Source organism: Polymorphospora sp. NPDC051019 (assembly GCF_040683055.1).
In the GTDB taxonomy this organism is placed as follows: Bacteria; Actinomycetota; Actinomycetes; order Mycobacteriales; family Micromonosporaceae; genus Polymorphospora; species Polymorphospora lycopeni.
Genome location: NZ_JBFBCH010000016.1, coordinates 90,309 through 203,921, shown reverse-complemented (window position 1 = coordinate 203,921; position 113,613 = coordinate 90,309). Strand labels below are relative to the sequence as shown.

At 70.9% G+C, this 113,613-nt stretch carries 92 protein-coding genes, 1 tRNA gene and 1 pseudogene; 38 read left to right on the top strand and 56 right to left on the bottom strand.

Annotation, left to right across the window (positions count from 1 at the left end; genetic code table 11):
- The 11 genes from AB0M79_RS25695 to AB0M79_RS25645 all read right to left on the bottom strand — a co-directional run.
- The coding region (locus tag AB0M79_RS25695) for a 4-oxalocrotonate decarboxylase (RefSeq protein WP_364218138.1) at window positions 1-728 on the bottom strand (728 nt) is incomplete at its 3' end.
- Complete coding sequence (gene dmpG, locus AB0M79_RS25690; RefSeq protein ID WP_364206082.1) at window positions 725-1,741, bottom strand: 4-hydroxy-2-oxovalerate aldolase; 1,017 nt, start codon at window positions 1,739-1,741, stop codon at window positions 725-727. The genes dmpG and AB0M79_RS25695, both read right to left, overlap by 4 nt.
- Window positions 1,738-2,673 (bottom strand): acetaldehyde dehydrogenase (acetylating), encoded by a 936-nt coding sequence (locus tag AB0M79_RS25685; RefSeq protein ID WP_364218136.1) that lies wholly within the window; start codon window positions 2,671-2,673, stop codon window positions 1,738-1,740. Before AB0M79_RS25685 ends, dmpG begins: the two co-directional genes overlap by 4 nt.
- The gene (locus AB0M79_RS25680; protein ID WP_364218134.1) at window positions 2,670-3,464 is read right to left on the bottom strand and encodes a fumarylacetoacetate hydrolase family protein; all 795 of its coding nucleotides are present in this window, start codon (window positions 3,462-3,464) and stop codon (window positions 2,670-2,672) included. Before AB0M79_RS25680 ends, AB0M79_RS25685 begins: the two co-directional genes overlap by 4 nt.
- On the bottom strand, window positions 3,461-4,969 hold the full coding sequence (locus AB0M79_RS25675; protein ID WP_364218132.1) for a 2-hydroxymuconic semialdehyde dehydrogenase: 1,509 nt from the start codon (window positions 4,967-4,969) through the stop codon (window positions 3,461-3,463). The genes AB0M79_RS25680 and AB0M79_RS25675 overlap by 4 nt, the downstream gene beginning before the upstream one ends.
- A 15-nt stretch (window positions 4,970-4,984) precedes the next feature.
- Complete coding sequence (locus AB0M79_RS25670) at window positions 4,985-5,242, bottom strand: EutN/CcmL family microcompartment protein (RefSeq protein WP_364218130.1); 258 nt, start codon at window positions 5,240-5,242, stop codon at window positions 4,985-4,987.
- The gene (locus tag AB0M79_RS25665) at window positions 5,242-5,568 is read right to left on the bottom strand and encodes a BMC domain-containing protein (protein ID WP_364218128.1); all 327 of its coding nucleotides are present in this window, start codon (window positions 5,566-5,568) and stop codon (window positions 5,242-5,244) included. The genes AB0M79_RS25670 and AB0M79_RS25665 overlap by 1 nt, the downstream gene beginning before the upstream one ends.
- 20 nt (window positions 5,569-5,588) lie before the next feature.
- Complete coding sequence (locus AB0M79_RS25660) at window positions 5,589-5,879, bottom strand: BMC domain-containing protein (RefSeq protein ID WP_357542019.1); 291 nt, start codon at window positions 5,877-5,879, stop codon at window positions 5,589-5,591.
- A gap of 9 nt (window positions 5,880-5,888) precedes the next feature.
- On the bottom strand, window positions 5,889-6,728 hold the full coding sequence (locus tag AB0M79_RS25655; protein WP_364218126.1) for a 2-amino-5-chlorophenol 1,6-dioxygenase subunit alpha: 840 nt from the start codon (window positions 6,726-6,728) through the stop codon (window positions 5,889-5,891).
- Window positions 6,721-7,701 (bottom strand): tRNA U-34 5-methylaminomethyl-2-thiouridine biosynthesis protein, encoded by a 981-nt coding sequence (locus AB0M79_RS25650; protein WP_364218124.1) that lies wholly within the window; start codon window positions 7,699-7,701, stop codon window positions 6,721-6,723. The genes AB0M79_RS25655 and AB0M79_RS25650 overlap by 8 nt, the downstream gene beginning before the upstream one ends.
- Complete coding sequence (locus AB0M79_RS25645) at window positions 7,698-9,716, bottom strand: hydantoinase B/oxoprolinase family protein (protein WP_364218122.1); 2,019 nt, start codon at window positions 9,714-9,716, stop codon at window positions 7,698-7,700. Before AB0M79_RS25645 ends, AB0M79_RS25650 begins: the two co-directional genes overlap by 4 nt.
- Before the next feature lie 168 nt (window positions 9,717-9,884).
- Between AB0M79_RS25645 and AB0M79_RS25640 the strand changes: the two genes are divergently transcribed.
- Window positions 9,885-10,709, top strand: coding sequence for an IclR family transcriptional regulator (locus tag AB0M79_RS25640; RefSeq protein WP_364218120.1), 825 nt, complete (start codon window positions 9,885-9,887; stop codon window positions 10,707-10,709).
- A gap of 5 nt (window positions 10,710-10,714) precedes the next feature.
- Here AB0M79_RS25640 and AB0M79_RS25635 read toward each other — a convergent pair whose 3' ends face one another.
- The 8 genes from AB0M79_RS25635 to AB0M79_RS25600 form a co-directional block, all read right to left on the bottom strand.
- On the bottom strand, window positions 10,715-12,334 hold the full coding sequence (locus tag AB0M79_RS25635) for a thiamine pyrophosphate-binding protein (RefSeq protein WP_364218118.1): 1,620 nt from the start codon (window positions 12,332-12,334) through the stop codon (window positions 10,715-10,717).
- Window positions 12,331-13,080 (bottom strand): enoyl-CoA hydratase/isomerase family protein, encoded by a 750-nt coding sequence (locus tag AB0M79_RS25630; RefSeq protein ID WP_364218116.1) that lies wholly within the window; start codon window positions 13,078-13,080, stop codon window positions 12,331-12,333. Before AB0M79_RS25630 ends, AB0M79_RS25635 begins: the two co-directional genes overlap by 4 nt.
- Window positions 13,077-14,435, bottom strand: coding sequence for an adenylosuccinate lyase (gene purB / locus AB0M79_RS25625; RefSeq protein ID WP_364218114.1), 1,359 nt, complete (start codon window positions 14,433-14,435; stop codon window positions 13,077-13,079). The genes AB0M79_RS25630 and purB overlap by 4 nt, the downstream gene beginning before the upstream one ends.
- Window positions 14,435-15,994: a class I adenylate-forming enzyme family protein gene (locus AB0M79_RS25620; protein ID WP_364218112.1), complete on the bottom strand. Its 1,560-nt coding sequence runs from the start codon at window positions 15,992-15,994 to the stop codon at window positions 14,435-14,437. The genes purB and AB0M79_RS25620 overlap by 1 nt, the downstream gene beginning before the upstream one ends.
- 2 nt (window positions 15,995-15,996) lie before the next feature.
- Window positions 15,997-18,006, bottom strand: a complete 2,010-nt coding sequence (locus AB0M79_RS25615) for a hydantoinase/oxoprolinase family protein (protein WP_364218110.1) — start codon at window positions 18,004-18,006, stop codon at window positions 15,997-15,999.
- A 70-nt stretch (window positions 18,007-18,076) separates the two neighbouring features.
- Window positions 18,077-18,907 carry an ABC transporter permease gene (locus AB0M79_RS25610; RefSeq protein ID WP_364218108.1) on the bottom strand — a complete coding sequence of 277 codons (831 nt, stop codon included), beginning with the start codon at window positions 18,905-18,907 and terminating at the stop codon, window positions 18,077-18,079.
- On the bottom strand, window positions 18,904-19,749 hold the full coding sequence (locus tag AB0M79_RS25605) for an ABC transporter ATP-binding protein (protein ID WP_364218106.1): 846 nt from the start codon (window positions 19,747-19,749) through the stop codon (window positions 18,904-18,906). Before AB0M79_RS25605 ends, AB0M79_RS25610 begins: the two co-directional genes overlap by 4 nt.
- On the bottom strand, window positions 19,746-20,705 hold the full coding sequence (locus tag AB0M79_RS25600) for an ABC transporter substrate-binding protein (RefSeq protein ID WP_364218104.1): 960 nt from the start codon (window positions 20,703-20,705) through the stop codon (window positions 19,746-19,748). Before AB0M79_RS25600 ends, AB0M79_RS25605 begins: the two co-directional genes overlap by 4 nt.
- A 312-nt stretch (window positions 20,706-21,017) precedes the next feature.
- Here AB0M79_RS25600 and AB0M79_RS25595 point away from each other — a divergent pair, with 312 nt between their 5' ends.
- On the top strand, window positions 21,018-21,809 hold the full coding sequence (locus AB0M79_RS25595) for a MaoC/PaaZ C-terminal domain-containing protein (protein WP_364218102.1): 792 nt from the start codon (window positions 21,018-21,020) through the stop codon (window positions 21,807-21,809).
- 68 nt (window positions 21,810-21,877) lie between these two features.
- Here the strand turns inward: AB0M79_RS25595 and AB0M79_RS25590 are convergent, their stop codons facing one another.
- The 7 genes from AB0M79_RS25590 to AB0M79_RS25560 form a co-directional block, all read right to left on the bottom strand.
- Window positions 21,878-23,983: a transglutaminaseTgpA domain-containing protein gene (locus AB0M79_RS25590; protein ID WP_364218100.1), complete on the bottom strand. Its 2,106-nt coding sequence runs from the start codon at window positions 23,981-23,983 to the stop codon at window positions 21,878-21,880.
- The gene (locus AB0M79_RS25585; protein WP_364218098.1) at window positions 23,980-25,167 is read right to left on the bottom strand and encodes a DUF58 domain-containing protein; all 1,188 of its coding nucleotides are present in this window, start codon (window positions 25,165-25,167) and stop codon (window positions 23,980-23,982) included. Before AB0M79_RS25585 ends, AB0M79_RS25590 begins: the two co-directional genes overlap by 4 nt.
- Complete coding sequence (locus AB0M79_RS25580; RefSeq protein WP_364218096.1) at window positions 25,164-26,174, bottom strand: MoxR family ATPase; 1,011 nt, start codon at window positions 26,172-26,174, stop codon at window positions 25,164-25,166. Before AB0M79_RS25580 ends, AB0M79_RS25585 begins: the two co-directional genes overlap by 4 nt.
- A gap of 35 nt (window positions 26,175-26,209) precedes the next feature.
- Entirely contained in the window at window positions 26,210-27,763 is a 1,554-nt protein-coding gene (locus AB0M79_RS25575; RefSeq protein WP_364218094.1) for a serine/threonine-protein kinase, read from the bottom strand.
- Window positions 27,764-27,882: 119 nt separating this feature from the next.
- Entirely contained in the window at window positions 27,883-32,325 is a 4,443-nt protein-coding gene (locus AB0M79_RS25570; RefSeq protein ID WP_364218092.1) for an FtsK/SpoIIIE domain-containing protein, read from the bottom strand.
- Between the two features lie 40 nt (window positions 32,326-32,365).
- Window positions 32,366-32,629 (bottom strand): WXG100 family type VII secretion target, encoded by a 264-nt coding sequence (locus AB0M79_RS25565; RefSeq protein ID WP_364218090.1) that lies wholly within the window; start codon window positions 32,627-32,629, stop codon window positions 32,366-32,368.
- A gap of 109 nt (window positions 32,630-32,738) precedes the next feature.
- Window positions 32,739-33,413, bottom strand: a complete 675-nt coding sequence (locus tag AB0M79_RS25560) for a hypothetical protein (protein ID WP_364218088.1) — start codon at window positions 33,411-33,413, stop codon at window positions 32,739-32,741.
- A 149-nt stretch (window positions 33,414-33,562) separates the two neighbouring features.
- Between AB0M79_RS25560 and AB0M79_RS25555 the strand changes: the two genes are divergently transcribed.
- From AB0M79_RS25555 to AB0M79_RS25540, 4 genes are read left to right on the top strand one after another with little or no spacing between them, the layout of a single operon-like run.
- A complete protein-coding gene (locus AB0M79_RS25555; RefSeq protein ID WP_364218086.1) occupies window positions 33,563-35,992 on the top strand; it encodes a PASTA domain-containing protein in 2,430 nt (809 codons plus the stop codon).
- 55 nt (window positions 35,993-36,047) lie between these two features.
- Window positions 36,048-36,380, top strand: coding sequence for a hypothetical protein (locus AB0M79_RS25550; RefSeq protein ID WP_364218084.1), 333 nt, complete (start codon window positions 36,048-36,050; stop codon window positions 36,378-36,380).
- Between the two features lie 5 nt (window positions 36,381-36,385).
- Complete coding sequence (locus AB0M79_RS25545; protein ID WP_364218082.1) at window positions 36,386-37,402, top strand: hypothetical protein; 1,017 nt, start codon at window positions 36,386-36,388, stop codon at window positions 37,400-37,402.
- A gap of 17 nt (window positions 37,403-37,419) precedes the next feature.
- Window positions 37,420-38,208, top strand: a complete 789-nt coding sequence (locus tag AB0M79_RS25540; RefSeq protein ID WP_364218080.1) for a hypothetical protein — start codon at window positions 37,420-37,422, stop codon at window positions 38,206-38,208.
- A 46-nt stretch (window positions 38,209-38,254) separates the two neighbouring features.
- On the opposite strand, the gene AB0M79_RS25535 is transcribed toward AB0M79_RS25540, so the two are convergent.
- The 3 genes from AB0M79_RS25535 to aceA all read right to left on the bottom strand — a co-directional run bounded on the left by AB0M79_RS25535 (window position 38,255) and on the right by aceA (window position 42,539).
- Window positions 38,255-39,508: an FAD-binding protein gene (locus AB0M79_RS25535; protein WP_364218078.1), complete on the bottom strand. Its 1,254-nt coding sequence runs from the start codon at window positions 39,506-39,508 to the stop codon at window positions 38,255-38,257.
- Window positions 39,509-39,681: 173 nt separating this feature from the next.
- Window positions 39,682-41,271, bottom strand: a complete 1,590-nt coding sequence (gene aceB / locus AB0M79_RS25530; RefSeq protein ID WP_364218076.1) for a malate synthase A — start codon at window positions 41,269-41,271, stop codon at window positions 39,682-39,684.
- A complete protein-coding gene (gene aceA, locus AB0M79_RS25525) occupies window positions 41,268-42,539 on the bottom strand; it encodes an isocitrate lyase (protein ID WP_364218074.1) in 1,272 nt (423 codons plus the stop codon). Before aceA ends, aceB begins: the two co-directional genes overlap by 4 nt.
- A 180-nt stretch (window positions 42,540-42,719) precedes the next feature.
- Here aceA and AB0M79_RS25520 point away from each other — a divergent pair, with 180 nt between their 5' ends.
- Window positions 42,720-44,117: a short-chain fatty acyl-CoA regulator family protein gene (locus AB0M79_RS25520; protein ID WP_357541985.1), complete on the top strand. Its 1,398-nt coding sequence runs from the start codon at window positions 42,720-42,722 to the stop codon at window positions 44,115-44,117.
- 35 nt (window positions 44,118-44,152) lie between these two features.
- Here AB0M79_RS25520 and AB0M79_RS25515 read toward each other — a convergent pair whose 3' ends face one another.
- From AB0M79_RS25515 to AB0M79_RS25505, 3 genes are all read right to left on the bottom strand, one after another.
- On the bottom strand, window positions 44,153-44,812 hold the full coding sequence (locus AB0M79_RS25515) for a response regulator transcription factor (RefSeq protein ID WP_364218072.1): 660 nt from the start codon (window positions 44,810-44,812) through the stop codon (window positions 44,153-44,155).
- 61 nt (window positions 44,813-44,873) lie between these two features.
- The gene (locus AB0M79_RS25510) at window positions 44,874-45,605 is read right to left on the bottom strand and encodes a hypothetical protein (protein ID WP_364218070.1); all 732 of its coding nucleotides are present in this window, start codon (window positions 45,603-45,605) and stop codon (window positions 44,874-44,876) included.
- A gap of 117 nt (window positions 45,606-45,722) precedes the next feature.
- Complete coding sequence (locus tag AB0M79_RS25505) at window positions 45,723-46,697, bottom strand: LuxR family transcriptional regulator (protein WP_364218068.1); 975 nt, start codon at window positions 46,695-46,697, stop codon at window positions 45,723-45,725.
- A gap of 181 nt (window positions 46,698-46,878) precedes the next feature.
- Between AB0M79_RS25505 and AB0M79_RS25500 the strand changes: the two genes are divergently transcribed.
- Both AB0M79_RS25500 and AB0M79_RS25495 read left to right on the top strand, forming a co-directional pair.
- On the top strand, window positions 46,879-47,169 hold the full coding sequence (locus AB0M79_RS25500) for a hypothetical protein (RefSeq protein ID WP_357541977.1): 291 nt from the start codon (window positions 46,879-46,881) through the stop codon (window positions 47,167-47,169).
- 4 nt (window positions 47,170-47,173) lie between these two features.
- Window positions 47,174-47,881, top strand: a complete 708-nt coding sequence (locus tag AB0M79_RS25495; RefSeq protein WP_364218066.1) for a hypothetical protein — start codon at window positions 47,174-47,176, stop codon at window positions 47,879-47,881.
- A 34-nt stretch (window positions 47,882-47,915) separates the two neighbouring features.
- Here the strand turns inward: AB0M79_RS25495 and AB0M79_RS25490 are convergent, their stop codons facing one another.
- From AB0M79_RS25490 to AB0M79_RS25480, 3 genes are all read right to left on the bottom strand, one after another.
- Entirely contained in the window at window positions 47,916-48,479 is a 564-nt protein-coding gene (locus tag AB0M79_RS25490) for a DUF5825 family protein (RefSeq protein WP_364218064.1), read from the bottom strand.
- A gap of 2 nt (window positions 48,480-48,481) precedes the next feature.
- Window positions 48,482-50,311, bottom strand: coding sequence for a RiPP maturation radical SAM C-methyltransferase (locus AB0M79_RS25485; RefSeq protein WP_364218062.1), 1,830 nt, complete (start codon window positions 50,309-50,311; stop codon window positions 48,482-48,484).
- Between the two features lie 312 nt (window positions 50,312-50,623).
- The gene (locus AB0M79_RS25480) at window positions 50,624-51,388 is read right to left on the bottom strand and encodes a ferritin-like domain-containing protein (protein ID WP_364218060.1); all 765 of its coding nucleotides are present in this window, start codon (window positions 51,386-51,388) and stop codon (window positions 50,624-50,626) included.
- A gap of 236 nt (window positions 51,389-51,624) precedes the next feature.
- Between AB0M79_RS25480 and AB0M79_RS25475 the strand changes: the two genes are divergently transcribed.
- The 4 genes from AB0M79_RS25475 (at window position 51,625) to AB0M79_RS25460 (ending at window position 56,308) form a co-directional block, all read left to right on the top strand.
- Complete coding sequence (locus AB0M79_RS25475) at window positions 51,625-52,971, top strand: MFS transporter (protein WP_364218058.1); 1,347 nt, start codon at window positions 51,625-51,627, stop codon at window positions 52,969-52,971.
- A gap of 90 nt (window positions 52,972-53,061) precedes the next feature.
- Window positions 53,062-54,021 carry a thiamine pyrophosphate-dependent dehydrogenase E1 component subunit alpha gene (locus AB0M79_RS25470; protein WP_364218056.1) on the top strand — a complete coding sequence of 320 codons (960 nt, stop codon included), beginning with the start codon at window positions 53,062-53,064 and terminating at the stop codon, window positions 54,019-54,021.
- Entirely contained in the window at window positions 54,018-54,989 is a 972-nt protein-coding gene (locus AB0M79_RS25465) for a transketolase C-terminal domain-containing protein (RefSeq protein ID WP_364218054.1), read from the top strand. Before AB0M79_RS25470 ends, AB0M79_RS25465 begins: the two co-directional genes overlap by 4 nt.
- Entirely contained in the window at window positions 54,986-56,308 is a 1,323-nt protein-coding gene (locus tag AB0M79_RS25460; RefSeq protein WP_364218052.1) for an aspartate aminotransferase family protein, read from the top strand. The genes AB0M79_RS25465 and AB0M79_RS25460 overlap by 4 nt, the downstream gene beginning before the upstream one ends.
- Here AB0M79_RS25460 and AB0M79_RS25455 read toward each other — a convergent pair.
- A complete protein-coding gene (locus AB0M79_RS25455; protein WP_364218050.1) occupies window positions 56,274-56,924 on the bottom strand; it encodes an XRE family transcriptional regulator in 651 nt (216 codons plus the stop codon). The two genes, AB0M79_RS25460 and AB0M79_RS25455, sit on opposite strands and share 35 nt — an antisense overlap.
- Before the next feature lie 46 nt (window positions 56,925-56,970).
- Between AB0M79_RS25455 and AB0M79_RS25450 the strand changes: the two genes are divergently transcribed.
- The 6 genes from AB0M79_RS25450 to AB0M79_RS25425 all read left to right on the top strand — a co-directional run bounded on the left by AB0M79_RS25450 (window position 56,971) and on the right by AB0M79_RS25425 (window position 67,373).
- Complete coding sequence (locus AB0M79_RS25450) at window positions 56,971-57,486, top strand: N-acetyltransferase family protein (protein WP_364218048.1); 516 nt, start codon at window positions 56,971-56,973, stop codon at window positions 57,484-57,486.
- A 376-nt stretch (window positions 57,487-57,862) separates the two neighbouring features.
- Entirely contained in the window at window positions 57,863-62,200 is a 4,338-nt protein-coding gene (locus tag AB0M79_RS25445; RefSeq protein WP_364218046.1) for a discoidin domain-containing protein, read from the top strand.
- Window positions 62,201-62,403: 203 nt separating this feature from the next.
- Window positions 62,404-63,228, top strand: coding sequence for a hypothetical protein (locus tag AB0M79_RS25440; protein ID WP_364218044.1), 825 nt, complete (start codon window positions 62,404-62,406; stop codon window positions 63,226-63,228).
- A gap of 186 nt (window positions 63,229-63,414) precedes the next feature.
- Window positions 63,415-64,803, top strand: a complete 1,389-nt coding sequence (locus AB0M79_RS25435) for a hypothetical protein (RefSeq protein WP_364218042.1) — start codon at window positions 63,415-63,417, stop codon at window positions 64,801-64,803.
- Window positions 64,804-64,890: 87 nt separating this feature from the next.
- A complete protein-coding gene (locus AB0M79_RS25430) occupies window positions 64,891-66,129 on the top strand; it encodes a MoxR family ATPase (protein ID WP_364218040.1) in 1,239 nt (412 codons plus the stop codon).
- The gene (locus AB0M79_RS25425; protein WP_364218038.1) at window positions 66,126-67,373 is read left to right on the top strand and encodes a VWA-like domain-containing protein; all 1,248 of its coding nucleotides are present in this window, start codon (window positions 66,126-66,128) and stop codon (window positions 67,371-67,373) included. The genes AB0M79_RS25430 and AB0M79_RS25425 overlap by 4 nt, the downstream gene beginning before the upstream one ends.
- A gap of 34 nt (window positions 67,374-67,407) precedes the next feature.
- Here the strand turns inward: AB0M79_RS25425 and AB0M79_RS25420 are convergent, their stop codons facing one another.
- From AB0M79_RS25420 to AB0M79_RS25405, 4 genes are all read right to left on the bottom strand, one after another.
- A complete protein-coding gene (locus AB0M79_RS25420; protein ID WP_364218036.1) occupies window positions 67,408-68,373 on the bottom strand; it encodes a GNAT family N-acetyltransferase in 966 nt (321 codons plus the stop codon).
- Between the two features lie 67 nt (window positions 68,374-68,440).
- Window positions 68,441-68,977 (bottom strand): hypothetical protein, encoded by a 537-nt coding sequence (locus AB0M79_RS25415; RefSeq protein ID WP_364218034.1) that lies wholly within the window; start codon window positions 68,975-68,977, stop codon window positions 68,441-68,443.
- Window positions 68,978-69,065: 88 nt separating this feature from the next.
- The gene (locus AB0M79_RS25410; protein WP_364218032.1) at window positions 69,066-69,386 is read right to left on the bottom strand and encodes a hypothetical protein; all 321 of its coding nucleotides are present in this window, start codon (window positions 69,384-69,386) and stop codon (window positions 69,066-69,068) included.
- 10 nt (window positions 69,387-69,396) lie between these two features.
- On the bottom strand, window positions 69,397-69,807 hold the full coding sequence (locus tag AB0M79_RS25405; RefSeq protein WP_364218030.1) for a hypothetical protein: 411 nt from the start codon (window positions 69,805-69,807) through the stop codon (window positions 69,397-69,399).
- A gap of 121 nt (window positions 69,808-69,928) precedes the next feature.
- Here AB0M79_RS25405 and AB0M79_RS25400 point away from each other — a divergent pair, with 121 nt between their 5' ends.
- The gene (locus AB0M79_RS25400; protein ID WP_364218028.1) at window positions 69,929-71,479 is read left to right on the top strand and encodes a glycosyltransferase family 39 protein; all 1,551 of its coding nucleotides are present in this window, start codon (window positions 69,929-69,931) and stop codon (window positions 71,477-71,479) included.
- Between the two features lie 1,037 nt (window positions 71,480-72,516).
- Here the strand turns inward: AB0M79_RS25400 and AB0M79_RS25395 are convergent.
- Both AB0M79_RS25395 and AB0M79_RS25390 read right to left on the bottom strand, forming a co-directional pair.
- Entirely contained in the window at window positions 72,517-73,896 is a 1,380-nt protein-coding gene (locus AB0M79_RS25395) for a hypothetical protein (RefSeq protein ID WP_364218026.1), read from the bottom strand.
- A 373-nt stretch (window positions 73,897-74,269) separates the two neighbouring features.
- Window positions 74,270-74,770 (bottom strand): hypothetical protein, encoded by a 501-nt coding sequence (locus AB0M79_RS25390; protein WP_364218024.1) that lies wholly within the window; start codon window positions 74,768-74,770, stop codon window positions 74,270-74,272.
- 450 nt (window positions 74,771-75,220) lie between these two features.
- Here AB0M79_RS25390 and AB0M79_RS25385 point away from each other — a divergent pair, with 450 nt between their 5' ends.
- The 6 genes from AB0M79_RS25385 to AB0M79_RS25360 all read left to right on the top strand — a co-directional run bounded on the left by AB0M79_RS25385 (window position 75,221) and on the right by AB0M79_RS25360 (window position 87,049).
- Window positions 75,221-77,422 carry an AAA family ATPase gene (locus AB0M79_RS25385; protein WP_364218022.1) on the top strand — a complete coding sequence of 734 codons (2,202 nt, stop codon included), beginning with the start codon at window positions 75,221-75,223 and terminating at the stop codon, window positions 77,420-77,422.
- Window positions 77,419-78,633 carry a restriction endonuclease gene (locus AB0M79_RS25380; RefSeq protein ID WP_364218020.1) on the top strand — a complete coding sequence of 405 codons (1,215 nt, stop codon included), beginning with the start codon at window positions 77,419-77,421 and terminating at the stop codon, window positions 78,631-78,633. The genes AB0M79_RS25385 and AB0M79_RS25380 overlap by 4 nt, the downstream gene beginning before the upstream one ends.
- Window positions 78,634-78,783: 150 nt before the next feature.
- Window positions 78,784-80,337 (top strand): TIGR02677 family protein, encoded by a 1,554-nt coding sequence (locus tag AB0M79_RS25375; RefSeq protein WP_364218018.1) that lies wholly within the window; start codon window positions 78,784-78,786, stop codon window positions 80,335-80,337.
- The gene (locus AB0M79_RS25370) at window positions 80,334-81,542 is read left to right on the top strand and encodes a TIGR02678 family protein (RefSeq protein WP_364218016.1); all 1,209 of its coding nucleotides are present in this window, start codon (window positions 80,334-80,336) and stop codon (window positions 81,540-81,542) included. Before AB0M79_RS25375 ends, AB0M79_RS25370 begins: the two co-directional genes overlap by 4 nt.
- A 51-nt stretch (window positions 81,543-81,593) precedes the next feature.
- On the top strand, window positions 81,594-85,799 hold the full coding sequence (locus tag AB0M79_RS25365) for a TIGR02680 family protein (protein ID WP_364218014.1): 4,206 nt from the start codon (window positions 81,594-81,596) through the stop codon (window positions 85,797-85,799).
- Window positions 85,796-87,049 (top strand): TIGR02679 family protein, encoded by a 1,254-nt coding sequence (locus AB0M79_RS25360; protein WP_364218012.1) that lies wholly within the window; start codon window positions 85,796-85,798, stop codon window positions 87,047-87,049. Before AB0M79_RS25365 ends, AB0M79_RS25360 begins: the two co-directional genes overlap by 4 nt.
- A gap of 626 nt (window positions 87,050-87,675) precedes the next feature.
- Here the strand turns inward: AB0M79_RS25360 and AB0M79_RS25355 are convergent.
- From AB0M79_RS25355 to AB0M79_RS25325, 7 genes are all read right to left on the bottom strand, one after another.
- Window positions 87,676-89,136 carry an NF041680 family putative transposase gene (locus tag AB0M79_RS25355; protein ID WP_364218156.1) on the bottom strand — a complete coding sequence of 487 codons (1,461 nt, stop codon included), beginning with the start codon at window positions 89,134-89,136 and terminating at the stop codon, window positions 87,676-87,678.
- 1,006 nt (window positions 89,137-90,142) lie between these two features.
- The gene (gene ltrA / locus AB0M79_RS25350; protein ID WP_364218010.1) at window positions 90,143-91,606 is read right to left on the bottom strand and encodes a group II intron reverse transcriptase/maturase; all 1,464 of its coding nucleotides are present in this window, start codon (window positions 91,604-91,606) and stop codon (window positions 90,143-90,145) included.
- Between the two features lie 521 nt (window positions 91,607-92,127).
- Window positions 92,128-92,949: an IS5 family transposase gene (locus AB0M79_RS25345; protein ID WP_364218008.1), complete on the bottom strand. Its 822-nt coding sequence runs from the start codon at window positions 92,947-92,949 to the stop codon at window positions 92,128-92,130.
- 146 nt (window positions 92,950-93,095) lie between these two features.
- Window positions 93,096-94,565: a tyrosine-type recombinase/integrase gene (locus AB0M79_RS25340; protein ID WP_364218006.1), complete on the bottom strand. Its 1,470-nt coding sequence runs from the start codon at window positions 94,563-94,565 to the stop codon at window positions 93,096-93,098.
- Window positions 94,562-94,951 carry a hypothetical protein gene (locus AB0M79_RS25335; RefSeq protein WP_364218004.1) on the bottom strand — a complete coding sequence of 130 codons (390 nt, stop codon included), beginning with the start codon at window positions 94,949-94,951 and terminating at the stop codon, window positions 94,562-94,564. The genes AB0M79_RS25340 and AB0M79_RS25335 overlap by 4 nt, the downstream gene beginning before the upstream one ends.
- Before the next feature lie 99 nt (window positions 94,952-95,050).
- Window positions 95,051-95,839 carry a DUF2637 domain-containing protein gene (locus tag AB0M79_RS25330; protein WP_364218154.1) on the bottom strand — a complete coding sequence of 263 codons (789 nt, stop codon included), beginning with the start codon at window positions 95,837-95,839 and terminating at the stop codon, window positions 95,051-95,053.
- A 360-nt stretch (window positions 95,840-96,199) separates the two neighbouring features.
- Window positions 96,200-97,084 (bottom strand): replication-relaxation family protein, encoded by an 885-nt coding sequence (locus AB0M79_RS25325; protein ID WP_364218002.1) that lies wholly within the window; start codon window positions 97,082-97,084, stop codon window positions 96,200-96,202.
- 952 nt (window positions 97,085-98,036) lie between these two features.
- On the opposite strand from AB0M79_RS25325, the pseudogene AB0M79_RS25320 reads away from it, so the two are divergent.
- The 7 genes and pseudogenes from AB0M79_RS25320 to AB0M79_RS25290 form a co-directional block, all read left to right on the top strand.
- Window positions 98,037-98,381: pseudogene (locus tag AB0M79_RS25320) on the top strand (cyclic-phosphate processing receiver domain-containing protein); the annotation flags it as partial.
- Window positions 98,382-98,447: 66 nt separating this feature from the next.
- The gene (locus AB0M79_RS25315) at window positions 98,448-98,843 is read left to right on the top strand and encodes a contact-dependent growth inhibition system immunity protein (protein WP_364218152.1); all 396 of its coding nucleotides are present in this window, start codon (window positions 98,448-98,450) and stop codon (window positions 98,841-98,843) included.
- Window positions 98,844-98,963: 120 nt separating this feature from the next.
- Complete coding sequence (locus AB0M79_RS25310; RefSeq protein WP_364218000.1) at window positions 98,964-99,806, top strand: hypothetical protein; 843 nt, start codon at window positions 98,964-98,966, stop codon at window positions 99,804-99,806.
- 137 nt (window positions 99,807-99,943) lie between these two features.
- The gene (locus tag AB0M79_RS25305; RefSeq protein WP_364217998.1) at window positions 99,944-101,419 is read left to right on the top strand and encodes a Fic family protein; all 1,476 of its coding nucleotides are present in this window, start codon (window positions 99,944-99,946) and stop codon (window positions 101,417-101,419) included.
- Window positions 101,420-101,449: 30 nt separating this feature from the next.
- Complete coding sequence (locus AB0M79_RS25300; RefSeq protein WP_364217996.1) at window positions 101,450-101,812, top strand: hypothetical protein; 363 nt, start codon at window positions 101,450-101,452, stop codon at window positions 101,810-101,812.
- Window positions 101,746-101,937 (top strand): carbamoyltransferase C-terminal domain-containing protein, encoded by a 192-nt coding sequence (locus AB0M79_RS25295; protein WP_364218150.1) that lies wholly within the window; start codon window positions 101,746-101,748, stop codon window positions 101,935-101,937. Before AB0M79_RS25300 ends, AB0M79_RS25295 begins: the two co-directional genes overlap by 67 nt.
- Entirely contained in the window at window positions 101,934-102,581 is a 648-nt protein-coding gene (locus AB0M79_RS25290) for a topology modulation protein (protein ID WP_364217994.1), read from the top strand. The genes AB0M79_RS25295 and AB0M79_RS25290 overlap by 4 nt, the downstream gene beginning before the upstream one ends.
- Window positions 102,582-102,866: 285 nt before the next feature.
- Here the strand turns inward: AB0M79_RS25290 and AB0M79_RS25285 are convergent, their stop codons facing one another.
- Entirely contained in the window at window positions 102,867-103,307 is a 441-nt protein-coding gene (locus AB0M79_RS25285; RefSeq protein ID WP_364217992.1) for an NUDIX domain-containing protein, read from the bottom strand.
- A 658-nt stretch (window positions 103,308-103,965) separates the two neighbouring features.
- Here AB0M79_RS25285 and AB0M79_RS25280 point away from each other — a divergent pair.
- Genes AB0M79_RS25280 through AB0M79_RS25270 form a run of 3 tightly spaced genes read left to right on the top strand, consistent with a single transcriptional unit; the run spans window position 103,966 to window position 105,410 of the window.
- Complete coding sequence (locus AB0M79_RS25280) at window positions 103,966-104,526, top strand: DUF6244 family protein (RefSeq protein WP_364218148.1); 561 nt, start codon at window positions 103,966-103,968, stop codon at window positions 104,524-104,526.
- Window positions 104,523-104,939: a hypothetical protein gene (locus AB0M79_RS25275; RefSeq protein WP_364217991.1), complete on the top strand. Its 417-nt coding sequence runs from the start codon at window positions 104,523-104,525 to the stop codon at window positions 104,937-104,939. The genes AB0M79_RS25280 and AB0M79_RS25275 overlap by 4 nt, the downstream gene beginning before the upstream one ends.
- Window positions 104,940-104,951: 12 nt before the next feature.
- The gene (locus AB0M79_RS25270; protein WP_364217989.1) at window positions 104,952-105,410 is read left to right on the top strand and encodes a SitI3 family protein; all 459 of its coding nucleotides are present in this window, start codon (window positions 104,952-104,954) and stop codon (window positions 105,408-105,410) included.
- Here the strand turns inward: AB0M79_RS25270 and AB0M79_RS25265 are convergent.
- The 4 genes from AB0M79_RS25265 to AB0M79_RS25250 form a co-directional block, all read right to left on the bottom strand.
- Window positions 105,388-105,957 carry an NUDIX hydrolase gene (locus tag AB0M79_RS25265; protein ID WP_364217987.1) on the bottom strand — a complete coding sequence of 190 codons (570 nt, stop codon included), beginning with the start codon at window positions 105,955-105,957 and terminating at the stop codon, window positions 105,388-105,390. The two genes, AB0M79_RS25270 and AB0M79_RS25265, sit on opposite strands and share 23 nt — an antisense overlap.
- A gap of 66 nt (window positions 105,958-106,023) precedes the next feature.
- Window positions 106,024-106,863 carry a hypothetical protein gene (locus AB0M79_RS25260; protein WP_364217985.1) on the bottom strand — a complete coding sequence of 280 codons (840 nt, stop codon included), beginning with the start codon at window positions 106,861-106,863 and terminating at the stop codon, window positions 106,024-106,026.
- A 535-nt stretch (window positions 106,864-107,398) separates the two neighbouring features.
- Window positions 107,399-107,986, bottom strand: coding sequence for a flavoprotein (locus AB0M79_RS25255; protein WP_364217983.1), 588 nt, complete (start codon window positions 107,984-107,986; stop codon window positions 107,399-107,401).
- Window positions 107,983-109,452: a helix-turn-helix transcriptional regulator gene (locus AB0M79_RS25250; RefSeq protein WP_364217981.1), complete on the bottom strand. Its 1,470-nt coding sequence runs from the start codon at window positions 109,450-109,452 to the stop codon at window positions 107,983-107,985. The genes AB0M79_RS25255 and AB0M79_RS25250 overlap by 4 nt, the downstream gene beginning before the upstream one ends.
- Window positions 109,453-109,847: 395 nt before the next feature.
- Here AB0M79_RS25250 and AB0M79_RS25245 point away from each other — a divergent pair, with 395 nt between their 5' ends.
- The gene (locus AB0M79_RS25245) at window positions 109,848-110,711 is read left to right on the top strand and encodes a helix-turn-helix transcriptional regulator (protein ID WP_364217979.1); all 864 of its coding nucleotides are present in this window, start codon (window positions 109,848-109,850) and stop codon (window positions 110,709-110,711) included.
- 19 nt (window positions 110,712-110,730) lie between these two features.
- On the opposite strand, the gene AB0M79_RS25240 is transcribed toward AB0M79_RS25245, so the two are convergent.
- Both AB0M79_RS25240 and AB0M79_RS25235 read right to left on the bottom strand, forming a co-directional pair.
- The gene (locus AB0M79_RS25240; RefSeq protein ID WP_364217977.1) at window positions 110,731-111,531 is read right to left on the bottom strand and encodes a MarR family transcriptional regulator; all 801 of its coding nucleotides are present in this window, start codon (window positions 111,529-111,531) and stop codon (window positions 110,731-110,733) included.
- A 548-nt stretch (window positions 111,532-112,079) separates the two neighbouring features.
- A tRNA-Lys gene (locus AB0M79_RS25235) sits at window positions 112,080-112,155 on the bottom strand.
- A gap of 180 nt (window positions 112,156-112,335) precedes the next feature.
- Here AB0M79_RS25235 and AB0M79_RS25230 point away from each other — a divergent pair.
- On the top strand, window positions 112,336-113,592 hold the full coding sequence (locus AB0M79_RS25230) for an Ig-like domain-containing protein (RefSeq protein WP_364217975.1): 1,257 nt from the start codon (window positions 112,336-112,338) through the stop codon (window positions 113,590-113,592).
- Window positions 113,593-113,613: the final 21 nt, after the last annotated feature.

Below are 113,613 nucleotides of genomic sequence, written 5' to 3'. Positions count from 1 at the left end.
GGCGTCACCTTCAGCGACGCGGTGCCGAGCGATTCCACAACGGCGCGGACGTGGGCACCGGGCTTGAGCGGCACGGCGGCCGTCGCCGCGCCGGCGAGCAGGACCGAGCCGTCGGTCAGCTCGACGCCATCGGCAGCGGCGAGCCGGACCGCCTCGGCCAGGGCCCGGCGCGGGTCGCCGAGGATGGCGGCCGTCGATCCGATCTGGACGGTGCGGCCGCCGACCTCCAGCAGCACGCCGAGGTTGTCGATGCCGGCCGGTACGGGCTGCCAGGCGCCGACCACGAAACCGCTCGCCGACGTGTTGTCGGCGATCACCTCGGGCAGGGTGAAGCGGAAGTCGACGTACCGGGAGTCGATGACCTCGATCGCCGGTGCGACCGCCGCGATGGCGCCGTCCTCGATCAGGAAGGCGACCTCCGGTTCGGCCTTCGGGTGGATGTGGTCGGCGAGACTGATCGTGCCGCCGTCGGCGATGGCCATGGCATCGGTGAGCCGGCCCCAGATGACCTCGTCGACGCCCATCTGCGCCATCTTGGCCCGGCTGGTCAGCCCCAGCTTCAACCCGACGAGACGTTCGCCGCGGGCCGTCCGGTGGGCGACCACGGCCTCCTGAATCCGGTACGCGGTGCGCACGTCCAGCCCGGCGTCGGACCCGAACTGCGGGGTCGCGGTTCGGCTGGTCGCCGCCTGGTCGAGTCGTTCGGCGATGGTGGCGAGGTCGGTCACGGCTTGCCCTCCCCGCCACCGACCAGGTCGAGGGCGACGTCGACGATCATGTCCTCCTGCCCGCCGACCATCCGGCGGCGGCCCAACTCGACCAGGATCGAGCGCACGTCGACCCCGTACCGGTCCGACGCCCGCTCCGCATGCCGCAGGAAACTCGAATACACCCCGGCATAGCCCAGCGTCAGGGTTTCCCGGTCCACGCGCACCGGCCGGTCCTGCAACGGCCGGACCAGGTCCTCGGCGGCATCCATCAACGCGAACACGTCACAACCATGCTCCCAACCGTGCAACTCCGCCACGGCGACGAACACCTCCAGCGGCGCGTTCCCGGCCCCGGCACCGTGCCCGGCCAGGGACGCGTCGACGCGGGTGGTGCCGTGCTCGACCGCGACGACACTGTTCGCCACACCCAACGACAGATTGTGGTGAGCGTGGATCCCGACCTGCGTACCCGGGTCGAGGACCTGCCGGTACGCGTCCACCCGCTCCGCGACATCACGCATCAGCAGCCGACCACCCGAATCCGTGACATACACACAGTGCGCCCCGTACGACTCCATCAGCTTCGCCTGCTGCGCGAGACCCTTCGGGTCGTTCATGTGCGACATCATCAGGAACCCGGACACGTCCATACCGTTCTCCCGCGCCCACCCGATGTGCTGCGCGGAGATGTCCGCCTCCGTACAGTGCGTCGCGATCCGCACACTGGTCACCCCGAGGTCCCGGGCGGCCTTCAGATCGGCGATCGTGCCGATCCCGGGCAGCAGCAACGTCGTCAGCTTCGCGTTCGTCACCGCCTCCGCGGCAGCGGCGATCCAGTCCGCGTCCGACGCCGCACCATGCCCGTAGTTGACGCTGGAGCCGGCCAGACCGTCACCGTGCGCGACCTCGATCGCCGCCACACCAGCACTGTCGAGGGCGGCCGCGATCGACCGGACCTGGTCCACGGTGAACTGATGCCGCACCGCGTGCATCCCGTCCCGCAACGTCACATCCTGGATATACAGGTTCATGCCGCCACTCCCCGCTCGGCCCGCAACGCCACCATCCGCTCCGCCGTCCGCAACGCCGCCGACGTCATGATGTCCAGATTCCCGGCATACGCCGGCAGATAGTGCCCCGCCCCGGACACCTCCAGGAACACCGACACCTGCACCCCCTCGAAATGCCCGCCCAACGCCGGAACGTGAGCGGACACGTCGTCGAACTGCACCGTCTGCTTCAACCGGTAACCCGGCACATACTCGGCGACCGTGGCGACCATCGCCTCCACCGACGCGGCGATCGCAGCCCGGTCCACGTCCCGGTCCGGGCACAGGCAGTAGACGGTGTCACGCATCAACAGCGGCGGATCAGCCGGATTCAGCACGATGATCGCCTTGCCCGCCCGGGCACCACCGACGACCTCGATCGCCCGCGCCGTCGTCTCGGTGAACTCGTCGATGTTCGCCCGCGTCCCCGGACCCGCCGACCTCGACGCGATCGACGCCACGATCTCCGCATACGCCACCGGCGTCACCCGACCGACCGCGGCGACGATCGGAACGGTCGCCTGACCACCACACGTCACCATGTTCACGTTCGGCTCGCCCAGATGCTCATCCAAATTCACCGGCGGAATGACGTACGGCCCCACCGCGGCCGGCGTCAGATCCACCACCAGACGACCGCGCTCCCGCAACAACTCCGCGTGCCGCTTGTGCGCACCCGCCGACGTCGCGTCGAACACCACCTCCACATCGGCGAACTCCGGCATCGCCAACAAGCCGTCGATGCCCTCGGCCGTGGTCGCCACACCAAGCCGCCGCGCCCGCGCCAGACCGTCGGAGTCCGGGTCGATACCGACCATCGCCACCATCCGCAACGACTCCGACAACCGCAACACCTTGATCATCAGATCGGTACCGATGTTCCCCGACCCGATCACCGCCACACCCGTGGTCACGCTTCCTCCCTCGTCCCGAAGCAGACCCGGACCGAGCCCAGGCCAGAGATCCGCGCCTCATACGCCGCCCCAGCGGTGACCGACACCATCGGCCCCAACGCCCCGGACAACACCACATCACCAGCCGCGAGAGGGCTGCCGGCGGCGGCCAGCGTCTGCGCCAGCCACGCCACGGCGTGTACGGGGTTACCGAGACACGCGGCGCCCGCGCCGACCGAGACCGGCTCACCGGCATGTTCGAGGACCATCCCGGCCAGCCGCAGGTCCACGTCCGACAGCTTGCGGGGCTGGTTACCCAACACGAACAAGCCGGAGGAGGCATTGTCCGCGACCGTGTCCACGATCGAGATGTCCCAACCCGCAATCCGCGAATCCACGATCTCCACCGCCGGAAGGATGTGGTCGGTCGCCCGGATCACGTCGGCGACCGTCACCCGCTCAAAGGGCAGACCGGCATCGAGGACGAACGCGACCTCCGCCTCCACCCTCGGTTGGATCAACCCGCCGAGGTCGACCTCGGCGCCGTCCGGGACCGCCATGTCAGCGAACAACACCCCAAAGTCGGGCTGGAACACCCCGAACGCCTGCTGCACCGCCGGCGACGTCAAACCGATCTTCGCCCCGACCCGACGCCGGCCAGCCGCCAGCCACTCGGTGACCTGCGCCTGCTGCACCCGGTATGCCGCGTCGACATCCCCGACCGGCAACAGGTCGCCCCGCAACGGCGGAACCGGCGTCCCACTCGCATACGCCGACCGGAGCAGTCCGGCCACCCGCGCAACATCAGTCATGACAGATCCACACAGACATTCGTCAGCTCCGAGTAGAAGTCCAGGGAATGCGTCCCACCCTCACGACCCACACCGGACGCCTTCACCCCACCGAACGGCGTCCGCAGATCCCGCAGGAACCACGTGTTCACCCACACGATCCCCGCCTCCAGACGCGCACCAGCCCGATGCGCCCGACCCACATCCCGCGTCCACACCGTCCCGGCAAGCCCGTACTCACTGTCGTTGGCCAGAGCGAACGCCTCGTCCTCGTCATCGAACGGCGCCACATGACACACCGGCCCGAACACCTCCTCACGGTTCACCCGCGCGGAGGGACCGAGGCCGGTCAACACCGTCGGCTGGACATAGGCGCCACCGTCGCGGCCGTCACCGAACTCCGGCACCCCACCACCAGCCAGGACCGTCGCACCCTCAGTACGGGCCAGGTCGTAGTAACCGAGGACCTTCTCCCGATGCTTGTGCGAAATCAACGGCATGTTCACCGTCACCTCGTCCGCCGGCCAGCCGAACGTCAACTCATCCGCCCGCTTCGCCAACCGGGACACGAACTCCTCGAACACCGGTCGCTCAACATAGAGCCGTTCGGTGCACAGGCACACCTGACCACCGTTGGTAAAGCTGGAACGCACCGAGCCCTCGACAGCGGCGTCCAGATCGGCGTCCGCGAAGACGAGGCCGGCGTTCTTACCGCCCAACTCGAACGACACCGCCTTCACCCCATCAGCAGCCGCCCGCATGATCGCCCCACCAGTCGCCGACTCACCCGTGAACGTGATCGCGTCCACCCCCGGATGCCGGGTCAGAAACTCCCCCGCCGACCTCGGACCGAACCCATGCACGACGTTGAACACACCGTCAGGAACTCCGGCGGCGGCCATCACCTCGGCCAACAACGTCGCCGACGACGGCGTCTCCTCCGACGGCTTCACAATCACCGCATTCCCGCAGGCAAGAGCGGGCGCGACCTTCCAGGTCAGCAGCAGCAACGGCAGATTCCACGGCACGATCACCGCCACCACACCCACCGGCTTACGCACCGCGTAATTCAGTGCCCGACCACCGGACGGGGTCACCGTCGTAAAAGACTCCGTCGGCGTGGTGGAAACGATCTCCGCGAACGCCCGGAAGTTCGCCGCACCACGGGGAATGTCCAGACTCCGCGCCTGCGAAATCGACTTACCCGTATCACCGACCTCCGCCGCCACCAGATCATCGAACCGACGCTCCAACTCGTCGGCGACCCGATACAACACCGCCGCCCGCTCCCGCTCACCCATCCGACCCCACGACCCCCGCAACGCCGACCGCGCCGCACCCACCGCAGCATCCACCGTGGACCGATCAGCCTCGGCCACGTACCGGATGGTTTCCCCGGTGACCGGGGAGACCTTGGCAAAATGGGTGCCGGAGGTGTCGAACTCGCCGCCGACGTAGTTCGGCAGCACGGTCGGCTCGCCGTCCGGCCGGCCGGTGAGCAGGGTCGGGGACCAGAGCCCGGTCATGTGCGTACCTCTCGGTCAGTCGGTGGTGGGTGCGGTGTCGGCGTCGGCGACCAGGGCGACGACGGCCGCGTCGACGGTGGCCTCACCGGTCACCGCGGCGGCGGCCTCGTCGGTGACGACGAGCACGGTGGTGCCGATGCCGACGTTCAGCGGGTCGACGGCCACCAGGTCGGGGCCGTCCGGCCGGACCCGGACCAGGACGAGTCGCCGGCCCTGGAGCGGGGACAGGATGCGGTCCGCCCAGACCTTGCCGACGACCTCGCCGAGCAGCATCAGCCTTCTCCGCGCAGGCCGGCCATGACCTCGCGGATCCGGGCGGTCTCCGGGTTGTCGAGCAGTGCCGCGGTGGTCGGGTGCGGCTTCGGGTAGACCTGGGAGCTGCGTAGGTCGCCGTGGGCACGGATGGCGGCCTCTCCGGCGGCGACGGCCTGGCGTACGGCGGCGAGGGTGCCGCGTACGGCGACGGCGAGGTAGCCGCTGGTGACCCGTTCGACGCCGACGCACCGTACGTCAGCGGTTTTGATCATGGCTTCGATGCCCGCCGAGAGGGCCACCACGCCGCGGGTCTCGACGATTCCGATCGCGATGTCGGACGACATGTCTGGTTCTCCTTACCGGGTCAGTTGCCGACGAGTTGGGGGTCGGCCGCCAGGGCGCTGACGGCGTCACAGGGGCTGGCAAAGACGATCGAACGCACCGAGCGGCTCTTGGCCCGGGCGGTCTCCTCGCCGATGTCGACGGCCTCCTCGACGGTGGCGAGGTCGCCGCGTACGGCGACCGCGACGATGCCGCCACCGAGCCGGACGACCTTGGTCACCTCGACCTCGGTGGCCTTCACCATCGCGTCGACGGCGTCGAAGATGGGGGTGAAGCCTTCGGCTTCGAGGAAGCCCACGGCCATGTTGCGCATGGTTTCTCCTTACTGGTGGTCGGGCAGGTTCCAGGACAGGACGGCGGCGCCGGTGCCCCAGATCGGGCCGTACGCGTGCAGGTGGGCCGGGCCGGCGGTCGCCCCGGCGCCGGCGGCGAAGGCCAGGGCGCGGAACTGGCTGTCGGCCTGTGCCTGCCGGGCGAAGTCCTCGCGTACGGCGAGTACCTCGTCGACCTTGCCGGCGGTGAGCAGGTCGAGGATCCGGGTGTTCCACTGGTCGTGGCCGGGTTCGCCGATGCGGTCCTGGCCGGGCTCGATCCACTGCTGGATCAGGCCGGACGACATCCCGGTGACGACGACGAGGGCGGCGCGCAGGTCGGCGTCGCGGGCGGCGGCGGCGCCGGCCCGGCCGACGTCGGCGAGGGTGTCGGCGTCGGCGTAGAGGTTGCAGGAGACCTGTGCCCAACGCAGTTTGCGGTCCGGGTCGAGCAGGGCGGAGGTGACGATGGTGCCGGTGTCGATCGGGAAGCCGTCGTAGCGGGTCCGGCGGGCCTGCATCCCGCCGGCCTGGACCCGGTCGGCCCAGCGTTCGGTGAAGTCGACGTCGAAGCGCAGGTCGTAGTCGAGCAGGCCGTAGTCGTAGGCGTACCAGTTCTCGTCGACGTGTTCGCCGCGCGGGTTGGGGTCGCACTGGAACTGGTGGCCGAGGACGGTGAACCACTGGGTCGACAGCAGCAGTACGACGTCGGGTTCGAGGCGGCGCAGCCGGGTGCCGACGTCGCGGGCCGCGTCGGCCAGTGCCGACCAGCTCGGTGCCGGTTCTCCGGCGAGCAGGTGCGGCATGCCGGGCAGCAGTGCCCCGGCGACGATTCCGGTCCGGTCAGCCATGGTGGCTCCCCTCAGGCAGCCACTCCACCACGGCGTTGCCGGTGCCGATGATCGTGCCGTAGCCGAGCACGTCGCCGGCGACCTTGGGCCAGCCCATCGCGGCGAGCATCCAGGTGAGGCTGCCGGCCTTGGTTTCGGAGGCGGTCGCCTCGATGTGTTCGGGGATGAGTTCGCGCAGCGGCGCGGTGGGTCCGCGCCGGACCGCTTCGAGCAGTTTCATGTCCCACCGGTACTGGTGGTTGTTGTACGGGTGTTCCCGTTCCATGTCCTCGGGCAGTTCGGGTTCCTCGTGCCAGTGCAGGTGTGACAGCGAGTTGGAGGCGAGCAGTACGGCGCGGCGGCCGGTGGCCTCGACGGCGCGGCGGGTGGCCTCGCCGAGGACCTCCATCTCCTCCAGGGAGGCGTCGGAGTAGAAGTACGGGTTGTTGTTGGCCGACAGCGACACCACCGGGATGTCCCAGGCCGGGTTGGCCAGGTGCAGGGCGCCGATGGTGGCGTAGTCGACGCGTACCCGGGGGTCGCGCATCTTGCGGGTGACCAGGCCGAGTCCGCTGGCCTCGTCGGCGATCGCCTCGCCGAGTTCGACGTCGGTGCGGAAGTCGTACCGGTAGCGGAACAGGTGCGGGAAGATCGGTTCGACGGAGAGGCCGCGCGGGTTCGGTACGCAGTTGACGTGGTGGCCGACCATCGTGATCCAGTGCGGGGCGTGGACGATGAGCACGTCCGGCTTGTGCACGTCGCGGATGCGGGCGCGCAGCCGCTCGTACGCCCAGCGCAGCGTCTCCCAGCCGCCGGTGGAGCGGGGCTCGTTCTGCGGCGGGTTCTCGGCGTAGATCAGGTGTGGCGGGTGCGGGCTGAGGCAGCCGGCGACGATGCCGGGCCGGGTCGGCGCCGCGGCCGGCTGCGGGGCCCGCGGGGCGGTGGTGGTGCCGCCGCGGGCCGGCACCAGCGGGACCCGGAAGACCTTGCTCATGCCCCTCCTCCCCCGGCGAGCACCCGCACGTAGGAGCGGTCCTGCGGGGCGGTGCCGAGAATCTGCAGCCCGTCGTCGTCGAGGGCGAGTTCGTCCGCGGCCAGGGCCGCGTCGTGTCGGATCCAGGCCCGCAGCGGGGCCGGGTGTCCACCGTGGACCTCGACGAGGGTGTCCTCGGCGAGGCCGCTGCCGGGGGCGACGTACGCCAGCCGGCGCTGGCCGCGCTGGCCGGTGTAGGCCGGGCTGGCGGTGACGGTGGCGCGTAGCCAGCGCCGTTCGTCGCGCAGCCGCTGCCGGGTGGCGGCGGTGGCGGCCGGGTCGACCTGTCCGGCCGGGTCGAGTTCGACGCCGTAGCGGTCCCGGGCTTCGCCGGCGGTCAGGTATTCCTGGGCGACGTCCTCGGCGACGTCTTCGGGTGCCCGGTCCAGCGGGTCGCCCCAGCCGCCGCCGCCGGCGGACTCCATCACGAGTACGTCTCCGGCACGCATCGGGTAGCCGGCGACCTTGCCGGGGGTGGCGAAGTCGACGCGTTCGCCGTCCGGCCGCCGGATGTGGGTGACGGTGGGTGCGCCGGGGCCGCCGTGCTTCAGCCCGTACGGCGGGACGGTGGTCCGGTCGGTCTGCACCGAGTACGCGCCGCCGCTGGCGAGCAGCCGGGTTTCCCGGCGGCTGCCGAGCCCGCCGCGGCGTACGCCGTCGCCGCAGGACCCGGTGCGCAGTTCGCACGCCTCGACGAGAATCGGGATCTCGGTCTCCAGCCGTTCGACGGACTGGATGGTGGAGATGTCGCCGAGGTCGACGGGGTTCATCGCGCTGGGGCCGTCGGATTCGAGGAATCCGCCGTTGCCGCCGGCCGGGTAGTCGTAGTAGAGGTATGGCCGTCCGGTGTGCTCGTCGACGCCGCCGATGAGGTTCTGGAAGGTGGTGCCGAACTGGTCGGCGGCGATGAGGTCGGGCGCCACCTGGCTGAGGGCGGCCATGACGGCGGAGATGACCCGCTTGCGGACCTCGCTGTGCGCGTTGGCCGGGGCGGGATAGCTGACGTGTACGACGGTGCCGGGTTCGGTGTGCACCCGCAGCGGCCGGAAGGCGCCGTGGTTGACCAGGCCGCCGGGGTCGAGGGCCGACTTGACGGCGATGAAGACGCCGGCGACGGTCATCGCCCGCGACGAGTTGACGACGGCGGCGACCTGGGTCGACGAGCCGCGGAAGTCGGCTTCGATCTCGTCGCCGTCGACGGTGAGCCGGCAGCGGACGATGGCGGCGTCGTAGCGGCCGTCGGTGTAGAGGTCGAGGTAGTCCTCGTAGCGGTAGGTGCCGTCGGGCAGGGCCCGGATCATGTCGCGCAGCCGCTGCTCGGTGCGGTCCATGTTGGCGGCGACGGATTCGAGGACGAGGCCGGTGCCGTGCCGGGCGACGAGTTCGCGCAGCCGGCGTTCGGCGGTGTGGCAGGCGGCGATGCTGGATTCGAGGTCGCCGCGGCGTTCCTCGGCCATCCGGACGTTGGCGAAGACGATGTCGAACGCGGCGCGGTTGGGCCGGCCCTCCTCGATCAGTTTGATCGGCGGGATCCGCAGGCCCTCCTGGAGGATCTCGGTGGCCTGGCCGGAGACGCTGCCCGGGGTCATCCCGCCGATGTCGGCCCAGTGCATGCGTACGCAGGGGAAGAGGAAGAGCTTCCCGTCGACGAAGACCGGGCTGATCAGGGTGACGTCGTTGAGGTGGCTGCCGCCCCGGTAGGGGTCGTTGACGATGTAGAGGTCGCCGGGGCGCATCTCGTCGGCGAAGTCGGCGAAGATCTCGGCGACCGAGGCCGGCATGGCGATGACGTGGCCGGGCATGTCCCGGCCCTGGGCGACCATCTGCCCCTGCGGGTCGAACAGCGCGCAGGAGAAGTCCTGGGCGTCGGCGATCACCGGCGAGTGCGCCGTACGGAAGATCGTCTGTCGCATCTCCCGGACGATCGAGATGAGACCTTCGGTGACGACTTCCAGGTCGATCGGGTTCACAGTCATGCGGATGCCTCACTGGTTTCCGGCTCGATCCCGGCGGCGGGAGAGTGGGCCATCTTGTAGTTCAGGTGAGCGAGTGGACTGCTCCGGCTGACCACCTGAAGAGGTGGACCATATTGTGGTCCTAGGGTTATATTATGAAACCTAGCAACCGAGAGTTGAGGAAGCAAGATGCCGTACGCCACTGACGCCACCCCGGACGACGGGCCGGCCCCCCGCGAATCCGGTACGCAGGCGCTGGACCGCGCGCTCAGCGTGCTGCTCGCCTTCCGCGGCAACGACACCGAACGCAAGGTCAGCGACGTCAGCCGCGAACTCGGCCTACACAAGTCGACCGCCAGCCGGCTGTTCCGGGCGCTGGCCGACGCCGGCTTCCTCCAGCGCAACGAGGAGAACGGGAACTACCGCCTCGGGGTCACCGTCTTCGAACTCGGCGCGCGCTACCTCGCCGGCCTCGACCTGCACACCCTCGCCCGCCCGCTGGTGCACCAACTGGCCGAGGAGGAGGGCGAGAGCGTCAACCTGTCGGTCCTGGAGGGCCTCGACGCGATCTCGATCCACGTCGTCCAGGGCACCCGCAACCTGCAGCTCGTCTCCCGGCTCGGCCGGCGCATCCCGCTGTGGTGCAGCGCGGCCGGCAAGGCCCTGCTGATCGACCAGGACGACGCCGCGCTGCGGGCCACGCTGGCCACCGCGCCGTTCACCGCGCTGACCGCCAACACGATCACCGACCTGGACACCTTCGTGTCCCGGATGGCGACCGTCCGGCAGCAGGGCTGGGCGCTCAACGACCAGGAGAGCGAAGAGGGCCTGCGGGTCGTCGCCGCACCGGTCCGCGACCGCCACGGCCGGGTCACCGCCGCGATCAGCGTCTCGGGTCCGATCTTCCGGGTCGACGGCGGCCGGGTCGCGGAGCTGGCCGACGCGGCCCGTCGGACCGCCGACGAACTGTCCCGGCAGCTCGGCTACGGCTTCGGCGAGGTCTGGGGCGACTGAGCCGGTCAAAACTTCTCCTGCACCACGTCGGGGCGCACCTTCACGTGCAGCACCGCCGGGCCGGTCAGCGGCAGCACCGCGTCGAAGGCCGCCCGCGCGCCCGCCTCGTCGGTGACCGTCCACGCCGGCACCCCGAGCGCGCGGGCGATGGCGGCGAGGTCCCGGTCGGGAAAACGGGCCAGGTCCGGGTCCACGCCGCGCGGGGCGAGCTTGCGTACCTCCGCGCCGTACGCGGCGTCGTCGAGGACCACCAGCAGCACCGGGGCACCGACCCGGGCCAGGGTGTCGAGTTCGCCGAGTCCGGTGAGCAGGCTGCCGTCGCCCTCGAAGGCGACCACCGGCCGGTCGGGGCGGCCCACGGCGGCACCGACCGCGAACGGCAGCCCGACGCCGATGCTGCCGAACTCCCACGGCGCGACGAACGACCGGTCGGTGGCGGCCGAGTCGAGCAGCAGGTTGGGCCAGCCGCCGAAGTGGCCGACACCGACGACGGTGGTCCGCTCCCGTGGCAGCCGTTCGGCGCAGATCCGGATGAACGCCCGCGGGTCGATCCGGTCCACCGTGGACCGGAGGTAGAGGTCGTCGAACGGGTCGGCCGTGGCCAGTTCGGCGGCCAGTTCCGGGCTGCGCCAGTGCGGCCGTTCGGTCGCCGGCAGCAGCGCCGACACCGCCCGCGCCGTCTCCCCCGCGTCGCCGACCACCCCGGCGGCCACCGGCCACCGGGCGCCGATCGCGGCCGCGTCGACGTCCACGCTGACCACCGTCGCGTTCGAAAAGAGGCTGCCGTGGTCGGCGGTCCACCGGTTGAGGCCGGCTCCGAACGTGACCACCAGGTCCGCGCCGGCCAGTACCCGCCGGGTCGGCGGCCGGGACAGCCCGCCGGCCACCCCGAGGTCGTACGGGTGGCCGGTGAACAGGCCGGCGGCCATCAGCGTGGTGGTGAGCAGCGCGCCGCTGCGGTCGGCGAGTTCCCTGATCGCGTCGGCGGCCGGTTCGGCGCCCCGGCCGGCGAGCAGCACCGGGCGGTCGGCCGTACGCAGCCGCTGCGCGAGCGCTTCGACGTCGGCGGAATCCGGCACGAGCGGTCGTGGCGGGCGGGGCAGCACCGGCGGTGCCGCCGCCGTGCCGGCCGGCACGGACTCTTCCTGCAGGTCGATCGGCACGTTCAGGACGACCGGGCCGGGCAGTTCGCGGGCCGCCCGGAACGCCAGCCCCACGTCGCGTACGGCGGTTCCGGCGCCGGTGACCGGCACGAACCGGCCCGCCGTGGCCAGCGCGTACGGCTGCTGGTCGAAGCTCTGTACGTGCAGCGGGTCGCCGGGCGGGGTGTCGCCGGCGATCAGCACCAGCGGGGTGCGGGCCTGCCGGGCGATCGTCAACGCGGCCCCGGCGACGGCGAGTCCCGGCCCCTGGGTGACGGTGGCGACCGCGCACCGGCCGGTGGTGCGGGCGTACCCGTCGGCCATCATCACCGCGGCGTTCTCGTTGCGGGCCGCCACGAACCGTACGCCGTGCCGGTCGACCAGGTCGGCGACCAGGAACATGTTGGCGTCGCCGAGCAGGCCGAAGACGGTGTCGACGCCGTGCGCGACGACGGCGTCGGCGATCGCCTCGAAGACCTTCACCGGGCACCGCGGTCGAGGTAGTCGCCGGGCGGGCGCAGCGCGACGCTCAGCGCGCCGAGATACGAGTCGTTGGCGACCGCGTCGAACCGGGGGCCGGCCAGCCGGGCGGCCCGCTTGGTCATCGAGCGGCCGACGGCCGAGGTGGCGAGCAGCCGGTCGGTGATGCCGGCGACGGCGTCGGGCAGCCCGTCCGCGTCGACCACCCGGGTGACCAGGCGCAGGGCGAGCATGTCGGCGGGTTCGACCCGCTCGCCGAGCAGCAGCCAGCGCTTGGCCAGGTCGGCGCCGACCAGGTCGGCGAGGATCGCCATGCCGCTCCAGGTCAACGGGATGCCGAAGGTCACCTCGGGGAAGGTGAAGAACGCGCTGTCGGCGGCCACCCGCAGGTCGCTGGCGAGCCCGAGTACGGCCCCGGAGCCGATCGCCGGCCCGTTGAAGGCGGCGACCGTGGTCTGCTCCAGCCGGTACCAGCGTTCGACGAGTTCGGCGGTGCGCCGCTGGACGTACATGGTGGTCTCGGCGTCGAGGCCGGCCAGCTCGCGCAGGTCGGTGCCGGCGCAGAACGCCGTACCCTCGCCGGTGAGCACCACCACCTCGATGTCGCGGTCCCGGCCGAGTTCGTGGAGCACGTCCTCGAATCGGGCGAGCATCGCCAGGTCGAAGCTGTTGCGTCTGGCCGGCCGGTGCAGCGTCACCCGGGCCAGCCGGCCGGAGCGGTGCAGCAGCACGGACTGTTCAGCGGTCACGGCGACTCCGAGTTCAGTAGGGCGCGGTCGACCAGCGCGGCGGCGTGGCCGACGTACGACAGCGGATCGAGCAGCCCGGCGAGTTCGGTGCCGGGCAGGGCGGCGGCCACCTGCGGGTCGGCGCGCAGCACGTCGACGAACGGCCGGTTCTGCTCCAGGCTGTCGCGGACGATCCGCATCACCAGGTGGTGGGCCTGCTCGCGGCCGAGCGGGCCGGCGAGGCGGAGCATGACCGCCTCGGAGAGCACCAGCCCGCCGGTGATGTCCAAATTGGACCGCATCCGGTCCGGGTTGACGCCGAGGTCGCCGAAGACCTCGACCAGCCGTTCGAGGGCGCCGCCGATGAGGATGAAGCACTCCGGCAGCAGCTTCCACAGCGTCATGCCGACGCCCATGTCGCGGTCGTCCTGGGCGACCATGGTCTGCAACGCCAGCGGCACCTGGGCGCGCAGCGTGCCGGCGGCGGCGATGACCGCCTCGCACCGGATCGGGTTGCGCTTGTGCGGCATGGTGCTGCTGCCGACCTGGGTGGCCCGCTGCGGCTCGTACGCCTCGCCGACCTCGGTACGGCCGAGGAAGTAGATCTCCCGGGCCAGCTTCTCGGCGCTGGCGGCGACGAGGCCGAGCACCATCAGGCACTCGGCGAACCGGTCCGAGGTGGCGTGCCACGGGGTGTCGGCGACGCCGAGGTCGAGTTCGACGGCGACGGCGCGTTCGAGCGCGAACGCCTGCGGGCCGTAGCCGGCCATCGTGCCGGCGGCCCCGCCCATGCTGGTCACCAGCAGCCGTTCGCGCATCTGGGCCAGCCGGGCCCGGTGCCGTTGCAGCTCGCTCTGCCATACCGCGCAGCGGAGCCCGAACGTGGTCGGCAGCGCCTGCTGGCCGTGGGTACGGGCCGGCATCGGGGTGGTGCGGTGCCGCAGCGCGAGCCGGCGCAGGATGCGTACGAGTTCGTCGACCTGGCGCGTGACGATGTCCAGGCCGGCCCGGGCGCGCAGCACGAAGCCGGTGTCCATGACGTCCTGGGTGGTCGCGCCGAGGTGGACGTAGCGGCCGGCGTCGCCGGGGCAGGCGGCGGTCAGTGCCCGGACCAGCGGCACCAGCGGGTGCACGGTGTCGGCGGCGTCGGCGGCCAGGACGGCGGTGTCGAGCCGGTCGAGCCGGGCGGAGTCGGTGATGGCCTGGGCGGCGGCCGTCGGGATGATGCCGAGGCTGGCCTGGGCGCGGGCCAGGGCCGCCTCGACGTCGAGCCAGGACTGCATGAGCTGGCGGTCGTTGAAGACGCCGCGCATCTCGGCGTTGCCGAAGAAGCTGGTGACGGTCAGCGAGTCCAGGAAACAGGAGCCGAGCTGCATCAGCGGTCCTCCTCGGCGGTGAGCAGGCCGAGCGCGGCACGGCGGTCGACCTTGCCGGACGGCAGCAGCGGCAGGCCGGGCACCGTACGGATCAGCGTCGGCACCTTGTGCCGGGCCAGCCGGGCGGCGGCGACCCCGGCGAGCCGGTCGGGGTCCGGTTCGGTGCCGGTCGCGGCGACGACGAGCGCGCCGACCTCCTCGCCCCAGCGCTGGGACGGCACGCCGAGCACGCAGACCTGGGCGACGGCCGGGTCGTCGAGCAGTGCCGCCTCCACCTCGGCCGGGCTGACGTTCTCGCCACCCCGGATGATCAGTTCCTTGACCCGGCCGGTGAGGGTGAAGATCCGGTCGGCGTCGAGCGCGCCGAGGTCGCCGGTACGCAGCCAGCCGTCGGCGGTGATCGCCGCCCGGGTGGCTTCCGGGTCGTCGACGTAGCCGGCGGTCACCGACTCGCCGCGGACGAGCAGTTCGCCGGGCTCGCCGGCGGGCAGTTCGGTCCGGGTGTCGGGGGCGACGACGACGGCGGACAGGGCCGGCACGATCCGGCCGACGGTGCCGCCGGGCAGGCCGCAGCTTCCGTCGCCGGGGTCGACGCTGATCGTCGGGCCGGCCTCGGTCTGCCCGTAGATCACCGCGATCCGGTCCAGGCCGAGGACCCGGCGGGTGCGGGTGATCAGCGCCGGGGCGCACGGGGCGCCGCCGAGGAAGCCGACCCGCAGTGCCGACAGGTCGAACCGGTCCGGGTCGGCCTCCACCTTGTCGGCGAGCATCGTCGCCATCGTCGGTACGGCCTGCAGCACGGTGCACCGGTGTCGGGCGATCTGTGCCAGCACCGGTTCGGACCGGAACCGGCGGGCCGACACCCACAGCGCCCCGGTGACCAGGGCCAGTACGGCGCCGCTGCCGAGGCCGGCGGCGTGGGCCAGCGGCAGCGGCGAGGCGATCCGGTCGTCGGCGCCGAGCCGGGCGGCGGCGGCCGTCCACTCCGCGTTGGTGATCAGGTTGCGGGCGCTGAGCGAGACCATCTTCGCCGGGCCGGTGGAGCCCGAGGTGAACTGGATGTTCAGCGCGGTGTCCGGGTGCCCGGCCGGGGCCGGGGCCGGGTCGGTCCAGCCGGGCAGTCCGGCCAGGTCGTCGCCGTACGCGTGCCAGCCGTCGGGGCGGGCGTCGGCCGGCAGCCCGGCGACGGCCTGCGCGGCGGTGGCCCGGCCGTCGCGGTCGCGGACCCGCTCGGCGACGAAGAGCCGGCGCGGGCGGCTACGGGCCAGGGCCGCGGTCATTTCCGGGGTGGTCAGGCCGGGGTGCAGGGTCACCAGGGCAGCGCCCCGCCACGCCGCGGCGGCGAGCAGGACCAGCCAGCCGAGGCCGTTCTCGGCCCACACCGCGATCCGGTCGCCGCGGCCGACGCCGAGGGCGGCGAGCGCCGCCGCGCCCCGGCCGGCCAGGTCGGCGAACTCACCGGCCGACACCGGCCGGTCTTCGTCGAACACGTACAGCGGCCGCTCCGGGTGCCGGGCGGCACGGTCCAGGACGGTGGCGTCGAGGGCGGGTGGGGTCACGGTCACTCCCGGACGAGCAGCAGGTTCCCGTGGTCGTCGACGGTGGCGGTCCAGCCGGCGCCGACGACGGTGGTGCTGCCGTTCTCCCGTACGACGGCCGGGCCGGGCACGGCGCGGCCGGGGGCCAGTTCGGTACGCCGCCAGACGGTGGCGTCGACCCAGCCGGCCGCGCCGTAGATCCGGGTCCGGCCGGGCTCCGGCGCACCGCCGGCCGGGGCGGTGAACCGTACGGCGGGTCGGGGGCCGAAGGCGGTCAGCCGGCAGTTGACGATCTCGGCCGGGTGTCCGGAGCGGGCGTACGCGTACCGCTCGGCGTAGGCGGCGTGGAACGCGGCCACCAGGTCCTCGGCGGTCGCCGGCAGGTCGGCGACGGGTACGGCGAGGTCGAAGCTCTGGCCCCGGAACCGCATCCCGACCGACAGGCCGAACGTGACCTGGTCGGGTTCGACGCCGTCCTCGGCCTTGAGCTGGGCGCGGGCCACGTCGCGCAGTTCGGCGACGACGGCGCGTACGGCGGACAGCCCGGTCTCGTCGGCCGGCACCAGCACGGTGCGGACGTAGTCGTGCCGGGCCTGGGCGGTGACGAAGCCGAGCGCGGAGAAGTTGCCGGGGACCGGTGGCACCAGCACCCGCCGGATGCCGAGTTCGTCGGCGAGGGCGGTGGCGTGCATCGGGCCGGCGCCGCCGAACGGCATCAGCACGAAGTCGCGGGGGTCGTGGCCGCAGGCGACCGAGATCTCCTTGATCGCGCTGGTCATCTTGATCGTGGCGATCTTGAGGATGCCGTGGGCGAGTTCCAGGTCGTCCAGGCCGAACTCGGTGGCGAGCCGGCTGACGGCGGCGCGGGCGGCGTCGACGTCGAGGCGTACCTCGCCGCCGAGGCTTTCCCGCGGGTCGAGGTGGCCGACGACGACGTGCGCGTCGGTGGTGGTCGGCTCGGTGCCGCCGCGGCCGTACGCGGCCGGGCCGGGGGTCGAGCCGGCGCTGCGCGGCCCGATCCGCAGTTCGCCGCCGAGGTCGCGCCAGGCGATCGAGCCGCCGCCGGCGCCGATCGTGTTGATCTCGACCTGGAAGGTGCGGTTCGGGTATCCGGCGATCTTCCCGTCGTTGGTCATCAACGGGGCGCCGTTCTTGATCAGGCAGACGTCGGTGCTGGTGCCGCCGATGTCGCAGGTGATCACGTTCGGGTAGCCGGCCAGGCCGGCGACGTGCACGCTGGCCGCGACCCCGCCGGCCGGACCGGAGAGCGCCAGGTTGATCGGCAGCCGGCCGGCCTCGTCGGTGGAGACGACCCCGCCGCTGCTCGTCATGATCGACAGCGGGTGGGCGTAGCCACCTTCGGCGAGCGCCGTACCGAGTCCGCGCAGGTAGTCGGCGACCGTCGACCGGACGCTCGCGTTGAGCACGGTGGTCGCGAACCGCTCGTACTCGCCCTGCTCCGGCACCACGTCCGAGGAGATCGTGCAGACCAACCCCGGGTAGCGCTCGGCGAGCCGGGACGCGGCCGCCCGCTCGTGCGCCGGGTTGCGGTAGGAGTGCAGCAGGCATACCGCGACGGCTTTCGGGCCGGCGGCGGCCACCCGGTCCAGTACGGCGTCCAGGTCGGCGGTGTCCAGCGGCCGGACCACGCTGCCGTCGGCGCCGATCCGCTCCCGCAGCACGTGCCGCAGCCGGCGCGGGGCCAGCGGCGGGCGGGCCGACTCCTTGACGCTGTAGAGCTGCGGCCGGTGTCCCAGACCCATCTCCAGCACGTCGCGGAAGCCCTCGGTGGCCACCACGCTGACCGGCTCGCCGGAACCCTCCAGCAGCGCGTTGGTGACCCGGGTGGTGCCGTGGACGAAGCGGTCGACCTCGTCGAGGCGTACGCCGAGCTTGGCCAGCCCCTCGAAGATGGCCGCGGCCGGGTCGTCCGGCGTGGACAGGGTCTTGGCCTCGGCGAGCCGGGCGGTGGCCGGCTCGTACACGATGACGTCGGTGAAGGTGCCACCGATGTCGACGCCGATGCACAGCATGGCGAGCCTTTCGGTAGTGGTGGGCGGGCGGTCGTCGCCGTCGCTGGAGGTTGTCGCCGTCGCCGGCCGGCTAGAAGTTGACGCCGTAGCGGCGCAGGGTCTTGCTGGTGACGACCCGCAGGATCCAGTCGAAGAGGTAGCCGAGCAGGCCGAGGGCGATGATGCCGACGAAGACCCACTCGGTCTTGGCGTAGTTGCGGGCGGTCCAGATCAGCGATCCGAGGCCGCTCTGCGCCGCCACGATCTCGGCCGAGACGATCGTCAGGAACGAGTTGCCCATGGCCAGCCGGGCGCCGGTGACCACGTGCGGCACGGTCGACGGCAACACCACCGAGATCAGGGTGCGGGCCGGGTTCGCGCCGAGCGCGCGGGCCGCCCGCAGCCGCAGGTCGTCGACGGACAGGACGCCGGCCAGGGTGTTGAGCGCGACGATGAAGACGGTGGTGTAGAAGATCAGTGCGACCTTCGACGCCTCGCCCGGGCCGAGCCAGATGATCGCCAGCGTGACGAAGGCGATCGGCGGCACGAACCGGAAGAACTGGATGTACGGGTCGAGCATCAGCCGCAGCCACGGCACGCAGCCCATCAGCAGCCCGACCGGTACGCCGATCACGACGCCGAGTGCCCAACCGGTCAGGATTCGGGTCGACGAGGCGCTGACCGAACTCCACAGGGTGCCGTCTTGGACCAGGTCGACCGCGCCCTGCCAGGTGAGCATCGGCGAGGGCAGGAAGAAGGCGGTGTAGTTGCGGCTGACCAGGTCCCATATGGCGATGCCGAGCAGCACCGACAGGACCGACAGCCCGACCCGGGTCAGCCGGGGCCGGCTCTTGCCCCGGCGGGTCGGACCGGGGGCGGTCGGGCGGACCTTCTCCGGGGCGGTGGGTGCTTCCACGCTCATCGCAATGCCTTCCTGTCCCGACCGTTCGCCCCGTCGGCCGCCCGGCCGTCGTGCCCGTCGTCGAGGCCCTGGGCGCGCAGTGTCCGGGCCACCTCGGCGCCGATGTCCTCACGCAGTTGGCGGAAGAGCGCGGCGCTCGCCGGGTCGGTCAGGTCGCGGGGCCGGGGCAGGTCGCACGGGTAGACGTTCTTGATCGCCGCCGACGGGCCGGCGGTCATCGTGACGATGCGGTCGCCGAGCAGGATCGCCTCGCCGATGTCGTGCGTGACGAACACGATCGTGGCCCCGGTCTCCCGCCAGATCCGGTCGAGTTCGACCTGCATCACCAGCCGGGTCTGCGCGTCGAGCGCGCCGAACGGCTCGTCCATCAGCACCACCGACGGCTCGTTGGCCAGCACCCGGGCCAGCTGCGCCCGCTGGCGCATGCCGCCGGAGAGCTGTCCGGGGAACCGGTCGGCGCTGTGGCTGAGCCCGACCATGGCCAGGTAGCGGTCGACGTCGGTGGCCCGCTGGGCCTTGCCGACGCCGCGCATCCGGGGGCCGAACTCGACGTTCTGCCGTACGGTCAGCCAGGGGAACAGGGCCTCGGCGCTCTGGAAGACCACGCCGCGCGACACGTCGGGTCCGGTGACCCGCGCCCCCGCGCAGGTCACCTCCCCACCGACCGGCTTGACGAAGCCGGCGATCGCGTTGAGCAGCGTCGACTTGCCGCACCCGCTCGGGCCCAGAAGGCAGACGAACTCCCCGGCGGCGATGTCCAGGTTCGCCTGCTGGACCGCCACGAAGTCGCCGAACCTGATGTCGACGTCGCGTACGGACACCGGGGAGCCGGAGCCGGTCACGCCACTCCCCTGACCATGACGGTCGCCGCGTCGGCCTTCTGGTTGACGATCCCGCTGTCCTGCTGGAACTGGGCGATCTCGGTGTAGCGCTGGATGTCCTCGTCGGTGAAGTCGCGGACCTGGCACTGCACGCCCTCCAGGAGGGTCTGCGCCTCGGCCGCCGGCACCTTGATCGCGGTCTCGGTCACCGTGCCGGCCTTGGCCGGGTCGGCGGTGAGCTGCTCGCACGCCTGGCCGATGGTGTCGACGACCTTCTTGGCCGTCTCCTTGTTGGCCTCGTACCAGGCGCCGTCGACGCCGATCACCAGGTTGTAGACGTAGCCGATCTCGCCACTGGTCAGCAGCACCTGGCCGCCGTTGGCGACGCCGCGCGACGGCCACGGCTCCCACATGATGTAGCCGTCGACGTCGCCGCGCTGGAGCAGCGCCGGCATCTCGGCGGGCGAGGCGTTGACGAACTCGACGGAGTCCCGGCTGATGCCGCGGCTGTCGAGCACCTTGTTGGTGGCGTACTCGTTCACGGTGCCCGGCACGACGCCGTACTTCTTGATGCCGGCGACGTCGGTGATGCCGGAGCGGGCGACGAGCTTGATGAAGCTCGGCGACTGGGAGAAGACCGCGAGGCCCTTGATGTCGCCCCGGGTGGCCCGGTTGAGCAGGCTGGACTCGGTGCTGGCGGTGATCTGGCCCTGCTTGGCCAGGATCGCGTCGAGCCCGCCGGTGCCCTCCTGGTACTGGGTCACGGTCACGTCGAGGCCGGCCCGGTCGAAGAGGTTCTCCTGGTCGGCCAGGTAGATCGGCGAGTACGCCGGGTCGACGCCGACGCCGAAGTTGACGGCGGCGGTGGTGCCGCCGTCGCCGCCGGACTCCCCGGGCGACTGGTTCTCGGAACACGCCGCGACGGCGACGGTCATCAGCAGGGCTGCGGCCGCGGCCCGCAAAGCTCGCATTCTCATGGCTACCCCAGACTTGCGCGGCTCATATTGTGGTCTTGGTTGCTTAATATGGGACGCTACTGCGATGCAGGTAACGGGTCAAGACCACAACGGCTCCACCTCCAGACACAGAGAGTAGGCAGACTTCAGCGAACCTCCCCATCCCGCCGGCGGTACGTCGAGGAGGTAACAACCATGAAGTACCTGAACAAGCCGCTTGGCGCGGGAGATCCGGATTCGGATCCCACTTCCGTGCCGAACGAGTCGGTTACCGAACGTGTCCAAGAGTCGGCCAACGGCCGCCTCTCTTCACGAGACCGTTACGCACGGACGGTGACCGAGCGCGGCTGGACCGCCGCCGACACGATCCTCTACGCCCTCGGCGTCGGCGCCGGACAGGCCGACCCGGCCGACGAACTCCGGTTCACCACCGAGAACTCCACCGGCCACCCGCCCGCCGCGCTGCCGACCTTCGCCACCCTGCTCGCCGCCGACCCGCCGTACCTCGGCGAACCGGCCGCCGTCCGGCACGCCGGGGAGACCCTGACCCTGCACCGGCCGATCCCGCCGGCCGGCCGGGTCCGCACCACCGCCACCGTCACCGACGTGTACGACCAGGGCAGCGGCCTCCTGCTGCACCACCGGTCGGAGATCCACGACCTCGACGGCAACCCGCTGGCCACCGTCGAACGGGCCATGTTCGTCATCGGCGCCGGCGGCTTCGGCGGCCGGCGCGCCCCCGTCGCCGACTGGCGGCGACCGACCGAGCACCCCGACCACACCGTCAGCCACCCGGTCCGCCCCGACCAAGCGCTGCTCTACCGGCTCAACGGCGACCGCAACCCGCTGCACTGCGATCCCGCGGTGGCCGCCCGCGCCGGCCTGCCCCGGCCCGTCCTACATGGACTGTGCACGTACGGCTTCGCCGGCCGGACCCTGCTGCACACCGTGGCCGGCGGCGACCCCGGCCGGGTACGGCGGATCAGCGCCCGGTTCAGCGCGCCGTTCTTCCCCGGCGACACCCTGACCGTGCTGGTGTGGCGGCGCCCGGCCGGCGCCCTCTTCCAGGCGGTCGACGGCCGGGGCCGGCCGGTCCTCGACCGGGGCGTGCTGGACCTACGCTGACCCGCCGCCGGGCACAGCGGTCGCAGGAGTTCGTTCGGTATCGGCCCTGGCCGGACCGGCACCGGCGATCACCGCCGTGGTCGTGGCGGTGTCAGCACAGCGAGCAGACGTCGCCACCGGGGCAGTGCCCGGAAGACCTGTCGACGGTTCGTGTCGGCGAGCCGCCAGGCGCGCTCGGCGGCACCGTCCGGCACGTTCCCCGGGCCGTGGACCACCCGGTCGACCAGGTGGCCCAGTTCCCGGATCGGCTCCCGCGCGCCAGGGAAACGTCTCCCGGCGCTGGCGGCCACCTCACCGGTCGTCATCGCGGGCCCCATCCGCAGCCCGCTTTCGGCATACCGGTCCAGGGTGTCCCACCACGCCCCGAGAACCCGGCCGCGCGGATCAGGCGCCCGGCGCCGGCGGGCCCGAACCGCCGTCTTCAGGGCCGGGCCGGTGGCACCCAACAGAAGGCCGGCAAGGGGCACGCCCAGCAGATAGAGCCAGCCCGGAGCCGCGTCCCCGCTACCGACCGGCCCGCTCGCCGCAGGACCCGGTCCGGTCGTGGCACCGGGCGCCGGCCGCGTCGGGGCAGGCTGCTCCGGCTCAGCCGCCGGCTCCGCCTCGGGCTGTCTCTCCCGCTCCGCGTTCCCCTGCCCAGGCGTGGGGTAGAACGGCACCCAACCGGCTACGGAGAATCGGACCTCGACCCACGCGTCCACATCGCTACCGGTGATCCGGTAGCGGCCGGCGACCGGGGTCTGGTCGGGCCGGAACCCGACCACCACCCGGGCGTCGTACCCGAGCGACCGGGCCAGCACCGCGAACGCCGAGGCATACTGCTCCGCCGTCCCCCGCTTGTCTTGAAACAGCCGCTCGATCTGGAACAAGCCGTGCCCTGCGGGTGGCCGGGCCGAGGTGTCGGCGATGAAGCCACCGGTCCGGGTGAAGTGCTCGGTCATCCGGCGCAGCGCGAGATACCCGGAGCTGTCGCCGACCATGCCGGTGGCCCGCTCGGTCAGGCTCACCGGGAGGTCACCCGGAGGCCGTCGGACCGGCAGGTCGGTCGACAGAGTCTCCGGATCGGGTCGGTTCACCACGCTGCGCGCGGTGTACTCCCCCGGTACCGGACGGTCGTCAGGCAGAACGACGTCGCCGGTCGCCCGGTCCACCCCGAGGCCGCTGACCGACACCTCGAGCGGTCGCCCGGTCGTCAGCAGCCAGCCGAGGGTACCGGGCTCCTCGACCCGGACCCTGTCCTCGATGACCTCGACCGGTCCGGCGGGCGTCACCTCCGGCAAGCGGCCGCTGGCCCGCCAGTAGGTGGCGGTGCTGGTCCAGTAGGTGCCGTCGAAGCTGTCCAGCGTCGCGTAGCGGAGTCGTTGCGGCGGTTCGTCGGCCGCGACGCTGAGCCGCATCGGTAGCTTTCCGCTACGCAGTGCCGGAAATCGGGACAGCGGGCTGGTGTCCTCCCGGGGCCGTACCGGTTGGGTCACCAGGTCCCGCGCGTCGACCGGAGGTGGATCGCCGGCGGCGGACAGCAGCGCCGGACCGAGTTGGCTGCCGGCGACACCGGCCGCCAGCACGGTCACGAGTGCGGCCGCGGTCAGCGGCCACGGCGCTCGGTGCCGGCCGTCGCCACCCGGTCGGGGCCGCGCCCGCCCGGTGTCCAGCGCCAGAACCAGGAGGTACGGCAGCACCACGGCGAGCGCCAGCCACTTCGGGGCTCCGGCGGCGGTGCCGAGGGCGAGTCCGGCCGTCGTCACGAGCAGAGGAACGGGCAGCGCCCAGGCGACCGCGGCACCACGCAGCACCGGTTCGACGGCACCGAGCGCGGCCAGCCCCGCCAGCAGCGCGACCGTGGCGAGTTCGGGACCGGACGGGTCGATCGGTGGCACCGAGGTGAGCAACCGGTACGGACCGTCGACGATCCGTGTCGGCGTGACCAGTACGAGGTAGCCGGCCAGGAGCGCCAGCCCGACCGTCAGGCGGGTCACCGGTACGAGCCGGGTGGCCGCCGCGAGCACGACGCAGGTCACGGCCGTCACCAGCGCGGCACCGGTCACCGGTAGCAGGTATCCGAGGTCGGCCAGCGCCTCGGTCGGGGTGCGGCCGAAGACCGCCGCGAACGCGATGACCGGCGGCAACACCAGCGTCGTCGCGAGCAGCGCTCGGATCGTCCGGGCCGATGTCATCGGCGACCGCCGGAAAGCTGGTTGAAGGCACCAACGGCGGTTCCGGCGTCGGTCGCACGGAGCACGGCCAGCCCGGCGCGGCCGGTGGTGGCAGCACCTTCCGGTACGGCACCGAGCTGCGCGATGACCACCCTGGCGTACCGGCGCCGCTCGGCGCTCAGCCGGGTCACGACGGTCTGGTCCGGCCCGGTGATCGCGATCAGGCTGCCGCCGGCCGGTGCGCGGCGCAGCAGTCGGAGCAGGGCGCCGGCGTCCCCGCGATCGGTACGGCGGAGGGCGGCCAACCGATCCAGCTGGCCAGGCCCGCGGGACAGTTCACCGGGCTCCTCCCCGGGCGCCAGCAGTGTGACGGACTGGCCGATCCGGGTAGTGGCCACCAGCAACGACGCGGCCAACTCGACCGCTTCCTCGAACCGTGGCTCGTCGAATACGTCGGGCCTGGTGTCGATCAGGATGGTGGCGGTCGGTTCGCTGGTGTCGACCCGGTCCTGGACGACGAGCGTGCCGATCCGCGCGGTGGAGCGCCAGTGGATCTGCCGGGGATCGTCACCGACCCGGTACTCGCGCAAGGAGGCGAACGCCGTGGAACCGCGTTGGGCGTTCTCGCTGAGCTGGCCCTCGAAATCGAGTGCGATACCGACCGGCAGCGGCCGGACCGGGCGGACCCTCGGGTGCACCCAGAGCTTGGCCGGAGCGGCCAGCCGGGACCGGTGCATGGCCAGTCCCAGCGGATCGCGCCGCTCGACGTGCAGCGGTCCCAGCTGGAACACCCCACGGCGCGGTGTGGGCACCGGGTAGGTCACCCGGCCCGATCCGCCACGCGGCAGGGCCGGTACGGCGATCCGCAGCGAATCGCCGTCGATCATGTCGACGACCTCGAACCCGGCGGTGGCCAGCCGGCCGACGTTGCGGATCTCCACCTGGCCGGTCGCGCCGGCGTGGACGGTGACCCGGTCGGGGGTCACCGTACGGTGCACCTCGACGCGGACCGGCAGCCGTACCAGGAGGGCCGCGACGGCTACCACGGCGAGAAGCGCGGCGCCGACGCCGACCAGCGTCGGATAGCCGGTGGCCACTCCGGCGGCGAGGAGCGCGGCGGCGCCGATCCCGGTGGCCAGCCCGTTACCGGTCAGGCCGAGCAATTCGGCGGGCCGCCTGCGAAGCCGCCGGTCGGCTCGGCTCACCGGACGGCCGCGGCAAACGGAACGGACACCGTGCCGAGTACGTCACGCAGCACATCGGCCGTACGAACTCCCTGCATGTCGGCCTCGGACCCGAGCACGAGCCGGTGTCCGAGAACCGCTTCGGCGACCGTCTTCACGTCGTCGGGTACGACGTATCCGCGGCCTTCCCCGGCCGCCCAGGATTGCGCCGCCCGGACCAGCGCCAGGCTGCCACGCGGACTCGCGCCGAGCCGTAGCCGGGCGTCGTTGCGGGTGGCCTCGGCGATCCGCGCCACGTACTCGGCGACGGCGTCGGTGACGTGTACACGGCTGACGTACTCGATCATCCAGCGCACCTGCTCGACGGTGGCGACCGGGGAGAGCACCGGTGCCACCCCGTTGCGGGCCCGGGCGACCAGGATGTCGCGTTCGGCCGCCACGTCCGGATAGCCGACCGCGATCCGCAGCAGGAACCGGTCGAGTTGGGCCTCCGGCAGCCGGTAGGTGCCCTCCAGGTCGATCGGGTTCTGAGTGGCGACGACGAGGAACGGCACGGGTACCGGGTAGCTGCGCCCGTCGACGGTCACCTGCCGTTCCTCCATGACCTCCAGCAACGCCGACTGGGTCTTCGGTGAGGCGCGGTTGATCTCGTCGGCGAGCACCAGGTGGGCGAAGGCGGGTCCGGGCCGGAACTCGAACACCCCGGAACGCTGGTCGAACACGTTGGTCCCGGTGATGTCGGACGGCAGCAGGTCGGGGGTGAACTGGATACGGTTCCAGCTCGCGTCGATCGAGGCGGCGAGCGCCTTGGCGAGGCTGGTCTTGCCGACGCCGGGTACGTCCTCGACCAGCAGGTGACCACCAGCGAAGAAGCAGGTCAGCGCGAGACGCACCGCCTCGGGTTTGCCGGCCAGCGCCTGCGCGACGTTGCTCCGGACCGCCTCGTACCGGTCGGTGAAGTATGCGGACGGGTCCGAGCCCGCGCCGGCCCGCCCGCCGTCGACGGCCTCAAGTTGGCTGCTGGTCATCAGGGGGTTCCTCACTTCGAAACGTGATCGGACGATCAGCCGTCAGCGGTCAGACAGCTCGGCTTCGGGGCGGGTGGCAACGGCTGTGTCGACTCGACCAGCGCCGCCACCTGGAAGCAGTACTCGGTTCGGTGGTCGATCCCGTGCAACACGTACGGCGATCCGGAGCCGGAAGCGACCTCGGCGACCTTGGACCCGTCGCGCAGGATCACGTACCTGACGAAGCCGTCGAGGTGGGTGGCGTCGCTGAACTCCAACCGGACAGTGCCGCGCCGCGGGCTGGTCGCGGTGACCGGCAGCAGGACGAACTGGGGTGGCGGGGGGCCGCTCGGCGTGGCCGCCAGGGTGCCGACCGGTCCGGGATCCGGTCGGCCCACCCACCACCCGCCCCCGGTCGCGACCAGGAGCAGCGCGGCCAGGGCCAGCACCGGTTTCCGCCAGCCCCGGCGTCGGACCGGTGCCGGCGGTGGCGGGTCGGGTAGCAGTACGGTCGCCCCGGTCGTCGGCAGTTGCGCGTCCACCGGCGCCCCGCCGACGCTTTCGCCGGTCTCCGGGCCGGTAGCCGGCCCGGTGGTGGCTCCGGGCACGTCAGCACGAGCGGGGTCGGGCCGGACCACCGGATCGGCCGTCTGGACGGGCTGTCCCGCCGGCGGGCCGGCCGGCCGTGGTGGGGGTGCGTCGGCGGGCAGCCCGCTCTCGGAATGTCTGAGCTGGTCGAGGTGGGCGGCGAAGGCGTCGGCGGTTGGCCGCCGGTCCGGATTCTTGTCCAGGCAGGCGTTGATCAGTTGCCAGAGTGGCTCGGCGACGCCCGCCAGCCGGGCCGGCTCTGACACGATGTGCGCCGCCAACGGATCCGGGGAGCCCGCGTATGGATGCCGCCCGCCCAGCAGCTCGTAGGCGACCAGGCCGAGCGCGTAGATGTCGACCGGCGGGCCGTGCGGACGACCGGTCGAGGCCTCCGGCGCGACGTAGTGCGGCGTGCCGACCACCTCGGAGACCCGGGTCAGCTGCAGGCCGTCGGCGAACTTGGCGACGCCGAAGTCGACCAGCTGGATCCACGGCTCGCCGCCGCGCCAGGTGACCAGGATGTTCTCCGGTTTGACGTCGCGGTGGGTCACGCCGGCGGCGTGCACCGCGCCCAGCGCGGCCGCCAATTGGGACAGTACCGAGAGTGCCCGGTCGGTGGACAGCGGCTGGCGCCTCATGACCTGGCGCAGGTTCTGCCCGGTTACCAGTTCCATGACGATGGCCAGCGTGTTCCGTTCCGCCACCATGTCGTACAGCCGCACCAGGTGCGGATGGTCCAGTTCGAGCAGCACCTCTCGCTCGCGCAGGAACCGGTGCAGGACGGCCCGGTCACCGGCACGACCCGCGTGCAACTCCTTGATCGCGACCGGCTCGTTGTCCTCACGTCGCCGGCCACGCCAGACGGCTCCGCTGGCGCCCGTCCCGATGAGCTCTTCCTTGAGATAGCCGCGCCCCAACTGCATCGGCGGCGCGGGGCCGATGGCCGCCTCCGGCGGCGCCGGGACACGATGCGTCGGCGGCGAGGTCGGCAGCTCCGCCGGGCCGCTTTCCGGAGTACTCATTGTCTCCACAATGGGCGATGGGACGGTGAGCGGTGGGACGATGCCGGGCTCCGCGTGCGGCACGCGGCCGGGTTCCAGTGTCGTCGTACCATAGCCGCTGCGGGCCCCTGCCGGGTTCCTCATCCTGCCGGCACCGCTTCCGCCACGGGCACCTGCACCGGCATGGTCCGTCCCGGCACCACCAGCAACCCCCGCCCCGGTGGCCAGCCGCCGTCGATGGACCTCGGCAGTCGGAGTTCGAAGACCTCGCCGTCCCCGGACGACGGGTTGAGCAGCAGGCCGGCGCGGTTGCGGCACAACAGGCCCAACCAGCCGCCGTGGCGGCTGCGATGGAGATCCTCGATGGCGACCGCCGCGACCAGGTGGTCACCCTCGTCGCGTCCCCGACGGGCCAGTTCCTCCAACTCCCTGGCCATACCCGAAGTGGCGAGCAGTTCGGCGTCGTCGACCACGACCACCACCGGCGCCGACGAATCGGCCCGCAGACTCCGCAGGGTGCCAGGCGGCTCGTCGCCGGTGAGCAGCGCGGCCGCGCCGAGCTGGGTGGCGGCCAAATACAGCGGTGAGCGACGGGGGCAGACCAGCACGAGGGTCGGCGCCGCCGTACCCGACCCGGTCCCGTCGGCGGACGCGGATGGCCCGCCGCCGAGCGAGCTGACGAGGGCCAGCAACGCGCCGGTGCGGCCGGACCGGGACGGCCCGGCGACCAGGAAGCCGTGTCCGAGCTCCACCAGATCCAGGTCGACCGGGGCGAGGTGGTTGCCGCCCACACCGACGGTGATCGTGGTCGGCCGGGCTCGGACCGGTTCCGTCCGCAGTGCGGTGGCCTGGGCGACGGTGATGGTGTCCGGCAACGGATCCACCCGCGCCGGCAGCGCGTGTGCCTCGATGCCGGTCGCCCTGTGCCGTGCCTCGGCGGCCAGCCGGTCGACCGCGGCCGCCTGCGCCGTGCCGTCGGGGTCGGCGTCGAGCAGGGCGACCTGTACGTCGACGTGTCCCGGCAGCACGATCGCCCGGCCGGGCGGCAGGTGCGCCGGCACCTGCCGCGGGTTCAGGCCGTAGGCGGCCAGCGCGTCCCGGTCCGGGTGGGCGAGCACGATCCGGGTGGCCACCGCACCGGCGAGGCGGTGGGTGAACCCGGACCGGTCGGTCGCCAGCACCGCGACCACGCCGACCGCCGGCCCCCGGCGCAGGAGGCCGTCCAGCAGGTCGACCAACCGCCCGCCGTCCCGGTCCACGTACCGCGCCACGAAGGATTCGTACCTGTCGAGCAGCAGCACCAGGTAGGGCAACGCCTCTCCGGCGGCGGCGGACCGCTGCTCGGCGAGCGACCCGAAGCTGTCCGCGGCGAGCACCCGTTGCCGGCGGTCGATCTCGGCGGCCAGGAAGGCCAGCACCCGCTCGGTGCGGTCGGTCTCGGCACCGGTGACGTACGCCCCGCAGTGCGGAAGTCCGGCGAGCTGCGCGAGTGCCTGGTTGCCCTGGTCGAGGACGTAGAGGTGGACGTCGGCGGGCCCGCTGCGGGTGGCCAGCCCGGTGGCGAGCACGCGCAGCGCAGTGGACCGTCCACTGCGGGCCATCCCGGCGACCAGCACCGGCCCGGTCCGAGCCAGATCGAGCACGTACGGCTCCTGGACCTGTCGCCGGGGATGGTCGGCGAGCCCGATCGCGACGGCCACCGGCGAGTCCGGGCCGGTCGGGTCCGGGGCGGGGAGTTGGTCGGCGACGAGCAGTTCCGGCAGCGGCGGCAGCCACGGGCTCGGCGGCGTGGCCACCCCGACCCGCCGGGCCGCCTGCCGGATCGCGGCCACCAGCACGGTGAGGTCGGTCTCGTCGGCAGCACCGTCGTCCGACGGTTGCCCGTCCGACGCGGGCCGGAGCCGGCCGAGTTCGCCGACGGTCCGCGGTGACACGGTCACGACCGCCGGGTCGGCGGTGCCCGCCCTCTCCCGCGGCCAGCCGATCCGGGCGGCCTGGAGCAGCGTCAGGTCGGTGTGTCCGGCCCGTAGGTAGGCCCGGCCGGGTTGATGGCGTGAGAGCCGGGCGGCATCCGGCACATCGATCACGTCACCGCTGTCGCCGGCGCTGGTGACCCGTAGACAGATCCGCAGGTTCAGGTTGGCCCGGAGCTCGGCGTTGACCACACCGGCCGGTCGCTGGGTGGCCAGCACCACGTGTACGCCGAGACTGCGTCCCCGCATGCCGATGCCGACCACGCCGGTGACGAACTCGGGTACCTCTTCGACCAACGAGGCGAACTCGTCGATCACGATGACCAGTCGGGGCAGCCCAGCACCGGTCGACCAGTACTCCTCGATGTCCTTGGCCCCGGCGTCGGCGAGCAACGCCTCGCGCCGGCGCAGCTCCGCGCCGAGCGATTCCAGGGCCCTCGACACCAGGTGACCGTCCAGGTCCGTGATCATGCCGACGCAGTGCGGCAGCTGGCGGCATTCCGCGAACGCGCTGCCGCCCTTGTAGTCGACCAGCATCAGGGACAGGGCGTCCGGCGCGTTGCCCAGTGCCAGCCCGACGACCAGGGTCTGCAGCAACTCCGACTTGCCCGCGCCACTGGTTCCGGCGACCAGCGCGTGCGGCCCGTCCCGCCGCAGGTCGACGGTCACCGGTCCGTCGGGACCGACGCCCAGAAGCACCTCGGTGGTCCGTCCGCCGGTCGCCCAGCGGCGTTCCACCGCCTCCGGACCGGGATCGCGGCCGAGTCCGGCCAGCTCGAGCAGACGTACGGTGTCGGGTAGTCCACCCCCCGCACCCCAGTGGCCACCGAGCACCCGCAGCGGCGCCAGCGCGTGGGCGAGTTCCGTCGCATGTGCGACGGACAGCCGGTCCAGCAACACCGATTCGGTGACCGGCAGACCGGGACGCCGCAACCGGGCGCGGGTGCCCGAGGTGCTCGTGACGACGACGGTGGCCGCGCACTCGGCGGGCAGGTTCGTCTCGTCCGCGTCCAGGCACACGGCGTAGACGCCGCCGTCCGGCCCCTCGGTCAGCAGTTCGGCGAGCCCGGGCAGGCCACGTAGCCGCCGGGCGCCGTCGGCGACGACCACCAGCCGGCGGCCGACGACAGGCTCGCTCCGCAACGTCGCCTGCCGTTCCGCCTGCCGCTCGTCGACGACGCGCCGCAGTTCGGCGAGTCGGGCCCGGACCTGTTCGGCGTCGGTGGCGACCATGCGGCGGCAGGCCAGTTCCGCGGTGTGCGGCAGGGTGTGCGGCAACCAGGTGACCCATTCCCACTCGGCGGCTTCCGCCTGCCCGGTCAGCACGACCAGCCCCACGTCGTGCGGAGCGTGCAGGGCGGCCAGGTGCGCCAACAGTGCCCGTACGGTCGCCAGGAGCGGTTCCCGGGGGCCGGCCAGCCCCAACACCCCCACGGCCGCCAGATCGACTGCGGCCGGCGCGTGGTCGACCAGGGGCGGTACGACCGGGTCGTCCTCCTCCGGAGAACCGGTTGACCGGCCCTCCTGTCCGGCGAGGACGGCGTCCACCGGCCGCGGGGCGAGACCGACCCGGATCCGCAGGAAGTCCTCGTCCGAAGGGCGGCGTTCGAAGAGACGGCGGGTCGGCCGGCCGGCGATCCGCAGCAGCCGCCCCGGGTCGGGCAGCGCCTCCCGCCAGCTCCGCCCCTGCTCCTGGGCAAGGGCGTCGAGCCGGTCGGTCAGCTCCGTGCGTTGCCGTTCGTACTCCCGCAGCGCGGCGCGGTGCTCCTTGCCACCGTTACGCCGGTCGGACAGCACGTTGGCGAGCACCAGGACCGGCGACAGCGCAAGGAAGATCAGAAAGTAACCCGCCGTCGGGTAGACCACGTACATGACGCCCGCGAGCAGTAGCGGTACCAGCATCATCAGCAGCGGGAAACGTACCCGGCGGGGTCGCTCCGGCCGGCGCGGCACGGTCAACCGGACCGCCGCCGGCCGGAACGAGATGCGCGGCGGACGGTTGTACCGCACGACCTCGCCGTCCGCTGCCACATCGACAGGTGCGTCCGACGGCGTCGCCGCCCGTACCGCGAGCACCGTCTCCCCGACCGCGAACGTGTCGCCGGGCCGGACGACCACGGGCGCGACGAGGCGGACGCCCCGCCAGGCCGTCCCGTTACGCGAACCGGTGTCGCTCAACTCACCGGCTCCCTCCTCGTCGGCCCGCAGGCGCGCGTGGGTCCGGCTGACCTCCGGATCGCTCAGCACCAGGTCGGCTTCGGCGCCACGACCGATGAGCAGGGTGCCGTCGCCCGGTATCGGGACGGAGGCGATCTCGGCCCGGCCGCCCACCACCGCCAACTCCCGGTCGCCGGGCACGGTGCCCGTGCCGACCGGGGCGGCGCTCTCCCCGGAGAGGCTGAGCCGTACCCCGGTCGGCAGGGCGAGCTCCGCCAGCGGGGTCTGCCCGGGTACCGGCTCGCCGGCCACCCACAGCCCCGTCGGCGATGCCGCCGCACCCCCCTGTTCGGCGAGGGCCCGGGCGAGGTCGTGTGCCGTGGCCCGTGAGCCGGCCCGCACCGTCAGCGCCTTCTCCCCGCCGGGTACGGCAAGGCGTAGCTCCCGTTCCATGTCGGTCCGCGCCTTCGCCCCACGCTCCCTCAGTCGACGCTCAGCCGCCGACCTGCTCCAGCGCCTCGGTACGCCGGCGTACCTCCTGGGCCGCGTCCTCCAGGGCCGCGGAGAGCCGCATCAGCGCCGGCTCGTACTCGCTCTGCCAGGCCGCCCGGAAGCGGTCCGCGGCACCGCCGCGCCAGTACGTGTTGTCCAGCTCGGTGCGCAGTTCGCGGAGCAGGGTGTCCACAGTGGCGCTCTGACGCCGGAAGTTGCCGTTCAGCGAGTGCAGTTGGGTGATCTCGCCGCCGATGACGGACATCGCATCTCCTTCGTTGGTCGGTGTCGGATCCGACGCTAGGAGCGGTACGGCGAGCCAGCCATCGGCAGGGTTCCCCAACTGTCTCGGCCCACCCGCCGGCGGTCCCGGCTCACCGGGGCAGCAGGGCCAGGTCCTCGCGGGTCACCAGACCACGACCGATCGCGTACTCGGCCAGGTTCGCCAGCGCGAACGAGCCGTGCAGGTTCGGTACGCCGGCCGCGTCCAGCCGGGTCCGGAGGTATTCGATCCGCTTCCGGAGCGTCGATTCCGGCCAGCCCAGCCGTTTGGCGGCGGCGCCGTACGACTGGGGGTGCGGGTCGTATCTCGGTGGCTCGCGCAGGTAGCCGGCGAACAACGCCACCATCGCCAGGCGGTCGGCGTCTTTGATCAGTACGTCGGCGCCGATCGCGGTCGCGACCTCGGCGGCGGCCGGTCGCGCCGTCGCGTCCGTCTCTTCGGCGCGCTCGGCGGCCGCCGGCAGCAGTCGTAGCAGATGCTGCCCACGGGCGCCGTCCACGAGCACCATGGTCGGCGTCTCCACCGCGACCCGTCGGGCCGGGGGCAGCACCTGACGGAAGCCGACATCGTCCACGACAGACAGGGTGCGGGTGTCGGACGAGTTCGTCAGCCACCACACGCCGTTCTGCCGGTGGACGGTCCCGGCCGTGCGGGAGATGCTGACGTCGTCCGGGTCCAGGAGGATGCCGCTGTTTCGGGACCGGCCGAACGTCACCCGCTCGTCGCCCACCAGTTCACGCACCTCACCCACGTATTCGATGCGCATCAATGTCGTCGATCGCCTTTCCTCGGGCGATGGGAAGCCCTCCCCAACGCGGAACTCACCGCCAGGAGGCATCATCCCCTATTCTCGGACACCGCTGGCCGCCCCGTCGCCGTGCCCGTACCCGGCTCGTCCGTCCACGGAGGAATGTGATGCCCGGATCCAGAAACCCGTCCTGGCCCGCCCGGCTCCGTCGACGGATGCCCACCGCGCGGGCCACGTTGACCGGCACCCGGGTCAACCGGGTGGCCCTCGGTCTGGTGGCCGTCCTCGCCGTGACCGCCGTCGGCTTCGGCACCGGCTACCGGTCCTCGGAGGCCGCGCTCGGCGACGGCAGCACCTACCTGCAAAAGGGCGAACGGGTCATGCGGGTCAACGCCGACAACCAGGACGCCGACGCGATCACCGCCAAGAAGTTGGCGACCGGCAAGGAGCGACTGGAGATCGTCCAGGTCGACGCCGGCTCGGTCTTCGTGGTCAACAACGACACCGGTGTGGTCACCCGGCTGCCCACCCGCACCCTCGACCCCGAGACGGTGGACAACCGGCCTGAGTCCAAGGGGCACCTGTCGGTGGTGACCGGCGGTGGTGCCACCTACCTGGTCGACGGGCAGCGGGGCACCGTCGACGGCCTGGAGGCGACGACGGGGCAACGGGTCCCGGTGCCGACACCGGTCAGGGTCACCCAGGCGGTGGTGGATTCCCGGGGTACGGCCTGGGGCTACGCCCAGGAGTCCGGGGAACTGATCGAGATGCCCAAGGGCGGGGCCGCCGACAGGCAACACGTCGCCGGCAGGGGCGAGCCGGCCATGCTGACCCTGGTCGCGGACGCACCTGTGCTCTACCGCCCGGATTCCGGCGAGGTCGGGATGTACGGCGGGGACGGGTTGCTCCACAAACGTGACCTGGCCGCCCGGCACGGCCGGGTGAGCGCCCCCGGAGCCCGCCCACTGGCCATCGTGCTGCCCGCCACCGGGGAGCTGGTGATCACCGACCTCGACGGGGAACGGGGCGAGGACCGCCGGGTCAGCCTGCCCGACGACCGGGCCGGTAACCGGTTCGGCGCTCCCGTCGTCCACCACGAGCGGATCTACGTGCCGGACTACAGCACCCGGCAGGTCATCGTCGTCGAGCACCGCGGCCTTCGGATCGAATCGGTCGTGACGGTGCCGGGCAAGTCCGACGAGTTCCAGGTCACCGTCCGCGACAACCGGGTGTGGATCAACGACCCGCACGACACCAGCATCGTGATCACGTTCACCGCGGACGGCAGGCAGACCGAGATCGACGTTTCCACCGACCCCGGCGACAAGCCCCGCGGAACGCCCACCGTCGCCCCGACCAGCACCCCACGGCAGTCGCCGCAGCCGACCACCGCACCCCGGCGGACACCGCCGGCGAAGCCGACGATCACGGTGCCGAACCTGGTCGGCACCGACCGTACCGCGGCATGCGCGCGACTCATGCCGGAACTGCGCTGCGTTCCGGTGGCCCAGAACGACGGAGCCGGCGAAACCGACCAGGTGCTGCGCACCGATCCGCCGGCCGGTTCCCGGGTCGCCCACGGCAGCGCGGTCACCGTCGTCTACCGGGGTGAGGCCACCGTGCCGTCGGTGCAGGGCCTGCCGGCCGACCAGGCCTGCCGGGCGCTGGCGCAGGCGCACCTCACCTGTGTCGATCAGCCCGCCGGACTGGCCGTGGATGGCAACGCCGTACGGCTGGTGACCGGCCAGGACCCGGCGGCCGGGCAACCGGCGAACACCGGTACCCGGGTCACCATCACCTATCCGGTCCAGATCGCGGTGCCGAACTTCGAGAGCCAGCCGTACAACGTGGCCTGCCCGGTCGGCCTGACCTGTGTCCCGACGCCGATCGGCCCCGGCTCCCCGACGTACACGGTGATCGACCAGCATCCGCTGCCGGGTGCCGGGCTGGACCCGAACGGGACCGTCACGCTGCGGTACCGCACGAACTCGGCGGTCCCGGACGTCCACAACATGCCGCCGGACCAGGCCTGCCAGGTGTTGCAGAGTGCGGGCCTGGCCTGCAACCGGGTCGAGGGAGCCGCGACGCTCGCGGTCAACCAGGTGATCACCCAGGACCCCCAGCCCGGCACCGAACTGGCGCCCGGCAGCCCGGTGAACATCGTCTACGAGTCGACCGGTCCGACGGTCCTCCATCGCTTCAAGGCACCCCATCCGCGACAGACCAACCTCCTGTCCATCAGCCCCGACGTGCCACCGGGCTGGAGCTCCCAGTCCTCCCCCGGCCGGGTCTACCAATCGACCCAGGTGGCCGAGGTGCCCGGGCTGATCCAGATCTACCAGTTCCAGTGCGTCAACGGATGCCGCGAACCGAACTACTACCTTTCCGCCGATCCCAACACCCCGGCGAACTACGCCCCGGGTGGGCCGGCCTTCTCCTGCTTCGCCGACCAGCCCCACGGCACCCTGCCATTGCACGCCTTGCACCATCGGGAGACCGGTGTCTGGGTCTGGGCCCGGGAATACACCAACGAGTGGACAGTCTTCACCGCGAGAGGCTTCCAGCCGATGGCACGGCTCTGTCACATCTGGCCCTGACCGACGGGGATCCCTGCCCATTGAGGGGGGTCTCCGGAACGGGAAGGCTCGGGGCATGTCCCTCGTATGTGACCCCAGCACCGACGGCGCACGGTACGCCGAATACAGCGCCACCGCCGCGAAACAGGCGGTGGCGCTGCGTGCCGCCGCCGACCGGATCGGCACCACCACGAACACCATCGGCCGGCAGGTGGCGGCCGTCGAGTTCCAGAGCCCGTCGGCGGCCGACTTCCGGCGGCGCGCCGAGGGAGTCGACGCGGAACTGCGCGGGGTGGCCCGGCGACTCACCGACCTCGCCGAGACGCTCGACCGGACCGGCCGGCACTATGCCGAACTGCACCTCGACTGGCTGGCCAAGCGGGGCGCCGCCGGCCTGACGGGAGGCTGACCGTGGTGGGAAGCAATCCGGTCACCCGGTACGTGTTCAATCTCGACGACATCAACGGCACCGGGATGTCCCTGATCCGGGCCGCCGGCACGCTCGGTGGCACCGCCGACTCGGTACGGGCCGCCGGCCGGGCCTGCGAAACGCTACCGAACGTCGGTCCGGGCATCGCCCAGCAGACGACGACGCTGGCCAGGGCTCTGGACGCGCTCGAACGAAGCCTCGGGGCCGAAGGCCGCTGGTTGTCGGCGACCGCCGGCAGGCTCGCCGCGGTGGACGCGGGGGTCTGGGCCGGCGCCTCCGTCGCCAAGATTCACCGGGCGCTACGCGACGGCGGCGGGGAATCGGGGCGGCACCGGAAGACGGGACGGCTGGGCCGCGTCACCGCGGTGGCCGCCGACCTCTTCGGTGAGGACGTCACAGGCTCGAAACTGCCCGACATCGCCGCACGTTACTACGAGGCGGCGAAAAGACTCCGTGACATGTCCCAGCGTCTTCCGAAGCCGGGCGCACCGCCGACCCCGGCGCGTCGACCCGCAGCGCCGGACCTGGCCGAGCGGCTGGCCGGGGACGGGCGCGGCCTCAACCGCCTCAAGCGTGGCGGCACCATGATGGTTCCGGTCGTCGGATCCGGCGCGATGACGCTCGCCGACATCAAGCAGTGGCGCACCCAGGAGCACGACGGCCTACGTGGCGGGTTCGAGAAGCTCCGGGACAGCGCGGCCGTGACCGCCTCGCTGATGCATCTCGGCACCGACGTACTGAACGTGGTCCCGGGTGCCGGCACACTTGCCGACAAGGGTCTCGACGGAATCATCTTCGTCGCGCTGGACGGCCCGGTGATGCTGATGGACGGCGCGGACTACCTCTTGTTCGAGAAGGGGAACGACATCGTGCACATCGTCGGCGACGCGGGCGGCTCGGTCCTCAAGGGTGCTGCCGATGTCGCCGGGGCGGCCGCCAAGAGCATCGCCCCGGCCCCGGTCTTGAACGGGCTCAGGAGCATTGGTGGTCTCCTCCCATGACCGCCGGGTACACGTCCATGACGGGAACCACCGGCTCCCTCGGTCCTCTCGCACTTCGTGCGTCGGCCGACGAACTCGACGCGCTCGCCTACGGGCTCACGGGGGTCGGTTTTCCAGGGGTGGGGCCATCCCTCGTCACCGCGGCCGCCGAGACGCACCGGGCCGTCGTGGCGCGGCGTCTGCTCGGCTCGCTGATCGTGCGTGGTGTCGTGGAGGAGGCGCCGGACCACTGGCGGATCAGTCCGGCGTACCAGGATCTGCTGGCCACCGTGCTCGATCCGCGACAGGCCGTCTCGGTACGTGTCCGGACACCGGACTCCTCCGCGATGGCGATCGTCTGCCAGGGGCCGGCCGGGGTCGTGGTGCACGGGGCAGGGCCGGGCGGTACCCACGAGCTAAGACGGGTCGACGACGACCTGGACACCGCGGTGGTCACCCTGCTCGGGGTACCCGACGACGACATCATCGGAACCCGGAACGACGACCGGCCCGTCCGGCTGCGGTACAGCGCGCTGCTGCGGCAACTCGATGAGCCGGTCGGGGTGACCGCCTGCGGTTTCGTCGCCGCCCTCGCCGACTACCGGTACACCGCGAAGCTGATCCCGTTCGGCCGGACCGGCGAGACCTACCATGTCAGCTCGGCCGTGCTGGTCGCCGGTGGAACCGGTCCGCTCTGGGCCGCGACCGTCCAACCGGACGCCGCCACCGACGACCCCGGGACGGACGCCGACGGCTGGGTGACCGCCCGCCCACTCCTACCCGCCGATCTGCGTGACTGGCTACGCGGTCTCGACCTGGCCGGCTGACCCGGGTCACCGGTGGCGACGACCGGCTCGACCGCTGGAGCCACCGCTACCCACCGGTGGCCGCCGACGGACCGAGCACCCGGTCGACGAAGGCGTTGCCGAACTTGCCGGTCGGGTCGACCCGGTCACGCAGCCGCGCGAAGTCGTCGAGCCGGGGATACACCGACCGCAGCTCCGCACCGGTCGCGACGAAGCACTTGCCCCAGTGCGGGCGGGCGCCGAGCGGCAGCAGCGCCTCCTCGATCGCCGGCAGCACCCCGTAGACGGCGGGGGTGTCGCGTACCCAGGTGAAGTGCAGGGCGACGACGTCGGTGCCGTACGCGCCGCTCAGCCAGAGCCGGTCGGCGGCCACCGTACGGATCTCGCCGACCTGGAGGACCGGCGCGAGCCGGGGGCCGAGCCGGCGCAGTTCGGTGATCGCCGTCGCGGCGTGCCGCCTCGGCACCAGGTATTCGCTCTGCAGTTCCTCACCCCGGCTGGGGGTGAACGCCATCCGGAAGTGCGGCAGCCGCTCGTGCCACGGGCTGGGTACGCCGTGCTGCCCGGTGACGGCCGCGACGTCGGCGCCGGCCAGCATGTGCCGGGTGCCGTCGGCCCGGGGTGCGCCGAGGAAGTCCGCCGGTGGTTCGCCGGCGCGGCTCTTGCGCCACACCTGGTCGACGCGGTCGCCGGCCCAGTCGGTGAAGAGGCTGACGCTGTACGCCCCGGCGGTGACCGCGTCGAGGTCGGTGAGCACGGTGTCCCAGGACAGTCCGGTGTAGACGGTCTGCCGTACGTCGTACGCCGGCTCGATGTCGAGGGTCAGCGTGACGACGATGCCGAGCGCGCCGAGGGCGACGACGCTGCCGTCGAAGTCCGGGTCGGTCCGGGTGAGCCGGCGGACTGCGCCGTCGGGTCCGACGATCTCGACGGCGGCGACCGCGGTGGCCAGCGAGCCGTTGCGGTCGCCGGAGCCATGGGTGCCGGTGGCGACCGCCCCGGCGACCGAGATGTGCGGCAGGGAGGCGAGGTTGGCCAGCGCCCAGCCCTTGGCGTGCAGCGCTTCGGCGACCTCGCCGTAGCGGGCGCCGCCGCCGACGGTGACCTGGCGGCGGTCCGGGTCGATGTCGACGCCGGCCGGCAGCGCGGCCAGCGACAGGAGCAGGCCGGTGGTGTCGCCGATGTCGGTGAACGAGTGCCGGGAGCCGAGCGCCCGCACCCGGTCCGCGCGGGCCACGACGTCGCGCAGTTCGTCCACGGATGCCGGCGCGTGCACCCCGGCCGCCCGGTAGGTGTGGTTGCCGGCCCAGTTCGTCTCCATGGGTAAGAGGCTAGGGCCGGGCGGGCCGGCCGCGCTGGCCCCGTGTCCCGGCGTCGCGGGTCCGGCCGCCTGTCGCGGGTCCGGCTGCCTGTCGCGGGTCCGGCTGCCTGTCGCGGCCCACAGCGAGTTCGCTGTGCGTACGCCGAATTCGCTGTGGGCTCCGACAGAGACACCTACGTCGACTCGACCAGGTGCCGGGCATAGGCGTCGGTGGTGAAGAACGCCGGCAGGTCCTCGGCGAGGGCGTTCTGGTCGAAGACCGTCGCCGCCGCGAGGGCCCGCTCCCGGTCGGCGCCGCTGCGTCCCCGCGCCAGCTTCGCCGACTCCTCGGCGACCAGCGACCGGACCAGGTCGGCGGTGACCACGCCGCCGTCGGCCAGCGGGGTGCCGTGGGCCTGCCACTGCCACACCTGGCAGCGGGCGATCTCGGCGGTGGCGGCGTCCTCCATCAGGTCGAAGATGGCGACCGCGCCGGTGCCGGCGATCCACGCGTCGAAGTAGCGCAGGGCGACGGCGATGTTGGATCGTACCCCGGCCAGCGAGACCTGGCCCGGCGTCTTGTCGACGGCGAGCAGGTCGGCGGCGGTGACGAAGACGTCGTCGCGGAGCCGGTCGAGTTGGTTCGGCCGGTCGGCGAGTACGGCGTCGAAGACCTCGCGGCAGACCGGGACCAGCCCCGGGTGGGCGACCCACGAGCCGTCGAACCCGTCGCCGGCCTCGCGTTCCTTGTCGGCCCGGACCTTGCCGAGGGCGACCTCGTTGACCGCCGGGTCCCGGCTGGGGATGAAGGCGGCCATGCCGCCGATGGCGTGCGCGCCGCGCTTGTGGCAGGTCCGGACCAGCAGTTCGGTGTACGCCCGCATGAACGGCACGGTCATCGTCACGTCGACGCGGTCCGGCAGTACGTAGTCCGGCCACTGCCCGAAGTTCTTGATGACGCTGAAGATGTAGTCCCACCGGCCGGCGTTCAGGCCGGCGGAGTGTTCCCGCAGCTCGTACAGGATCTCTTCCATCTCGAACGCGGCCGTGATGGTCTCGATCAGGGTGGTGGCCCGGATCGTGCCCTGCGGAATGCCGAGGTAGCGCTGGGCGAAGACGAAGATGTCGTTCCACAGCCGCGCCTCGCGGTGCGTCTCCAGCTTGGGCAGGTAGAAGTAGGGTCCGCGACCGGCGTCGAGCTGCCGCCGCGCGCAGTGGAAGAGATAGAGCCCGAAGTCGACCAGGCTGGCCGAGACGGGGCGGCCGTCGATGACGATGTGCTTCTCGACCAGGTGCCAGCCGCGTGGCCGGACGACGATGGTGGCCGGGTCGTCGGACAGGGCGTACCGCTTGCCCTGCGGGCTGGTGAAGTCGATCCGCCGGTCGAGGGCGTCGATCAGGTTGAGCTGGCCGTTGACGACGTTGTGCCAGGTCGGGGCGGTGGCGTCCTCGAAGTCGGCGAGCCACACCTTGGCCCCGGAGTTCAGGGCGTTGATGGTCATCTTCCGGTCGGTCGGGCCGGTGATCTCCACCCGGCGGTCGACGAGTCCGGGGGCCGGCGGCGCCACCCGCCAGGTCGGGTCGGCGCGGATGGCGGCGGTCTCGGGCAGGAAGTCGGGCAGTTGGCCGGAGGCGTACCGGGCGCGGCGGGCGCGGCGGGTGTCCAGCAGCGCCACCCGGCGGGCGGCGAACTCCCGGTCGAGGGCGACCAGGAACTCCAGTGCGTGCGGGGTGAGGACTTCTTCGAACCGGTCCCCCATCGGGCCGGTGACCTGGAGTGTCATGCGAACTGCTCCTCTTCGGTCGAACCGCGCAGCGCGGTCGTCTCGGCGGCGGGGTTGAGCACGGTGCTGATCAGGTCGAAGTAGCCGGTGCCGACCTCACGCTGGTGCTTGACCGCGGTGTAGCCGGCGGCCTCGGCGGCGAACTCCCTCTCCTGAAGGGAGACGTACGCCGGCATCCCGTCGGCGGCGTAGCCGCGGGCCAGGTCGAACATGGAGTAGTTCAGCGCGTGGAAGCCGGCCAGGGTGATGAACTGGAACTTGTAGCCCATGTGCCCGAGTTCGCGCTGGAACTTGGCGATGGTGGCGTCGTCGAGGTGCTTGCGCCAGTTGAACGACGGCGAGCAGTTGTAGGCCAGCAGCTGGTCCGGGTAGCGCTCCTTGATCGCCTCGGCGAACTGCCGGGCCACCTCCAGGTCCGGCTTGCTGGTCTCCATCCAGAGCAGGTCGGCGTACGGGGCGTAGGCGAGGCCGCGGGCGATGCACGGCTCGATGCCGTTGCGTACCCGGTAGAAGCCCTCGGCGGTCCGCTCGCCGGTGGTGAAGGGCCGGTCCCGCTCGTCGACGTCGGTGGTGATCAGGGTGGCGGCCTGCGCGTCGGTCCGGGCGACGATCACCGACGGTACGCCGGCGACGTCGGCGGCGAGCCGGGCGGCGTTGAGGGTCCGCACGTGCTGGCCGGTCGGGATGAGCACCTTGCCGCCGAGGTGGCCGCACTTCTTCTCGGAGGCGAGCTGGTCCTCCCAGTGCACGCCGGCCGCGCCGGCCGCGATCATCGCGGTCATCAGTTCGTACGCGTTGAGGACGCCGCCGAAACCGGCCTCGGCGTCGGCGACGATCGGGGCGAGCCAGTCGTGGTCGGTCGGGGTGCCCTCGGCGGTGGTGATCTGGGCGGCGCGCAGCAGCGCGTTGTTGATCCGGCGGACCACGGCGGGCACCGAGTTGGCCGGGTAGAGGCTCTGGTCGGGGTAGGTGTGGCCGGACAGGTTGGCGTCGGCGGCGACCTGCCAGCCGGACAGGTAGATGGCCTTGAGGCCGGCGCGGACCATCTGCACGGCCTGGTTGCCGGTGAGCGCGCCGAGGGCGTGGACGTAGTCCTCTTCGTGCAGGAGCTGCCACAGCCGCCGCGCGCCGCGCCGGGCGAGGGTGTGTTCCTCCTGGATCGCCCCGCGCAGCCGTACGACGTCCTCGGCGCGGTAGGTGCGTTCGACGCCCTGCCAGCGGGCCTGGGTGGCCCACTCGTTCCGCAACTGCTCTGCCGCTGTGCTCATGGGGCTCTCCTTCGGTCATCCGGGAACGGCGTGTCCCCACCATGGCACCGGGCGGATCACCGGGTCGAGATACGTAATCGGCCAATTATTGAAAACTGGAAAGCGCTTTTTGCCAACTTGCGAAAGGGTCCTTTAGCAGAGGTGTTAACGTGTCGGAATCCCGGCCGGAGAGGAGTCGCGATGACCAAGACGTTCGCCGGCGCCCGGCTGCGCCGGCTGCGTGAGGACCGGGGCATCAGCCAGATCGAACTGGCCCGGCAGCTCGCCATCTCGCCGAGTTACCTCAACCAGATCGAGCACGACACCCGGCCGCTGACCGTCGCCGTGCTGATGCGGATCACCGAGGTCTTCGGCATCGACACCGCGTTCTTCGCCCCGCACGACGCGCCCCGGCTGGTGGCGAACCTGCGGGAGGCGCTCGGTGCCCGGGCCAGCGTGCCCGACCTGACCGAGCTGGCCAGCCGGCTGCCCGAGGTCGCCGAGGCGGTGATCGACCTGCACCGCCGCTACCAGCAGGTCAACGAGCAGCTCACCGAACTGGTCGGCGACCGCGACACCGTCGGTGGGCGCAGCCCGCACGACCAGGTCATCGACTTCTTCTACCGACGGCAGAACTACGTGCCGGAGCTGGACGAGGCGGCCGAGGCGCTGGCCGGGAGCATCGGCGTACGGCGCGGTGAGGCCCGGTCGGCGCTGCGGGACCGGCTGGCCGACCGGCACGGCATCCGGATCGCCCGGCAGGACACCGACGCGCTCGCCGGCGATCTGCACCGCTACCGGCCGCAGACCCGCACCCTGCACCTGTCGACGTCGCTGCGGGCCGGGCAGGAGGCGATCCGAATGGGTGCCCAGATCGCGCTTCTCGAATACACCGACATCATTGACGAGATCATCGAACAGGAGCGGTTCGACGATGTGCAGACGCAGATTCTCATGCGGGTGGGATTGGCCAACTACTTCGCGGCCGCGGTGATCCTGCCGTACCAGAGGTTCCTGTCCGCGGCCGAGACGATGCGCTACGACATCGACCTGTTGACCAACCATTTCGCGATGGGCTGGGAAAGCGTCTGTCACCGGCTGAGCACGTTGCAGCGGCCGAAGGCGCGCGGCGTGCCGTTCTCGTTCGTGCGGGTCGACCGGGCCGGCAACATGTCCAAGCGGCAGTCGGCGACCGGGTTCCCGTTCTCCCGCTCGGGCGGCACCTGTCCACTGTGGAACGTGTACGAGGCGTTCAGCGCCCCCGGCCGGGTGATGACCCAGGTGGCGGCGATGCCGGACGGGCAGCGCTACCTGTGGATCGCCCGCACCGTGATCCGGCACCACGGCGGCTACGGCCAGCCCGGCAAGGTCTTCGCCATCGGGCTCGGCTGCGAGACCCGGCACGCCGGCCGGCTGGTCTACTCCGCCGGCATGGACCTGCACGCCACCGACGCCGCGACCCCGATCGGCCCCGGCTGCAAGACCTGCGAGCGGATGACCTGCCCGCAGCGGGCCGCCGCCCCGATCAGCCGTCGCCTCGACCTCGACGAGAACCGCAGCACCTTCATCCCGTATCCGCTGAAGGACCGCACCGGCTGACCGGGCTCCGGCCGGGCGTCGGGGCCGGCGCCGCGTCAGCCCCGGGCGTCGTGGACGAGGATGGCGACCTGCACCCGGTTGGCGCACTCCATCTTGGTCAGCAGCCGGGAGACGTACGCCTTGACGGTGGCGACGCTCATGAACAGCTCGACGCTGATCTCGGCGTTGGACAGGCCCTGGCCGACCGCCTCGGCGACCTCACGCTCGCGTCCGGTGAGGCGGCCCAGCATGCTCCTGGCCCGCGCCACCCGGTCGGTGCGGTCGGCGCGGTCCTCGTCGCGCACCACGTGTTCGATCAACCTGCCGACCACCGACGGGGACAGCATCGACTCGCCCTCGGCGACCCGGCGCACCGCGTCGATGATCTCCAGCGGCGGGGTGTCCTTGAGCAGGAAACCGCTGGCCCCGGCGCGCAGCGCCCGCAGGATGTGGGCGTCGGTGTCGAACGTGGTGAGGACGATGACCGCCGGCGAGCCGGCGACCGTACGCAGGGCCTCGGTGGCGGTCAGGCCGTCCATGCCGGGCATCCGGATGTCCATGAGTACGACGTCCGGCCGCAGCCGGGCGACGGCGGCCAGGGCCTCGGCGCCGTCGGCCGCCTCCCCCACCACCTCGATGTCCCGGCCGGCGCCGAGCACCGTGGCCAGCCCGAGGCGGACCATGGAGTCGTCGTCGACGAGGAGGACGCGGACCATACCGGTCACGGTAGCGACGCCGCCGGTTCGCGGCCGTCCGGTGGCGGCGGAGAGCACCGGGTCACGACCGTACGAGGGGGCGCCAGTACTGCTGGGTGCCCTCGTCCCGGACGGCGTAGTCGAGCTTGAGGATCGCGCCGCGCAGGTCGCGTACCTCCTTGTGGGCCTTCTTCTTCAGGGCCGAGGCGCGGATCGCGAGCAGGTCGTGGACGGCGGGCGGCAGGTCGGCGGTGTGGACGTGCCAGGGGCGGTAGAGGTCGGTGAACGGGTCGGTGTCCCGCCACGGGTATCCGTGGCCGCGGAAGGCGTCGGCGATGACCGTCGGGGCGGCCTCGTGGGTCTCGTACAGCAGTTGGCGGGACTCGTAATCGAGGACGACGACCTTGGTGCCGTCGACGAAGACGGCGGCCACGTCGGCGCGGGGGATGATCCACTTCTCCTCGCCCCGCTCGATCCGCAGCTCGGTGTCGCCGACCGTCAGCTTCAGCGACTCGGTCATCGTCGTGAGGGCGATCCCGGCCACCACCGCGAGCCAGATGGCCATGTTGACGGCGATCTCCCAGGGTCGGTCGATGCCGGCGAAGAGCCGGAAGACGAAGCCCATCGGCAGTCCGACCTCCCAGCTCAGCGCCCAGCGGGCGAGCGGGGGAAGGCCGAACCCGAGCACCAGTACGAGGGCGGGCAGCCCGGCGAAGAGGACGATCTTGTTGAGGAGTGGGACGCCGAGGTAGGTCCGGTTGTCGCCGGCACCGTGGCGGGCCGCGGGTTGCTTGCCGGTCTTGCGGGCGTCCATCGGTTCCCTCCGTGTGACGGTGGCGGGCCGGGTCCGGCTCGCCCTGTCGACCACGCTAGGTGTCGGGGACGGCCGGCGACCAGTCGCCGAAAGTCGATGATCCGGGCGGTCCGGTGCTCACAGCCAGCGCTGGCGTACGGCGTTCGCGCCGGCCTGGAAGCGGCTGGCGGCACCGAGCCGGTCGGTCAGGTCGGACATCATCCGCTGGATGGTCCGGACGGACAGGCCGAGCCGGCGGGCGGCCGACTCGTCGGTGTGGCCGTCGCCGAGCAGCCGGAGCAGTTCCCGCTCGGGCGGTTCGAGACCGTTGTCGTCGACGGGCGCGGCGCTGCCGAACGGGGTGGCGGACGACCACACCTGGTCGAAGAGGGCGCAGACGGCGGTGGTCACCCCCGGGCTGTGGATCTCGACCGCGCCCTTGCGCGGGTCGGCCGGGTCGATCGGGAGCAGGGCCAGCCGACGATCGACAACTGTCAGTTGAAAATGGATTAGTGGGACGGTCCGGGCCTCTCCTCCCATTTCACTGAACCAACGTGCGTACGCCAGCGTTTCCGGATCGTTGCGGAAGCTGTCCTGATAGACGGCCCGGACCGTGATTCCGTGTTCGAGTGCGCGGCGGTGGAATGGTCGGCTGACCGCGATGGCGTCGAACTTGCGCGGGCCGCCCGGAATGAACGACAGGCACTCGGAGCCGGCCAGGGCGGCCAGGTGTTCCAGCCGGTCCCGCACCGCGTCGAGGGTGGGCAGACGGACCAGCCGGTCGCGCTGCCGGTTGTCGCTGTGCGCCTCGGCGAGCGCCTCCACGGCGGCCTGGGTGGCCTCGATCTCGTACTGCTGCCGGGCGATGCTGGCCCTGGCGCGGGCCAGCAGCGGGGCGAGGCCGACCTCGGGGTTCGTCGGCCGCAGCCGGCCCGGGATGTCGCCCGACTCCCGCACCAGGGCGAGTTCGATCAGTTCGTCGAGCGCGTCGTGCACCTGGTGTGTCGACACCTCGACCGATCGCGCGAGTTCGGCCACTCCCCAGGTCGGCTCCGCCAGCATCGCGCGGTAGACGGCTTCCGCCGTCGTCGACAGACCAAGGGATCTGAACAACTCGGCCTCCTCGCCCTGCCGAACACCGTCTCAGACGATCTTCGGGTTGGCAAGGGTGCCGACGGCCGCCGTGGCGTGATCGCGCCAGGCGTTTTCACGCCTATTTCCGCTCGTTGACCGCATTCGAAGACAAAGAAAAGAATGAATCCGCAAGGATGTCCGCGACCCCTGGACGGAAAACATGCAGTTATCGGCCGTATCCCTCGCCCCGGTCGGCGAGGACCGCACCCCGCTGACGCCGGAGACGCTGCGCGACCTGGTCCTCGGACTGCGCGCCGAGACCGACCGGGTCGAGCACGTCAAGGTCATCGAGCGGGCGGGGATGATGTGGATCGCCGCGTTCGTCGCGGTGGCCGACGACGAGCGGGCCCAGCACTGCCTGCACGAGCTGTGCGCCCGGCTGACCGGTGTCATCAACGGCTGGGACATCGTCGGGGCGCCCGAGTGGCACACTCCCGCGGTCGACGGGTGATCACGTGACCGGAGACGACACCGCGTCGACGCGGCTGGCCGCCGGACCCGACCGGACGTTGCCGCACCGGGCCACGTACCAGGAGCGGCGCGGCCCGGCCGCCGAGATCAACCTCGCCCTGGTCGCCGCCGAACTGGCCGAACTGACCCGCGACGAACTGCTGGTGCTGGTGCCGGCACCGCACCGGCTGCCGCTGCCGGCGCACCTCTTCGAGAGCCTGCGGGCCCGTGGGGTCACCGTCCGGCTGCTGCACGCCGCCGTACCGGAACCGCCGGCCGGGCCGCTCGCCGCCCTGGCCCGCGGCGGGATCGCCCTGCCGACGTCGTCGCAGATCCCCTACTTCCTCGTCATCCGGGACCGGGCCGTGCTCTACCTGCCCTACCAGGATTCCGGGCATCCGAAGGCGGACCGGCTGACCAGGATGCGCAACGTCGTGCTGGCCGGCTCGCTGGCGGCCGCGTACGGCGCCGTCTGGGAGGCCGCGGCGCGGCGGGCGGAGGCGGCCCGGGTCGCCGCCGGGATCGACGGCGTCGAGGGCGGGCGGGACCTGGTCCGGGTGCTCGGCGACGGGCTCACCGACCAGCAGGCGGCGGCGCGGCTGCACATGAGCAAGCGGACGTTCGCCCGGCGGGTGGCGGTGCTGATGCAGCGCCTCGACGCCGCCACCCGCTTCCAGGCCGGGGTACAGGCGGCCCGGCGCGGCTGGGTCTGAAGCCGCCCACCCGGCCGGCAACCGTGCCCGCCCGTCACACCGCGAGGTAGGGCACCGGCCAGTGCCGCATCCGGTACGGCAGCACCAGCGCCCGGCCGCCCGCCTCGACGGCGAGCCCCGCCTCGACCGCGTCGGCGACGAGTTCGTCGTCGCCCGGACCGGGGACGCCGTCGGGTGACTCGGCCAGCCGCTCGAACCGGTCGGCGCCCTCCTCGATCACCATCCGGGCGCCGGGCTGCCCCGGCCGGACGTCCTTGACGGTGACGATGCCGGGGCCGCGGCGGTAGTAGTACGTGCCGTACCGGTAGTCGCGGGCCCACTCGACGGCGTGGTTCATGCCGTCGAGGCCGACGCCGTCGGACGGCGCGACGAAGTGGGCGTACGTCTCCAGCGGGAACGCCGGCCGGCCGCTGATCGTCCAGCGCAGCCGTACGGCGTGGCTGGTCAGGGTGCGCAGCAGCCGCAGGTGTTCGAGGTCCCGCACCGGGTCCTGCCCGAACCGCAGTGGCTCGGGCAGGACGACCACCTGGAGACTGTGGGCCGCCGGGTCGGCGCGCAGCGCGGCGATGTCGACCGCAGGTCGGGTCGTCGTGGTCATCGTCAGCCCACCTTCAGCGGCTCGGTGGTGGTCGCCAGCGCGATCCAGTGATCCTGTTCGGTGAAGACGAGCCCGTGTTCGGACAGTTCCCGTAGCCAGGCGTCGACCTTCTCGGCCGGCAGCCCGTATCCGGCGAGCCGGGCGGCGAGGGCCTTCGCCGTACGGCCGTTGCCCAGTTCCCGGTAGCCGGCGACGAACGGTGCCCCCACGATGTGGTGGTCGCGTTCGGGCCAGCCGACCCGCCGGTCGGCGATCACGATCTCCTCGTCGTCGTCGCGCACCACCCGCAGCGCACTGGACGGGTATCCGTCGTTCCACAGGTTGATCAGCTTGGCGAGCGGTTCGGCGTCGGCGTCGGACAGTCCGGCCGGCTCGGTGTCGAAGAGATAGACCATGTCGGTCAGCTGGTCGGCCGGCAGCGCGTAGACGTGGTCGTAGAGCCGGGCCGGCCGGCGCTCGGGGAAGCCGAGCAGCGGGTTCTCGAAGTAGGGGCTGAACCGTTCGAGCAGGATGCGGGCCAGGCCGGCCGGCGGCTGCAGGTGGATCAGGGCCGGCACCTGGCGCAGGATCGCCTGGTAGTCGGCGCCGCGCTCGCTCGGAAAGCCGTAGAGCCAGTTCCAGGTCACGGTCAGCGCCGCGGATTCGCAGTCGCGCAGCGTACGGACGTTGCGGACACCGGTGACGCCCTTGTCCATCAGCTTGAGTACGGGGCTGATCAGCGACTCGATCCCGGGCTGGACGTGGGTGACGCCGGCCTGCCGCAGCGCCTCGATCTCGTCGGGGCGCAGGTTGGACTTCACCTCGTAGTGGATGCGCAGGTCCCAGTCGAGGTCGGCGACGCGGGGCAGCACGTCGCGGAAGTAGCGGTTGTCGATGATGTTGTCGACCATGATCACGTCGAGGGTCTGGTGCCGGCTGACCAGTGTGGTCAGTTCGGCGATCACGGCGTCCGGCGACTTGGCCCGGAACTGCATGCCGGTGCCGTTGAGGCCGCAGAACGTGCAGTGGTGCTTCTCCCCCCACCAGCAGCCGCGGGCGCTCTCCAGGACGAGCTTCGGTTCGACGTACTCGTTGACCGGCGAGTCGGCCATCAGCTCGAACCAGTCGTCGAAGTCCGGCACCGGGATGAGTCCGGGCGGGACCAGGCCGCCCTGCGGGTTGTCGTGCCGCTGGTCGCCGTCGCGCCAGGACAGTCCGGGTACGTCGGCGTACGGGATCTTCCCGTCGATGGCGTCGAGCAGGGCCGGGTAGGCGATCTCGCCCTCGCCCCGGATGACGTGGTCGATGAACGGGAAGTTGCGGTGCATGGCGGTGCCCATGGCGCCGTCGCAGTTGCCGCCGCCGAAGACGATGATCAGGTCGGGTGCCAGTTCGCGCAGCCGGCGGGCGGTGGCCAGGCTCGGCGCGTTCTGCATGAAGGTGGTGCTGAAGCCGACCATGGTCGGGTTCGTGGCGAGGATGTCGCGGGCGGCGGCGTCGACGAACGCGGCGGCGTGCGGGCGCATCCGGGTGACCACGTCGATGTCGACGTCGAGGTCGGCGGCGTACCGCCGCAGCTCGGCGACGCCGAACTCGTCGTCGTCGTGCAGCACCCCGGCGAAGACCCAGTCGCCCAGCCCGTGGAAGAGGCCGGATTCGGCGACGTCGGTGTATTCCGCCGGCCCGATCCCGCCGTCTGTGGCGGCGAGCAGGAACTCGGCCCACCGGGTGCCGCCGTGGTAGGTCGCCGGCTCCGGCCGTCCGGTGGCGACGGTGATGGCCTTGAGCAGGCCGAGGGGCAGCGAGGGGCAGTCCAGCGACTGCCACGGCATGGCCGCGAGGCAGATGGCCACGGGTCACCTCCGCAGACTGGTGGGCCGGGGGTACGCCCGGGCGGGGCGTTGGCACCGCCCGGGCGTCTGGATCACTTGGCCGACCGCTTGAGGTCGACCTGGTACTTGCACGTGCCGTGGGTGACCTTCTTCAGGCCCACCTTCTTGATCTTCATCCGTGTTCACCCCCCATCGCCGGGTCGGGCACGGGTGCGCGGCGTCCGGGCGGGACCGGCCCGCCCGGACGCCGCGGTCACTTCGTCGCCTTCTTCAGGTCGGCGATGTACTTGCAGGTGCCGTGCGTGACCTTCTTCAGGCCCACCTTCTTGATCTTCATTTCTGCTCACCTCCCCTCGTGAACTCCACACCGGCGGCGCGCAACCGGGCGCGGTGCCGGCGGACGAACCAGGCCTTGATCCGTTTCGGGTCGCGGCCGGTCAGCGCACCGCACTTGGCGGAGATGCTGTCGAGAGAGGTGATGTTGAAGCCCAGGTCGTGCCATTCCTGGCCGTGTTCGCGCCAGAGTTCGGCGCCCTGGCGGGTCTTGGAGACCCGGGCGAGGTAGTTCAGGCCGATGGCGATGTGGTGGATCTCGTCGCCGCGTACGGCCTCGTAGAGCCGGCCGAGCGGGTCGCCGGCGAAGATCTCCTGGAAGAGGATGAACTCGTCGGCCGCCAGCCCTTCGAGGATCGTGTGCACCAGCGCCCGCCCCATGTGCGGCAGGCTGACCAGCATCTCGTTGAGCGGTTCCACCGTCTCCGGGGCGTCCGGTTCCGGTTCGCCACCGATCGCCTTGGCGTACTGGTAGAAGGCGTCGGCGTGCCGGGCCTCGTCGGCGGTGGCCAGGGCCAGGCTGAAGCGCAGCGGCGCGTCCTCGGTGTGGGTCGCCAGCGTGGCGGCGGCGACCAGGCCGGCCTGCTCGGCGTAGTAGCCGCGTGACGCGACCCGCCACGCGGACTCGGTGCGGTCCCAGTCCTTGCGGCGCATGGCGTCGCCGATGATGTCGGTCGCGCGCCAGGACTTCTTGTCGCGGGTCGCGCCGAAGATGCGGTAGGCGGCGGCGTCGCTGTCGAGTTCGTCTGCGCGGTGAAGTGCCATGACTGCTCCAGTGCGGTGCGAGCGGACCTTGAGGACCGTGGCCCGCCGGTGGGATGCCGGCCGACCCGTGGCGCCGCATGTCCTGCCCGTGGCCGGGCCCGTGACACGCCTCGATGAGGCGAAACACGCAGCCGGCCACTCTCCGCCCGGAGATTGACCAAACTAACTGGCCCTACGGACCGCGTCAAGGCTGCTACTCGCGGTCAGCGCGACCCGGGTCGAACTAAGCTGCGCCGATGGCAACCCGCCGCAGACCCTGGTCCCGTACGGCCGGTCACGGGCTCGGATCGCTCGTCACCGCGCACGGTGTCGGCGTGGTCGGCACCCAGATCACCGCGCTCGCCCTGCCCACCCTCGCGATCCTCCACCTGGGAGCGTCGCCGCTGGTCGCGAGCGTGCTCTTCGCGCTGGAGTTCGGGGCACAGGCGTTCGCCGCGCCGGTGCTCGGCGTGCTGGTCGACCGGGCCCGGTCGCCGCGGCGGCTGCTGATCCTGGCCAGCCTCGGCTACGGCCTGGCCGTCCTGCTGGTGCCGGTCGCCGCCGTCGGCGGCCTGCTCTCGCTGGTGCTGCTCGGCGCCGTCGCGGTCGTGACCGGGGTACTCGGCGGGCTGATCACCATCGGGCTGCAGGCCGTCGTACCGGTGCTCGTGCCGCGCGACAAGCTGGTCGCGGCGAACTCCGCGATGGCCGGGGCCCGGTCGGTCGGGCAGGTGGCGGGGCCGGCCGTCGCCGGGACGCTGGTGCAGTGGTGGGGCGCGGCGGCGGCGATGGGCGTGGACGCGGGCACCCGGGTGCTGTCCATCCTCGCCTTCGCCACGATGCGCCCCTCCCGCGAGGCGCTGGCCCGCCGGTCCGCCGAGGCGTCCGGCATGGTCCGGGCGTTGCGCGACGGCGTCGCGGTGCTGCGCGGCCAGCCCCTCCTGGTCCGGATCGCGGTCACCGCCGCGGCGCTCAACTTCGGCGGCTCGGCGCTCGGCGCGCTCTACCTCGTCTTCGCCTACCAGGAACTGCACCTGTCGCCGGGCCTGGTCGGGGCCGCCTACGTGGTCAACAGCGTGGCGTCGCTGGTGGCGGTCGGGACGGCCGGGTGGGTCATCCGCCGGCTGCGGATGGTGCGGGTGGTGCCGTTCTTCGCCCCGCTGGCCGGGGCCGCCCTGTTCCTGATCCCGGCCGCCGCGATCGCCCCGCCGTTCGCCGCCCTGGTCGCCTACGAGGCGGTCTTCGGCTACTGCGCGACGGTGTGGTTCATCGCCACCGCCACCCTCCAGCAGTCGCTGGTGCCGACCCACCAGCTGGGTCGGGTGATCGCGATGAGCCGGACGATCGGCGCCCTGGCCATCCCGGTCGGCGCCCTGCTCGGCGGGGCGCTGGCCCAGTGGTGGGGCATGGTCCCGACCCTGCTCGCCTTCGCCGCCGCGGCGCTGGCCGGCACCGGCGCGAGCATCGTACGGAACACCCGGTTCGGCACAATGATGCCGACATCGGTCGATGATCGGCCCGCCGAGAGTGGCACTAACGCGCCATCCTCTGAGGTTTTGTTGACAGCCGAGCCGACCAGCCCGAAAGCTGGCTCCAGCAGTTAGTCACGAGCCGTACGGCGTACCCGGCGTCCTGCGTTTCCTCCGCCCGGAACCGCACCACGCAAGCCAACGAACTCCTGACGGGACCGCACCATGGATCTGTTGTCCGCATACCGCGCCATGCTCGAAATCCGACTCTTCGAAGAGGGCGTGCTGCGGTTGGCCGGGCAGGGGCTCGTGCCCGGCGCGACACATCCCTACACCGGCCAGGAGGCCGTCGCCGTCGGCGTCCTCGCCGCCCGCCGGCCGGACGAGTGGGTGGTCAGCTTCTACCGCTGCCACGGTCACGCCCTCGCCGCCGGCAGCCCGCCCGAGCCGTTGTTGCGCGAGATCCTCGGCCGCGACGGCGGGGTCTGCGGCGGCAAGTCCGGCTCGATGCACCTCGCCGACCGGGCCAACCACCTGCTCGGGTCGACGTCGATCGTCGCGGCCCAGCTCCCGATCGCGGCCGGCGCGGCGATGTCCGCGAAGCTCGACGGCGCCGGCCGGGCCGTGATCGTCTTCTGCGGCGACGGGGCGCTGAGCGCCGGTGGCGCGTACGAGACCCTGATGATCGCCGCCGCGCAGCGGCTGCCGCTGCTCGTGGTCTGCGAGGACAACGGCTGGCAGGACCGCACCGCCAGCCCGCTGGTGCGCCACCTCACGCCGACCGAACTCGTCCGTGGCCTGCGGCTGCCGCACGTCGAGGTCGACGGCAACGACGTCGAGGCGGTGCACGAGGCGGCCACCGGCGCGCTCGCCGCCTGCCGGGACGGTGGCGGGGTCGGGGTGCTGGTCGCCCACACCTACCTGCGGCATTTCCACTCCCAGCTCGGTCCACGGCCGCCGGCGGAATACCGCCCGGCGGCCGAACGCGAACGCTGGCTGGCCCGCGACCCGCTCACCGTCGCCGCCGACCGGATCACCGCCGACCTGACCGCGCTGCGTGCCGAGGTCGCCGCCGGGACGGACGCGCTGATCCGCCGGGTGGTCGACGCCGGTGGGCCCGCCCCGGCGACCGCCGCGACCGGGATCACGGTCACCGGCGACGCGCTGATCGGCGCGGCCCGGTGAGCCGCCCGCACCCGATCGGGGCGGCGGTCCGTGACGCGCTGACCGCCCAGCCGACGATGAGCATGTTCTGCACCTACCAGCAGGACGACCTGGTCGCGCGGTACGGCGGCGACCGGATGGTCCGGATGCCGATCGCCGAGAACGCGATGCTGGGCATGGCGCTCGGCATGGCCCTGACCGGCCGGCGGGTGCTGGTCAGCATCGCCCGGATCGCCTTCCTCTACAGCGCCTTCGACCAGCTGGTCAACCAGGTCACCACCTGGCGCTACATGTCGGGCGGGCAGTTCTCGGTGCCGCTGGTCGTCCGCGGCTTCAGCCGGGGCGGTGAGCACCTCGGCGCCCAGCACGAGCACGCCCCGTACGGGCTGCTGAGCCGGATCCCCGGCCTGGTGGTCGCCGTACCCGGGTCGCCGAACTCGCTCGCCGGCCTGCTGCGGACCGCGTTGACCCATCCCGACCCGGTGGTCGTGCTGGAGTCGCCGCTGCTGTTCACCCCGGACTGGGCGGAGTTGCCCGAGCCCGAGCCGTCGCCGGCCGCGCTGCCGTTCGGGGTCGCCGGGCTGGCCCGGGCCGGCGCCGACCTGACGATGGTCGGCATCGGCAACACGGTCGCCGCCTGCCTGCGCGCCGCCGACCGGCTGGCCGGGCAGGGCGTCGACGCCCGGGTCGTCGACCTGCGTACGGCGGCACCGCTGGACCGCGACGGGGTGGCCGCGATGGTCCTGCCGGACCGGCCGGTCCTGCTCGTCGACGAGGAGCCGCGCTCCGGTTCGGTGATGACCGACCTCGCCCTGCACCTGGTCCAGACCGGGGCGGCCGACCCCGGACGGATCGACCTGCTGACCGGCGCCCCGGTGCCGGCGCCGGTCAGCCCGACCCTGCTCGCTCCCCTGCTGCCCGACGTGGACCGGATCGTCGACGCGGCCCTGCACAGTTTCGCCCCCGACCTGCGGAGGAAGAACCCATGATCGAAAGCAGCGGGTACGCCGTCTGGCACGGCCTGACCCCGATGGGCGAGTTCCTGCGCGACAACGATCCGGACATGTTCCTGGTCAGCGGGGCGGACAGCCACGTGGTCGACGCCGGCGGCCGGCGCTACCTCGACGCCCGGTCGTCGATGTGGAACGTCACCCTCGGCTACTCCTGCGAGCCGGTGAAGCGGGCGATGGCCCGCCAACTCGACGTGCTGCCGTCCGGCACCGTGATGCGCTACGAGCACCCGCCGCAGTCCACCGTGGACTACGCCGCGGCGCTCGCGGCCACCCTGCCGGCGCCGCTGCGGCACATCCGGTTCGGCAACACCGGCAGCCAGATGACCGAGTCGGCGGCGATGCTGTCCCGGTTCTACCGGCGGATGACCGGCGAGACCGACCGGCACACCGTGATCGCCCTGCACAGCGCCTACCACGGCACCGGGCCGCTGGCGACGGCGCTGACCGACGAGCCGGTCCTGCACGACTACTCCGCGCCGGTCGACCAGCACGTCGTGCATGTCACCACCCCGCCGCCGGTGTCGTGCGAGCCCGGCGCCTGCACCGGTGGGTGCGTCCGGCCGGTCCTCGACGCCATCGAGTCGGTCGGCACCGACCACGTCACGGCGGTCATGTTCGAGCCGGTCTCCGGCACCTCGTTCCTGCCGGCGCCGCCGCACTACCTGGAGACGCTGATCGTCGAGTGCCGGCGGCGCGGCATCCACACCATCGCCGACGAGGTGACCACCGGCGCCGGCCGGGTCGGCGCGATGACGTACATCGAGCGGCTGACCGAGGTGCCGGACATGCTGGTGCTCGGCAAGGGGCTGAGCGCCGGCTACTTCCCGCTGGCCGTGCTCGCCGTCGGGTCGCACGTCTTCGACGCGCTGACCCACCCGCCGGTGCGGCTCGGCTTCCCCAACGGCTCCACCACCGACGGCCACCCGCTCGGGGCGGCGGCCGGGCTGGCCGTACTCGACGTCCTCACCGCCGACGGCTTCTTCGACGGCGTACGGCGGCGCAGCGCCGACCTGGTCGCGATGCTGGCCGCGGCGGCGGAGTCGGAGCCGCGGCTGGGCGCCGTACGCGGCGAGGGGATGCTGCTCGGCATCGAACTGGTCGACGAGAACGGCGAGCCGTGGCGGGTGCGGGAGGTGAACCGGTTCCGGCTGGCCTGCCGTGACCAGGGGCTGCTGACCAGCTATTCGCTCGGGGTGCTGCCGCTGCTGCCCCAGCTCACCATCAGCGAGGCCGACTGCCGCGAGCTGGTCGACCTGCTGCTCAAGGCGTTGGCGGCGTACCAACCGGGCGCCTGACGCCCACCGGCCCGCCCGGGTGCCCGGCCGCCGGTCCGTCCGGGCGGGTACGCGCGGTCCGGGGTCGCATGATCAGTGCCGCCACGTGGTAGGTGCACGGCTCGGTGCCGGGGTTGGCGTAGGCGTGCGGGGTGTCGGCGGCGAAGTAGACGGAGTCGCCGGCCCGCAGCTCGACCACCCGGTCGGTGAGGCTCAGCCGCAGGGTGCCGTGTTCGACCGCCACGAACTCGTGGGAGCCGGGCGCGTAGGCGGGGAACTCGCCGGCGTCGCAGCCGGCGGGCAGGGTGGTGCGTATCCACTCGAAGTTCACCCCGGGCACCACGGGGCTGACGATGGTCCGCCGCCATCCGCCGGGTTCCTCGACCGTGTCCTGCTCGGTGGCGCGGCGGACGACGACGCGTACGTGCTCGGCCTCGGTGACGAGGTCGGCCAGGCTGGTGCCGAGCCCGTCGGCGATGCGGGCGAGGACCACGACGGTCGGCACCTTCTGGCCGCGTTCGACCGAGGACAGCATGCTCACGCTCACCTCGGCCGCGTCGGCCACCTCGGCGAGGGTCATGCCCCGGTCGCGGCGTAGTTCCTGCACCCGGGCGCCCAGCTTCACCAGATCGAGCATTTCACTATAATAGCGTTCCATTTCACTATAGAGAAATGAGACGCCCGTGTCGACGCCTCCAGCGACCATCCGCCCCGCCACTTCGGCCGACCTCACCGCGGTCGCCGAGATCATGAAGCACTACGTCGAGCAGACCGTCGCCACCTTCACCGAGATCCCGCCGACCGTCGACGAGTGGTCCCGGCTGCACGGGGACCTGGCGGCCCGGGGTCTCCCCTTCCTCGTCGCGCAGGCCGGCGGGGACGTGGTCGGCTTCGCCTACGCCGGCCCGTGGCGACCGAAGTCGGCCTACCGGCACACGGTGGAGGACACCGTCTACCTCGCGCCGACCGCGACCGGCCACGGCATCGGCACCGCCCTGCTGTCGGAACTGGCCAGCCGGGCCACCGCAGCGGGCTGCCGGCAGATGATCGCGGTCATCGCCGACACGGGCGACCCCTCCTCGGCCGCCCTGCACCGCCGCCTGGGGTTCGTCGACGCCGGCCGGCTCCGGGCGGTCGGCTTCAAGCACGGCCGGTGGATCGACACCCTGCTGCTCCAGCGGGAGCTGACCGCGCCCTAGACATCCATCGACATCACGCCGTTGACGCCTTCGTAGCACGTCGGTAAAGTTCGCCCCCAAGCAACGAAAGATTCAAACAAAGCCATGCTTGTTTCAAAGCAGGCTGGCGCAATTTCCCACGCGGACACCCACGGTGGCCGCCCCTCTCCTCCGTCCCGGACAAGGCCCGGTGATGCCTTCGGCTGCCGTACGCACCGGCTGGTCGCCCCCACCCCGGCCCCGGGGGTGCCCACCCAGCACCGCACCCATCCCGCCCGTGAACACCATCCGGTCCCGCTCGCCGTTCGCGGCCCACCCCGGCCCCGCGCCGGCACACCCCCGCGCCCGTGGCCCCCGCGCCACCGGCCGAACCGTCCCGACAGCGAAAAGGACAGTGATGAGACGATCCGCTCTGATCAGGGCGGTGGCGACAGCGGTCGCGGCCGCCGTGATCGCCACCGTGGGAGGCACCGCCGTCGCGCACGCGGCCGGCGGCCCCAACCTCGCGCTCGGCAAGACCACCGCCGTGAGCTCGACCAACGGCCAGAACCCGGCCGGCAACCTCAACGACGGCAACGCCGGCAGCTACTGGGAGAGCACCAACAACGCCTTCCCGCAGTGGGCCCAGATCGACCTCGGCGGCAGCACCGGCGTCGACCAGGTCGTGCTGAAGCTGCCGCCGGGCTGGGGCACCCGCACCCAGACCCTGGCCGTGCAGGGCAGCCAGGACGGGGTCAGCTTCGCCAACATCACCACGCCGCAGGGCCACGTCTTCAACCCGGCCAGCGGCAACACGGTGACCATCGACTTCCCGGCGACCAGCACCCGGTTCGTCCGGGTCCACATCACCGCCAACACCGGCTGGCCGGCCGGGCAACTCGCCGAACTCGAGGTCTACGGCACCACGACCGGCTCGACCACCAACCTCGCCCAGGGCCGCCCCACCACCGAGAGCGGCCACGCCGACGTCTACGCCTCGTCGCGGGCGGTCGACGGCAACCAGAGCACCTACTGGGAGAGCACCAACCACTCCTTCCCCGAGTGGCTGACCGTCGACCTCGGCACCGCCACCGCCGTCGACCGGGTCGTGCTCAAGCTGCCGACCGCCGGCTGGAACACCCGTACCCAGACGCTGAGCGTGCAGGGCAGCACCAACGGGTCGACGTTCACCGACGTGGTCGCCTCCCGTACGTACACCTTCGACCCGGCCGTGGCCGGCAACTCGGTGACCATCACCTTCAACCGGACCACCACCCGCTACGTCCGGATCAACATCACCGCGAACAGCGCCTGGCCGGCCGGGCAGCTCTCCGAGGTCGAGATCTACGGCCCCGGCGGCGGCACCGACACCACCCCGCCGAGCGTGCCGGGCACCCTGTCCTACACCGCCTCCGGTACGACGATCACCCTGAACTGGGGCGCGTCGACCGACAACGCCGGCGGCAGCGGGCTGGCCGGCTACGACATCTACCGCAACGGCGCCCTGGTCCACAGCGTCGGCACCGTCACCACCTGGGCCGACACCCAGCCGGTGGCGGCGACGGTCAGCTACTACGTACGCGCCCGCGACAACGCCGGCAACCGGTCCGGCAACAGCAACACGGTGACCCGTACCGGCACCGACAGCATCCCGCCGACCGTGCCCGGCACCCTGTCGCACAGCACCTCGGGCAACACCATCACGCTGACCTGGGGCGCCTCCACCGACACCGGCGGCAGCGGGCTGGCCGGCTACAACGTCTACCGCGACGGCAACCTGATCGCGACGCTCGGCACCGTGCTGACCCACCAGGACAGCCAGCCGCCGACCGCGACCGTCTCCTACCAGGCCCGGGCCCGTGACGGCGCCGGCAACCTGTCCGCGTTCGGCAACACCACCACCCGCACCGGCACCCAGCCGCCGACCTGCGTCAACGTCGCCCAGGGCAAGACGATGACGGCGAGCGGGTCCACGTTCACCTTCACCCCGGAGAAGGCCAACGACGGCCAGCTCGGCACCTACTGGGAGGGGGCGGCCGGCTCCCCGCAGAACCTGACCGTCGCGCTGGGCGCCAACCACGCCGTCAGCGCGGTCACCGTCAAGCTGAACCCTGACCCGTCCTGGGGCACCCGTACCCAGAACTTCCAGATCCTCGGCCGCGACCAGGGCTCGACCACCTACACCAGCCTGGTGGCGGCGGCGAACTACCAGTTCGTCCAGGGCGTCAACGTCGTACGGGTCCCGGTCACCGCGACCACCGCGGACGTGCAGTTGCGCTTCAACTCCAACACCGGCGCCCCGGCCGGCCAGGTGGCCGAGCTGGAGGTCTGCGGCACCCCGGCCCCGAACCCGGACCTGACCGTCACGAACGTGTCGTGGTCCCCGGCGTCGCCGTCGGAGACGACGAACCTCAGCCTCACCGCCACGGTCAACAACACCGGCGACCGGGTGTCCGGCAACACCCGGCTGGACTTCCTGCTGGGCGGGGTGGTGAAGGCCAGCGCCGACATCGGTCCGATCGCCGCCGGCGGCTCGCTGCCGGTCAGCCGGGTCATCGGCACCCTGGCGCAGGGCTCCTACACGGTCAGCGCCCGGGTCGACCCGGCCAACACCATCGTCGAGCAGAACGAGGGCAACAACACCGCCGCCAACCCGACGCCGCTGGTCGTCGCCCAGGCGCCCGGCCCGGACCTGCAGGTGCTCGGAATCACGTCCAACCCTCCGAACCCGGCGGTCGGCGCTGCGGTCTCGTTCACCGTCGCGGTCAACAACCGGGGCACCACCGGCGCGGCCGCCGGCACGGTCACCCGGCTGACGGTGGGTGGCACCACGCTGAACGGCACCACCCCGGCCGTCGCCGCCGGCGCGACCGTCAACGTGGCGGTCAGCGGCACCTGGACCGCGACCAGCGGCGGGGCGACCATCACCGCGACCGCCGACGCCACCAACACGGTCACCGAGACCAACGAGGGCAACAACACCTTCACCCGGTCGATCGTGGTGGGCCGCGGTGCGGCCGTGCCGTGGGTGTCGTACGAGGCCGAGGACGCCAACTACCAGGGTGTCCTGTTGCAGGCCGACCCGCTGCGTACGTTCGGGCACACCAACTTCGCCACCGAGTCCTCCGGGCGCGAGTCGGTGCGGCTCAACAGCACGGGCCAGTTCGTCGAGTTCACCTCCACCAACCAGGCCAACTCGATCGTGGTCCGCAACTCGATCCCGGACGCCGCGAACGGCGGCGGCATCGAGGCCAGCATCAGCCTCTACATCAACGGCACGTTCAACCGGAAGCTGACCCTGTCGTCACGGCACAGCTGGCTGTACGGCAACACCGACGACCCGGAGGGGCTGACGAACACCCCGCAGGCCGACGCCCGGCGGCTGTTCGACGAGTCGAACGCGCTGCTGGGGCAGTCGTACCCGCCCGGCACCCGGTTCAAGTTGCAGCGCGACGCCGGTGACACCGCCTCCTTCTACATCATCGACTTCGTCGACCTGGAGCAGGTGGCGCCGCCGTCGAGCAAGCCGGCCGAGTGCACGTCGATCACCGAGTACGGCGCGGTGCCCAACGACGGTCTCGACGACACCGCCGCGCTGCAGCGGGCGGTGACCGACGACCAGAACGGTGTCATCAGCTGCGTGTGGATCCCGCCGGGCCAGTGGCGGCAGGAGCAGAAGATCCTGACCGACGACCCGCTGAACCGGGGCACCCACAACCAGGTCGGCATCCGCAACGTCACCATCCGCGGCGCCGGGATGTGGCACTCCCAGCTCTACACGCTGACCGAGCCGCACCTGGTGGTCGGCGGCATCAACCACCCGCACGAGGGCAACTTCGGGTTCGACATCGACGACAACACCCAGATCTCCGACATCGCGATCTTCGGCTCCGGCCGGATTCGGGGCGGGCCGGGTGGTGCCGAGGGCGGCGTCGGCCTGAACGGGCGGTTCGGCAAGAACACCCGGATCAGCAACGTCTGGATCGAGCACGCCAACGTCGGTGCCTGGGTCGGCCGCGACTACAGCAACATCCCCGAGCTGTGGAACCCCGGCGACGGGCTGGAGTTCAGCGGGATGCGGATCCGCAACACCTATGCCGACGGCATCAACTTCTCCAACGGCACCCGCAACTCGCGGGTCTTCAACTCCTCGTTCCGCACCACCGGCGACGACGCCCTGGCGGTCTGGGCCAACCCGTACGTCAAGGACACGTCCGTCGACATCGGACACAGCAACCAGTTCCTCAACAACACCATCCAGCTGCCCTGGCGGGCCAACGGCATCGCCATCTACGGCGGCTACGACAACAAGATCGAGAACAACCTGGTCTACGACACCATGAACTACCCCGGCATCATGCTGGCGACCGACCACAGCCCGCTGCCGTTCTCCGGGCAGACGTTGATCGCCAACAACGGGCTCTACCGCACCGGTGGCGCCTTCTGGAACGAGGACCAGGAGTTCGGGGCGATCACGCTCTTCGCGGCGGGCCTGGACATCCCGGGCGTCACCATCCGGGACACCGACATCCACGACTCCACGTACGACGGCATCCAGTTCAAGACCGGCGGCGGGTCCATTCCGAACGTCGCGATCACGAACGTACGCATCGACAAGTCGAACAACGGGGCCGGCATCCTGGCGATGGGCGGTGCCCGCGGCAGCGCCCGGCTGACGAACGTGACCATCACCGACTCGGCCGACGGCAACATCGTGATCCAGCCGGGATCGGGCTTCACGATCACCGGTAGCTGATCCCAGTTCCGGCGCCGGCCCGCCGGGGTCGGCGCCGGGACCGACCGGCCATGCGCTTCCTCCGGGGGCGCGTGGCCGGTCACGTCGTTTCCCCGGCGCTAGGGATTTCCCGGAAGAGTCCGGGGTGGCACGGCGGCGAGCATGGACACCGGACAGCCCGGGGCGACCAGCCCCGAATCCCACCACAGTCTGGAGTTCGAGCCATGTCGTCGCTTCGCGCCGCCCGCACCGCGATCACCACCACCGTCGCCGTCGCGGCCCTGACCGCCGCCACCGCCGTACCGGCCGCCGCCGGCCCCGTCTTCGACTTCTACTTCGCGAACGGCTACATCGCGGCCAACGAGGTCAGGACGCAGCTGGGGGCGTTGTCCTGGCCCGGCCAGGCCGCCCGCAACTACTATCCGGGCGCCAACGGCAACCCGAACGGGTCCAGCGCCATGGTGTGGGGGACGCCGGGCTCGCCGTCGACGTACACCGCCACGGCCACCTGCGCGCCGATGGTGACCATCTCGCTCAAGCGGGCGTACGGCGCCGACTGGGCCACCAACAGCTTCTTCCAGACCCACTTCGGCAGCACCAGCCCCACCTCGGCGCAGTACCACAACGCGATCAACGCCGGCAACGTCCCGCACGTCAAGAGGGTCGGCAAGCTGACCGACGCGTTCGTCGGCGACATCATCGCCATCAGATACAACGGCGGCTCCGGCGCGGCCACCGGCCACACCGCGTACTTCGCCGGCCGTACCCCGTACGACATGGACAACAACCCGGCCACCATCGAGTGGGCGGTGCGGGTCCTCGACAGCACCAGCGAGCCGCACGGCGTCGCGGGCAGCATCCACCAGGACTTCCGGGACAGCCGTACGGTCGGCGCGGTCGAGTACGACGGCCTCGGCGAGGGGCACATGGTGTTCCGGACCGACAGTGCCGGCACCATCCTGGGGCACTGGTGGGGCGTCAACGAGAGCACCTGGCGCCCGGTGAGCGACCGCCCGGTCACCATCGGCCGGATCACCCGCACGGCGTAGTGCTCTCCGGCAGCGGGGTGGGTACCTGGACCGGGTGCCCACCCCGGTTCGTGGCGCGTCTGCCCGGGGCGGTTCCGGCATTCGGCCGCCCCATGTCTGGCGTGGCGGGTGCGGCGGTTGTACGCTGCCCCCGATGAACACCTCCTCTTTCAGATTGGGGGCCCCGTTCGCACAAGGTGAGTGCTGATGCGCCCATCTACCGCGAACCGGGATTCCCGTCTTCTCGTCTGGCGGCACGTGCGCGAGTTCGCCGTCCCGCCGTCCATGATCAGATCTGCGACCGACCGCCGTGCCGTCGGCGACTGGGCCGGAGCGTGCGCCGCCGCCCGCGTCGATGTCGACCTGAGTCTTCGCTCCGTGGCCCACGCCCACGGGCAGGAACTCGCGGCGCGAATCCGGACCGACCTCCGTCAACTGGCTCCCGACCTGCTGCGCTGGCACATGCCCAGGGTCGCACCGGACGGGCTGCTCCGACCGGGCCTGACCATCTCCCTGACCCGCTACGGCCCGGCCGAGGGCGCGGACGGCGACCCGGTCCACCTGGTGGCCCGGACTCCCCCGGCCTGGGCGGACGCCGGCCAACGGATCAGCCTGACGCTGTGGAACGGGTCCCGGCCCGGAGCCGGCCGGGGTTCGCACCCCGACCGGCGGTTCCGCCTCGACCTGCACCGCCACCTCTGGGACTCGCGCCGGGCGGGTGAACTGCGAACCCGGGCCGGCGCGGACCGGTGTCCCGGCGACCAGAATCTCGGCCTCGAACCGTTCGTGCCGCCAGGCCACGGTTACGCGACGGAGCGGTGGGCGGACGAGGCAGGGCTGCTGCTCCGCGCGGAGGGCCGGACCACCGGCACCGTCGCCGTACGGATCGGCGCCCGGCGCCGGTTGCTCCTCGACCTGACCACCGTCGGGAACACCACCGGCGGGTCGCCGGGACCGGGGATCACGGTGGCGCCCGCCGGGGGCCACGTCCGCGGGCTTCCGGTGCTGCCCGACGCGGCGACCTGGGAGCTACCCGACCTGGCGTTGCTGCGCGCCGGGCTGATCGGGCCCGAACGGCTGCACCCGCTGGTGGCGCAGGCCCTCGTACCGGATCGGCCACCGGCCGACGCCGCGCACGCAGCGGACGGCGACCACGTTCCGCGGCTCGTCGAGTGCCGGGGCGCCCGGCACCGGATCGGCCTCGTCGACGGCGTACTCGTCCCGCTCGACCACGACCCGGCCGAGATCCGCCGTGAGGAACTGCTGGCCGCGCTGACCGGCACCCCACTGCCCTGCCTACAGGCGATCGACGACGCCCACCGGCACCCGGAGTGCCTCGTCGACGTACGGGCCCGCCTGGACCACGGCGACATCGCCGGTGCCCTGGCCGTCGTCGAGGCCGTTCTCGGACCCGACGCGCTGCTACGCCCTGGTGCTCTGCGGGACGAGTTGGAGACCGCGGCGCTCCGGCAGGTCAGGCACGGACTGTTCCGGGCCGGACTCGCCGGACGCATCGGCGCCCTGGCCCGCCGACCCGACCAGCGCCGCCTGCGTCGCAAGTGCCGGACCCATCCACGGCACGCGTTGCCCCGCTGACGCGGCCCGCTCCCCCACCCTTCCGATCTCCACCCCGTCACGGGCGCGACCGCTGCCGCCCCGACTCGAACCCCAAGGTGATCCCACATGCTCAGTTCCATCCCGTCCGTCACCCCGGCGACGCCCCACCACACCGGGCTCGACGTCGCCGCCGACCTGCTTGCCCTCCTGCGCGACACCGCCACCGAGCCGCGTCCCGACATCCAGTTGGAGGCACTGACCCTGGCCGTGGCCGCCGACCTGCCCGTGCTGCTGTGGGGCGAGCCGGGAATCGGCAAGACGGCGGCCCTGAACCAGCTCGCGACGGCCCTCGACCTGCCGCTGACCACGGTGATCGCCAGCGTGCACGAGCCGTCCGATTTCGCCGGCCTGCCCGTGGTCGGCGACGACCCGGCGGTGCAGGGCGTCCCGATGGCCCCGCCGGACTGGGCCGTACGCCTGGTCCGCGCCGGGCGGGGACTCCTCTTCCTCGACGAACTGTCCACCGCGCCGCCGGCCGTCCAGGCCGCCCTGCTCCGCGTCGTACTCGAACGGCGGATCGGTGCCCTGCGGCTGCCGGCCGGTGTCCGGATCGTGGCCGCCGCCAATCCACGGTCGTCCGCGGCCGACGGCTGGGAGCTGAGTGCGCCCCTGGCCAACCGGTTCGTCCACCTGCAGTGGACGTACGAGCACGAGACGGTGGTACGCGGCCTCGGCGGGACCTGGCCCAGGGCGGCACTGCCCCGGCTCGCCCCGCAGCGGCTGCCCGAGGCGGTCGCGTACGCCCGTCGGGCGGTGTGCGGGCTCCTCACCGGCCGCCCCGCGCTGGTGCACCAGATGCCGAACAACGAAGCCCGCCGGGGCGGCCCCTGGCCGTCACCGCGCAGTTGGCAGATGGCGCTGTGCCTGATCGCGTTCGCCACCGCGGCGGGGTCCTCGCGGGAAGTCCTGTCCATGTTGGTCAGAGGGACCGTCGGGGACGGGCCGGGCCTCGAACTGCTCGCCAGCCTGGACCGGATGGACCTTCCCGATCCCGAGACGCTGCTGGCCGCCCCGGCAACGGCCGAGCTGCCCGAACGGGGCGACCTGCGCCAGGCCGTACTCGACGCTGTGGTCGCGGCGGTCCGGGAGCGTCCGGACCGGGCCCGCTGGGACGCGGCGTGGAACCTGCTCGTACGGGCCCTGGAGACCGGGGCCCCGGACCTCGTGGTCGTCCCCGCGACCACGCTCGCCGCGCTGCGGCAGCCGGACTGGGACGTCCCGGCGGCGATCGAGCGCCTCACCGGAGTGGTGTCGCTGAGCCGGCGCGCCGACCGGGTCGCGGCGGCGGTCGGGAGCGGCCGATGACCGCCGCCGTACGGGGTGCACTCGACCTCCAGAAGCTCTACACCGCCCGGCTGCACGCCGCCCGGGTCCGGCCGTACCTGGCGACGGCGCTGTTCGCCCTGCATCCGGTGGAGTCATCGCGGGTGCCGACGATGGCGGTGGACCGGCACTGGCGGTGCTACGTGTCGCCGGCGTTCGTGGACCGGACCCCGGTCGAGGAGTTGGCCGGCGTGTGGGTGCACGAGGTCTCGCACCTGCTGCGTGACCACCACGGTCGCGGCGACCGGATCGCGTCGCAGCAGGGCCTGACCGGCCGGGGTGAACGGCTGCGGATGAACATCGCCGCCGACTGCGAGATCAACGACGACGTGTACGGCGACGGACTCGCCCGGCCCGAAGGCGCCGTCGACCCGGCTCTCCTGAGGCTGCCCGAGGGGAAGCTGATGGAGGAGTACCTGACCATGTTCCGGCTCGGACCACACACCCAGGGCCTGGTCTGGCTGGACTGTGGCAGTGGCGCCGACGGGCTGGAACGGGAATGGGACCTCGGGGCGGACGGCGCGTACGGGCTCAGCGACCAGGAACGGGACGCGGTCCGGTTCCGGGTCGCGCAGGGCCTCACGGGACAACCGGGTGACGCCCCGAAAGGGTGGCGACGCTGGGCGGAAGAGGCGTTCCACCCGCCGCAGCCGTGGCGGGACCTGCTGGGGGCGGCGGTCCGCTCGGCCGCCTCCAGCGCCGGTGCGGGCGAGGACTACACGTACGGCCGGCCGTCGCGACGGTCCACCAGCCTGCCCGGCATCGTCCTGCCGAGCCTGCGGCGCAGGCCACCCCGGGTCTCGGTGGTCGTCGACACGTCCGGGTCGGTCAGTGACTCCGAACTCGGCAGCGCGCTGCTCGAGGTCGCCGCGATCGCCCGCGCACTGGGCGGTCGACGCGACCTGGTCACCGTGCTGTCGTGCGATGCCGCGGCCCACCTGGTACGCCCGGTGTGCCGCGCCGAGAACATCCCGCTGGTCGGTGGCGGCGGCACCGACCTGCGTACCGGCTTCGCCAGGGCGCTGCGGGCGACGCCCCGGCCGGACGTCATCGTGGCGCTGACCGACGGGCAGACCCCCTGGCCGGACCGACAGCCGCCGTGCCGGACCGTGGTGGGCCTGTTTCCCCGGCACAGAGCCGCGTGGGACGAGGAGGATCCCGACTACGTACCGGACACGCCGCCGAACTGGGCCCGGGTCGTCACCATCGGCCCCCAGCCGCGCTGAACCCGTCGCCGGCCCCGGTGGTCGGGCGGCGGGTTCAGTAGCCGATCGTGCGGTGCAGCCGGAGGAACGTCTCGGTGAAGCCGAGCCTCGGCCAGGTACGCGAGGACAGCAGGTTGGTCACCCGCCAGTCGGTGACCACGCTGTCGAATCCACTGTCGACGGCCCAGTCGATGACAGCCGCACCGAGCGCCCGGCCGGCGCCGGCCCCACGGGCGTGCGGATACACCGCGGCGTACGCGAGGAACCCGGCGTTGTCCGGGAGGGCCAGGCTCAGGTGGCTGCTCGACTTCTCCAACGCGCACCCGATCGCGGAGCCGATCACCTTGCCGTCGCGTTCGGCGACGAACGTGGCGTACTCCGCGTTGTCGATGTCGTCCTCCCAGTCGGCGAGGCTCTCCTCGACCGTCCCGACCCGGCCGGCCGAGAACGTCGGGGCCAGGCCGTGGTGCAGTGGCAGTTCGAGGTCGAGCCGGGCCAGCTCCGGGATGTCGGCCCGGACGGCCCGACGCACCGACACCCCGCCGGCCGAGGGCTCCGCCACCTTCTCCGGCGGTCGGATGGCGTGCGCGTGCTGCTGGCCGAAGCCCAGCCGGAACCAGGCACCGACCAGGTCCTCGTCATGGGACGGCACGATCACGAAGTGCGCCGTACGGCCCTCGTCGACCCAGCGGGTCGCGGCGACACCGTACAGGTCACGCATCACCTCGGCGTCGGTGACCGCCTGCCCGGCCGCCTCGACCCAGATGTTCGGCCCCCACACCGGCGACGTCTTCGGGGCGCCGAGCAGAAATCCGACCGGTACGCCGGCGCGGAACGCGACCGCACCGGACGCGCTCTCGGTCTCGAATGCAGCGGTCAACTCGGCGACGGCGGCGTCGACGTCTTCGAAGCGGGGGGACAGCAGCGGCTGCGCAACGCGGTGGCGGCGGTGCCGCTCGGCCAGCAACACGCCGCAGGCGGCCAGGTCGGCGGCCTCGAGCGGGCGAACCTCTAGGGACATGGCGGGCACGGTATACACGCGCGGCCCGGTCGGCACTCGTTTTTCGCTCGAGCTCGGCCCGGCGTCCTCACTCGGGCAGGAAGCCGGCCGACCAGGTCTCGAACCGCTCGCCGTACTCGTTCCGGGCGGTGGCGACGACCGCGTCCGGGTCGTCCGCCGGGGTCAACCGGAAGTGCTCGTCCAGCCAGGCGACGTAGTCCGCGTGGCCGGAACGGTGCTCGTGGTCGTCGCCGCGGTAGAAGTAGGCGTCGTCCCAGCCGACCGTGATCTCGCAGTCGAAGCCGACAAGCCGGAACAACTCCCGCAGGTCGCGGGCGACGACGTGCTGGCCGCCCTCGTCACCGAAGACGACGACCGGCAGGCCCGCCAGGTCGGCCCGGTCGTCGACCCGCCACAGGGCGTAGAACGATCCGCCGTCGGTGGCCCGCGCGAACGGGACCAGCCGATCGAGGAAGTCGGGATCGGCCGACCAGCCGGCCTCCAGCCCGGACGTGTCGTCGTACTCGAAAAGGCCAAACCCGTCGGCGTACTGCCCGAACCCGATCCGGTCCTGGAACGCCTTGAGCAGGTTGAGTTCGGGAACCGGTGAGTAGTCGGCGGCCACGGGTCCTCCACAAGATCGACTGTACGGCCGAGCGTACCGGTGTCTCCGCGCCGGACGACCGTCATGGGTGACCGGCGAGTGCCCAACGTCAGCCGGCCGAGTTCCGCTTCCGCCCCTTGCCCCAGTTTCGGGCCTTGTCCCAGGACATCAGGGCGTCGTGGGTCACCAGGGATATGCCCAGGCAGATACTCCCGATCGCGATGGCCATGGAGATCAGTGCCACGGCACCGGTGGTGTGTGCCGCAACCTGCACCAGGGTGAGCCCCAGTCCGTTGAGCAGGCACAAGACAGCAAAGCCCCGACTCGCCCCCGGGAATGGTGGCGCCGCACCGGTCACGAGGGCCAGGAGACCTGCCCCGACAAAGCAGCCTCCCAGAAACAACCCGAACGCCGTCAGGAGAGCGGACACACCTGAATCTTCACATGCGATACTGAAACGTCCTGTCCCGTACCTGCCGCCCGATCCCGACCCACCGGCGACGGCCGGGGCCGACGTCCATCGATCCCGTCGTTCCCGCTCCGGCTCCGCCCGGAGTTTTTCCTCGCGGCGCCGTCCCTCCCCGGTGAGCCCGACCCGCACGTGGTTCCTCGATCAGTGGCGCACCTGCCAGCGGGTGATCGTTCGGGACAGGTTCCATGGTCAACCAGCCGTTCCTGGCCGTTTCGGCCGCGAAGTCGGCGAGCATTCCCAGCCCCGCTTCGCTCATCTCGGGCTCCGGCAGCACCTTGGCGTGGGTATCCGGCTCGCCCGCATCGGCGAGGACGAGCCGGGTCAGGTCGTAGCCCGGAAACCGGCCGGGCATCCCCGGCGGCAACGTCCGGAACACCACCCGGTGTTCCGGCGTATCCGTGGGTACCTGACTGTACGGCTCTCGACCGGGACCGATCCGTGACTGACGACAGGACGTTTTTGGGGCAGCGGCCGAGAAGGCTGGCAGCCATCATGGGAACATGGCCGAATCAGTCGCCGACCTGGCTCGCCCATCCCGTGAGGAGCCCGGACCGGCCAGCGCCCCACCCGCTCCCGGTCCACGGGCCTACGGTCCCTGGCTGGTCGCCGGCGGGGTGATCGTCACGCTCCTGGTCCTCTCCAACCGCTACGGCTACCACCGCGACGAGCTCTACTTCCTGATCGCCGGCCGAAACCTCGACTGGGGCTACGTCGACCAGGGCCCACTCGTGCCGGCCCTGGCCCGGCTCGTCGATGCCGTGGCGCCCGGCAACCTGGTGGCGCTGCGTACCCCGTCGGCGTTCATTGCCGGCGGGTGCGTTCTGCTCGTGGCCGCGCTCGCCCGCGAGTTCGGAGCGGGACGGGGCGCGCAGACCTTCGCGGCGTTCCTCGCCGGCAGTTCCGGCCTGGTGCTGGCCAGCGGCCACCTGCTCAGCACCACCACCGTCGACATGCTCGTCTGGCTGGCCGCGGCGCTGTGCACGGCCCGGCTACTGCGCACCGGCGACACCCGCTGGGCGCTCGGCATCGGGCTCGTGCTCGGCGCCGGCATGCTCAACAAGCTGCTGCCCGCGCTGCTGGGCGTCGGCCTGCTCGCGGGGGTGGCGATCGCCGGGCCCCGCCGGCTACTGCGCGACCGGTGGGTGCTCGCCGGCTTCGGCGTCGCCCTGCTGCTCGCCGCGCCCAGTCTGGTCTGGCAGGCCACGCACGGTTTCCCGCAGTTGTCCGTGGCCGCATCCATCTCCGGCGGCGACAGCTCCTACAGTGGGCGGCTCGACGCACTGGCCCTGCAGTTCGTCATCATCAGCCCCTACGCCGTGCCCATCTGGATCGCCGGCCTGGTGGCGCTGCTGCGACGCCCCCAGTGGCGGGCCTACCGGGCGCTGGCCTGGGCCTGGCTGGTGGTCGTCGCCGTGGTGCTGCTCGCCGGCGGCAAGGGCTACTACGACGCCCCACTGCTACTGGTGCTCACCGCCGCCGGCGCTATAGTCACCGCCGCCTGGGCCACCCGCCGCGCCAGCGTGCTGCGTCGGACGCTGCTGGTGGCCGGTGCGCTGCTGTTCGTCGCCCCGAACGGCGTGCTGCTGCTGCCCACCCTGCCCGCCGACCGTCTGCCCGGCTTCGTGGTCGACGTGAACTACGACGCCGGCGAGACGATCGGCTGGCCCGCGTTCGCCGACTCCCTCGCCGCCGTGCACCAGGCACTCCCCGCCGAGCAGCGACAGCGCGCGGTGATCCTCACCGCCAACTACGGCGAGGCCGGCGCCGTCGCCCGCTACGGTCCGGCGCGGGGCCTGCCACCGGCGTACTCCGGACACAACAGCATGGCCGACTTCGGCCGCCCTCCGGCCGACGCCGACGTGGTGATCGCCGTCGGCTGGAACCGTCCCGACCAGTTACAACAGTGGTTCACCACCGTCAACCTGGCCGGCCGTGTCGACCAGCGGGTCGAGGTCGACAACGACGAGAACGGTGGCCCGATCTGGCTCTGCGTCGGGCTGCGCCGGCCATGGGCCGACATCTGGCAGGCCGAGGTACGCCACGCCGGCTGATCGCCGGCAATAGCTCGTCACGATCGACTCAACGAGTCAAACCGGGCCGCGGGAGTCCATATGTCGGCGACCAATCCCCCAGGTCACATCCCCGGAGACCGTGAACCAACCCGGGCCACTGATCGGACCCACTCTATTCTTCCGCCTGGGTAAGGCCGAGGGCCGACAGCGCGTCGGCTACCGCCGTCCGATGCCCGGCCCCCACTCTGGTGGGCAGTGTCGGCGCACCATCAGTGACAGCGACCGGGTGTGCCGTCAGCGGACGGTGCCGGAGTAGGCGACGGCCAATTCACCTTCGCCCTGCCCCCGAGCGAGATCGAGGCGGGCGGTCGGAGAACGGACGGCCGGTTCGGGCAGAGCGCGGACCAACTGTGGCAGCCTCATCCGGCCCACGTTCGCCCCTAGCCGGGCAACGAGCCGCGCGCTGGCCTGTCCGCCAGAGCCAGCGCGATCGCCTCCAGTACCCGCCGGGCCAGCGTCACGCCGTCCGGGCGCTTCGCGTAGATCCTGAGCAGCACGTCGTTCGAGGCTCAGGGCAGGAGATCGGGGATGGGCTCCCGGCTCGGGAACCGGAGGTCCCACCGCCTTCCAACCGACAGACAGCCGGTGGACCAGTGTGGTCAGAGGCACTCTGCGGGAACCCGGCGCCTTCGCCGCCCCGGACTCCGCCGTCGAACTACGCGGCTACCCCGCCCCCATCCACCCCGACGGGACGCCATCTGGCGCGCCAAGTGCCACCGGCTGCCGTTCTTCCTCGAGTACGACGAACTGCTCCGCAAACTCGCCGGCTACCACCGTCTGCTCGCATACGGCGGCCCGCGCTGGCCCGTCCTGTTCTGGCTCCACTCCGCCCGACGCGCCCATCGCCTCCACCAACGCCTCGGCGACGACAACCGGTACGTACCCGTGGCCACCGCCAGCCGGGACCACGCCGCGCAGACTGGTCTCGGTCCCGCCGGCGCGCTGTGGTGGCTCCACGGTCACGACGGGCTGCTCTCCCTCGCCGACGTCGCCCGCGCGCTCCCTCACTTGCAGCGTTAGGCGGCGACCGCAGGGAACACTACGAGCGATCCGTCGCTGCTTCGTTCGATCTCGATCGCAACGTCGGCTTGGTGGGATCCTATGTTGAGGCCGTCGCCCAGGGCGCGAAGGCGATATGCGGTTTTGAGTAGGTCGTCGACCTCGCCCGGCGTGAACATGATTTTTCGGATACCGCTGTAACGCTTCAACTCGAGAGTCGACAGTCGGAGTAGGACCGAGTTGATGCCTGATTCCAACTCGTCGACACGACGTTCGTCGTCGCGCAGCGTGCCGATGAAACTTTTGAACGGATTGTTCGTTTCCACCAGTTGCGCGTGTTCGACCGCTTGAAGCACGAGCACTCGGCGTTTGAGAGCAATGGCGAGTCGTGCGAGCTCCAGGTGTGCGCGGAACATGCCGCCTTCCTCGTTGATACCAGGGAAGGGCTTCGTCAATGCGCCGACTTCAACCGGACCTTCGGGCAGCGCAGCTATTACACCTTGCCATTTCATAAGCCGACGCTTGGTTCGTTCGATCGCCCTGCTGATCGCGTACGACGAGGAATCCAGTCCTAGAGACAGGCCGATTCTGCCCTGGTCGAGGAGAAGCGACGTCGCCTTGTCGATCGCGTCACGACAACCGTCCAACTCGCTGCGTTCGTTCTCGAGGTTGTCTTCCTGTAACTGCTCCAGGAGGTCGGCGATCCGCTCGATCGCTTTCTGACGCTGCTGATCAGCGTAGGCGCTGACGCCGACCGCGACGGCCATCAGGACAAGTGGCGCGGCCACCGTCAACGCTCCGGCGCTGGCCGCGGCCACACCAGCTGTGGTGGCCGAGCCGGTTGCCGCACCCGCGACAGCGGTCTTGCCGGCAACGGGTACAAACGTGGAAGCAGCCGTTATGCGGCCAGTGGAGTTGACCAGCGCGCCGCGAATACCTCCTGCGGCTGCCTTCGAAGCCATGGGCCAGACAAGTCCTTTACCGACCTGCGCGGCGACCTTTGCCGGTACGACCATTCGGTAGAGCACGTCACCGGTAGCGGCGACGTTCGCCGTCGGAGGCGCCGACTTCGCTGTCTGAGTCACAAGGTGCGACAATTGCTGAGCGAGTGGACTGGCGGCATGAAGCGGAATTCCGGCGTTCCGATCGCGTTTGGCTGACACCGGGTGCGCTTCGAGGGTGGCGATGGGGGAATCCGCAAGTGTTGCCAGCACTGTTCGCAATTCTGCGAGTCGATCCGGTGTCATGCACTCATCGCCTAGCACGTCCGGCACGCTCACGGCCTCCGTAGCGAGTGTCCATACCGGCACCGCCGCGTTGTTATCAGTGGTCACGTCTTGTTCCTCCCCGAAACTGGCATCCACCATAGGCGGTGGCAGCGACGCCAACAACAACATCAGGAGGAATACTCAAGCCCGTGGAGCGGCCCGGGAAGGCACATCTTCCCGGTGGTCGATTCGTGTGGATCTCGAGCAAGGCCGACGTTATGGCATTTCTGCAGGTCGGCGTTGTGAGCTGGCGGGACGGCGGTCGGCCGGTACGGTGCCGGCCCACTTGATGACCACCTCGTTCGATCCTGGCCATGCCGCGTGGTCCACGCCGAAGTCGGCGGCGGTGATGAGGGTGACGCGGCGGTCCCTGCGCAGGCCTATTCTTCGGTGTGGGTCAGGCCGAGAGCCGACAACGCTTCGGCAACCGCCGTCCGGTGCCCGTCCTCCACTCCGGTGGGCAGTGTCAGCACACCATCAGTGACAGCGACTGGGTACGAGGTCAGCGGGACGGTGCCGGCACGACCGCGCGCCGCACGCGGGCGTCCAGGTTGCCCAGCCCCTCTGCCCGGTCAGTGGTGGCCAGCAGGACGGTGAGCCGTTGGCGTACCCAGGGGGCCAGGACCTGCTGCAGCCGGTGCGGCCAGGCCTCCTCGGCGGCTTCGACGGCGAAACACAGCGCCGACTCCAGCCAGGCCAGGCGGTCATCGACGTCGGGCCATTGCTCACCGGCGCGGCCGGTGTGGTCGGGCAGCGCTACGGCGTGCCGACGGGCGACGTACTCGACTGTGGCGCGCAGCGCGCCGCCGGCGGCCAGGTCGACATCCTGCCGGTTGTCGCACCACGACCAGTCGCTCTGATGTTTCAGCAGTTCCTGCGCGTAGGGATCGCGCAGAAGCTCGTCGCCGTGGTCACCGTGTGGAGGGCGGGTGGCCGCATCGACCACCTCGGCGGCGAACCGCAACGCTTCGGCGTACCTTGTCGGCGCGGACGACACATCCACCTGCGTCACCTCCCATCGGGTCGAACGATGCCACAACCACGCGACTCGCCGCGTCCGCTCCGGGCGGCGTTCGAGTTCCGCGGAGGGGCACGGCCCTGCTTCCCTGCGTGATGTAGCTGGCGAGCCGGGTGGAGCCGTACCGGCCGGTCCTCCTTGTCTCGTTTCGCCGGGCCGTTCCACAATCCCCCTGGCCGGGATCTGGTCGATGTGGGCCAGGAAGCGTAGGCAGCCGGCGTCCTCCAACCACATCCCGAACCCCGTCGGCACGCAGATGCGCCAAGCCGTGCCCGCACGGCCACACCGGCGTGTCGGAACCGGTGCTGGTCGACAGGGGCACGTGATCCGGGCCGCGTGGTCCAGAATGGCCGATGCCGACTGTCGCCCGGCCCCTCGCACCACCTGGACCGGCACCGGCAGGGCTGCAACACGGACCGGACCAAGGGAGCACACGTGGACGACGAGGCCGTTTACCGCACCGCGCGACATATTCTGACCGCCGGGCTGGAACAGGACGGCTCACTGTTCACACCCGGTGCCAGGATCTGGACCGGCGGTACGGCCGACGCGCTGTACACGCACTTCGTCGAACAGCCGGACACCGGCAAGCAGACCTTCGTCCAGAAACTGCGTGGACAGATGGCGTCGGCGCCGCCCGAGGCGGTCCAGCTCATGGCGGAACTGCTCTATCTGCATTTCCTGTTGCCGAGGGACATCGGCGGCGCCGCGAAACGAGCCGTGATCGCCGGGGTTCTCCAACTCCTACCCACCCCGGTCGGCATACCGGCCGACCTCGACCGGCTGCTCGACACCGGGCTGGTCCGCGCCGGTACGGCGTACATGACGCTGCGGGACCGGCAGATCGCGTTCCTGGTCCGCTTCGTCCAGGCGTGGAAGTCCCTGCCGCCAGACGGTCGGGAAGCGGCATTGCGGGACCCGTGGCGGTTCCGGGAGGTCGTGGACGGAATACCGGTCAACGGCGCCTACAGCCAACGGAACGTGCTGCTCAACATCGCCTTTCCGGAGACCTTCCCGGCGGTGGTGTCCCGGGACAACAAGAAGGCCATCGTGGCCGCTTTCGCGGATGAACTGCCGGCAAAGACCGGCGACATCGACCGCGACCTCGCCGAACTCACCGAGGTGCTGAAGCGGAAGACCGGCGCGGCCGTACGGTTCTACGCACCACCGCTGGTCGACCGATGGCGCGGCGCGACCAGCGGCGAGACGACCACGGGAGCCCAGGGCTGGCTCGTACGGGGTGGGAAGGTCCACGGCCAGAACCTCGTCCCGGACTGGCTCAAGGACGGCTACTGCTCGATCGCCTTCCCCGATCTGCCGGAGATCGGGCCGGACACGCCGAAGGCCGAACTCGACAAACTGCTTCGGCAACGGATGCCGGAGCATTCCGCGGCCCAGCGCGGCGTACGCGTCGGCGTTCTCGACCGTTTCCTCAACCGGATGCGGGAGGGCGATGTCGTCGTCACCGTCGACTGGCAGGGCTTCTACGTCGGCACCGTGACCGGACCGGTGACCTGGACGCCCACCACCGACCGGCTGTCGAGCCGCCGTCGGGCGGTCAGGTGGGCCAACCCGGACGCGCCGATTGCGCGGGAGCAGTTGTCGGAGATGGCCCGCAACAAACTCGCCGGGCAGATGACGGTCAGCGATCTCGGCCCGGCGACCGACGAATTCGTCGCCCTGGCGACCCTGGAAACGCCGGCGGTCGACGACGCCACTGCGGCGGCACCGGTCGACGTCGAGTTGCCCGATCCGACGCCGGCCCTCGCCGACCGGCTTCTCATCGACCGCGAATGGCTCACCGAGACCGTCGACCTGCTACGGGAGAAGAAGCAGATCATCCTGTACGGGCCGCCCGGCACCGGGAAGACGTATCTGGCCTACGAGTTGGCCCAGTTTCTCACCGGCGACATCGACGGCGCGTACCGGCTGGTCCAGTTCCACCCGTCGTACTCGTACGAGGATTTCTTCGAGGGTTACCGGCCGGTCCGCGGCGAACAGCAGGGTGGCATCACGTTCTCGCTCGAACCGGGCCCGTTCAAACAACTCGTGACGGACGCCAGGAACGATCCGGCCCAGCCCTACGTGCTCATCATCGACGAGATCAACCGGGCCAATCTCGCCAAGGTGTTCGGCGAGTTGTACTTCCTCCTCGAATACCGCGGCCGGCGGATCCAACTGCAGTACTCCCCGACCGACGAGTTCGAGCTCCCGCCGAACGTGTTCGTCATCGGCACGATGAACACCGCCGACCGGTCCATCGCCCTCGTCGACGCTGCGATGCGGCGTAGGTTCCTGTTCCAGGCCCTGTTTCCCGGCGAACCGCCGCTCCGGGACATGCTGCGGCGCTGGCTGCGGGCCAACCAGCTTCCCGAGGACCGGGCCGACCTCCTCGACGAACTCAACCGGGCGATCGGCGACCGGGACGCGGCCGTCGGCCCCTCGTACCTGATGAACCCGCGGGTCGCCGACGAGCACGGGTTGGCGCGCATCTGGCGTACCGCGATCGAACCGCTGTTGGAGGAGCGGCACCTCGGCGATGGGGTCGACATCCGCGCCCGGTACGGCCTGGACGTCCTACGCCGCCGGTTGGGTGCCGCCACCGACAACCCGACCGGGGCCGGATCACCTGGATGAGGCAGTTCGTTCTCGACGAATACCAGACGGCGGTCTTCGGCCCGACCGACGCGGCGCTGGGGCCGGCGCTGGCCGGCACCGGACTGGTGGCCACGACGCTGACCGTCGACGGGCGGCTACGCCTAACCGCCGACTCCAAGGTCGGGGTGGTGCGGTTGCAGGCGGGTGAGGACACCGTCGAGGTCAGGGTCAGGCCCAAGTTGCCGATCGGTCGACTGTTCTGGATGCTCGGCCACGCCCGCGACGACAGCGGCTGGCGGCCGGAGCCGGCGGATCTTGCCACCGAACATGAGCTCGTACCTGCGGTCGCGGTGGCCTTCACCGCAGCCGCGTCGCGGGCGCTGGCCCCCGGCGTCCTGCAGGGGTACCGGGTCGCCGAGGAGACGCTGCCCACCCTGCGCGGCCGCTTGCGGGAGGCCGACCAGCTCCGCCGCCGGCCAGGGCTGGCGCTGCCGCTCGAGGTCCGCTACGACGACTACTCCGTCGACATCCCGGAAAACCAGATCCTGCGCGCGGCCGTCGACCGGCTACGCCGCACCGACAGCGTACCGGCGGCCGCCCGATGCGGCCTGCACCGGCTCGGCCAGGCCCTCGCCGACGTCACCCGGCTGCCGCCTGGCCTGCCGTTGCCTCCGGTCCCCGTCAACCGGCTCACCGCCCGGTACGGTCCGGCGCTGCGGCTCGCCCGGCTGATCCTCGCCGACGACAGCGTCGAACACCACAGCGGCACGGTGCGGGCCAGCGGATTCGTCTTCGACCTGAACAGGGTGTTCGAGGACTGGTTGACCGCCGTCCTCCGGGACGTGATCACGAGAGAACACGGGGGCACCGTGGTGGCCCAGCACCCGGCGCACCTCGACGAGCGCGCCACGGTGCCCATGTATCCGGACATCACCTGGTGGCGGCAGCACCGGTGTCTCGGGGTCGTCGACGCGAAGTACAAGCGGACCAGCGGATCCTCGCCGCCGAACGGGGACCTTTACCAGATGCTCGCGTACTGCACGACGCTTGGGCTTGCCGAAGGCCACCTGGTCTACGCGACCGACCACGAGCCGGAACGGGAGTACCGGCTCGTCGGCAGCGGCGTCCGCGTCATGGCACACGGGCTGGATCTGGCGGGTCCGTTAAACGAGCTGCGTGGGCAGATCGAACGTCTCGCGGACCGGGTGGCCCGCGCCGCCGTGACGGCGCGGGCCAACTCGGCTCGGTAGCCGGCGCGGTGCGGCCGGAGGAACGCGACCACCGACCGGGTATCCGGCGGGAAGGCGCGGTCGGGACCGAGCGCCACGGCCTGGTCGCGAGGTGCAGGCTCACATGCAGCGCCGAAGGGTCGCCGCGGAGGGCTCTGCGATGATGGGTGAATGTCCACCGGCACCGCTCCTGCGGCCCAGCCGTTCGCGCACCTGCAGGCACAGAACGTCAGGCTGTACCGGGACGTGCTGAACGCCTTCGTTCGGGCAAAGCGTCGCTTCACCGTGCACCTGCGTCCCGAGGACGTACTGGCCGAGATCGGCACCGGGGCGTCGCTGGAGAGCGTCTCGGCGGCGCTGGCACAGCTCGCCGAATGGGGCAATCTGCGTGCCGACCCGGACACCGGACGGGTCACCACGGTGGAGGATTTCCATCGCGCCCGCTACCTCTATCAATTGAGCGCGCACGGACACGCCGCCGAGCAGGCGATCGCCACTTACGAGGAGGCGATCGGCCGGCGCGGCGCCCTGCAGTCGGTCGCGCTGTCCGACATCGCCGACCAGTTGCGCGCTCTGCTGGGGATCGCCGCCGAGGCTGCGGCCGGGTCCTCGCCCGACCCGGCGAAGACTCATCTGTTGATGATGAGCTTGGTCGACCGGTTCACCGGGCTGGCGGACAACGCGCAGGCGTTCATGGCGTCGCTGCGGCGGGCCGTCGACTTCGCCGACGCGGACGTGGCGGCCTTTCTCGCGTACAAGGAACAGCTGATCGCGTATATCGAGCGGTTCATCGCCGATCTCGCCAACCGGGGCGCGGAGATCGCCAACCTGGCCCACAAGATCGAGGCGACCGGGGTGCACCCACTGCTGGACACCGTGGCCCGTAGGGAGGCGGCTGACGCCGCGCCCGGCGACGACGCGGACGACCAGGTTGTACGGCAGGCACGGGTTGCCTGGCAGCAACGCTGGAACGGACTACGGGACTGGTTCGTCAGCGGCGACTCCAGCCGACAGTCCCAGGCGCGGCTGCTGCGCACTGCCGCGATCAACGCGATCCGACAGCTACTCGGCGCGGTCGCGGCGATCAACGAGCGCCGGGCCGGCCGGTCGGACCGGTCGGCCGACTTCCGCTGCCTGGCGCTGTGGTTCGCGCAGGCCCCCGACGACGAGTCCGCGCACCGGTTGTGGCACACCGCGTTCGGCCTCTCCCCGGTTCGTCACCTGACCGTCACGGCGGAAACCCTGGCCGCGGTCGAGCAACGGCCGGTGCCGGCGGCGACACCGTGGGCGCAGGCGCCCCGGCTGGAGATCAGTCCCCGACTACGCAAGACCGGGTCGTACGAGCGGCGGGGTTCGCCGGCCCGGGTCCTGGACCGGTCCGAGCAGCGACGGCTGCTCGCCGAACGCGCCGAGCGGGAGACAGCGCAAACGGCACGGGCCCGGTCGTCGTTGGTCACCTCCGGCCCCGTCATGCTCTCCCGCCTCGGTGAACTGGACACCGCCGAGTTCCGGCTCTTCCTCCAGTTGCTGGGGGACGCGCTGGCCGCCCGGCGGCCGGACGTGTCGGAGGTGACCACCACCACCTCCGACGGCACCCTGTGGATACGCCTCGTCCGCGTCGACGGGGCACCCCCCGTGCGGATCGTCACCGCCGACGGGGTACTCACCGGCCCGGAGCATCTCGTCGAGATCATCGACCTCGCCCCGGTCGAGGTGGCCGGATGAGGGCCCGAGAGTCTGCCGAGGGCGACTTGGGCCGGTCGCAGCGGGCCGCCCGGCTGCTGCTGTCCCGCCCGCTGCTGGTCGCCGGGCTGACTCCGGACGAGGAGTTCCGGCTGGTCCGGACGTACACGTCGGAGTTGCGGGAGTGGTTCGACCGGGAGACGGGTTGGCGGCTGACCGCCGACGCGCAGACGATCCGGCTGATGAAGCTGACCGCGGACCCGTACGACCACACGCATCCGGCCCGTGATCCGAAGGCCAGGACCCCATTTTCCCGGCAACGGTACGTGCTGGCCTGCCTCGCCCTGGCCGCGCTGGAACGCGCCGACGGGCAGATCACCCTGGGCCGGCTGGCGGAGGACGTGGTCCTGGCCGCCGCTGACCCGACGCTGGCCGCCACCGGTTTCACGTTCACCCTGGACCGGCGGGAGCGCCGGGCCGACATGGTGGCCGTGGTGCGGTTGCTGCTGCACTGGGGGGTGCTGCGTCGAGTGGCCGGCGACGAGGATGCCTACCTCGGCACGAGCGGGGACGTGCTCTACGACGTGAACCGGCGGGTGATCGCCGGGCTGCTGGCCAGCACCCGCGGCCCGTCGATGGTCGGTGCCCCGGCGCCCGCCGACCGGCTGGCGGCACTGACCGTCGAGGTCGTACCGGACGTGGAGGACGCCCGCAACCGGACGCTACGGCACCGGCTCACCCGGCTGCTGCTCGAACAGCCGGTGGTGTACTACGACGAGCTGACCGAGGCCGAGTTCGCCTACCTGACCAGTCAGCGGTTCGCCATCCTGAACCGGATCACCCAGTTGACCGGGCTGGTCGGCGAGGTACGGGCCGAGGGCGTCGCGATGGTCGACCCGGCCGACGAGCTTACGGATGTCCGGATGCCGGCCGAGGGAATGCAGAGCCACCTGACGCTGCTGCTGGCGGAGCGGATCTCAGCGGCCGGCGGGGGCGGGCTGCGGGTAAGCGAGCTGCACCGGCACACCCGCGAGTTGGCGCGCCAGCACCGGTCGTACTGGCGCAAGCACGCCACCGATCCTGGGGCGGAGGTGGAACTGGTCGCCACGGCACTGGACGCACTGCGCGCGCTCAAGCTGGTCTGCGTCGAACCGGCCGACGACCCGCTGGTCGTCGCCCGTCCGGCGATCGCGCGCTATGCCTTGGCGGAGCCGACCCTCCGGGAAACCAGGGCCTCCGCCCGCTGACCGACGCGTACCACCGACACGATCCACCGACCAGAGGAAGCAACCGTCACCGTGACCGCCGCTGCCGCCGCCCCCGCATCGATGTCGACATCCGGCTGGGAACTCCCGGTGCCGGACCGGGAACGGTGGCAGCCGCTGCGGGCAGGGTTGGTCGACATCTTCTACTACGACCGGGAGGAGTTCCACTTCCACGGCGGCAGCCTGCTGCTGCGGGGCAACAACGGTACGGGCAAGTCGAAGGTCCTCGCGTTGACGGTGCCGTTCCTGCTGGACGGCGAACTCGCGCCGTACCGGGTGGAGCCCGATGGGGATCCGCACAAGCGGATGGAGTGGAACCTGTTGCTCGGCGGGCGGCACCCGCATCCGGAGCGGACCGGCTACACCTGGCTGGAGTTCGGTCGCCGGGATGTCGACGGCACCCCCCGCTTTCTGACCGTGGGCTGCGGCCTGAAGGCGGTGGCCGGGCGCGGAATCGCCCGGCACTGGTACTTCGTCACCGGTCAACGGGTCGGCGCGGACCTCCAGCTGCTGACCGCCACCGGCACGGCGTTGACGAGGGACCGGCTGCGCGACGCGATCGGTCCGGCGGGGATGGTCTACGAACGGGCCGTCGACTACCGACGGGCAGTCGACGAGGCGCTGTTCGGCCTGGGCAACCGGTACGACGCGCTGGTGTCCCTGCTGATCAGGCTGCGGCAGCCGCAGTTGTCGAAGCGCCCGGACGAGAAGAGCCTGTCCCGGGCGCTCAGCGACGCGCTGCCGCCGCTGGACGAGAACCTGATCACCCAGGTGGCGGAGGCGTTCCGCGGTCTCGACGACGAGCGGGAGACCCTGACCGAACTACGGGAGACGAAGAAGGCCGGCGACAACTTCCTCACCCGCTACCGGCAGTACGCGCGCATCGCGACGAGACGCAAGGCCGCAATGCTGCGGCAGCAGCACAGCCGGTACGAGCAGCTGGGCCGCGATCTCGGCGAGGCGCAGCGGGCATACGAGCAGGCCGACGAGCGGGTACGGCAGGCCGAAGCCCGCCTGGTGGAGCTGGACGCACGGATGACCGAGCTGACCGCGCGCCGACGGGCGCTGACGGAGAGCCCCGAGGCGCGGACCGCCGAGCACCTGCGCCGGCTGCGAGAGGCGGCAGGTCAGCGGGCCACGTTCGCCGACCGTCAGGCGGAACGCCTGCGCGACATCGAGGCGGACGTGACACGTACCCGGCGTACCGTCGAGCAGTTGGCCGAGGAGCTGGGTGCGGCCGAAGTAGCCGAGGACGCGGCGCGTACCAGGGTCGCGCAGAGCACGACGACGGCGCGGATCGCCGACCGGCACCGCGACCGGGTGCTCGCCGCCCTGGGGGACGAACCGGGCGGCTCCCCCGGCGGGCTGGACGAGGCGCGCCGCGCCGCCGACGAGCTGATCGCAGCGCGGCGGGCCGCGCTGCGTACCCTCGACCGGCTCCGGGCCGCCGCCGACGCGGCGCGGAGCCGGGCCGACCAGGCCCGGGGGGAGGTTGACCGGCTGGACACCGAACTGGCTGCGGCCGACGAGGCGATCACCGACGCGGAGGCCGTGGCGGTCGAACGGGGTCAGGCGCTGGTCCGGCGGACCGGGGAGTATCTGACCGGACTGGTCGAGCTGCCGGTCGCGGACCCGGAGGCGGTGCTGACCGGGCTCGAATCCTGGGTGACCACCCTGGACGGGGACAATCCGGCCAGCCGGGAGGTCACCGCGGCCGGTCGGTCAGCTGCCGAGGCGATCGCCCGGGCCGACGCGGCCGTGGAGGCCGAGCAGCGCCAGGTGGCAGAACGGACCGGGGAGATCGACGACGAACTGCGCCGGCTGACCGACGGGGCGCACCAGCCGCCGCCGACATCGCACACCCGCTCCCCGCAGGCACGCTTCGGCCGGCCGGGCGCTCCGCTGTGGCGCGTCGTCGACTTCGCCTCCGACGTGCCACCCGTCGCCCGCGCCGGCATCGAGGCGGCGCTGGAGGCGGCCGGGGTGCTCGACGCGTGGGTCGACCCGGACGGCACGGTGCGGAATCCGGCCAGCGGAGACGCGGTGCTGCGGCCCACCGTCGAGGTGGGCACGAACCTCGGGACACTGTTGCGGCCGGCCATCGACGTGGCCGACCCGCACGCCGCCGCGCTGACCGAGCGGACCGTGACCGCCGTACTCGCCGCCATCGGCCTCGGCGCGGACTCTGGGGCGGACACCTGGGTCAGCACCGACGGCGGCTTCGGCATCGGCGTCGTCACCGGGCGGTGGACGAAAGCGGACGCGGAGCACATCGGCGAAGGCGCCCGGGAGGCGGCCCGCCGGGCACGGGTCGCCGCGCTGCGCCAGGAGGCCGACGAACTGGCCGTGGTGGCAGCCGACCTCGCCGAGCAGCGCTCCACACTGGACGAGCGCCGGCGACGGGTCGGCCGGGAGGCGGAAGGTCTCCCGACAGATCAGCCGCTGCGCGAGGCGCACACCCTGGTGCGCGGCGCCCACCAGCTGCGCCGGGACACGATCGGCAAGCGCGACGAGGCGACGGCGAGCCTGCGTGAGGAGGTCAGTGCCGCCCAGACGGCGCTGGACGAGGCAACCGAGTTCGCCGCTGACGTGGGCCTGCCGTACGACGTCGACGAGTTGGCCGCGGCCCGGGACGGTCTCCAGGACTACCAGGTGACGCTCGCCGCCTGGTGGCCCACCCTGACCGGGGTACGCGGCGCGGCGCGGCGCCGCGACGAGGCGTGGCGGGCGTACGAGGAACGGCTGGACCGGCTCGAACCGGCCGCGATCGAGGCGGCCGAGGCGGCCGAGCAGGCCCGGCTGGCCCGGACGGAGTTCGAGACGCTCGACGCGACCGCCGGAGCGTCCGTCGCCGAGTTGGAACGCGAAATCCGCGAGGTGGCCGGCGCCGAGAAGACGTGCCAGCGGGAGCGCCACGAGACCCAGCAGCGAGAACGCGACGCCCGGGACGCCCGGGGCGACGCCAACGGGCGACGTACCCGGCTGACCGAGGAACTCGACGAGGCAACCCGGTCGCGGGACGCCGCCGTCGAGGTGCTGCGGGCCTTCGCCGGCACCGGCCTGATCGGACTGGCCTGCCCGGACCAGGAGGTCCCGGATCCGCGACAGCCGTGGGCGACGACGCCGGCCGTGCTCGTGGCCAGGGGTGTCGATCGACTGCTCGCCGACGTCGACGATGCCGACCGCTCCTGGGAACGCGTCCAACAGCAGGTGAGCCTGGACATGAAGGTCCTCACCGACAGCCTGTCCCGGCACGGCCACCAGGTGCTGCCCGCCGTCCGCGAGGACACCATGATCGTGGAGGTGATCTTCCAGGGCCACAACCGCTCCGTCGCGGAACTGTCCGCCGCGTTGGTCACCGAGATCGAGGAACGACAGCGGGTGCTCTCCGCCCACGAGCGGGAGGTGCTGGAGACCCACCTCGTCAACGAGGTCGCCGGGGCACTCCAGGAACTCGTCGCCGGAGCGGAACAACAGGTGGCGACGATGAACGGCGAGCTGGAGGAGCGGCCCACCTCCACCGGCATGCGGCTACGGCTGTTGTGGCGGCCCACCCGGGACGCCCCGCCGGGCCTCGCCGAGCTGCGCGCCCGGCAGCTGCGGCAGAGCACCGACGTGTGGAACGACGAGGACCGGAGGGCGATCGGCGCCTTCCTGCAGGAGCAGATCGGGCGGGAACGGTTGCGCGACGAGGCGGCCACCTGGCACGAACAGCTCACCCGGGCGCTCGACTACCGCGCCTGGCACGAGTTCGCGATCCAGCGCCACCAGGACGGGCAGTGGCGTCCGGCCACCGGTCCCGCCTCCGGCGGTGAACGGGTGCTGGCCGCCAGCATCCCGCTGTTCGCCGCCGCCTCCTCGTACTACGGTTCGGCGGGCAACCCGTACGCGCCGCGCCTGATCGCCCTCGATGAAGCGTTCGCCGGGGTGGACGACGACTCTCGGGCCAAGTGTCTCGGGCTGCTCGCCACCTTCGACCTGGACGTGGTGATGACCAGCGAGCGGGAGTGGGGCTGTTATCCGCAGGTGCCGGGTCTCGGCATCGCACAGTTGGCCCGGCACGACGGCATCGACGCCGTGCTGGTCACCCCGTGGCGGTGGGACGGGCGGGAACGGCACCGGCTGCGCCGCGTCGACGTTCCGCTGCCGCACCAGCGGACGTCACACCCCGACGGCGAACCGGACGACGCCGCCGGGCCGGGCGCCTCGGCGCAACCCGACCTGTGGGCCACCGAGTGACCGAACCGGACGTCGAGCGGTTGCGCCGCCAACTCGGCGGGGCCGACACCGAACGGCTTGTCCAGCGGCTACGGCAGCGAATGGCCCGCGGTCAGCCGCTGACCGGCACGCTCTCGCTCAGCCAGCCGACGCCGGCCGAACGGTTGGCGGTGCAACGGCTGCTGGGGCGGCGGCCCGGGCGGGGCACCTCCGTGACGATCAGCCTCGACGACCTCGACCAGGTGGTCCGTCGGAGCGGCATGCACCCGGACGGGCTGGCCGCCGCCGTCGAACGGCTCACCGGGCCGGTGCCGGTGAGCGCGGAGATCCGCGCCGCCGAGGCGGCCGCCTGGCGTACCGCGGCGGCCCCGCTGGAGCGGCTCGGCCGGTACCGGACGGAACTGGCCGACTGGTGCGCCGATCGCGGGACGGGCACGCTGCTGCGCCGGCTGTCCGGTACGCCGGCCGTGGCGGGCCGGCTCGCCGAAGATCTCGTCGAAGTCCTGGCTTCGTTGCCCGCCGACGGGGTTCCCCTGGCCCGGCTCGCCGTACGGGCGACGGGCGACGCCCACGCCCTCGACTCCGACCGCCCGCTGGCCACCCTCGTGCTGTCGGCCGTACGAGCCGTCTGGTGGCCCGGCGACGACGAACCGACCTCCCCGGCCGAGCGGCGGCGGGCGCTGTGGGACAGCGCCGGCGTGCTCGTCGACGAGCTGTCGTCGACGGTCCTGGTGCTCAACGTGACGGCGATCCCTGGCAACCGGTTGCACGCCTTCACCGCGCCGGCCGCCATGACCGGCGAACCGCTCGTGCTGACCCTGCGTCAACTCGGCCGCGAGCGACCGAGCTTTCCGGCTGGCGACGTCCACGTCTGCGAGAACCCCACGGTGCTGGCCGCCGCGGCCGACCGGCTCGGTCCGGCGTGCCCGCCGTTGGTCTGCGTCAACGGGCAGCCGAGCACGGCGGCGCTGCGGCTGTTGGCCGCGCTCGCGGCCGGCGGCGCACAGCTGTCCTACCACGGCGACTTCGACTGGGGCGGCCTGCGGATCGCCAACCTGTTGCGGTCGCGTGTCCCGTGGCAGCCCTGGCGGTACGACGCCGCGGCGTACCGGGCCGCGGTCGCGGACGCCACGCCGGGGACGCTGACGGGCCAGCCGGTCGAGGCCGGCTGGGACGCCGATCTGACCCGGCTCATGCGCCGGCACGGTGCGCGCGTCGAGGAGGAACTGGTCCTCGACGCGCTCCTCGCCGACCTGGCCGCCTCGAGGTGACGTCGAGGACACCGAGCGCACGCGACACGCATCGACGAACCCGTGATCCAGGCGGGGCTCAGCTGTCAGCTCAGTGGTCGTCTCGTCAATTCGTCGGGGGTCGCGTCCAGTGATGCCGTCGGCGAGTTGGCCGTCGGGGTAGGCGAACACGCGGCGCCACCGTACCCACAAGAACCAGCTCCCCTGCGTCACCATCGACGGAGTCGGAGCGCCGACAGGAGGCCAGCCGCAGCAGCCAGAACCGCGAACCCGCCCCCGAACCCAAACACGAAAACGACTCTGATCTGGTTTAAAATCCCAGGTCATAGCCTTGATTGTTGGTGCGCCGCCAGGGACCCGAACCCGCGGATTAAGAGCGCAGTCGTGATCGACTCAACGGGTCCAACCGGGCCGCGGGAGTCCATTTGTTCCCTGCCAGTCCCCTGGTTCTTCGAGACGGTGTCCCGTCCGGTCCACACAAGTACGACCCCGTCCACGGCGCCTGAGCACCCGGCGAGCACCCACCCCCGCCCTCTCGGACGGCCAAATGAAACGGGAAGACACACGTGGCGCCAGCGCCCGGTTTTCGGTGTCAGCGCCTGTCCAAACCTTGGCCGATACAGTTTCCACGAACCCTATCTTGATCTTTAACCCGTGCGGCGTGGTGTGGGGTTGGCCGTTTTCTTCGGTCTCTTCGGTGTGTTGGCCGGTTTTGTGCTGGTGACGATGTGGACGTCGTGGCGGGTCGCTGGGCGGTGGTTGCGTTGGCCGGGTGGCCGGCCCGGGCCTGGTCGGGAGGGTTTCGGCGCGCTGGCGGGGTTACCGGCTTTGCCGCGCAGGTTCCGAAACCCTCGCCGGACGCGGGCCGGGGTGAGCCGCTCGGGCGGGGCCGGGCGTTCCCAGGGCCGGCGGAGGTCGGCGACGGCGGAGCGGGCGAGGCGTAGCTGGGTGTAGGCGGCCAGGACGAGCCAGGTCCAGCGGTCGGCGGCTGCCGGGTCGCGTAGTTTCGGACTGGTCCAGCCCATGGTCTGTTTGAGCATCCGGAACGTGTGCTCGATATCGAAACGGCGCAGGAACGCCTGCCAGATCAGGCCGACCTCGCTGCTACTTGGCTCCGGGTGAGACCACCAGAGCCAGACCGGCTTCGGGGTGGCGCCCGACGGGAGCCGGTCGACGGTCAGCAGGACCACGGTGCCCTCGATGATCGGCAGCGTGCCGGTGTGGCTGGTCCAGGCGGTGCGGTGGGTCAACCGGGGATGCAACGCGTGCCAGGCCCGAACCGTCGCGGTGCCGTAGAGGCGGGTGTCGGTGATGGTGACCGCGTCCGGGTCGCCCCAACTGGCCGGGTCACCGAAGACGAACTCGCCGCCGTGTCTGGGTGGCCGGCCGTTACCGGTCCGCTCGACTGGGGCGCGGCGGCGTAGTACCCGGTCGGAGCGCATTCTCACCAGGACCCGCACCGGCAGATCAGCCAGCAGGAACGCCAGTCGGGGACCGTCGTAGCCGGCGTCCGCGACCACCCACATGTCCGGATCCCCGGGCTGCCACTGCCCGGCCGTGATCAGCCGTCGCACCACGTCGCGTAGTTGATCGGCGGTGACCGTGGCGGCATCGTCCCCCGGGGCCAGGCGGCGGACGTCCAGCGGTGCCGTCCACGAGCTGCGGCCGGTCTCCAAAGCGGTGACCAGCGAGTACGGCCATCCCGGAACCATGATGTGGGTGTCCTTGCCACGGCCGTAGGTGTGACACAGCACCCGTTGCGGACAGGTGTGGGCCTCCGGCCCCAGCCAGCACGTCACGTCCACCGCGAGCACGATCCGACCATCGGCGGCCCGGGGCACCGGCACCGCGGCCACAGCGGTCCGCAGCCGGTCGACATCGACCCGACCGCGGTTCAACGCCGCGTACAACGACCCGTGACCACGCCGATGCTCACCCACCAGCGACAGCCCCACCAACGAACCCACCGGCCCGTCCGCGCACAACGCGGCGTCGACCAACTCGAACAACGCATCCGCCCGACGGGTCAGACACCGGTAGAACTCCCGCCGGAACGCGGCCAACCCCACCGCCGCATCCGCGACCGGCCGCTCGACCACCACGTTCACGGCACTGGGCGTGTCAATTGGCAGCATCCCACCCAGGTAGTCCAGAATCGTGGCCACGGCCACCGTCCTTCTTCGCGTCCTTGCAGGGAACGCGAGGATCATCAGACGGTGGCCTTCCTACACGGCCACGACACGCCGAGTCCACACAGGATCGATGAAGCAACGCCTCTCCACACGTTGAAGAACAAGCTATGATTCGTACGCCACACGTCAGCCTGGGACTGTCGAGGCCCTCGGGCGGAGGTGGCATCGTCAGCGAAGAACTCAGTGACGCCTGCGGTTGCTGTCCGGTTGTCCAATCGGCCGAGCCTGTACGCTCTCGGTGGTCTCAGCTGGATACTCACGCTGCAGATCTCGGGCCGGTTCCTGCCGCCAGCGCGCGGATGCGCTCCGAACTTCCTGCCCGGTTGGCACTTGGTCGTCTCGCTTCTTTCGACGCTCGACCTGAACGCGGTCACGCAGTATCCGCACGGCATCGCGGTTGTTATCGACGTCCGCCACTGCCCTCATGGTTGTGGCGACGGATCCGTGAAGCTCCAGCAACTTCTCAATGTCTCCGGGCATAGGAACCATGATCGCCACTGCGCCAGGCAACGGCTCGAAGGATACGGCTGGCCGCCCACTAGCATCGATGCTAACCCATACCCGAACCGGGCCACCACGCCGCCGGGGTGCGGGAGTCACATGGGGCCTGTCGTCCATGACCTAACTCTAAGTGCCCGTTGAAGAACCTGGTCAGCGTGGGTGGGTGGCGGTGTGGAGTCGGCCGGTGTGGTGGTATCTGGCCAGGCGTCGGGTCATCACGATGATCATGGCCCATTGGACCATCGCGGCGTGGTGTGCGGGATGGCGTTCGTAGTCGCGGACGGTGCGGCGGCAGCGGGTGATCCAGGACAGTGTGTTGGGTCGGGTCCGGGCGCGGTGCCTGGATTGCTCCAGGTCCGTTTCCCGGACCCGCCCGCCGAACCCGGCGTGCGACTCTCACCGCACCGGGCTCTCCACGAGGTCATGCCGTTGGGACGGGACTTGTCGGTGTGGGCTGCCAGGGGTTCGGGATCTTGCTGCCGCGATAGCGGTATCGGGTCACGGGGACCTTCGCGATCTTGAACAGTTCGACCCCGTCGAAGGCGATCGGCCGCCACCCTTGCGGGGTGCGCAGCCATCGCCGGACGGCCCTCCACGTCATGCGGTTGCGGCGCATCACCCAGTTGATCATTCGCCACCAGATGAAGTTCTGCAGGTGGGAGAAGGTGTGCTTGGCGACCGCGTGCTTGAAGTAGTTGGCCCATCCACGCTGGATGTAGTTGATCCTGACCAGCGTTTCCCGGTAGCTCAGGTGCGACAACCGGCGGGTCAGTGACTTGATCTTCCGTTTCAGCGCCTGGACCGGCTTGTCGGCGATGAACGTGTAGACATGCCACTTGTCCGTTCCTCGTTTTCGCTTCCAGACGATGTGGAAGCCGAGGAAGTCGACCCCGTCGACAAGGTGGGTGATCCTGGTCTTGGCCGGTGACAGGCGTAGGCCCATCGTGGCCAGGACGGTGCTCACCTGGTCGCGCAGGTCCTCGACGTGTTGCTCGGTGCCGTGGACCAGGACGAGGAAGTCGTCGGCGTAGCGGACCAACTGCCACGTCGCCAGCCCCCGGTCGCGTCGCTTCCTGCGCTGCCAGTTGGTGCCCATCGCGGCCCACTGCTCGGCGAAGAACTCGTCGAGCACTGACAACGCGATGTTGGCCAGCAGTGGTGAGAGGATCCCTCCTTGGGGTGTGCCGGACGTGGTCTCGTTCCGCTCGCCGAGCTCGGTCATGATCCCGGCTTTGAGGAACGCCTTCACCAGCGCGAGCACCCGCTTGTCCTTCACCCGCGCTCGCACCCGGTCCATCAGGGCCGGATGGTCGATACGGTCGAAGCACGCCTCGATATCCGCGTCCAGCACCCACCGGTAACCGGCGGTGGCCAGATGATGGATCTCGGCGATCGCGTCGTGCGCACGCCGGTTCGGCCGGAACCCATACGAACAAGGCTGGAAATCCGCCTCGAAGATGGGCTCCAGGACCAGCTTCAGTGCCGCCTGGACCACACGGTCCGTGATGGTCGGTATCCCCAGCCGGCGTAGTTTCCCGCCGGTCTTGGGGATCATCTTCTCCCGTACTGGCAGCGGCCGGAACGTGCCGGTCTTCAGCAGGGAACGGACATGGGCCAGGAACACTTCGGGCCCGGCCATGCTCACGTGGACAGCGGTGATGCCGTCCACTCCGGCGGTGCGGGCTCCGGCATTCCCGGCGACCCGTTGCAGGGCCACGACCAGCGTGGCCGGGTCGCTGACGAAATTGCAGACATCGTCAAACCGGCGACCACGGTCGGCCGCCGCCCAACGGTGCAGTTTGATCTGCATTCCCCGTACCCGTGACCAGGCCTCTTCCGGAGTCGGCCACGTGACGGCGGTATCCACCACCGTGTCTTCGGGCATTGCAGTACCTCCCTTGCGATCTCGCTGCCGCCCTTCCCCATGTGACCGGCTCTCCCGGCCTCGGAGTACTACGGCGGCTCCGCCCTCTCCCGACCCGATCGGCCGACGGTGGACCCAACCCGAGGCGTCCTCTCTGGCTGAAACGACACCGGGCAAAGCCGGGAGAGTTCCCGTGTTCACTGACTGATCGCTCGACGAAGTAGGCACCCGGCTATACCCCCGCGGCATCGCCACGGCTACCCCGCAGCACTTCACCGTGGCCTCCCGGACCGCCGAACGTCAGCAGCCGCAGGAGTTCCCCGTCCCGAAAGAAGAGGACCAGGACGCACCGCACCCAGCCCATATCCGCCAGGTTCGAGCTGGTAGGGATCGTTAGGAGTCTTCGGACACCGGTTCCTCGCGTATACCTCTCCGTCTCGCTTGCCGGACCCGCGCCATCTGGCAGTACTGGTCACGTCCCGGCGTTGTCGGGGCCGCTTGCCACCCTCCCCGGCACCTCCCGGGTCAGGCTGTCCCCAGCTTCACCGAACTGCTGCGACAGCCCGGCGGCGAAGGTCTCTCACCTCCACTCGATCAATCAGCGCCTCACGGCGCACTCTCTCGACGACCCATCTGCGGTGTAGGACCTGGAAGCCGACCTGGTCGGCGAGCTTGCGCACGATCTGGACGGTCAGGCCGAGCGTGCCGGCGGCCCAGTCGACGAGTTGGCCGGCGTAGCCCGCGTCGGCCCAGACCCTGGCCACGCGGGTGAAACAGCCGTGTAGGGCCCACAGCAGCAGGCGGGCGGCGTGGCGGTCCTGCACGGCGCCGGTGGTGACCAGGATGACCAGGAGCAGGCCGGTGGTGTCCACGACGATGTGACGCTTGCGGCCGTTGATCTTCTTGCCGGCGTCGTAGCCGCAGCTGGTCCTGGCGACGGTGTCGGCGGCGCGGACGGACTGCGAGTCCATGATCGCCGCGGACGGGGTGGTGTTGCGGCCCTCGGCGGTGCGGACCTGTTCGCGGAGGCCGTTGTGCGGGCGGGTGAGGGTGCCGTCGCGTGTCCAGGTGCGGAAGTAGTGGTAGACGGTCGGCCAGGGTGGGAAGTCGACCGGTAGTGCGCGCCATACGCAGCTGTTGTGGTCGAGGTAGCGGATGGCGTCGACGATGTCACGACGCGGGTAGGTGACCGGACGGCCGCCGCGATTGCCGGTGCCGCCGGTGGGCAGGTACGCGGCGATCAGCTGCCACTCGGTGTCGGTGGTGTCGGACGGGTAGCGGCGTGGACGGGCCGTGGGCAGGTGCTCCGGGGCGGTGGCAGGGGGCGCGGCGACGGCCTGGCCGCAGACCAGGTAGAAACTCACTGTAGGGCCTTCGGGATGGCATGGCTTCGACAACCACAGCCGTACCCGGAGGCCCTACCACGTGTCCGCGCGACACACCGAGATCGACTCGGATTCCTGCGCCCTCAACCGAGCCCAGCCACGCCGACCTGGTTCTTCAACGGGCACTAAGCCGGCCTTATCGAGCCACGCTGGCGCGGGACGACCGATGCAGTGGCTTCGGCGGCGGCGTGGGACAGCTCGGGTAGGACGTCACCGTAGTACTTGGCGGTGAAGTGGGGGCTGGAGTGGCGTAGTCGGTTGGAGATGACCTTCATTTGGACTCCGGCGGCGAGGCCCATGGTGGCGGCGCCGTGGCGGAGGTCGTGGAGTCGGATGGGTGGTAGGCCGGCTTGGGCGGCGAGGTGGTGGAAGTGGTCGGTGACGTCGGCGGGGTGTAGTGGGTTGCCGGTCGGGGTGGTGAAGACCAGCCCCGACTTGGTCCAGGTCTCGCCGGCGGCAAGACGTTCGCGGTGTTGCCGGGTGCGGTGGGCGCGTAGGACGGCGATGGTTTCGGCGTCGAGGGCTACGGCTCCTTCGCTGTCGGCGGTTTTGGGTGTGTCGATGGCGGTGGCCCAGCCGAGTTGGACGAGTTGCCAGCGGACCGTGAGGGTGCGGTTGTCGAGGTCGAGGTCGTCCCAGTGCAGGCCGCAGGCTTCGCCTCGGCGGAGGCCGGTGAAGGTGACGAGGTGGTAGAGGGCGTAGAGGCGGTCGCCGGCGTCGTGGGTGTGGTCGAGGAATCGGCCGGTGTGTTCGGGGGTCCAGATCATGACGCGGCTGGGGGTCTTGCCGGTGTCGCGCCAGGTCTTGATGCGTTGGTCGGTCCAGATGGTGGGCTTGGGGGCTCGGGCCCGGGGTAGTTCGATCATGGTGGCGGGGTTGATGTCGATGAGTCGGTGGCGGCGGATGGCGTCGTTGAGGGCTTTGCGCAGGGTGGCGCGGATGCGGTGCATGGTGGCGGGTACGACGGTGCGTTGGCCTTTGACCTGTTCGCGTTTGGCGGGGTCGGGGCTGGCGCGCAGGGTGTTGATGGTGGTGTTGCGTTCGTCGATGGCGTCGTACATTGCGTCGATGTGGCCGGGGCGGAGTCGGTCGATGCGTAGGTGGCCGAGGTACGGGATCAGGTAGAGGCGGATGTGGGCTTCGTAGGTGCGTACGGTGCCTTGCTTGATGCCCTTGCGCCCGGCCAGCCAGCTGTGCAGGTATGTCTCCATGGTGGGTAGTTCGGTGGGGGTGATGTCGAGGTGCAGGGCGCGGCGGATCTGGTCGGGGGTGGGGATGGGTGCGCCGGTCTTGACGGCGGTTTCGATGAGGTCGCCGGTTTTGGTGGTGGCGTAGGTGTCGGTGGGGTCGGGGACGGTGAGGGCTGCCCGGATGCGGTCGAGGACGGCTTCGGCGTCGGCTTGGCTTGGGTGGGGGCCTTGGCGTAGGGGGCGGCGGGTGCCGTCGGCGCGGGCGGGGATTTCGATCTGCCAGTGCCAGTTGCCGTGGTTGCGGGACCAGGCGCCGCCGGCCCGGCGGAGCTGGGGGCAGGATTGCCCCAGTCGCCGGCCGGTGGCGTCGCGGCAGCCGCAGCGTTTGAAGGTGGTGCCCTTCACTCATCGTCTCCCGGGTGCTCGGCGTAGTGCCGCCAGCGGTGGTGGCGGTAGTCCGCTGGTGGCGTGTCCGTTGCATCCACGCTCGCCTCCCCGAGCGGATCAAGTCGCTGGCCGTCGGGGTCGGGGTTGTCGAGTAGGAGGAGTCGGAGCAGGCCGGCGACGGGGACGATGATCCGGCTGCCGGCGCGGATGACGGGTGTGGGGAAGGCGTTGGTGGCGACCAGCCCGTACGCCTGGGACCGGCTGATACCGAGTACGGCCGCGGCGGTCGGCAGGTCGGTGGCCGCGCCGAGCGCGCGAATCCGCTCGGCGGTCCATACCCCGTCGGATGGCCGTTGTGCTGTGGTCGGGTTGTTGTGGTCGGTCGGGATCGGGTTGGCGCTCATGGTGTGGCGTCTCCTGGATGTGGAGTGGCTGGGTGTCGTACGGACGGATCGGTGAGCGGTGCCGGCGCGATGCCCGCTGCCGGACCGGGCCGATCCGGCTCAGGTGCGGCAGGCGCCGGCGGCTGTTCGGTTTTGAGGAGCTTCAGCAGGTGCGATGCCCTGGTGTTCGACACCGGGAACCCCGCCGTGCGCAGGGCTTCGGCCAGGGCGGCGCGGGTCAGCGGCCGCCCCTCGGCGGCGAGTCGTTCGCGGGCACGTCGTGCGGCCGCAAGTAACTCGTCGAGGCCGGCCGTACCGCCGTGGGACGGTCCACGTCGTACGGGTCGGCGTTGGTGTGGTGGTCCGTTGGTCTTGTGGTGGTCCGTTGGTCTTGTGGTGGTCCGGTCCGCTGGGACGGCGGTCCCGACCCGGCTGGTGGACCGTCCGATCGGCGACGGTTCGGACCGGGACCGGTGCCGCGAACGGGTCCCGGCCGTCCGGTGGAGCGGTGTCGGTGGTGGGCCGGTCTCCGGCAGGTGCGTCTGATCGGACGGGACCGGTCGGTTCGGTGGCGGATGCTGTGTCGGCGTAGCCGAGGGCGATCTTGACCATGACGAGGAAGCCGAGCGCGGGTACGGCGGCGGCAATCCAGCCGATCGGTGACGGCTCCGCCTCGACCACCTGCGCGGCCAGGGACAGCGTGACCGCGCAGGCCAGCACCGTCGCCGGGAACACCGTCGACTTACCGGCCCGTTTACGGCGGCGAAGCTCCAGCCCGGAGGCGATGGACATCAACTCCAGGACAATCGCGTCCGCCCAGGCCAACCAGCCCGGCTGTCCGTGAGCGGCAGCGACGTCACGTACGTGGGTGAACGACGCCGCGCCGGCCGCCCCACCGATCGCGAGCATGATCACGATCTGGACCGTGCCCTCAATGCGGCTGGACCGCCGACCGGCGTCCCGGTCGTCAGATGTCGAGGCGGCCGTGGCGGACCACCTCCCCGGACCGAAGCATCCCCGGCACGCGCGGGTCAGGAGCGGACCGGTCCCGCGTGCGGCGGCCGGTCCCCGCGCCCCGGTTCGGGACCGCTATGGGAGCGGACCGGGACCAGGCCGTGGACCGGACGGCGGGCGGCGCGGACGATACCTCTCCCCCATCACAGGCGGGACCGTCCGGTCCTCTCACCGGTCTGTCAGCCGCCACCCGCGAGGCGCTGACAGACCGGTGCCAGCGGAACAGACTCGTGGTGCTGCACCGAGACGTGCGGCTCATGCCGGATCCTTTGGGTGGTCGCGGAGGGCGACGACGTACCCGGCCAGGTCGACCAGCCGCCGCCGCTCCCCCACGTCGCCGGGCGCCGCCCAGACGGCCTCAGCCGGGCACAGTCCCGCCGAGGTCGCGTGGTCGCGGGCACCGGTAGCGACTGGCAACGGCGGCGCCTCGGCCAGCAGGCGGCGCAGGTTCCGCTCCCGGGCGGCCGAGTGCAGCCAGAACAGCACCGGCCACATCCGCCCGATCGTGTCGAACAGATCCCGGTACCCGGCCAGCTTGTCGACCAGCACCGACAGCGGCTCGCCACCGGTGTCGTACTCGACGAAGAACGGCACCACCACACCGTCCTCGACCCAGCGGCCGAAACCGTCCGGACGGACCCGCGGCTGATACGCCCGCACCAACGCAGGATCGTCCGGGCTGGTGAACGCACCGGAGCGCAGGCACGCCGCCTCCGGCAGCCACTCCACCAGCTCCGCGCCAGGGTGGGTGCGGGCGTAGCCAGCCAGGTCGGTGAAGAACCCGTTCACCCCGAGCCGGTGCGCGAGGCTACGGCTCGACGTCCACCGTCGCCGCTGCGCCCGGGCGTGGTCCCGCCTCGGCGGACGCTCGTCCCGGTACGCGGCGACGACCTCGGCACCGCGCTGGTCCAGGACATAGTGGTACGGGTACGAGCCGCCGTCGGGACGCTGTGGCCGGAACCGGGCCACGAGTCCCAAGCCGTGCAGCTTGCGCAGTCGACGCTGACAGAAGTCCAACGACGGGAACAGGGCGTGGGCGAGCTGGAACGAGGTCAGCACCCCGTGGTCGTACAACCAGCCCAGCAGCACCCGATCCCGGGCGGTCACCTGGGACTGCACCCGCAGGATCGGATCATCCACGAGCCATCACCCCCAGCCGACGCCTGTGGGGCTCCCCAGGGGGAGAGACCCGAGACCAGCAGGGTCTGTCGCAGGACCAGCCGGAGGCGCTGACAACCGCGTCGACCTGCGCTGTGAGAAGGAACAGGGGGTCAGTCCGGGGGTCCGCTCCAAGACTGACATCAACCCTGACATCAAGCCTGACCCCCGAACGACGGCCAAGCAGGAATCTGTCACCGCCACCGAACCCGGCAGCGGCAGGAAACACCTGGGAAAACAACGAAACTCCTTCAACGAGAAGATGCGACCGGCACCGCCCCTACGGCGGCACCAGAACGGGGCGCCCGACGGACGCCATCCACTGTGGAACTGTCAACGAACGCGTCGTCCCCGTTCGGGGACGGCTGGAAAGAGAAGGTCAGCACCCACCGCGACCACGACCTACGTAGCCAGGACGGAAGGGGCTCGGGCGATGGGCGAGGCGAGCGGGCGGCGTAGCAGCCGAACCAGCGACGGCCGAGGACAGGGCACGCGCAGGCGGCTGCGCGGCGGTGTGCCTACCGGCTCAACCCGCCGGAAGAAGGTCCTTCATGGTGGCCTCCCATGACTCGATCGACACCGGGTCGACGACCCGCTCACGACGGGCCACAACGACTGCGGGCGCCCCAACGGAGCGCCCACCCATCGACTATATGGCCCGGCAAACAAGACCGCCGCACGGGGAACGTTCATCCAGTACCGCTCGACCAAAGTGCCCCTGTCAAGAACTTTCGCCGGCAGGCGCGGGCCTTCGGCGTACAGGGCTGCGCGGGAAGCCAGTTCCGTGCTGACGTACCGGGACGCCCGGGCATGAGGCGATCTCGCCCTCACCAAGGCGGTGATCATCGGATCGAACACCCGGGCAGGTCGCCCAGTTGCGGCATGTTCGGTACGCCCGTCATGGCACCCCGGAGATGCGAGGCATCATGATCCGGTGACCACCGCCAGGATCATCCTCATCGACGATCTACGCTCGTTCGTCGACGGCCGGCACGCCGAGGTAGCCCGCACCAGCGCAGCCGGGGCCGCACTCCTCGGCCGCTACCGGGACCAACGGCTGGACGAGTTGTGGCTCGATCACGACCTCGGCGAGGACGACACGATCTGGCCCGTCGTGGAGATCCTGGAACGGGCCGCCTTCGAAGAACACCGGTACGACATCGGCGTCATCAACATCCACTCCGCCAACCCGGCCGGCAGCGCGAAGATGGCACAGGCCCTCCGGCACTGGGGCTACCACGTCCGGGTCGTGCCCGGCTCGGCGGACGTCGGCTACCTGGGCGAGTCGGCACTGAACGAGTCTCAGCCAGTCCTTCGGCGGCCGGGCAGACCTCAAGGAGGCCCGGTGGCGACTGTCGATCCGACCCGTTCGCTGGAAGACCTCGAAGGTCACCACTGGGGTGAGGCGTCCGACGGGGCCACCCGGCTGGTGGCGACCGCACATGAACTCCGCAGGAAGCCGATTGGTGAGCTCACCGTCGGAGATCTCCGGCTGCTCATATCGCAGCGGGTAGGGCTCTTCCACCTCGTTCCGATAGCGCTCGACGTGCTGCAGGCCGACCCCATGGCCGAGGGCGACATGTACGAGGGCGACCTGTTACGCGCCGTGCTCCGCAGCGGCCCCGTTTTCTGGGCTGCACACACCGACCTGCTCCAGCGCCTTCACGCCGTCATCGACGCGATCGCCGATCCACCGAAATGGTTGACCACCGACCTTCTCCCGGCTCTCGAAAGCCCGTGAACCCCGTGCCATCGCGCACGTTGGGCACGGATCGCAGGATGGTCGGAGACGCCTCGACAAGCCGAGCACGGCAGCCACGCCAGGGCAACCAACTCGGCCGACCTCCACGATGATGGTGGCGTGAGCGAGCGCATCATCCGCGGGTACGCCGAACGGATGGCCGGGTACCGCCGCGTCCTCGAAGCGAGGTCCACGACGACGTCCGCCGGCCGGTTGCGGGAACTGGCCGCAGACGAGATCCGGCCGGTACGGGTATGGACGGCACGCAACCACAACACCCCGGCAGACGCACTGGACCCGCTGACCCGGGACTCCGACCGGATCGTCCGGTGGATCGCCCTGCTCCACCCGCGGACACCGGCCCACGCCCTCGAGCGGATTGCCCGCGACCACCAGGATCCGTTCGACATCCATTCCTCCACCGTCCGTGACCGGATCGCCCACCACCCGCACACGCCGGACGGACTGCGGCAAGCTCTCGCCCAGGCCGGCGCCTGCCCGAACTGCTCTCCGACATGCCCCGAAGCGCGGACCTACACCCACCGCCACCCCTGGCAATCACGGTACGAACCCGCCGACCGCTTCCGGCGCACCGACGCCGAGCGCGCCGACCAACTGCTGTCCTGGCAGCGCGACGACCAGGCGTTCTTCGCAGCCGGCGCCTGCCACATCCTGGCCTGGGCCTTCCTACAGACCAATCCCGACAGCGGGTACGAAATCCATGGCCTACGAAGGCCCGGCGAAGCACACTGCCACCACGTCTACGTCACCGACGGACTCTGGGCGTTCGACCACTGCGGCTGGACCCTGGCCTCCGAACTGCGCAAGGCGTACCAGTCGGAGAATCTAATCATCCGGTCCGACCTGGAAACGTTCTGCGCCGAACACAACAGTCGGCTACCCCACCAGTTCGCGCACCTTCCATGGCAGCGCGCCCACAACTACATCGCACGCTACACATGACCATCGATCAGGGACCACGCCCGCAACGACAAGGACCAGTGCTCCCTGGCGCACCGATGCGTCCTCATCGATCAATTCGGGTGATCGACTGGAATCAGAATCGAACGATGCCGGCCGCAGTGGCAGGATGCTTGCCGATGACGACGGACGACTCTCGGCAACTGATCCATCCGCGCCTGCTCTCCTGGGCAGATGTCGACTCGGCGCGGCATCCGTTCGACGTCGACGAGACTCTCCATGTCGTGCGTACCCTCGCGCCGCCGGTACCTCCCCCTCTGGTGTGGGCCGGTTACGAGTTGGTCGGCAAAGACGAGGCCGACAAGTGGCGTGAGACGGTGACCCACGCCCTCGCCACCCATTACGGACGCTGGGCCTGTGGCTGGTGTTGGGGGACCGGCGAGGGAGACCACGACGGCGGGCCAGTCGACGGATGGTGCTGCGCCTCCGACTCCATCTCGTCTCCGGACGAGACCCTGGCCCTCGTCGCCGCATCATTGGTCGACTGGCGGGGCTGGCTGGAAGACCTGGCCGAGCGGTTCGAGCGGTTCCGACCGTTGCTCGATCCCGCGCAGGAGCCGGACGACCTCGTCGTCGGCTGGGAGGTCGCCGTCGCCCAGCTCGTGACGGCGACCGTGGACCGCACGCGCAGCGAAAGCGGCTGGTACAATCACTGCGAGCAGGTCCTCACCTGGTTCCTGACCTTCGTCGGCGTGCCGCCGGAGCAGCACTCGACGCTGATCACCCACGCCATCGGTGGACGCTTCCACAGTTGGGTGGAGCCTTCCGTCACCGAAGTCGCCGACGTCGCAGGGCGACTCGCGCAAGAGGTCGTCGCGCATGGGCCGGCCGATCCGTTCAGCCGTGGGCGCCGGCCGGGCGACGACTGGCCGGACACCTGGCCGCAGGACTGGCCCTCCCCACGGGCGACGAACCTGCCAAGCTGGGCCCGGCAATCCCGACGCCGTAAGGACTCGCCGCCCGACGACGACCTGAGCGCATGGCAGAGAATCCGGGAACGCGTCGACTGGCACACCGCCTCCGGGCCGGTCTCCGGCCCGGTCCGCGGCGACCGCGACGGCATCGCCGAGTACGTCGCCCAGCGCGTGGACGGTGGCAGCGAACTGTCCGCCGCACTCGCCCAGGTACGACAGGAGGCGGTCGACGGCGGTCCGCTCACCTTCGCGCGCCTGGCCCGCTGGCAGCGCACCGTGCTCGGCGTACCCGAGGCAGGATTCCGTACCGGTCCCGCCTCGGCCAAGGGCGGCCGCGAACGCTACTACTGGCGGTCGGATCTCCCCGAACTGTTCGAACAGTGCCTGGCCGAGGCGACCGACGACGAACCACCCCTGCCGTCAAGAGCCGCCCGCGTCTACCTCGACGTGGCGTTCTTCCACCCGTTCGACGACGGCAACGCACGCTCGGCCATGCTCGCGCTCTACTACGTACTCGCCCGCGAAGGCGTGGTCCTCGACCGCGCCACGCCGCTACTCATGACGGTCAGGCAGGCACACGACGCACTCGGCGCCGCCGGGCTCATCGGAAAGCTGATCGGCGCCACGCGGGACCGCACCCGGACCTCCCACCCGCACGACGCCGACAACCCACCCCGCTGAACGATCCTTCCTATCCCTGGAGCGCAGACCATGGGAACGTACGCATCCGTTCGCGGCTGGCTCCAGATCGCCTTCGAACAGCGGACAGCCGCCGAGAACATCATCGGCCGGCACCGCCACCCCCTCTACTCCGGCGGCTGGGCCTTCCCGTCAGCGCCGTTCAACTGGACGGTGTACCTGTTCTACGGCGGCGACATCCAACAACACGAACTTCCCTGGCTACACGCGCAGATAACCGAGATGGCCGCGATGCCCCCGATCGACGATGACGGCGACCGCCCCACCGGCCTGTTCCTGGTCACCGACGAACACGGACGAGCCGACACCTGGCAAATCCGAAACGGCGTCCTGAACGAGCGTCCCGCCCCGGTCCTGTCCTGGCTCGACGAGTAGACCGAGCCGGGCCACGCACGCTGGGCAACTGGTCCGTCCTCGCCTCGACCTCTGGGTCCGAAGTCGTGGACCGGCTGAACTGCACGGTGACGTTCTGTGAACCGTTTCGTCCGCTCACCCGGTGATCCTCACCGACAAGCCGCCAACCACGTCCAACTCCGGCAGCCCCTCGTCTCCTGCACCATCCGGATCCGGCATCGCCAAGACCTGCCGTGCCCGCCCGACTCCGCCCCTACTCTGGAAGACCATGGACAGGATCGCCATCATCGGCTGCGGCGGCAGCGGCAAGTCGACGATCGCCCGGCAACTCGCCCAAATCCTCGACGCGCCGCTGACCCACCTCGACGCGATCTACTACGACGAGCAGTGGAACCCGCTGCCTCAAAAGGAGTTCGCCGCCAAGCAGGAAGAACTCGTCACCAGCAAGCGATGGATCATCGAAGGCAACTACGCCGGTACTCTGCCAATCCGGCTGACCACCGCTGATACCGTGATCTTCCTCGACCTTCCCGCCGCCACCTGCCTCTGGGGCATCGCTCAGCGACGACGGCACTACCAGGGCGGCCAGCACCAGGCAGACGGCGTCTACGACCGGATCACCTGGGACTTCGTCCGGTACATCCTCGGCTATCGACGCATGATGCGACCCCGGGTCCGGAACCTCATCCGGGAACATGGGCGCCATGTCCGGCTAATCTCGGTCACCAGCCGCCGCCAAGCCAACCAACTACTCAACCGGATACGAGAACAAACCCAGCCAGTGACCTGACCCAGACGGGACGGGAGGCAACCGGCGTCGGCTAACCCGTTCCTCGATCCCGCTCTGGTCAACGGCGACCTGTACCGGACCGGCGATCGGCTCGCGAAACGCCCCCGTACGCTGCCCGACGCCAAGGTCAACGGGTGGGACGCCGCCGGGGTCCTCGCCTCGGGCGGGCTACTTGCTCTGAACCGCTGGTCTCACCCAACCCTGACTCCCAGGGGGACACCGCACGACGAACGCCGTATCGCGGACCCACGAGGCCGCCCAGCAGGGCGTAGCCCTCATCGTGTCCTACGCCGAGAGCAGTGCCTCCTCGTTGGAGGTAATGAACTCTTTCAGCGCATCCGGCTTGAGATCCACCGTTGAGAGCTTGTCTATCGTCACCCGGTCGAGTTGGTAGTCACCACGCGATGGATCAAGGAACTCCTGACCGGTACGGGCTTCCCCCTTCAGCTGAAGTAGCCGACAGGTGAAGAAGTGCTGGACGGAAACGCCCTCACCGGCGGGGGCGGTGAGCAGGAACACCTGGGCGAACCGATCCGCCTCGGCGCCAAGCTCTTCGTATAACTCGCGGCGAAGTGCGGACTCCAGGGAGACGTCCGTCGACTCCAGACCGCCGCCAGGCGTTGTCCAGTACGGTGTCCGGCCGGGCTTGATCCGCTTGATCAGCACCAAGCGGTCGTCGTCATCCAGAAGAATGGCCCGCACCGACCTACGCACGATCTGACGCACGACTTGCCCCTATCCGCGCACGGGCCGACTCACTAGCAGTAGCGTAAAGGCACCCGGTAGCAGTTCGGACGGGTCCAAGCCGCACCCGCCGACACGACGCTCAAGGTAGTTGATCAATCTCTCCGCCGACAGGGCACCGTGTCCCGGTTCGTTTGCTCGGGCGGCCCCTCGCCGATTGGCTCGAGGCCTAACCGGCATCGCCAGTGGTGGCCTCGGATCCCGGCATCAGCAACTCCCACTCGGCCATTCCGGCCGGCAGCGCAAAGATGGCACAGGATCGTGGTGGTTCGGACCCGTACCTGGCCGGAACGGCGCTCTGAACGAGCGGCCTGCCCCGGACCTGTCCCGGTTTGACGAGGAGATCGATCGACCTGCGCTCTGAGTCGACCGTGGCCCCTGACTGGCAAAGACACTCGTACGGTCGAACTCGAGGGCGAAACCGGCGCGCGCGGACCCTTGTGCATCTGGCCCACCAGCGACTTCACTACCTGTTGTGGAAGTTGACAGCCTGTCGCACGTCGAGAAGGTCAGCGGCGAACTCGGCATCATAGCGGCCGGGGTCGCGAAAGCTCGAGAACTGACAGTCGCAGTCGACCGTCAGGCGCAGGAGGCGGTTCTACGTGCCCTGACCGCCGGCTTCGCGGCGGTCGCGACTTCCATGACCCAGGTCCGGGAAACCGTGGCAACGGTTCAGGGCAGCCTCGCGAGCCTCGCGGGGGCGACCGACGAGGCGCGGACGAGCACCGCGACAGTTCCGCACGAAGCAAGTCCCGACGCAACGGTCGCGAGCCTGAGTTTCGTCCGAGACGCAGTCGACCGCACCCGTGATGCCACAGCCAGGACCGTCTCCCAGGTCGGCGACGCACAACAACTTGTCGTCAGAACCCTGCACGGCGGCGAGCCTGGACCAATGCTCCAGGCGCTGGAGGCCGTCAAGCAAGTGCTGCTGATGGTCCTCCAGAAGGTCGAGACCGCCCTACAACTCGTTAATGCGGCGACCGCCGAGGCACGACAGTTGGGATCTGCGGGAAAACCGTCGGGGCTGGCGGGCCTGTCCCGACCAGCCCTACTCCTGCCACCGCGGAAACCCCGAACTCGACGGCTCCCGACCAGAACAACAGCGTTCCGACCGGCTCCACGTCGACGCCCCCTTGGAGCAGAGTCCCCACCGGGTCCCCCGGCGGCAAGCCGACCGGCCCGCGCACCAGAATCCCGGTGAAGGCCGATGACAGCGTACGGCGTTCCCTGCAACTGGAGAACGAATGCGCCGACACGCTTGCCCACAAGGGATACCAGGTCCATCAAAACCCAACGCGACCGGAGATTGCCGAGGCTCGACACAACACCGGCGACACCGGTAGTCCGGACAAGGATCCGGATTACCTGATCGAGGGGCACGTCTTCGACTGCTACTCCCCCAAGCCCACCAAACCTCCTCGCGGAGTTTGGTCCGAAGTCCGCGATAAGATCGACAGCCGGCAGACCCAGCGCGTCGTTCTGAATCTCGAGAACTGGCGTGGCGACCTTGGGGCTCTCCAGAAGCAGTTCGACGACTGGCCGATACCGAACCTCAAAGAACTGTCAGCGCTCACCCGAGGTGGCGCCACCCTAGAGTTCGTCAGGCGAGATTAAGGACCGGCAGACGTGGCTATCGAATACCGACTGACCCTCGAAGGGGACATCCCTCTGGAGCAGGTGGCCGAACTGGCTGCCCCGGAGGCCACCGAAGCGCCCGCGTCGCCTGACGCGCCCCGCCTGTTCACCGCCGACCTATACGACCGGTACGGGTACGCGGTCAGCATCTACGCGGGCCGGAACGGCTACTACGACGCCGAGAGCGACGGCTCCGACTGGGAATGGGAACCGGAAACATACGTCAACGTCAGCTTCCGAATGGCCAAGAACGACCCGTCGGAGCGGGGAACTCCGAACATGGTGGTGGCCGTGGCAAGGATCCTGGCCGGCCGGCCCGAGGACGCCGCACTGGTCCTGAACGGCAACTGGCTGCTACTGACGCGCGTCAACGGCGCGATCCGCAAGAGCAGGCAGTCATGGTGGACGACCTACGACGCCGACAAGTTCATTCCTCACCCGTCTGAATAGGACCGGAGTTCCACACCAAACTTGCCGTCAGCGGATAGCCGTTGACGAGGTATTGGACCCGCCCGGTGTTCTTCGCGTCGAGGGCTGCGGTAAGCCGGCGGCCGACGTACGGGCGAAGTCGTCGGTAAGCCTGGTCAACGGCGCAGAATTCGTAGGCTGTCAGCTCGCCGTCGCGTGGGGCGAGCCCGGCAGCCTGCTCGTGGGTGAGTCGGCCACCGTCGAAGACGAAGGCGAGTAGGTCGTCCCAGGGGTCGTGGGGCGCGACCCAGTCGATGCAGAGCAGGGGTCCGGGTTGTAGGTCGAGGCCGAGTTCTTCGGCGAGTTCGCGCCGTACGGTCTCGTGGGGCGGTTCGTTGGCTTCGGCCATCCCACCGGGCAGATCCCAGTCCGGCTTGTAGCTCGGATCGACCAGAAGTAGCCGGTTATCGGGGTCGCGGAGGATGACGTCGGCGCTGACCCGTTTACGGGGCTGGGTGGCGTTACCTTCGGCCAGGTAGGCCCGCCACGCCTCGGGGTCGCGTCCGTACAGCGGTGGGTCGGGGTTCATGTGGCCGCTTTCCAGGCCCTGGGCTGATGGCGGTCGGGTGGCCTGCGGGCCGGCATCGACCCGTGCCTACGCATGCCGAACGGCATTGCGATGGCGTCGCCACAACAGCACGACCCAGTCATTGGCCCCGGCGGGCGGCTCAACGTCGATTCGGAACGTCGGCGCCGTCTCTACCAGATGAAAAAGTGTCCAGGCCAGGCCGTAGCAGTTGTCGACGCCGAAGCAGTCGACCAACAACCGCGCCTCGTCGTCGCTGACCGATCCGGTGATCCGGTGCAGACGCCGCTCGTACTCTTCCAACTCCTCCTGCCCAGCGGCGTCCTCGGCGGGGAGCGGGCCCAGATCCACGAAGGCGCGCACCTCCGCCCGTACCGTGGACGACGGTCGGGGTCGACCGACCGTCGTCCAGTCCGTCGGAGCGGGCGCTACGAGTTCGCCTGCCTCGAACCGACCGAGCCGGCGAAGGATCTCCGGCAGATCCGAAGCGGGAAAACAGACCTGGAGCAGCCTGAGCTGGAACCGCGACTCCCTGGTCTCGTCAAACATCGCGATATCCATCGGCTTGACGTTGACGTCCCACGCGTCCGGGGCGGCCCAGTGCGTCATCCGTACGTAGAAGGCGTCACGCGGCCCTGATCTCGCGACAGCGTCGAGGAACCGGAGGCCGTCCTCGATCGGGAAGTCGACGAACGCCCATCCTTTGCGGGCCTCCATGTACGTTGCCATGTGCGGCAGCACGTCCAGCCAGTCAGCGTTACTCTCACCGGCGTCCTGACAGCTCGTCAGCGTCTCGAATTCGTTACGCCAGAGAGCCTCGACGACTGGCGCCAGCATCTCGTCGATGTGGGCGCTACGGTCACCAACGCGGACCTCCCGCACGGGGTGGACCTGGATCGCTTCCGTCACCAGCAGCAGGCTACTCCCCCACCGCCTGCCACAGATGATCCTAATAAACGATCTGCCCTGCCCCGACGAACCGTTGAGGACAGTGCCGACGTTGCCGGCCGCTCAGCCGGGCCGTTCCCGGGCGGTCTCGCCGCCTGGGCTGGCGGTTGCTGATGGCCATGCCCAGTGCGTTGGTCACCAACGTGGCCGTCTGCGTAGCGTCGATGGATTAGCCGACGACCCCGAGGGAGAAGGTGTCGAGCACCACCGCGCAGTACACCTTGCCCTCCGGGTCGGGGTCTGTGGATGCAACGGCACCTCTCTGTGTCAAGGCATTGGCGTCAGAGAGGTCTCCGTGTCTTTGATCATGGTCCGGTAGACGACGTCCGCGAGGCGGCGTTTCAGGCAGCGCATGGCCTCTTTGTGGGTCTTGCCCGCCGCTCGTTCGCGAGACAGGCCCGACAACCAAACTGGGCCCAGTCACGACGGCCGATCAGAGAAAAACTCCTTCGGTGTGAACTTGTCGGCAGGACCGTCCGTTCGGCCGCGTACGAGGTCAGCCGGGGTGTTGCGGTCGCTCGGGGTCGGGTTTGGTTGCTGGCGTTGCTGTACTTCGCTGCTGTACCGCTGCCAGGCCGGCGTGCCAGGGGAATCGGGCGATCTGTTCGCCGCCGGTCCCTGGTGGGTGCGGAATGAATCCACCGGGTCCGAGTAGGACGGCGACATCTTCGCCGCGTAGTGCTTCGACGGCGTGTTGGAAGGGCTGTCGTGCCGCGAGGGCTTGGTTGACGAAGGGCAGGATCACGGTCGGGGTCCGGCGGCCGATGGCTTCGGCGGCGACGTTGAGGGCGTAGGTGTCGTTGATGCCGAGGGCGAGTTTGTTGATCGTGTTGTAGGTGGCGGGTGCGATCAGGACCGCGTCGTCCTGGCTGCGGCGGGTGCGCGGTTGGCGGGGGCGGTAGTCGCTGCGTACCGGGGTGCCGGTCTGCTGTTCGAGGGCGTTGGTGTCGATGAAGTCGAGTCCGGCCGGGGTGGCGATGATCCGTACGGTCCAGCCGTCGGTGTGGGCGAGGTCGACGAGGGTTCCGACGTCGGGTGCGGGTCCGGCGCCGCAGACGATGACGCACAGGGTTTTGGTGGTCATACGGGGGCGCCGATGGTCTGGGCGTATTCGATGGCGCGTCGTTGGGTGCTTGGCGGGCAGGTGTGGGTGATGTCGGACAGGAGGCGGTGTACGGCTTTGCGTGCTCGGACTTCTTCTGGGGCGTGTTGTTCGGCGTCCTGGATGGCGTCCAGGGCTTTGTCGTGTTTGCCCCATTGGGTGAATGCCTTGGCGGTGTCGATGAGCAGGGTGGCTCTGCGTTCGGCGATCGGTACCTGGTGCAGGTCGATGGTGGCGGCCAGGTCGACGGCGGTTCCGGCGTCGCCGAGCCTGACGGCTGCGGAGACGCGGTGCATGGTGACGTTGGTGGGGCCGAACGCGGTCCAGTGTTGGTTGTCGTCGCGCCCGAGGCGGTGGGCGGCCTGGTCGGCTTCGTCGAGGAGTTCCTGGGTCTTGTGCCGGTCCTGGACCTGGGCGGCGGCGACGGCTGCGCGCAGGGTCAGGGCTCCGTACACCGAGATCGCTCCGCTGGTGGCGTTGTCGGTGTCGCGGCCGAGTTGGTTGGCGGCGGTGACGGCGATGTTGATGGCCTGGATGGGATGTCCGGCGGCGGAGAGGGTGTGGACGACGGCGCGGGCGCTGGAGGCGACGGCGAGGGGGTGACCGCTGTGGCGGGCGGCGTTCATGGCCCGGTCGGCGGCCACTGATGCCAGTGCGGGTTCGTCGAACTTCAGCAGCAGACCGCTGGCGACCTGGTGAATCGCGGCGACCATGGTGTCGAGCAGGCGGCGTTGGTCACCGTCGTAGAGGGTTCTGGCCTGCCGGACGACCGCGAGCAGTTCCGGGACCGCGTCGAGGGCCTGGTGGTATCGGCTGTGCTGGTACGCGTGCCGTACCGCCGCGACTCTCGTCTGAAGATGCTCCAGAGGTGGGATCTGGTCCGGGGTGAGACCGGTTGAGGTCAGCAGCGCGGCGATCAGTCGGCCGGTGCCGGTCGGCCGTTGGCCGGCCGAGGCTGCGATACAGGCGAGTGGGCCTCCGGCGCGGAGCAGCGTTCGTCGGTCGAGCGTCCCGCTTCCTGTTGCCGATCGGCGGGGGGTGCCGCTGGCGTTGGGGTCCGGGCTCGGTGTCGCGGTCGGCGTGACAGTCCGGTCGTTCTCCTCGGGCAGGAGGAACCAGCGCAGGTTGGCGGGAATCTGGAGCAGCCTGGCCCACTGGTAGAGGCGGTCGAGATGCATGGGCGCCTTGCCGTTTTCGATCTGGCTGAGCTTGGGCTGGCTCATCCCGCACCAGGCGGCGACGACGGTTTGGGCGACCGGGTGCCGGCCGTGCCACGGGTGGTAGCGCCAGGCCCGGATCACCTTGCCGATATGCCGGCTCGACAGGGCGCGTCGCAGAGGGGGATGGTTCCAGAAGTCCGCTGGTACCTGCGGCGGGCCGTCGACTCCCCGCTCCCGCGCGCCACAGCCGGCACAGACCACCTCACGGTTGTCCCGCGCGAGCCGCACATCACAACGCACACACCGACGGCCCGCATCGTCGACCCCCGTGCCCATCATCGGCCCCCATACGCTCCGCCGCCGATCCGACATCGATCACCGTACCGGTAGGCGGGTTCCAAAGACGGCCGGAACCGACCGCCTCAAGGCCTGCGATTGGGCTGGTCGGGGATTTGGCACACGATATTCGGAATCCTGATAGAGATCCTTTCGAGGCGCTTATGCCGGCCAAGCCGGATGCGGACTGTCGAGCCCGCCGGCACGAGGAGAAGGTTGGTTCCGCGCCGCACGTCGAGCCTGTGCTCCACAAGGGATGGCACACGGACGTTGGTATCCCACGCTCTCCCTCGACAGCTGCGTGCGCAACACATCCACGCCCGTACCTCTGACGGAAGGTGCCCCCTGTGCCGTTCAAGGAACCCGTCCGCAAGACCCTGCGCGCCCAGTGGCTCGGCTACCTCATGCGCGAGTTACGCCGCGAACGCGGCGTCACCCTGAAGGAGGCGACCGAGTACCTGAACCGCGACCATTCGGCCCTGGCGAGGTACGAGCGGGCAGAGTGGCCGTTCAAGCGTGACGACGTGATGGCCCTGCTCGACATCTACGGCGTCGACGACCCCGACCGCCGGGCGAGGATCCTGAAGCTGTCCGAGGAGTGCTGGCGCACCGGGGAGTGGGATCTCGACTACGCCGACGAGCGCTACAACCGCGGCTACGTCGACCACGACTGGCTTGAGGAACACGCCACCAGCATCAACGTCTACGCCACCCACCTACTCCCCGACCTGCTCCAGACCCCCGCGTACACGGCGCACGTGATCCAGTTGCGGGAGCGGACGAAGAAGCGCACCGAGCACCAGGGCCGACTCGTGGACAAGCTCATCGCCCGGCAGCGGGCGTTCGAGGCCCGCACCAACCGCCTCAACATCGTCATCGACGAAGCCGCCCTCCACGTCAAGACGCCCGACCCGGACCTGATGCGCGAACAACTCGCACACGTCGCCGCCCTCGCCCAAAGGACCCGGATCAACATCCAGGTCATCCGGTCCGAGGTGAACACCGCCGCCCGCGCCTGGGGGCCGTTCGAGCTGTTCCTGATGCCGGACCCGTACCCGGAGGTCGGCTACCTCGACAACCTCGCCGGCCGCATCTACGTCGAAACCCCACACAGCAAACGCTTCGTCCTCGCCTACGAACAACTCCAGCAAGCCGCTCTCAACCTCAGCGACTCCATCAGAGTCATCCGCCAGGCGGCCGAGCAGGCGTAGGCCGCGCAAGCGTCGCGGTTCAGGGCGCGAGATCGATCAGGCGCCGACGGGTGCCGGCCTCGCCCGGCACCCGCCACACCGCCTCGTTCGGCCACTGCCGGACCAACAGCTCGATGTTGGTGGTGGCGATCGGCGCCCGGACCGGTCGACGGGCCAGGTCTTCGAGAAGGTGGTCCTCGTAGTCGGTGTCGCGGGCGACGAGCAGGACCGCGCCGACGGGTACCGCCGGATCGGTCCGGCGGTACCCGGCCAGCAACACGTCCAGGCCGGCCGCGCGCTGCTCCTCCTCGCTCAACAGGCCGCTGATCCGGGCGTTGTCGACGTGGACCAGGAACCGCAGACAGCGGCCGTCCTCCAACCACACCCCGAAGCCGTCGGCGCGCAGATGCGCGAGGCCGTGCCCGCGCAGCCACACCGACGTGTCCATCGTGGTCAGCCACCCGAACAGCTCGCACCGGCCCGGATTCTGCCGCGACATCTCGACCAACGGCAGGAACAACAGCCCGTCCGCGTCGCTCCAACGCCGCCGCCCCAGTTGCAACGGCACCGGCCGCCCCGACGCCGCCAGGTCACGGCCGACCAGATCGGCACCTTCGGCGGTGACGCCGTACCACCAGGTGTGGGTACGGTCCTCGTCGGACCGTCGCCGCTCCACCAACCCCAAGCCGTGCAACCGCGTCAGATCCCGGTGTGCGGTCAGCCGGGGCACCCCGACGGCCACCGCCACCTCGACCGTCGTCGCGATGCCGTGCAGCGCCAGGAACGACAGGACCCGCCACTGCCGCGACGTCAGCCGGCGCGAGACAGCCCGATCCCCCATCCACCAATGATCCACCGACCGGCCACCGACTTCCGCCGCCGACCACGTTCTGTAGTCACCGCCGCCGGGGACAGGCTCGCCTCTGAGGACCGCCAGCCCGGCGGATCACGCCACCGGAACCAGCCCGACAGGGCGATGGGACCGCTCCGCAAAACCCCCGCATCTCCCAATCGGGCTTTGTCAGAGGTTTTCCATGATCGTTGTTCAACAGATCAGCCGAAGAGACGAAGACGAAAGTAGTAAAAGAAACAAAACGACGCCGCCCATTTGATCTTCAAAACAGCCGCCCACCACGCCCACACGGGCCGCCTCAGACGCCGGAACGGCACCACCGACCACCCCGCCAGCCCCACGGCCCGACCCGCACGACAACAAAAACCAACTACCCTGCGTCACCAACAGCGAGATTAGAACGCCGACACAAAGCCGGACATACCGGCCAAAATCGCGAACCCGCTCCCGAGCACCCACCGAGCGCCCAGCCCCTAACCCAAAACATGAAAAAGGCTCTGATCTGGTTTGAAATCCCAGCTCAGAGCCTTGATCGTTGGTGCGCCGCCAGGGACTCGAACCCCGAACCCGCGGATTAAGAGTCCGCTGCTCTGCCAGTTGAGCTAGCGGCGCTCTCTGACAACGGGGGAAACCCTAGCACGCTCACCCGGGCCCCTTCCAACCAGTTCGCCTCCCACACCATCCGTGTGGTTGACGTGACACCGCCACCCGGTCTGGCACCGTGTCGGCGGGGCACGCGCCCTTTCCTCCGTCGTGCACGATGTGCACAGCGACGAGTGAATCGGGGTTGTAATGGGCAGGGTCTGGCGGTTCGTGGCCGTACTGGCGGTGGTCGCGCCTCTGGCGTTGACCGGGTGTGCGGGCGACGACAAGCCGCGGTTCGGCAGCGCTCCCTCCGGTGCGGCGCCCACCTCCGCTCCCCCGGTGCCGTTCGAGTTCTCGGTGACGCCGGCCGCCGATGCCAAGAACCTGCCGATCAGCACGGAGGTCGGCACGCTGGTCAAGGGTGGGACGGTCACCTCGGTGACGCTGACGGAGACGGGTGGCACGAAGCAGATCGAGGGCGCGTTGCGGGACGACCAGTCGTCGTGGGTGCCGGCGAGCCCGTTGAAGTACTCGAAGTCCTACACGGCGACGGTGACGGCGACGAGCGCGGCCGGGCAGGCCGAGACGAAGACGACGACGTTCACGACGATGGCGAAGTCGGGTTCGACGACCGGCACGGGCCTTTACCTGTTCGACGACCGCGAGTACGGCGTGGCGATGCCGGTGGTGGTCGAGTTCCATCCGGGGGTGAAGAAGGAGGACCGGGCGGCGGTGCAGCAGCGGATGTTCGTGAAGACGGATCCGCCGCAGCCGGGTGCCTGGCACTGGGTGGAGAACGGCACGCAGGTCTTCTACCGGGCGCCGGAGTTCTGGCAGCCGGGTACGACGTTGTCGGTGCGGATCGCGGTCGGCGGGCATCCGACGGCCAAGGGCCGGTACGGCGACATGGACCGTAAGGCGACCGCGAAGATCGGCGGGAAGCTGGTGATGGAGGTCGACAACGCCACGAAGCAGATGTCGGTTTTCAAGGACGACCAGTTGATCAAGACGATGCCGGTCAGTCTGGGTAAGCAGAGCACCCCTTCGTCCAGCGGCACGATGATCGTGATGGAGAAGAAGGAGGAGACGGTCTTCGACACGTTCGCCGAGTTGGGGCCGGAGTTGGGTTACCGGACCGATATCCAGTTCGCGCAGCGGCTGACCTGGGGTGGCGAGTACATTCACGCGGCGCCGTGGTCGGTGGCCGACCAGGGGCGGCGCAACGTGTCGCACGGGTGCGTGAACCTGGCGACCGACAACGCGCGGTGGCTGTTCCAGCAGACCAAGATCGGCGATCCGGTCACCGTGAAGGGCACCGAGCGCAAGCTCCAGGCGGGTAACGGCTGGACGGCGTGGGACCTGACCTGGGAAGAGTTCGTCAAGGGCAGCGCGTTGCCGGTGGCGGCCGATCTCGGCCCGCGGACGGCGGAACCGGGTGCGACGCCGACGGTGGCCGCAGGCTAAATTCTTCGCGGGCGCCGCACA

Excerpts from the sequence above, each read along its gene's own strand:
- AB0M79_RS25560 (WP_364218088.1), bottom strand. The coding sequence starts at position 33,413 with ATGCGCATCGAATACGTGGGTGAGGTGCGTGAACTGGTGGGCGACGAG.
- AB0M79_RS25615 (WP_364218110.1), bottom strand. The coding sequence starts at position 18,006 with ATGCTGTGCATCGGCGTCGACATCGGTGGCACCTTCACCGACGTCATC.
- AB0M79_RS25650 (WP_364218124.1), bottom strand. The coding sequence starts at position 7,701 with ATGAGCAAGGTCTTCCGGGTCCCGCTGGTGCCGGCCCGCGGCGGCACC.
- AB0M79_RS25670 (WP_364218130.1), bottom strand. The coding sequence starts at position 5,242 with ATGCTGCTCGGCGAGGTCGTCGGCAAGGTCTGGGCGGACCGCATCCTG.
- AB0M79_RS25330 (WP_364218154.1), bottom strand. The coding sequence starts at position 95,839 with ATGCTCGCGATCGGTGGGGCGGCCGGCGCGGCGTCGTTCACCCACGTA.
- AB0M79_RS25500 (WP_357541977.1), top strand. The coding sequence starts at position 46,879 with ATGCAGTTATCGGCCGTATCCCTCGCCCCGGTCGGCGAGGACCGCACC.
- dmpG (WP_364206082.1), bottom strand. The coding sequence starts at position 1,741 with ATGAACCTGTATATCCAGGATGTGACGTTGCGGGACGGGATGCACGCG.
- AB0M79_RS25435 (WP_364218042.1), top strand. The coding sequence starts at position 63,415 with ATGCGCCCATCTACCGCGAACCGGGATTCCCGTCTTCTCGTCTGGCGG.
- purB (WP_364218114.1), bottom strand. The coding sequence starts at position 14,435 with ATGCAGCTCGGCTCCTGTTTCCTGGACTCGCTGACCGTCACCAGCTTC.
- AB0M79_RS25370 (WP_364218016.1), top strand. The coding sequence starts at position 80,334 with ATGAGGGCCCGAGAGTCTGCCGAGGGCGACTTGGGCCGGTCGCAGCGG.
- AB0M79_RS25265 (WP_364217987.1), bottom strand. The coding sequence starts at position 105,957 with ATGAACCCCGACCCACCGCTGTACGGACGCGACCCCGAGGCGTGGCGG.
- AB0M79_RS25400 (WP_364218028.1), top strand. The coding sequence starts at position 69,929 with ATGGCCGAATCAGTCGCCGACCTGGCTCGCCCATCCCGTGAGGAGCCC.
- AB0M79_RS25300 (WP_364217996.1), top strand. The coding sequence starts at position 101,450 with ATGGGAACGTACGCATCCGTTCGCGGCTGGCTCCAGATCGCCTTCGAA.
- AB0M79_RS25420 (WP_364218036.1), bottom strand. The coding sequence starts at position 68,373 with ATGTCCCTAGAGGTTCGCCCGCTCGAGGCCGCCGACCTGGCCGCCTGC.
- AB0M79_RS25445 (WP_364218046.1), top strand. The coding sequence starts at position 57,863 with ATGAGACGATCCGCTCTGATCAGGGCGGTGGCGACAGCGGTCGCGGCC.
- AB0M79_RS25570 (WP_364218092.1), bottom strand. The coding sequence starts at position 32,325 with ATGGAACGGGAGCTACGCCTTGCCGTACCCGGCGGGGAGAAGGCGCTG.
- AB0M79_RS25565 (WP_364218090.1), bottom strand. The coding sequence starts at position 32,629 with ATGTCCGTCATCGGCGGCGAGATCACCCAACTGCACTCGCTGAACGGC.
- AB0M79_RS25425 (WP_364218038.1), top strand. The coding sequence starts at position 66,126 with ATGACCGCCGCCGTACGGGGTGCACTCGACCTCCAGAAGCTCTACACC.
- AB0M79_RS25255 (WP_364217983.1), bottom strand. The coding sequence starts at position 107,986 with ATGACCACCAAAACCCTGTGCGTCATCGTCTGCGGCGCCGGACCCGCA.
- AB0M79_RS25480 (WP_364218060.1), bottom strand. The coding sequence starts at position 51,388 with ATGGCACTTCACCGCGCAGACGAACTCGACAGCGACGCCGCCGCCTAC.
- AB0M79_RS25550 (WP_364218084.1), top strand. The coding sequence starts at position 36,048 with ATGTCCCTCGTATGTGACCCCAGCACCGACGGCGCACGGTACGCCGAA.
- AB0M79_RS25675 (WP_364218132.1), bottom strand. The coding sequence starts at position 4,969 with ATGACCGGGCTCTGGTCCCCGACCCTGCTCACCGGCCGGCCGGACGGC.
- AB0M79_RS25590 (WP_364218100.1), bottom strand. The coding sequence starts at position 23,983 with ATGACATCGGCCCGGACGATCCGAGCGCTGCTCGCGACGACGCTGGTG.
- AB0M79_RS25680 (WP_364218134.1), bottom strand. The coding sequence starts at position 3,464 with ATGACTGATGTTGCGCGGGTGGCCGGACTGCTCCGGTCGGCGTATGCG.
- AB0M79_RS25645 (WP_364218122.1), bottom strand. The coding sequence starts at position 9,716 with ATGACTGTGAACCCGATCGACCTGGAAGTCGTCACCGAAGGTCTCATC.
- AB0M79_RS25305 (WP_364217998.1), top strand. The coding sequence starts at position 99,944 with ATGACGACGGACGACTCTCGGCAACTGATCCATCCGCGCCTGCTCTCC.
- AB0M79_RS25515 (WP_364218072.1), bottom strand. The coding sequence starts at position 44,812 with ATGGTCCGCGTCCTCCTCGTCGACGACGACTCCATGGTCCGCCTCGGG.
- AB0M79_RS25240 (WP_364217977.1), bottom strand. The coding sequence starts at position 111,531 with ATGGGGGATCGGGCTGTCTCGCGCCGGCTGACGTCGCGGCAGTGGCGG.
- AB0M79_RS25540 (WP_364218080.1), top strand. The coding sequence starts at position 37,420 with ATGACGGGAACCACCGGCTCCCTCGGTCCTCTCGCACTTCGTGCGTCG.
- aceA (WP_364218074.1), bottom strand. The coding sequence starts at position 42,539 with ATGAGCACAGCGGCAGAGCAGTTGCGGAACGAGTGGGCCACCCAGGCC.
- AB0M79_RS25430 (WP_364218040.1), top strand. The coding sequence starts at position 64,891 with ATGCTCAGTTCCATCCCGTCCGTCACCCCGGCGACGCCCCACCACACC.
- AB0M79_RS25440 (WP_364218044.1), top strand. The coding sequence starts at position 62,404 with ATGTCGTCGCTTCGCGCCGCCCGCACCGCGATCACCACCACCGTCGCC.
- AB0M79_RS25470 (WP_364218056.1), top strand. The coding sequence starts at position 53,062 with ATGGATCTGTTGTCCGCATACCGCGCCATGCTCGAAATCCGACTCTTC.
- AB0M79_RS25640 (WP_364218120.1), top strand. The coding sequence starts at position 9,885 with ATGCCGTACGCCACTGACGCCACCCCGGACGACGGGCCGGCCCCCCGC.
- AB0M79_RS25610 (WP_364218108.1), bottom strand. The coding sequence starts at position 18,907 with ATGAGCGTGGAAGCACCCACCGCCCCGGAGAAGGTCCGCCCGACCGCC.
- AB0M79_RS25600 (WP_364218104.1), bottom strand. The coding sequence starts at position 20,705 with ATGAGAATGCGAGCTTTGCGGGCCGCGGCCGCAGCCCTGCTGATGACC.
- AB0M79_RS25535 (WP_364218078.1), bottom strand. The coding sequence starts at position 39,508 with ATGGAGACGAACTGGGCCGGCAACCACACCTACCGGGCGGCCGGGGTG.
- ltrA (WP_364218010.1), bottom strand. The coding sequence starts at position 91,606 with ATGCCCGAAGACACGGTGGTGGATACCGCCGTCACGTGGCCGACTCCG.
- AB0M79_RS25335 (WP_364218004.1), bottom strand. The coding sequence starts at position 94,951 with ATGAGCGCCAACCCGATCCCGACCGACCACAACAACCCGACCACAGCA.
- AB0M79_RS25520 (WP_357541985.1), top strand. The coding sequence starts at position 42,720 with ATGACCAAGACGTTCGCCGGCGCCCGGCTGCGCCGGCTGCGTGAGGAC.
- AB0M79_RS25375 (WP_364218018.1), top strand. The coding sequence starts at position 78,784 with ATGTCCACCGGCACCGCTCCTGCGGCCCAGCCGTTCGCGCACCTGCAG.
- AB0M79_RS25395 (WP_364218026.1), bottom strand. The coding sequence starts at position 73,896 with ATGTTGTTGTTGGCGTCGCTGCCACCGCCTATGGTGGATGCCAGTTTC.
- AB0M79_RS25510 (WP_364218070.1), bottom strand. The coding sequence starts at position 45,605 with ATGGACGCCCGCAAGACCGGCAAGCAACCCGCGGCCCGCCACGGTGCC.
- AB0M79_RS25580 (WP_364218096.1), bottom strand. The coding sequence starts at position 26,174 with ATGACCAGCAGCCAACTTGAGGCCGTCGACGGCGGGCGGGCCGGCGCG.
- AB0M79_RS25455 (WP_364218050.1), bottom strand. The coding sequence starts at position 56,924 with ATGCTCGATCTGGTGAAGCTGGGCGCCCGGGTGCAGGAACTACGCCGC.
- AB0M79_RS25655 (WP_364218126.1), bottom strand. The coding sequence starts at position 6,728 with ATGGCTGACCGGACCGGAATCGTCGCCGGGGCACTGCTGCCCGGCATG.
- aceB (WP_364218076.1), bottom strand. The coding sequence starts at position 41,271 with ATGACACTCCAGGTCACCGGCCCGATGGGGGACCGGTTCGAAGAAGTC.
- AB0M79_RS25230 (WP_364217975.1), top strand. The coding sequence starts at position 112,336 with ATGGGCAGGGTCTGGCGGTTCGTGGCCGTACTGGCGGTGGTCGCGCCT.
- AB0M79_RS25665 (WP_364218128.1), bottom strand. The coding sequence starts at position 5,568 with ATGTCGTCCGACATCGCGATCGGAATCGTCGAGACCCGCGGCGTGGTG.
- AB0M79_RS25660 (WP_357542019.1), bottom strand. The coding sequence starts at position 5,879 with ATGCGCAACATGGCCGTGGGCTTCCTCGAAGCCGAAGGCTTCACCCCC.
- AB0M79_RS25575 (WP_364218094.1), bottom strand. The coding sequence starts at position 27,763 with ATGAGTACTCCGGAAAGCGGCCCGGCGGAGCTGCCGACCTCGCCGCCG.
- AB0M79_RS25555 (WP_364218086.1), top strand. The coding sequence starts at position 33,563 with ATGCCCGGATCCAGAAACCCGTCCTGGCCCGCCCGGCTCCGTCGACGG.
- AB0M79_RS25380 (WP_364218020.1), top strand. The coding sequence starts at position 77,419 with ATGAGGCAGTTCGTTCTCGACGAATACCAGACGGCGGTCTTCGGCCCG.
- AB0M79_RS25475 (WP_364218058.1), top strand. The coding sequence starts at position 51,625 with ATGGCAACCCGCCGCAGACCCTGGTCCCGTACGGCCGGTCACGGGCTC.
- AB0M79_RS25490 (WP_364218064.1), bottom strand. The coding sequence starts at position 48,479 with ATGACCACGACGACCCGACCTGCGGTCGACATCGCCGCGCTGCGCGCC.
- AB0M79_RS25460 (WP_364218052.1), top strand. The coding sequence starts at position 54,986 with ATGATCGAAAGCAGCGGGTACGCCGTCTGGCACGGCCTGACCCCGATG.
- AB0M79_RS25280 (WP_364218148.1), top strand. The coding sequence starts at position 103,966 with ATGACCCAGGTCCGGGAAACCGTGGCAACGGTTCAGGGCAGCCTCGCG.